The 112797-nt window shown below is 61.7% G+C and carries 107 protein-coding genes, 5 tRNA genes and 3 pseudogenes (1 of these 115 cut by a window edge); 74 read left to right on the forward strand and 41 right to left on the reverse strand.

The annotated features are described in order from the left end of the window. The 3 genes from fumC to KPG66_RS03080 form a co-directional block, all read right to left on the reverse strand. Positions 1 to 965, reverse strand: the 5' portion of a protein-coding gene (fumC, locus tag KPG66_RS03070; RefSeq protein ID WP_041753153.1) for a class II fumarate hydratase. It extends 433 nt beyond the left edge of the window; 965 of the gene's 1398 nt are visible here — the first part of the coding sequence; its start codon is at positions 963 to 965; the stop codon falls past the left edge of the window. A gap of 64 nt (positions 966 to 1029) precedes the next feature. Beyond that, entirely contained in the window at positions 1030 to 2631 is a 1602-nt protein-coding gene (locus KPG66_RS03075; RefSeq protein ID WP_422393340.1) for a phospholipase D family protein, read from the reverse strand. A gap of 389 nt (positions 2632 to 3020) precedes the next feature. Further along, the gene (locus KPG66_RS03080) at positions 3021 to 4427 is read right to left on the reverse strand and encodes an MATE family efflux transporter (RefSeq protein WP_237069972.1); all 1407 of its coding nucleotides are present in this window, start codon (positions 4425 to 4427) and stop codon (positions 3021 to 3023) included. A gap of 317 nt (positions 4428 to 4744) precedes the next feature. Between KPG66_RS03080 and KPG66_RS03085 the strand changes: the two genes are divergently transcribed. Together KPG66_RS03085 and KPG66_RS03090 are read left to right on the forward strand one after the other, a co-directional pair. After that, positions 4745 to 5146 (forward strand): hypothetical protein, encoded by a 402-nt coding sequence (locus tag KPG66_RS03085; RefSeq protein ID WP_237069973.1) that lies wholly within the window; start codon positions 4745 to 4747, stop codon positions 5144 to 5146. A gap of 202 nt (positions 5147 to 5348) precedes the next feature. Then, on the forward strand, positions 5349 to 5546 hold the full coding sequence (locus KPG66_RS03090; RefSeq protein ID WP_237069974.1) for a hypothetical protein: 198 nt from the start codon (positions 5349 to 5351) through the stop codon (positions 5544 to 5546). A gap of 238 nt (positions 5547 to 5784) precedes the next feature. Here KPG66_RS03090 and KPG66_RS03095 read toward each other — a convergent pair whose 3' ends face one another. Continuing rightward, complete coding sequence (locus KPG66_RS03095) at positions 5785 to 6261, reverse strand: CreA family protein (RefSeq protein WP_442929408.1); 477 nt, start codon at positions 6259 to 6261, stop codon at positions 5785 to 5787. 552 nt (positions 6262 to 6813) lie between these two features. Here KPG66_RS03095 and KPG66_RS03100 point away from each other — a divergent pair. After that, positions 6814 to 7062 (forward strand): hypothetical protein, encoded by a 249-nt coding sequence (locus tag KPG66_RS03100; protein ID WP_237070069.1) that lies wholly within the window; start codon positions 6814 to 6816, stop codon positions 7060 to 7062. Positions 7063 to 7449: 387 nt separating this feature from the next. On the opposite strand, the pseudogene KPG66_RS03110 reads toward KPG66_RS03100, so the two are convergent. The 5 genes and pseudogenes from KPG66_RS03110 to fdxA form a co-directional block, all read right to left on the reverse strand. After that, a pseudogene (locus KPG66_RS03110) lies at positions 7450 to 8430 on the reverse strand (transposase); the annotation flags it as partial. 108 nt (positions 8431 to 8538) lie between these two features. Further along, the gene (locus tag KPG66_RS03115) at positions 8539 to 9309 is read right to left on the reverse strand and encodes a hypothetical protein (RefSeq protein WP_237069977.1); all 771 of its coding nucleotides are present in this window, start codon (positions 9307 to 9309) and stop codon (positions 8539 to 8541) included. Beyond that, positions 9306 to 9896 (reverse strand): hypothetical protein, encoded by a 591-nt coding sequence (locus KPG66_RS03120; protein ID WP_237069978.1) that lies wholly within the window; start codon positions 9894 to 9896, stop codon positions 9306 to 9308. Before KPG66_RS03120 ends, KPG66_RS03115 begins: the two co-directional genes overlap by 4 nt. Before the next feature lie 777 nt (positions 9897 to 10673). After that, positions 10674 to 10749, reverse strand: a tRNA-Asn gene (locus KPG66_RS03125). Between the two features lie 106 nt (positions 10750 to 10855). After that, positions 10856 to 11179, reverse strand: a complete 324-nt coding sequence (gene fdxA, locus KPG66_RS03130) for a ferredoxin FdxA (protein ID WP_041753157.1) — start codon at positions 11177 to 11179, stop codon at positions 10856 to 10858. A gap of 272 nt (positions 11180 to 11451) precedes the next feature. On the opposite strand from fdxA, the gene pncB reads away from it, so the two are divergent. The 5 genes and pseudogenes from pncB (at position 11452) to KPG66_RS03155 (ending at position 16806) form a co-directional block, all read left to right on the forward strand. Further along, a complete protein-coding gene (gene pncB / locus KPG66_RS03135; RefSeq protein WP_237069980.1) occupies positions 11452 to 12645 on the forward strand; it encodes a nicotinate phosphoribosyltransferase in 1194 nt (397 codons plus the stop codon). A 205-nt stretch (positions 12646 to 12850) separates the two neighbouring features. Continuing rightward, entirely contained in the window at positions 12851 to 13513 is a 663-nt protein-coding gene (locus KPG66_RS03140) for a LutC/YkgG family protein (protein WP_237069981.1), read from the forward strand. A gap of 23 nt (positions 13514 to 13536) precedes the next feature. Then, positions 13537 to 14958: a sodium:proton antiporter gene (locus KPG66_RS03145; protein WP_237069982.1), complete on the forward strand. Its 1422-nt coding sequence runs from the start codon at positions 13537 to 13539 to the stop codon at positions 14956 to 14958. 139 nt (positions 14959 to 15097) lie between these two features. Then, positions 15098 to 15316 (forward strand): annotated as a pseudogene (locus tag KPG66_RS03150) (D-glycerate dehydrogenase); the annotation flags it as partial. Then, positions 15310 to 16806 carry a DNA recombination protein RmuC gene (locus KPG66_RS03155; protein ID WP_237069983.1) on the forward strand — a complete coding sequence of 499 codons (1497 nt, stop codon included), beginning with the start codon at positions 15310 to 15312 and terminating at the stop codon, positions 16804 to 16806. The pseudogene KPG66_RS03150 and the gene KPG66_RS03155, both read left to right, overlap by 7 nt. On the opposite strand, the gene KPG66_RS17530 is transcribed toward KPG66_RS03155, so the two are convergent. From KPG66_RS17530 to KPG66_RS03180, 6 genes are all read right to left on the reverse strand, one after another. Beyond that, positions 16786 to 16920 carry a hypothetical protein gene (locus KPG66_RS17530; RefSeq protein ID WP_272907019.1) on the reverse strand — a complete coding sequence of 45 codons (135 nt, stop codon included), beginning with the start codon at positions 16918 to 16920 and terminating at the stop codon, positions 16786 to 16788. The two genes, KPG66_RS03155 and KPG66_RS17530, sit on opposite strands and share 21 nt — an antisense overlap. Further along, positions 16917 to 17192: a hypothetical protein gene (locus KPG66_RS03160; RefSeq protein WP_013434523.1), complete on the reverse strand. Its 276-nt coding sequence runs from the start codon at positions 17190 to 17192 to the stop codon at positions 16917 to 16919. The genes KPG66_RS17530 and KPG66_RS03160 overlap by 4 nt, the downstream gene beginning before the upstream one ends. Positions 17193 to 17334: 142 nt before the next feature. Continuing rightward, entirely contained in the window at positions 17335 to 18630 is a 1296-nt protein-coding gene (moeA, locus tag KPG66_RS03165; protein WP_237069984.1) for a molybdopterin molybdotransferase MoeA, read from the reverse strand. A 56-nt stretch (positions 18631 to 18686) separates the two neighbouring features. Continuing rightward, on the reverse strand, positions 18687 to 19361 hold the full coding sequence (gene mobA, locus KPG66_RS03170; protein ID WP_237069985.1) for a molybdenum cofactor guanylyltransferase MobA: 675 nt from the start codon (positions 19359 to 19361) through the stop codon (positions 18687 to 18689). A gap of 27 nt (positions 19362 to 19388) precedes the next feature. Beyond that, on the reverse strand, positions 19389 to 20480 hold the full coding sequence (moaA, locus tag KPG66_RS03175) for a GTP 3',8-cyclase MoaA (protein WP_041754092.1): 1092 nt from the start codon (positions 20478 to 20480) through the stop codon (positions 19389 to 19391). Between the two features lie 222 nt (positions 20481 to 20702). Further along, positions 20703 to 23996, reverse strand: coding sequence for an Rne/Rng family ribonuclease (locus KPG66_RS03180; RefSeq protein ID WP_237069986.1), 3294 nt, complete (start codon positions 23994 to 23996; stop codon positions 20703 to 20705). A 718-nt stretch (positions 23997 to 24714) separates the two neighbouring features. Between KPG66_RS03180 and KPG66_RS03185 the strand changes: the two genes are divergently transcribed. The 4 genes from KPG66_RS03185 (at position 24715) to KPG66_RS03200 (ending at position 27847) form a co-directional block, all read left to right on the forward strand. Continuing rightward, positions 24715 to 25725: an RluA family pseudouridine synthase gene (locus tag KPG66_RS03185; RefSeq protein WP_237069987.1), complete on the forward strand. Its 1011-nt coding sequence runs from the start codon at positions 24715 to 24717 to the stop codon at positions 25723 to 25725. After that, complete coding sequence (locus KPG66_RS03190; protein WP_013434531.1) at positions 25706 to 26365, forward strand: HAD-IA family hydrolase; 660 nt, start codon at positions 25706 to 25708, stop codon at positions 26363 to 26365. The genes KPG66_RS03185 and KPG66_RS03190 overlap by 20 nt, the downstream gene beginning before the upstream one ends. Positions 26366 to 26435: 70 nt before the next feature. Next, positions 26436 to 26834 carry a Rieske (2Fe-2S) protein gene (locus KPG66_RS03195; protein ID WP_041753168.1) on the forward strand — a complete coding sequence of 133 codons (399 nt, stop codon included), beginning with the start codon at positions 26436 to 26438 and terminating at the stop codon, positions 26832 to 26834. Continuing rightward, a complete protein-coding gene (locus tag KPG66_RS03200) occupies positions 26831 to 27847 on the forward strand; it encodes a S49 family peptidase (RefSeq protein WP_237069988.1) in 1017 nt (338 codons plus the stop codon). The genes KPG66_RS03195 and KPG66_RS03200 overlap by 4 nt, the downstream gene beginning before the upstream one ends. A 115-nt stretch (positions 27848 to 27962) precedes the next feature. Here KPG66_RS03200 and KPG66_RS03205 read toward each other — a convergent pair whose 3' ends face one another. Together KPG66_RS03205 and KPG66_RS03210 are read right to left on the reverse strand one after the other, a co-directional pair. Continuing rightward, the gene (locus KPG66_RS03205; RefSeq protein ID WP_237069989.1) at positions 27963 to 28673 is read right to left on the reverse strand and encodes an SAM-dependent methyltransferase; all 711 of its coding nucleotides are present in this window, start codon (positions 28671 to 28673) and stop codon (positions 27963 to 27965) included. After that, positions 28670 to 29317 carry a Maf-like protein gene (locus KPG66_RS03210; protein ID WP_237069990.1) on the reverse strand — a complete coding sequence of 216 codons (648 nt, stop codon included), beginning with the start codon at positions 29315 to 29317 and terminating at the stop codon, positions 28670 to 28672. The genes KPG66_RS03205 and KPG66_RS03210 overlap by 4 nt, the downstream gene beginning before the upstream one ends. 211 nt (positions 29318 to 29528) lie before the next feature. Between KPG66_RS03210 and KPG66_RS03215 the strand changes: the two genes are divergently transcribed. From KPG66_RS03215 to nagZ, 22 genes are all read left to right on the forward strand, one after another. Further along, positions 29529 to 30203 carry a YceD family protein gene (locus tag KPG66_RS03215; RefSeq protein WP_237069991.1) on the forward strand — a complete coding sequence of 225 codons (675 nt, stop codon included), beginning with the start codon at positions 29529 to 29531 and terminating at the stop codon, positions 30201 to 30203. A gap of 118 nt (positions 30204 to 30321) precedes the next feature. After that, positions 30322 to 30501, forward strand: a complete 180-nt coding sequence (gene rpmF, locus KPG66_RS03220; protein ID WP_013434538.1) for a 50S ribosomal protein L32 — start codon at positions 30322 to 30324, stop codon at positions 30499 to 30501. Positions 30502 to 30618: 117 nt separating this feature from the next. Then, entirely contained in the window at positions 30619 to 31761 is a 1143-nt protein-coding gene (gene plsX, locus KPG66_RS03225; protein WP_237069992.1) for a phosphate acyltransferase PlsX, read from the forward strand. Next, entirely contained in the window at positions 31761 to 32750 is a 990-nt protein-coding gene (locus KPG66_RS03230; protein ID WP_237069993.1) for a beta-ketoacyl-ACP synthase III, read from the forward strand. Before plsX ends, KPG66_RS03230 begins: the two co-directional genes overlap by 1 nt. Positions 32751 to 32831: 81 nt before the next feature. Next, positions 32832 to 33764 (forward strand): ACP S-malonyltransferase, encoded by a 933-nt coding sequence (gene fabD, locus KPG66_RS03235; RefSeq protein WP_237069994.1) that lies wholly within the window; start codon positions 32832 to 32834, stop codon positions 33762 to 33764. A 49-nt stretch (positions 33765 to 33813) separates the two neighbouring features. After that, positions 33814 to 34563: a 3-oxoacyl-ACP reductase FabG gene (gene fabG / locus KPG66_RS03240; RefSeq protein ID WP_013434542.1), complete on the forward strand. Its 750-nt coding sequence runs from the start codon at positions 33814 to 33816 to the stop codon at positions 34561 to 34563. A 132-nt stretch (positions 34564 to 34695) separates the two neighbouring features. Next, positions 34696 to 34935 (forward strand): acyl carrier protein, encoded by a 240-nt coding sequence (gene acpP, locus KPG66_RS03245; RefSeq protein WP_041754094.1) that lies wholly within the window; start codon positions 34696 to 34698, stop codon positions 34933 to 34935. A 103-nt stretch (positions 34936 to 35038) separates the two neighbouring features. Next, entirely contained in the window at positions 35039 to 36277 is a 1239-nt protein-coding gene (gene fabF / locus KPG66_RS03250; RefSeq protein ID WP_013434544.1) for a beta-ketoacyl-ACP synthase II, read from the forward strand. Beyond that, positions 36277 to 36795: a protein YgfX gene (locus tag KPG66_RS03255; RefSeq protein WP_237069995.1), complete on the forward strand. Its 519-nt coding sequence runs from the start codon at positions 36277 to 36279 to the stop codon at positions 36793 to 36795. Before fabF ends, KPG66_RS03255 begins: the two co-directional genes overlap by 1 nt. Before the next feature lie 121 nt (positions 36796 to 36916). Then, positions 36917 to 37516, forward strand: coding sequence for an RNA polymerase sigma factor RpoE (rpoE, locus tag KPG66_RS03260; RefSeq protein ID WP_041753171.1), 600 nt, complete (start codon positions 36917 to 36919; stop codon positions 37514 to 37516). Positions 37517 to 37568: 52 nt separating this feature from the next. Continuing rightward, positions 37569 to 38243: a sigma-E factor negative regulatory protein gene (locus KPG66_RS03265; protein ID WP_237069996.1), complete on the forward strand. Its 675-nt coding sequence runs from the start codon at positions 37569 to 37571 to the stop codon at positions 38241 to 38243. Positions 38244 to 38247: 4 nt separating this feature from the next. Next, on the forward strand, positions 38248 to 39294 hold the full coding sequence (locus KPG66_RS03270; RefSeq protein ID WP_442929405.1) for a MucB/RseB C-terminal domain-containing protein: 1047 nt from the start codon (positions 38248 to 38250) through the stop codon (positions 39292 to 39294). Positions 39295 to 39325: 31 nt separating this feature from the next. Then, on the forward strand, positions 39326 to 40825 hold the full coding sequence (locus KPG66_RS03275; protein ID WP_237069997.1) for a DegQ family serine endoprotease: 1500 nt from the start codon (positions 39326 to 39328) through the stop codon (positions 40823 to 40825). Between the two features lie 16 nt (positions 40826 to 40841). Then, entirely contained in the window at positions 40842 to 41138 is a 297-nt protein-coding gene (locus KPG66_RS03280; protein ID WP_237069998.1) for a glutaredoxin family protein, read from the forward strand. A gap of 98 nt (positions 41139 to 41236) precedes the next feature. Continuing rightward, a complete protein-coding gene (gene lepA, locus KPG66_RS03285; protein ID WP_237069999.1) occupies positions 41237 to 43030 on the forward strand; it encodes a translation elongation factor 4 in 1794 nt (597 codons plus the stop codon). 18 nt (positions 43031 to 43048) lie between these two features. Continuing rightward, positions 43049 to 43960 carry a signal peptidase I gene (gene lepB / locus KPG66_RS03290; RefSeq protein WP_237070000.1) on the forward strand — a complete coding sequence of 304 codons (912 nt, stop codon included), beginning with the start codon at positions 43049 to 43051 and terminating at the stop codon, positions 43958 to 43960. Between the two features lie 50 nt (positions 43961 to 44010). Continuing rightward, on the forward strand, positions 44011 to 45183 hold the full coding sequence (rnc, locus tag KPG66_RS03295) for a ribonuclease III (protein WP_237070001.1): 1173 nt from the start codon (positions 44011 to 44013) through the stop codon (positions 45181 to 45183). 123 nt (positions 45184 to 45306) lie between these two features. Beyond that, positions 45307 to 46209, forward strand: coding sequence for a GTPase Era (era, locus tag KPG66_RS03300; protein WP_336886345.1), 903 nt, complete (start codon positions 45307 to 45309; stop codon positions 46207 to 46209). Beyond that, entirely contained in the window at positions 46196 to 47122 is a 927-nt protein-coding gene (gene recO, locus KPG66_RS03305) for a DNA repair protein RecO (protein ID WP_237070002.1), read from the forward strand. The genes era and recO overlap by 14 nt, the downstream gene beginning before the upstream one ends. Continuing rightward, positions 47119 to 47883: a pyridoxine 5'-phosphate synthase gene (gene pdxJ, locus KPG66_RS03310; protein ID WP_237070003.1), complete on the forward strand. Its 765-nt coding sequence runs from the start codon at positions 47119 to 47121 to the stop codon at positions 47881 to 47883. Before recO ends, pdxJ begins: the two co-directional genes overlap by 4 nt. Beyond that, positions 47880 to 48371, forward strand: a complete 492-nt coding sequence (gene acpS / locus KPG66_RS03315) for a holo-ACP synthase (protein ID WP_232509329.1) — start codon at positions 47880 to 47882, stop codon at positions 48369 to 48371. The genes pdxJ and acpS overlap by 4 nt, the downstream gene beginning before the upstream one ends. A 29-nt stretch (positions 48372 to 48400) precedes the next feature. Next, positions 48401 to 49405 (forward strand): beta-N-acetylhexosaminidase, encoded by a 1005-nt coding sequence (nagZ, locus tag KPG66_RS03320; RefSeq protein WP_041754099.1) that lies wholly within the window; start codon positions 48401 to 48403, stop codon positions 49403 to 49405. A 15-nt stretch (positions 49406 to 49420) separates the two neighbouring features. Here the strand turns inward: nagZ and KPG66_RS03325 are convergent, their stop codons facing one another. The 3 genes from KPG66_RS03325 to earP form a co-directional block, all read right to left on the reverse strand. Continuing rightward, the gene (locus tag KPG66_RS03325; RefSeq protein WP_237070004.1) at positions 49421 to 50779 is read right to left on the reverse strand and encodes a sigma-54-dependent transcriptional regulator; all 1359 of its coding nucleotides are present in this window, start codon (positions 50777 to 50779) and stop codon (positions 49421 to 49423) included. A 278-nt stretch (positions 50780 to 51057) separates the two neighbouring features. Further along, entirely contained in the window at positions 51058 to 51615 is a 558-nt protein-coding gene (efp, locus tag KPG66_RS03330; RefSeq protein ID WP_041753181.1) for an elongation factor P, read from the reverse strand. Positions 51616 to 51712: 97 nt separating this feature from the next. Beyond that, on the reverse strand, positions 51713 to 52924 hold the full coding sequence (gene earP / locus KPG66_RS03335) for an elongation factor P maturation arginine rhamnosyltransferase EarP (protein ID WP_237070005.1): 1212 nt from the start codon (positions 52922 to 52924) through the stop codon (positions 51713 to 51715). Positions 52925 to 53027: 103 nt separating this feature from the next. On the opposite strand from earP, the gene uvrC reads away from it, so the two are divergent. The 5 genes from uvrC to KPG66_RS03360 all read left to right on the forward strand — a co-directional run bounded on the left by uvrC (position 53028) and on the right by KPG66_RS03360 (position 56448). Next, the gene (gene uvrC / locus KPG66_RS03340) at positions 53028 to 55373 is read left to right on the forward strand and encodes an excinuclease ABC subunit UvrC (protein ID WP_237070006.1); all 2346 of its coding nucleotides are present in this window, start codon (positions 53028 to 53030) and stop codon (positions 55371 to 55373) included. A 96-nt stretch (positions 55374 to 55469) separates the two neighbouring features. After that, positions 55470 to 56057: a CDP-diacylglycerol--glycerol-3-phosphate 3-phosphatidyltransferase gene (gene pgsA, locus KPG66_RS03345; protein ID WP_237070007.1), complete on the forward strand. Its 588-nt coding sequence runs from the start codon at positions 55470 to 55472 to the stop codon at positions 56055 to 56057. 135 nt (positions 56058 to 56192) lie between these two features. After that, positions 56193 to 56268, forward strand: a tRNA-Gly gene (locus tag KPG66_RS03350). Between the two features lie 22 nt (positions 56269 to 56290). Continuing rightward, a tRNA-Gly gene (locus KPG66_RS03355) sits at positions 56291 to 56366 on the forward strand. Between the two features lie 8 nt (positions 56367 to 56374). Further along, positions 56375 to 56448, forward strand: a tRNA-Cys gene (locus KPG66_RS03360). Here the strand turns inward: KPG66_RS03360 and KPG66_RS03365 are convergent. Beyond that, positions 56417 to 56647 (reverse strand): hypothetical protein, encoded by a 231-nt coding sequence (locus KPG66_RS03365; RefSeq protein ID WP_237070008.1) that lies wholly within the window; start codon positions 56645 to 56647, stop codon positions 56417 to 56419. The two genes, KPG66_RS03360 and KPG66_RS03365, sit on opposite strands and share 32 nt — an antisense overlap. A gap of 204 nt (positions 56648 to 56851) precedes the next feature. Between KPG66_RS03365 and KPG66_RS03370 the strand changes: the two genes are divergently transcribed. Together KPG66_RS03370 and KPG66_RS03375 are read left to right on the forward strand one after the other, a co-directional pair. Beyond that, positions 56852 to 57313: a GNAT family N-acetyltransferase gene (locus tag KPG66_RS03370; RefSeq protein WP_237070009.1), complete on the forward strand. Its 462-nt coding sequence runs from the start codon at positions 56852 to 56854 to the stop codon at positions 57311 to 57313. 26 nt (positions 57314 to 57339) lie between these two features. Next, positions 57340 to 57759, forward strand: coding sequence for a MarR family winged helix-turn-helix transcriptional regulator (locus KPG66_RS03375; protein ID WP_237070010.1), 420 nt, complete (start codon positions 57340 to 57342; stop codon positions 57757 to 57759). A 58-nt stretch (positions 57760 to 57817) separates the two neighbouring features. Here the strand turns inward: KPG66_RS03375 and KPG66_RS03380 are convergent, their stop codons facing one another. Continuing rightward, on the reverse strand, positions 57818 to 58447 hold the full coding sequence (locus tag KPG66_RS03380; protein WP_237070011.1) for an SCO family protein: 630 nt from the start codon (positions 58445 to 58447) through the stop codon (positions 57818 to 57820). A 268-nt stretch (positions 58448 to 58715) separates the two neighbouring features. On the opposite strand from KPG66_RS03380, the gene otsB reads away from it, so the two are divergent. After that, positions 58716 to 59495 (forward strand): trehalose-phosphatase, encoded by a 780-nt coding sequence (otsB, locus tag KPG66_RS03385; RefSeq protein WP_237070012.1) that lies wholly within the window; start codon positions 58716 to 58718, stop codon positions 59493 to 59495. Positions 59496 to 59529: 34 nt separating this feature from the next. Next, positions 59530 to 60930 (forward strand): alpha,alpha-trehalose-phosphate synthase (UDP-forming), encoded by a 1401-nt coding sequence (otsA, locus tag KPG66_RS03390; RefSeq protein WP_237070013.1) that lies wholly within the window; start codon positions 59530 to 59532, stop codon positions 60928 to 60930. Between the two features lie 133 nt (positions 60931 to 61063). On the opposite strand, the gene KPG66_RS03395 is transcribed toward otsA, so the two are convergent. Next, the gene (locus tag KPG66_RS03395; protein ID WP_237070014.1) at positions 61064 to 62926 is read right to left on the reverse strand and encodes an ABC transporter ATP-binding protein; all 1863 of its coding nucleotides are present in this window, start codon (positions 62924 to 62926) and stop codon (positions 61064 to 61066) included. A 691-nt stretch (positions 62927 to 63617) separates the two neighbouring features. On the opposite strand from KPG66_RS03395, the gene KPG66_RS03400 reads away from it, so the two are divergent. The 4 genes from KPG66_RS03400 (at position 63618) to KPG66_RS03415 (ending at position 67921) form a co-directional block, all read left to right on the forward strand. Continuing rightward, positions 63618 to 64682, forward strand: coding sequence for a glycosyltransferase family 4 protein (locus KPG66_RS03400; protein ID WP_237070015.1), 1065 nt, complete (start codon positions 63618 to 63620; stop codon positions 64680 to 64682). Positions 64683 to 64889: 207 nt separating this feature from the next. Then, a complete protein-coding gene (locus tag KPG66_RS03405) occupies positions 64890 to 65654 on the forward strand; it encodes a hypothetical protein (protein WP_237070016.1) in 765 nt (254 codons plus the stop codon). Between the two features lie 738 nt (positions 65655 to 66392). Beyond that, positions 66393 to 66563: a hypothetical protein gene (locus KPG66_RS03410; RefSeq protein ID WP_237070017.1), complete on the forward strand. Its 171-nt coding sequence runs from the start codon at positions 66393 to 66395 to the stop codon at positions 66561 to 66563. A 605-nt stretch (positions 66564 to 67168) separates the two neighbouring features. Next, entirely contained in the window at positions 67169 to 67921 is a 753-nt protein-coding gene (locus KPG66_RS03415) for a hypothetical protein (protein WP_237070018.1), read from the forward strand. Between the two features lie 273 nt (positions 67922 to 68194). Here KPG66_RS03415 and KPG66_RS03420 read toward each other — a convergent pair. Then, positions 68195 to 69404 (reverse strand): annotated as a pseudogene (locus KPG66_RS03420) (IS3 family transposase). A gap of 820 nt (positions 69405 to 70224) precedes the next feature. Between KPG66_RS03420 and KPG66_RS03425 the strand changes: the two are divergent. The 3 genes from KPG66_RS03425 (at position 70225) to KPG66_RS03435 (ending at position 72865) form a co-directional block, all read left to right on the forward strand. Further along, positions 70225 to 70965 (forward strand): hypothetical protein, encoded by a 741-nt coding sequence (locus KPG66_RS03425; RefSeq protein WP_237070019.1) that lies wholly within the window; start codon positions 70225 to 70227, stop codon positions 70963 to 70965. A 323-nt stretch (positions 70966 to 71288) separates the two neighbouring features. Next, the gene (locus KPG66_RS03430) at positions 71289 to 72026 is read left to right on the forward strand and encodes a HipA family kinase (RefSeq protein WP_013434584.1); all 738 of its coding nucleotides are present in this window, start codon (positions 71289 to 71291) and stop codon (positions 72024 to 72026) included. Beyond that, complete coding sequence (locus tag KPG66_RS03435; RefSeq protein ID WP_041753185.1) at positions 72026 to 72865, forward strand: DUF3037 domain-containing protein; 840 nt, start codon at positions 72026 to 72028, stop codon at positions 72863 to 72865. The genes KPG66_RS03430 and KPG66_RS03435 overlap by 1 nt, the downstream gene beginning before the upstream one ends. A 487-nt stretch (positions 72866 to 73352) precedes the next feature. Here the strand turns inward: KPG66_RS03435 and KPG66_RS03440 are convergent, their stop codons facing one another. Beyond that, positions 73353 to 73502: a hypothetical protein gene (locus KPG66_RS03440; RefSeq protein WP_157864333.1), complete on the reverse strand. Its 150-nt coding sequence runs from the start codon at positions 73500 to 73502 to the stop codon at positions 73353 to 73355. 437 nt (positions 73503 to 73939) lie between these two features. Between KPG66_RS03440 and KPG66_RS03445 the strand changes: the two genes are divergently transcribed. Beyond that, positions 73940 to 74347 (forward strand): hypothetical protein, encoded by a 408-nt coding sequence (locus KPG66_RS03445; protein WP_013434589.1) that lies wholly within the window; start codon positions 73940 to 73942, stop codon positions 74345 to 74347. A 65-nt stretch (positions 74348 to 74412) separates the two neighbouring features. Here KPG66_RS03445 and KPG66_RS03450 read toward each other — a convergent pair whose 3' ends face one another. Both KPG66_RS03450 and KPG66_RS03455 read right to left on the reverse strand, forming a co-directional pair. Then, positions 74413 to 74859 carry a DUF29 domain-containing protein gene (locus tag KPG66_RS03450; protein WP_013434590.1) on the reverse strand — a complete coding sequence of 149 codons (447 nt, stop codon included), beginning with the start codon at positions 74857 to 74859 and terminating at the stop codon, positions 74413 to 74415. 270 nt (positions 74860 to 75129) lie between these two features. After that, positions 75130 to 75537 (reverse strand): S24 family peptidase, encoded by a 408-nt coding sequence (locus tag KPG66_RS03455; RefSeq protein ID WP_013434591.1) that lies wholly within the window; start codon positions 75535 to 75537, stop codon positions 75130 to 75132. Positions 75538 to 75692: 155 nt separating this feature from the next. On the opposite strand from KPG66_RS03455, the gene lysC reads away from it, so the two are divergent. Further along, positions 75693 to 75956: an Rz1-like lysis system protein LysC gene (lysC, locus tag KPG66_RS17855; RefSeq protein WP_013434593.1), complete on the forward strand. Its 264-nt coding sequence runs from the start codon at positions 75693 to 75695 to the stop codon at positions 75954 to 75956. A 108-nt stretch (positions 75957 to 76064) separates the two neighbouring features. On the opposite strand, the gene KPG66_RS03460 is transcribed toward lysC, so the two are convergent. The 5 genes from KPG66_RS03460 to KPG66_RS03480 form a co-directional block, all read right to left on the reverse strand. After that, positions 76065 to 76952 (reverse strand): tyrosine-type recombinase/integrase, encoded by an 888-nt coding sequence (locus KPG66_RS03460; RefSeq protein ID WP_237070020.1) that lies wholly within the window; start codon positions 76950 to 76952, stop codon positions 76065 to 76067. A gap of 83 nt (positions 76953 to 77035) precedes the next feature. Beyond that, positions 77036 to 77110: transfer RNA gene (locus tag KPG66_RS03465), tRNA-Val, on the reverse strand. 176 nt (positions 77111 to 77286) lie between these two features. Continuing rightward, entirely contained in the window at positions 77287 to 78030 is a 744-nt protein-coding gene (gene dnaQ / locus KPG66_RS03470) for a DNA polymerase III subunit epsilon (protein WP_013434596.1), read from the reverse strand. Positions 78031 to 78082: 52 nt separating this feature from the next. Next, positions 78083 to 78532: a ribonuclease HI gene (gene rnhA / locus KPG66_RS03475; protein ID WP_013434597.1), complete on the reverse strand. Its 450-nt coding sequence runs from the start codon at positions 78530 to 78532 to the stop codon at positions 78083 to 78085. A 47-nt stretch (positions 78533 to 78579) separates the two neighbouring features. Continuing rightward, the gene (locus KPG66_RS03480) at positions 78580 to 79392 is read right to left on the reverse strand and encodes a class I SAM-dependent methyltransferase (RefSeq protein WP_013434598.1); all 813 of its coding nucleotides are present in this window, start codon (positions 79390 to 79392) and stop codon (positions 78580 to 78582) included. A 21-nt stretch (positions 79393 to 79413) separates the two neighbouring features. Here KPG66_RS03480 and gloB point away from each other — a divergent pair, with 21 nt between their 5' ends. Both gloB and KPG66_RS03490 read left to right on the forward strand, forming a co-directional pair. Next, complete coding sequence (gloB, locus tag KPG66_RS03485; protein WP_013434599.1) at positions 79414 to 80256, forward strand: hydroxyacylglutathione hydrolase; 843 nt, start codon at positions 79414 to 79416, stop codon at positions 80254 to 80256. Between the two features lie 220 nt (positions 80257 to 80476). Beyond that, positions 80477 to 82201 carry a transglycosylase SLT domain-containing protein gene (locus KPG66_RS03490; RefSeq protein WP_237070021.1) on the forward strand — a complete coding sequence of 575 codons (1725 nt, stop codon included), beginning with the start codon at positions 80477 to 80479 and terminating at the stop codon, positions 82199 to 82201. A 5-nt stretch (positions 82202 to 82206) separates the two neighbouring features. Here the strand turns inward: KPG66_RS03490 and KPG66_RS03495 are convergent, their stop codons facing one another. Further along, complete coding sequence (locus KPG66_RS03495; protein ID WP_272907021.1) at positions 82207 to 82827, reverse strand: LysR substrate-binding domain-containing protein; 621 nt, start codon at positions 82825 to 82827, stop codon at positions 82207 to 82209. A 108-nt stretch (positions 82828 to 82935) separates the two neighbouring features. On the opposite strand from KPG66_RS03495, the gene KPG66_RS03500 reads away from it, so the two are divergent. The 5 genes from KPG66_RS03500 (at position 82936) to KPG66_RS03520 (ending at position 90180) form a co-directional block, all read left to right on the forward strand. After that, positions 82936 to 84213 (forward strand): MFS transporter, encoded by a 1278-nt coding sequence (locus KPG66_RS03500; protein WP_237070022.1) that lies wholly within the window; start codon positions 82936 to 82938, stop codon positions 84211 to 84213. Positions 84214 to 84503: 290 nt separating this feature from the next. Beyond that, positions 84504 to 85664: a glutamine-hydrolyzing carbamoyl-phosphate synthase small subunit gene (carA, locus tag KPG66_RS03505; RefSeq protein WP_041753190.1), complete on the forward strand. Its 1161-nt coding sequence runs from the start codon at positions 84504 to 84506 to the stop codon at positions 85662 to 85664. Positions 85665 to 85796: 132 nt separating this feature from the next. Further along, on the forward strand, positions 85797 to 89051 hold the full coding sequence (gene carB, locus KPG66_RS03510; RefSeq protein WP_237070023.1) for a carbamoyl-phosphate synthase large subunit: 3255 nt from the start codon (positions 85797 to 85799) through the stop codon (positions 89049 to 89051). 146 nt (positions 89052 to 89197) lie between these two features. After that, a complete protein-coding gene (greA, locus tag KPG66_RS03515) occupies positions 89198 to 89674 on the forward strand; it encodes a transcription elongation factor GreA (RefSeq protein WP_041754109.1) in 477 nt (158 codons plus the stop codon). Between the two features lie 35 nt (positions 89675 to 89709). After that, positions 89710 to 90180, forward strand: a complete 471-nt coding sequence (locus tag KPG66_RS03520) for a DUF4149 domain-containing protein (protein ID WP_013434607.1) — start codon at positions 89710 to 89712, stop codon at positions 90178 to 90180. Positions 90181 to 90296: 116 nt separating this feature from the next. Here the strand turns inward: KPG66_RS03520 and KPG66_RS03525 are convergent, their stop codons facing one another. Further along, positions 90297 to 90884: a YhbY family RNA-binding protein gene (locus KPG66_RS03525; protein WP_013434608.1), complete on the reverse strand. Its 588-nt coding sequence runs from the start codon at positions 90882 to 90884 to the stop codon at positions 90297 to 90299. Between the two features lie 104 nt (positions 90885 to 90988). Between KPG66_RS03525 and KPG66_RS03530 the strand changes: the two genes are divergently transcribed. The 12 genes from KPG66_RS03530 to ppx all read left to right on the forward strand — a co-directional run bounded on the left by KPG66_RS03530 (position 90989) and on the right by ppx (position 104916). Further along, entirely contained in the window at positions 90989 to 91645 is a 657-nt protein-coding gene (locus KPG66_RS03530) for an RlmE family RNA methyltransferase (RefSeq protein WP_237070024.1), read from the forward strand. A 204-nt stretch (positions 91646 to 91849) separates the two neighbouring features. After that, a complete protein-coding gene (ftsH, locus tag KPG66_RS03535; RefSeq protein WP_013434611.1) occupies positions 91850 to 93742 on the forward strand; it encodes an ATP-dependent zinc metalloprotease FtsH in 1893 nt (630 codons plus the stop codon). 79 nt (positions 93743 to 93821) lie between these two features. Further along, positions 93822 to 94718, forward strand: coding sequence for a dihydropteroate synthase (gene folP / locus KPG66_RS03540; protein ID WP_237070025.1), 897 nt, complete (start codon positions 93822 to 93824; stop codon positions 94716 to 94718). A 92-nt stretch (positions 94719 to 94810) separates the two neighbouring features. Next, positions 94811 to 96166, forward strand: a complete 1356-nt coding sequence (gene glmM / locus KPG66_RS03545) for a phosphoglucosamine mutase (protein WP_013434613.1) — start codon at positions 94811 to 94813, stop codon at positions 96164 to 96166. A 255-nt stretch (positions 96167 to 96421) separates the two neighbouring features. After that, a complete protein-coding gene (pstS, locus tag KPG66_RS03550; protein WP_013434614.1) occupies positions 96422 to 97453 on the forward strand; it encodes a phosphate ABC transporter substrate-binding protein PstS in 1032 nt (343 codons plus the stop codon). A 120-nt stretch (positions 97454 to 97573) separates the two neighbouring features. Continuing rightward, entirely contained in the window at positions 97574 to 98557 is a 984-nt protein-coding gene (gene pstC / locus KPG66_RS03555) for a phosphate ABC transporter permease PstC (protein ID WP_013434615.1), read from the forward strand. Next, positions 98554 to 99459 carry a phosphate ABC transporter permease PstA gene (gene pstA / locus KPG66_RS03560; RefSeq protein ID WP_013434616.1) on the forward strand — a complete coding sequence of 302 codons (906 nt, stop codon included), beginning with the start codon at positions 98554 to 98556 and terminating at the stop codon, positions 99457 to 99459. The genes pstC and pstA overlap by 4 nt, the downstream gene beginning before the upstream one ends. Positions 99460 to 99476: 17 nt before the next feature. Beyond that, positions 99477 to 100325 (forward strand): phosphate ABC transporter ATP-binding protein PstB, encoded by an 849-nt coding sequence (gene pstB / locus KPG66_RS03565; RefSeq protein WP_041753193.1) that lies wholly within the window; start codon positions 99477 to 99479, stop codon positions 100323 to 100325. A 30-nt stretch (positions 100326 to 100355) separates the two neighbouring features. After that, positions 100356 to 101060 (forward strand): phosphate signaling complex protein PhoU, encoded by a 705-nt coding sequence (phoU, locus tag KPG66_RS03570; RefSeq protein WP_041753195.1) that lies wholly within the window; start codon positions 100356 to 100358, stop codon positions 101058 to 101060. Positions 101061 to 101112: 52 nt separating this feature from the next. Continuing rightward, complete coding sequence (gene phoB / locus KPG66_RS03575; protein WP_041753196.1) at positions 101113 to 101814, forward strand: phosphate regulon transcriptional regulator PhoB; 702 nt, start codon at positions 101113 to 101115, stop codon at positions 101812 to 101814. A 60-nt stretch (positions 101815 to 101874) separates the two neighbouring features. After that, complete coding sequence (gene phoR, locus KPG66_RS03580) at positions 101875 to 103188, forward strand: phosphate regulon sensor histidine kinase PhoR (protein ID WP_237070026.1); 1314 nt, start codon at positions 101875 to 101877, stop codon at positions 103186 to 103188. A 219-nt stretch (positions 103189 to 103407) separates the two neighbouring features. Further along, positions 103408 to 104916: an exopolyphosphatase gene (gene ppx, locus KPG66_RS03585; RefSeq protein ID WP_013434621.1), complete on the forward strand. Its 1509-nt coding sequence runs from the start codon at positions 103408 to 103410 to the stop codon at positions 104914 to 104916. A gap of 9 nt (positions 104917 to 104925) precedes the next feature. Here ppx and KPG66_RS17860 read toward each other — a convergent pair whose 3' ends face one another. Continuing rightward, positions 104926 to 105447, reverse strand: coding sequence for an acyl-CoA dehydrogenase family protein (locus KPG66_RS17860; RefSeq protein WP_442929406.1), 522 nt, complete (start codon positions 105445 to 105447; stop codon positions 104926 to 104928). On the opposite strand from KPG66_RS17860, the gene KPG66_RS03595 reads away from it, so the two are divergent. Next, entirely contained in the window at positions 105374 to 105862 is a 489-nt protein-coding gene (locus KPG66_RS03595) for an Lrp/AsnC family transcriptional regulator (RefSeq protein WP_013434623.1), read from the forward strand. The genes KPG66_RS17860 and KPG66_RS03595 overlap by 74 nt on opposite strands. Before the next feature lie 14 nt (positions 105863 to 105876). On the opposite strand, the gene KPG66_RS03600 is transcribed toward KPG66_RS03595, so the two are convergent. Beyond that, the gene (locus tag KPG66_RS03600) at positions 105877 to 106383 is read right to left on the reverse strand and encodes a flavin reductase family protein (RefSeq protein ID WP_041753201.1); all 507 of its coding nucleotides are present in this window, start codon (positions 106381 to 106383) and stop codon (positions 105877 to 105879) included. 274 nt (positions 106384 to 106657) lie between these two features. Here KPG66_RS03600 and msrA point away from each other — a divergent pair, with 274 nt between their 5' ends. Further along, on the forward strand, positions 106658 to 107203 hold the full coding sequence (gene msrA, locus KPG66_RS03605) for a peptide-methionine (S)-S-oxide reductase MsrA (RefSeq protein WP_013434625.1): 546 nt from the start codon (positions 106658 to 106660) through the stop codon (positions 107201 to 107203). Between the two features lie 107 nt (positions 107204 to 107310). Here the strand turns inward: msrA and KPG66_RS03610 are convergent, their stop codons facing one another. The 3 genes from KPG66_RS03610 to pdxH all read right to left on the reverse strand — a co-directional run bounded on the left by KPG66_RS03610 (position 107311) and on the right by pdxH (position 110372). Next, complete coding sequence (locus tag KPG66_RS03610) at positions 107311 to 108462, reverse strand: DUF72 domain-containing protein (RefSeq protein ID WP_237070027.1); 1152 nt, start codon at positions 108460 to 108462, stop codon at positions 107311 to 107313. After that, positions 108390 to 109604 (reverse strand): SAM-dependent methyltransferase, encoded by a 1215-nt coding sequence (locus KPG66_RS03615; protein ID WP_013434627.1) that lies wholly within the window; start codon positions 109602 to 109604, stop codon positions 108390 to 108392. Before KPG66_RS03615 ends, KPG66_RS03610 begins: the two co-directional genes overlap by 73 nt. A gap of 129 nt (positions 109605 to 109733) precedes the next feature. Further along, a complete protein-coding gene (gene pdxH / locus KPG66_RS03620; protein ID WP_041754110.1) occupies positions 109734 to 110372 on the reverse strand; it encodes a pyridoxamine 5'-phosphate oxidase in 639 nt (212 codons plus the stop codon). Between the two features lie 161 nt (positions 110373 to 110533). Here pdxH and tcdA point away from each other — a divergent pair, with 161 nt between their 5' ends. After that, positions 110534 to 111457, forward strand: a complete 924-nt coding sequence (gene tcdA / locus KPG66_RS03625) for a tRNA cyclic N6-threonylcarbamoyladenosine(37) synthase TcdA (protein ID WP_013434630.1) — start codon at positions 110534 to 110536, stop codon at positions 111455 to 111457. On the opposite strand, the gene trxA is transcribed toward tcdA, so the two are convergent. After that, positions 111449 to 112297, reverse strand: coding sequence for a thioredoxin (gene trxA, locus KPG66_RS03630; protein WP_237070028.1), 849 nt, complete (start codon positions 112295 to 112297; stop codon positions 111449 to 111451). The genes tcdA and trxA overlap by 9 nt on opposite strands. A 61-nt stretch (positions 112298 to 112358) precedes the next feature. Continuing rightward, entirely contained in the window at positions 112359 to 112700 is a 342-nt protein-coding gene (locus KPG66_RS03635; protein ID WP_336886346.1) for a pirin-like C-terminal cupin domain-containing protein, read from the reverse strand. Positions 112701 to 112797 lie beyond the last annotated feature (97 nt).

A 112797-nucleotide genomic window follows, 5' to 3' on the forward strand; every position in this document is an offset into this window, starting at 1 on the left:
ATGATCGAGCTGCCCGGCTCGTTTTCGGGGATTGTGATCTCACCCAACCCGCAGCGGGGTCCCGACGCGAGCCAGCGGATGTCGTTGGCGATCTTCATCAGGCTGGCGGCGAGCGTTTTCAGCGCGCCGTGTGCGGCCACCAGCGCGTCGGCTGCGGCCATCACCTCGAACTTGTTTGGTGCGGTGACGAACGGCAGTCCGGTGAGCCGGCCGATGGCTGCAGCGACCTTTTGCGCGAATTGCGGATGGGCGTTCAATCCGGTGCCGACTGCGGTGCCGCCAAGCGCGAGTTCGTACAGATGGGGCAGCGTCGCGTCCAGATGGCGCATCCCCTGATCGAGTTGGGCGATGTAGCCTGAAAACTCCTGGCCCAGCGTCAGCGGCGTGGCATCCTGCAGGTGCGTGCGGCCAATCTTCACGATGTCGGCAAAAGCGGCGCACTTGTGCGCGAGCGTGTCGCGCAGCTTAATCAGCGCCGGCTTGAGCCGTGTCACGATGCCTTGCGCGGCGGCGATATGCATCGCGGTCGGGAACACGTCGTTGGACGACTGGCCGCGATTCACGTCGTCGTTCGGATGCACCAGGCGCGCCTCGCCGCGTTCACCGCCCAGATGCTCGCTCGCGCGGTTGGCGATCACCTCGTTCAGGTTCATGTTAGTTTGCGTACCCGAACCCGTTTGCCAAACCGCTAGCGGGAATTGCGCCGCGTGCTCGCCGGCGAGGATCTCATCTGCCACGGCAATGATTGCGCTTGCCTTGTCGGCGGGCAGCACGCCAAGCGCTTCGTTGACTTCAGCTGCGGCGCGTTTGACGATCGCCAGCGCGTGAATTAGCTCCGCTGGCTGCTTCTCCGTGGAGATCTTGAAATGTTGCAGCGATCGTTGAGTTTGCGCCCCCCACAGCCGGTCGGCAGGCACGGCGATGGCGCCAAACGTGTCGCGTTCCATCCTGACGTTCTCTGTCATTTTATGCTCCAGCAATGCGGACACGGGGTCCATGGTGATCGAACAGGGCTGCCGTGGTGGCCGTTCACAGTTGTTCACGCAGCGGCAGGACGAAAAACAAACCGGTGAGCACATTGCGTGCGAGGCCGGCGTTCGGGTCGAAGTTGTACGTGACGACATGCCCATCCTCGACGTCGGTCCAGATGAGCGGTGAAGCCGGCGCGCCGATGGTGCGCAACTGGGCCTGTTCCTCGGGCGTGGCCAGGCGCAGCTGGTAGCTGAATGCGGGGGCGATCGCGCGTTCGAACAGCCGCGCCTGCTGCTCGGCGAGCGCCTTGCTATGGATGAACAACGCTAACTCCGTATTCAAATGGATTGAGCGAGGGTCGAGGTTCATCGAGCCGATGACCAGTGTCTCGCGATCGATCACATAGGCTTTCGTGTGCAGGCTCGAGCGGGAGCGGGAGCCGCTGATGCCGGGCGTTGCACGGCCGTTGCGCGCGGTCGACTTGAATTCGTAGAGCTGTGCGCCGGCGCGCAACAGCGGTTCGCGGTACGGTGCATAGCCTGCCTGCACGGCGGGGGCGTCGGTCGCTGCTAGCGAATTAGTCAGTACCGCCACCCGCACGCCACGGCCGACCAATTGACGCGTCAAGGCGACGACGCTATCGTGGGGCACGAAGTACGGCGAAATCGCCAGCACTTCGCTGCGCGCGGCAAGAACCCGTTCCATCAGGCGCTTGATCGGCGCACTCTCATAGTGCCCGACCGGCAGCTTCGCCTTGCGCGGGGAATCAACAGCGAGTTGTGCAGGCGCCCACGTCAGGCCCAACTGGCCGAGACGGATCTGCTGCGCGAGCGGCGTCGCATTCAGCGGCCTTGCGCCGAACGCATCGGCAGCCTGCCGCCAGTGCTGACGCAACTCCACGCGCACCTTCTCGATATCGCGCGCAGCGAAGTGCTGCCGGTTCAGCGCCCTGAGTGGATAGGCCAGGTCGCTGTTCCAGTACTCGTCAAAGCTTGCCGAGATCCCAGCGACGATCGGGCCGGCGGCGAACACGTCCAGATCTCGGAAGTCCAGATCTGCGCTGGCGTTGAAGTAGGCATCGCCAAGATTGCGTCCGCCGATGATCGCGATCTGGTTGTCGGCGATCATCGCCTTGTTATGCATCCGGTGTGTCAGCTTGTCTAGGTTCGTCAGCAGGTTCGCCATTTTGTCCAGCAAGCCGGCATCGGCGCACGAGAACGGATTGAACACACGGATCTCGATGCTCGAATGCAGGTTCAGCGCGGCCATCGTCTTGTCGATGTCCTTAAAATTCAAGTCATCGACCAGCATGCGCACGCGCACGCCATGATCGGCCGCGTAAAGCGCCGTGGCCAGCAGCAGCTTGCCAGTGTTGTCTTTTTCAGCGATGTAGTACTGCAAATCCAATGTGCGCGTGGCCGCGTGCGCGAGTGCAATGCGCATTCGCAGCGCGTCGGTGCCGTCGGCGAGCAAGCGGAATCCGTCCAGGCCGCCATGGGCCGACGAGGCTGCCCGCACGGCACGTGACAGTGGCGTGACGGTGTCGCCAGACAGCGCACGGGTCACCGGCGCTGCACGTGCACCAGGCTGTGGCAGATGCGTCGTACAGCCGGCACACAGCATCGATGAAATCGCGAGCAGCAGCATGGCCAGCAGCATCGCCCGCCGTCGTGCCGCCGCGCCGGTCGTAGCCACATATGTCGCCGTGACCGGCTGGCGCATCCGGGGGACCCGGGTGTGAGCCGGAAGGCCCGTGGTTCGACACCCGCTTGCGCTCACGTTTGCTCCGATCTGGCCGGCGCTCGCCGGCGTATTGGTTGCAACCCGCCGGTACTCGAGCGGTGCCGTCTGCTGCCGCGCCGCTTCACGCTGTACCCCGCTGTGCACCGCTGTGCACCGCTGCATGGCGCTGAGTGGCGCTGAGTGGCGCTGCGCGCGGCGGTTCCGCGCGGATATTCATTTTATTTGAATTTGGCCCGTTGCCGGTATGGCTTGCCGGCTGGTGTGCGCGTGACGCGCGGGCGTCGCCGGGGCGATCCGCCACGCCGTTATGCCGCGGGGCCACGTCCAAGCGCTCGGCTTTTCCAGTAAAACCGGGCGACCATTAGGCACGCGACCGTAGCCAGCCCCGCGGCCAGGCCCCACCATAATCCCTTCGCGCCTAGGCCGGCATGGAAGGTGAGCCAATAGCCGGTCGGATAGCCGATGCCCCAGTAGCCGGTGGCGGCCAGCAGCATGGGCACGCGCGTGTCGCGCAGTCCACGCAGGCAACCGGCTCCAACGGTTTGTAGTCCGTCCACGATCTGGAACACGGCTGCCACCGCCAGCAGCGACGCGGCCAGCGAGATCGTCGCCGCATTGGACGGCTCCTGCGGGTTTAGATAAAGCGCGATGATGCCGTGCGGCACCCACGTTATCACGGCGCCGGACGCCGCCATAAAGCCGCCTCCCAGCGCCAGCGCGACGAACCCGGCGCGGCGGGCCTCGACGGGATGGCGTGCGCCCGCCCAGTACCCGACCCGGACATTGGCGGCCTGCGCAATGGCCAGCGGCACCATGAAAGTGATCGATGCGACGTTCAGCGCAATCTGGTGCGCCGCGAGGGCGGCTGCGCCGAGTGTGCCCACCGCCAGGCTCGTCGCGAGGAACAGCATCGTCTCGACACCGTACGTCACGGCGACCGGCCAGCCGACTGAGAGCAATTCGGACATCACGGACCAGCGCGGGCGGCGTGAGCCGGCGACGAAGGGCCGGAATCGCTCGGGCAGGTGCAACAGCGCGAGCAGCACGAGCGCGGTTAGCCAGACCGTGATCGTCGTGGCCGCCGCGGAGCCGAGAAACCCCATGCGCGGCAAGCCCCACGCGCCCTGGATCAACCCGTAGTTCAAGAAGCCGTTCAACGCGACGCCCCCCACCGATACCCACAACAGCCGTCGCGCTGCGCCGATCGCTGGCAGGAACGCGCGCATCATGCCGATGCCGATCAGGCTGCCCAGTGCCGCCCAGCGCAACACGCGCGCGTATTGGCCGACAGGTTCGGCCAACGCCGACGGCTGGCCTGCTGCTACCAGCAGCGGTGTTGCGAAGCTCAGCAGCACGAATGCCGGCACCGCCAGCACCAGCGATAGCGCAAGGCCTGTCCAGTAGATCGACGGCACGCGATGCTCTGCCTGGGCGCCGCGCGCTTGTGCGACCGTCACGCTGACCGACTGGAGCACGCCTTGTAGCAGGGTCATGGTAGTGAAAAACAGCGCGGCGCCGAGTCCGCCGGCTGCCAGCGCGTCGGGACCCAGCGAGCCAAGCAGGATCGTGTCGGTGACGCCCATCGCCATTTGCGACAGCTGCGCGATGGCGAGCGGCGCTGCCAGGCGCGCCGTCTCGGTCGCATGATGGGCGAGCGTAGGCTTGCCGTGATGGCGTGCCGGCGTGCGCTGGGCAGTACCAATATGGGTCATTAAAAGCGAATCGGAAGTTAATTACTCATCTTTCATCTTAACAGCGTACTCTACTGAGGAAAAAGCCCCGGTTTGGTGTGTCCGCAATACGAAATGACGGGGTCGGCCGTCGGTTGTAAGTAAACGCTGGTAAACGAAACGACAGGTAACAATCCAAACCGTGGCGAACCTCCCGCTGTAGCGCGGGTCAGTTCAAAGGTCCGATGCGTGCACGCTGTGCCAGGTTGTCACGCATGGGCACGTCGGCAGGCGCGTGGGAGTCGTTGCCCATGCGGCCTTGCGCCGTTTCATTGATCGACTTCGTAGGGAGGCATCCAATGACTGCAATTCGTCAAATCCGTTGTATCACGCTGGGCGCTGCGCTGGCCGCCGCCACTGTTGCCGCCTTTGCGCAAGCGCCGGTTCAAGGCGGCGGCGAGACCGTTGGTGTAGCCGTTGGCGTGGGCGCGCACAGCGCGGATTCCACGACGGGCAGCGGTGGCACGGGCACCGGCCAGCGTATTGTCGCACCGGGCCCAGTCGATCCGCTCGTGCAGAAGCGCGATGCGGAAGCGGCGGCCAACGCGGAGTACAGCGCCAACAAAAAGGCGCTCAAGCAGGAGTACCACAGCCAGTTGAAGGCGGCCAAGCAACAGCACAAGGCGGCCAAGCGGGACGCGGCCCAGACGCTCAATGAGCAAACGGGTGGCGCGGCGGCCGACAAGGGCGCGCAAAACTGATCGGCGTTGCGGGTGGCGCCGCCGTCGCCGGTGCGCGCCAACCCGTCGCCTGCTGCGCCGACCTCCTTGGAGTGGCCCGGCATCGGCCCGGCGATTGCCGCACGAGTCCTCGATGGGCTGGCGGCGGCGTTGTCCTCGATGGGCTGGCGGTGGCGTTTGATCCGTCGCGCACATTGGCCGACTGCATTCTGCCCGCGCGTGGTTGGCAAGTGCCGCGCTGATCGTCAGCTTGCGCGCGCAGCACGGCGGCCGGCCCGGCGCGCTCATTGCGGTGCGCCACTGGTACAAGCCTGCGGCGCACCGCTGGTACGAGCCGATGCTGCGGTCCCACTATGACGACGCGGCGGCCCGCACGGTCAAGCTTGCGCAACTTGCGCAGTTTGCCGCCCGTTATTTCTAGGCGGAGTGGCTCCTCATCGCACTGACGCTTGATCCACCCGAGGCAACGAGCGGGGAGGTCGGCATGCCGCAGCACTTTTCTCTTTTCAGCAGACGCCCGGGGATCGGCACGTGTATGCACCACGCACGTGCTTTATCTTGGCTCAACGGCTGCACTACTTCGATTCGTACAGCTGGCCTGCGAGACGGTGCCAATAGCGCGCGGTGTCGGCCGCAGGAGGATCGGCACCGGGCATGGGTCATCTGAGCGGGATGGATTGACCCTGCACCGGTACAGCCGTCACGCTGTTCTTCGCACTGCCAGACACGACGCGATCGCTGTAGGTCAGATAGACCAGCGCATTACGCTTGCGGTCGACCACGCGCACGACATGCAATGTTTTGAAGATCAGCGATATCCGTTCCGAAAAGATGTTGGCTTGCAGCGGCAGTGGTACCTTGAATTGCAGGGCGGCAACCTGTCGGCAGGCGATCGACGTTTCGGTCGGATCCTCGGCAACGCCCAGCGTGCCCTTAACCCCGCCGGTACGTGCGCGCGACACGTAACAAGTGACACCGTTGACGGCTGGGTCGTCATAGGCTTCGACCACGACCCGGTCCGATCCGGTAATCCGGAAATTCGTATTGACCCTGCCAATCTCTTCTGCGCTGGCCGTTGCGCACCAGCATAGCAGTGCGGCGGCGCCCAGCGCGACACCCGTTGTCGTTCGCTTGATGCTTGACAAAGCCATCGCAAGGTCCGCCCGCACGGCGGTCGGCGCGCGGACCCGTGTAGCGGCGACGGCGGTGGTTGGATCGGGCGCCGTGCGCGCCGCCCTTGGGGCGTCAGGCGGTCGGGCGGGGGACAAAGCAAGGCATGGTATCGAAAGGCAGGACGGTGTCATGGTCACCCGAAACAAGTTAGCGATCCCGGGCAGCGCACGGGTATATTTTTCAATTTACCACCAATGTCGCAACGATCGACACCGATGACGCGAGTAACCTCGTGTAATGTGAAACCGGCCCCGGCGTTTTTGGCCAACGGAGCGGCGACGCCGTTCTTCCGTTACGCTATGGCCTCAGTTCGCTGCGCATGTGGACCCTAATAAGTATGCGACGTCATGCCATGCGTGCGGCGCTGATCGAAACCGCCATTTTTCTTGTTTGCCACCATGCGTGTGTTCAACCGATTGTCGCTTTGTTCCGTCAACGTTCCGCTTCCGTATCGGCGTGCGCCGCGTCAGCCTTCTCCTGGTGGTGCGCCGCGCCGCGGGCACTCGAGTGCCGCTCTGCTCGCCTGCACGGGCGTCGCGGCCCTCGCGTTGAGCTTGCCAGTTGTAGCGTGGGCACAAAACAAGCCTGGCGTGCCGGGCGGTATCCTGAGCGATCAGTTTCGCTTCAACGAGCACCCGCAGATGCAGTTTGCCGCTTCTGCGCCAGACCCGAAGTTCCAACATGGTTCGCCGGACGAGCGGCGGCGGCGGGCCGATCGCGGCGATCCGTCCGGCGATGCGTGCAATCTGAAGTGCGGCAAATGAGCCGATCAGCGCGCCGCATCACCGGTAAGCCTGGTGAGTTGTGGGTAAGCTGGGGATAACTGGCCTGTTCGCGGTGCATAACTCCGTGGAAAACCGCTGGATAACGCGTGGACAACCTGGACGGCGGCGTGAGCCGTACGGGGCGGCGTGTGGGTAGATACTTAGTGGTGCGCCGCGCGTAGGGTTATCCAAACATCGGCCGCTGGTTCGCAGATGTCGGCATGGCTGAGCAAACCTGTGCACAGGTGCTGCCGGTGACAAGTCATTGATAGCACCGTGGGCCTTAACCAGCCCGATTCAATTGGAGCACATATAGTCGCAGGTTTCCGTAGCCAACCGGTTAGGGGGCGACCATAGATTCTGTGTGCTGAGGTCGGTTAAAAAATCTCAGCTGATGGCGCAAGTGAATCGTTCGCCGAACAGGATCGCGAACTGATTGGCGGCTTGCTGCCAGGTGATAGGTGGCATCTTCCAGTCCTTTTCGATGTTGCGCAAGGCCAGATACAGTAGTTTGCTGACCGCTTCGTCGCTTGGGAAGTAGCCGCGGTTCTTGACGATCTTGCGCAACTGCATGTGCATGCTCTCGATAGCGTTTGTAACTGGCATGATGAACCGATGCCCCGCGTGTTCCCGCCGCGAAGTTTTAGGCGTATGGTACGACCATCCGGGACAGGGGCATCGGGGAGCACTTCGGGTGGGCAGGACGTTCGTATATACGATTCGACGCACCTGGGGCGGATAAGCGAAAAAGGGTATGACCTGTTCCCATTGGCGCTGCCACATGGCCGCGACGGTAGGGAATTTGCGGCCCCACTCGCTGTGCCAAAGTGTCGAGCGCCGCTTCCGCCGCCTCGGCCGTGGCGGCCTGATAGATCGGCTTGATCGCGGCAGCCAGAGGCTGGCGCTCCTTCCAACTGGCCAGCTTCAGCGAATTGCGGATCAGATGAACAATGCAGGTCTGAATTTGCGCAGCCGGATACACCGCCTTGTTCTTGACCGTGCCTTCGTCGCGGATCTTCAATCGAAGCGCGTCAAAATACACGATCGGATACATCGCCTCGAGTGGTCGCTGTTGCCACTGCTCGACCTCGGCCAGTACTTCGTCGGTGAGCTCGAAATCAGATCGGGTGACACCTGAAGGCCATACAGTTCTAGCAAATGGCCTTGGATCTCGCGCACGCTCATGCCGCGCGCATACAGGCTAATGACGTGATCGTCAAAACCGGGCAGCCGGCGCTAATATTTACCCACCCGCTGTGGCTCGAACCTGGCCTGCCGAGCACGGGGGATAGCCAACTTCATTTCGCCGCTGGGCGTGATCACCGTCTTGGGGCGGCTCCCGTTGCGATGATTGCCATCCTTACCTTGCTCGACTTTGCTTTCCAGATGGTGCGTCAGTTTTTTGGTCAGCCATCACTGGATGAGCCGGTAATAGACATGCACCATTTGGCATTGAGTACATGCAATGTGCTAAGGTTAATTCATCAATTGTTCGGCAAACTGTATGATTTCCTCGGGTTGCCACTCGGTGTCACGCTCTGTAGTTTTGGCATCTTCAAGGTACAATTCGTAATCTTCGGTATCAGTTGTCCATCCTAGTGACCAGAGGCGTCGATCATCGTTCGGCGCTTTGCCTAATGCAAGAATAGCTGGCGCTTGGCCGACGCGTTGACGAGCGAAATCGGCGTAAAGTATGATCTTTCCGCCATCGGCTGCATAATCCCATACGCTTAACATACCAAGTTTTCCATTCTTCATTTTGAATACGATAGAGCCTCGTCTGCCGCCATCCGGCAGTTGGCCCAGCAGTTCCATACCGACCGTTCTCAGATTATCAGTGCGCTGGATGATTGCTGCAAGACCTTGAGATCCGGCAGACCTAATATTCAATTTTTGATGAAGCAGCGCGTAAGCCTCACGCACTAACCCGAGGCGTTCAGGCGGACTTAAATTCGTCCTGAATTGGTCATTTTTTTCCAAAACGTTCTGATACAACATTGCCCTCACTTCGGGCGTAGGGTCTTTAGAAATAGTCAGTGCTGCGCTCGCGTTTTCCACTTCATCCCACATGTCGCTGACTACTTTTTCGCTTTGGTGTAGCGTATTGCTCACCCCATTCGCTGCTTTGCTTGCTGGCTGAACCGGGCTTATTCTATCCGTGTTCGCCTTATGTACCGGGCTTGCTGTATAGGCTTGTACCTGTCCACAGAAAAAAGTCACTGTTAAAGCTAAAAAAATGGATTTCATGGCAACCACCCCACACTCAAGTTACAATCTTCAGCCAGAGACTCGCCCAGTTTGATATTTTTTCCTCTTTCAGGATCATAGTAGCGGTGTTCGCCTTGGACTCTCCATCGGTTACTGTACGGCGAAGCGCCAGGAATATACTCGGTTTTCTCAACAATCTCAGGTGACCCTGCGCGAGCACTATAAAGAAACCGGCGATTGTGCTCGAATCTCATGGCGTTGTTGTTGTGCCCCCAAACAGGCAGCCCTTCAGTATAAAAGGGTGACGTTCGAGTCATTGCCCCGATCCACCCCGAAATATTTGCCCATGTATGCCATTGTGTAATTGTTTGTTTTGCATAGAGATAATATCTGGATTGAAAGTAATCGGTTGTAATCGATTCCAAAATCCAATATCGATTCAGATCTGGCTGAGCCAAAATATTTTTAACCCATAAGGGCGCGCCTAAGAGGTAAAAAAATTCTGTTGCTACGCCTCGTAATGGACCTGGTATTTGGTCGACTCGACACGCTCGACTGAAGTAACCGATGGCGTATGCTTGGGATGCAAGCAAGAAAATAGTACACGAGAAAAATAGTTTTTTCATACCCTATCCCACCATAAAAATTAATATAGTGATATTGGATTAAGGTCCGCAACCCTCGGCCATAATGATGACACTTAAAACTCTTGAAATCGTTGTGCAAAGCATACTCTATGAAAACGGTATGTCAAGGACGCTTTGATCGTCGTGGATAACCCCATCGACATCAAGGTAAAAACGGCAGTGGAATTTTTGCATGCGGCACATGGCTTGCGACTTGCCCCATGGGCTGACGGCGGTCAGTCACTGAAGTTGGCCCACGCGCGCGTTCAGCCAACTGGGCAAGCATCTGGACGTATCGATCGTTTAGCGTCAGTGCGGTCCCTCAAATTTGGAGAGACTACCGGACTGCCTTTCACAGGGTGGTCCTTCTTCAAATTGAAGATGGCCCTGAAGAGGGCTCGATAAGCTTCCCGCGCCAAAACAGCGCTGAAAACAGCAAAAACAGCCACAGGCCCACAATTTTTCACAATATGAAAAATTGATTCAAGGGAGTCAAACGGCGTAATGGCAGCTGAGCAAAATTATGTCTGCCGGAAAACCATCGCCAACTCGTTGAACGTAACTGCCGCTTGATGGACGCGGGTCAGGGCGGGATGTCGCGCCAAGACCGACCCTATGTCGGTTTTTCCTACCTGCGCCAAAGCGAAACGGATTGCCAATCACGGACTTTAATTTTCCGGCCCCGCCGCGTTGACCGGGAATGCCTACAGGGTGCCTACATGGAGACCAGAAAGCAAAAAGCCCAACCTCGAAGGCTGGGCTTTTTGATTGATTTTTTGGCTCCCCGACCTGGGCTCGAACCAGGGACCTACGGATTAACAGTCCGGCGCTCTACCGACTGAGCTATCGGGGAACAGCAGAGAAGTGGAATTCTATCGGCGTCTTATCGTCTTGTCAACAGGTGGCGCGTCGAAGCGTGGTGTCATGGATTATCGACGAACCCGGCGCGCGCGCCCTGCTCATCGCTCGAGCAGCTTCAGCTTGTCTTTCACGTCTTTCCATTCCACCGCGTCCGGCAGAGGAGGCTTAGTCCGTGTGATGCTGGGCCAGTCCTTCGCCAGTTCCGCGTTCAGTTGGATGAATTGTTGCTGGTCGCCGGGGACGTCTTCTTCCGCATAGATCGCATTGACCGGGCATTCCGCTACGCAAACTGCGCAATCGATGCACTCGTCCGGGTCGATCGCGAGGAAGTTCGGACCTTCGCGAAAGCAGTCCACTGGGCATACGTCGACACAGTCAGTATAGCGGCACTTGATGCAGCTTTCGGTCACAACGTGAGTCATTGATGAAGCTCCTGCACTCTGTGTATAGCGATGTGGGCGCGCAATGAAGCCAGGGACGCCACCATTTTGCAAAACAGTTATTGTAGCGCACCGCGTCGCCGCTTCGCTGCCCCCCGCCCGAGGCTGTTATACACTTTGGTGATGTCTTTATATGCGACGCGCGGTTTGCTGCGTACGTGCCGCGGCCTCGCTTACGCTAACTTTAGCAGGAGGTGTCGCGTCAAACGGCCGCGGCGCGTCCGAGCTTCCGGCTTGTGCCTGGCTATGCGACCATGATCATCACTTCGTTACTCGATACCGATCTCTACAAATTCACGATGATGCAGGTCGTGCTGCATCATTTTCCTGCCGCCAGCGTCGAATACCGGTTCCGTTGCCGCACGCGCGGCATCGACCTGGTGCCCTATGTGGACGAGATCCGGGAGCAGATCGGTCGCCTGTGCCAGTTGCGTTTCACCGACGACGAGCTCGACTATTTGCGCCAGTTGCGCTTTATTAAGAGCGACTTCGTTGACTTCCTTGCGCTGTTCCAACTCAATGAGAAGTACATTCACGTCTGGCCGTCGCCGAAGGCCAATGGTGAGATCGAGATCGTTGTGCGCGGGCCGTGGCTGCATACGATTCTGTTCGAAATCCCGGTACTGGCGATCGTCAACGAGGTCTATTTCCGCAATACGCAGCGCTCGCCGGCATACCACGAGGGACGTGAGCGGCTGATTGACAAGATGGCGATGCTCGGCGCGAGGCCCGACTACGCCGATTGCAAGATTGCCGACTACGGCACGCGGCGACGCTTTTCGAAGCAGTGGCACGAGGAGGTCATCCTGACGCTGATGGCGGGGCTTGGCGAGCAGTTTGCCGGCACCAGCAATGTCTATTACGCGATGAAGCACGGGTTGACGCCACTTGGCACGATGGCGCACGAGTACCTGCAGGCGTGCCAGGCGCTGGGGCCGCGGCTGCGCGATTCGCAGATCTTCGGTTTTGAGAGGTGGGCCAAGGAATATCGCGGCGATCTTGGCATTGCGTTGTCCGACGTCTACGGCATGAAGGCGTTCCTGCGCGATTTCGATATGTACTTCTGCAAGCTGTTCGACGGCGCGCGGCACGATTCGGGAGACCCGTTCGAATGGGGTGAGCAGCTATTGAAGCACTACGAGTTGAATCGCTGCGATCCCCGCACCAAGATCCTGGTCTTTTCCGATGCACTTGATATCCCGAAGGTGTTGCAACTGTACGAGCGTTTTCGCGGCCGCTGCAAACTGGCATTTGGCGTGGGCACCAACCTGACCAACGACCTGGGCTATCCGCCGCTGCAGATCGTGATGAAAATGGTCCGCTGCAATGGCCAGCCCGTTGCGAAATTGTCCGACTCGCCGGGCAAAAACATGTGCGACGATCCCGCGTACATCGCGTACTTGCGGCAGGTGTTCGAGATCGACACGCCGTTGGAGGCGGGCCACTGAACCAGGTGAGGCCGGCACGCGCAGCGGCACGTACGCGGCGCCCCGTGGTCGCATCGCTCTGCGTGGCGCAGGTGGCGTCCCGCTGCAGGCTGGATGCCACCACGGCCATCGGGGTCGCCGATGGCCATCCGGCCAATGGCTGCGCTGCGCCCGCCGGTATAATCTGCGCGCAGGCGTGGCCAACGCGCTATCAGAGGATCGCTCCATGGACACTTCGGCGGCTCGCCGTAACATCATTGCTCGCATCCGCGCGGCGCAGCGCCGGCCGGCGCTGCCGGCGGCGGCCGAGCGCGAGGCGCTCACCGACTATCTGGCGCGGCACCCGGTCGGCCCGCGTCCTGATCTGCCAGGCGATCTCGTCGAGTTGTTCGTCACGCAATCGCGCAAGATGGCGACCAGTGTCGCGTGCGTCGATGGGCCGCAGCAGGTGCCGGCTGCGGTGGCGGCCTATCTGCACGAGCACAAGCTTGCCACGACCGCAGTCGCGTGGCCCGCGCTCGCTGATTACGGATGGGCGGATGTCGGCTGCCAACTCGAATTCAGGATGCCGCGCGACGGCGACTTGACCGGCATTACCGGGTGCTTTTGCGCGGTGGCCGAGACCGGTACGCTAGCGCTGTTGTCGGGCGAGGACGAGTTCGTGTCGGCGGGCCTGTTGCCGCAGACGCATATTGCAATCGTGCCGGCGTCGCGCGTCGTCGGCGGCCTCGAGGACGCGTTTGCCTTGATGCGTGCCGAGCGCGGCGAATTGCCGCGCGCGGTCAACTTCATTTCAGGTCCGTCGCGTACCGGCGACATCGAACAAACCATTGTGCTAGGTGCGCATGGTCCTTATCGCGTTCATGCAGTCGTTGTGCGTGACGCGTGATTCCTGTTTTTCTAATACGACATATGACGAGGTTTTTTGCCTTTCTGCCGGCGGGTGTAGTACTCGCCTGTATTCCGCTTGCCGCGTGCGCGGCCGACGTCGATGGCTCGCAACTAGGCCTGCATTGGGCGCTGCCGTTTGCTGGCATGCTGCTGTCGATCGCGTTGCTGCCGCTGCTGGCTCCGACGTTCTGGCACCGCCATTTCGGCAAAATCGCGGCGGCTTGGGCGCTGGCCTTCCTGGTGCCGTTCGCCGCGTCGTTCGGCGCCGGCGCAGCACTTGCGTCGCTCGCCCATGCCGCAATTGCTGAGTATGTGCCGTTTATCGTGTTGCTGGCCGCGCTGTATACGGTGGCCGGCGGCATCTGCGTGCGCGGCAATCTACATGGATCACCCGCGCTCAATACTGGTCTGATTGCGCTTGGCACGCTGCTAGCAAGCATCATGGGAACGACGGGCGCGGCGATGCTGCTGATCCGGCCGTTGTTGCGGGCCAATGACAATCGCCGGCATGCTGCGCATGTGGTGGTGTTCTTTATTTTCCTGGTCGCGAATGCGGGCGGCGCGTTGTCACCGCTCGGCGATCCGCCATTGTTTCTCGGCTTCCTGAACGGTGTCGATTTTTTCTGGACAACTGTGCATTTGGCGTTGCCGGCCCTGTTCGTCACCGCCACGGTGCTGTCGGTGTTCTACGTGCTGGATAGCTATTATTTCAGGCGTGACGGCAACCCGGGGCCGGCGCGGGTGAAGCTGACACCGGACTTGCGCGGCGTTGCGATCGACGGCAAAGTGAACTTCGCACTGCTGGCGTGCATCATCGTCCTGGTGCTGATAAGCGGCGTCTGGAAACCTCGCGTGCAATTCGACGTTTTCGGCGTGCCAGTCCAGTTGCAAAACATGCTCCGTGACGCCGGACTGTTGGTCGTGCTGTTCGTGTCGCTGCGCGTGACGCCATCCTCCGCGCGCGATGGCAATGGCTTTAGCTGGGCGCCAATCGATGAGGTCGCCAAGCTCTTCGCCGGCATCTTCGTGACGATTGCACCGGTAATCGCGATGCTGCATGCCGGACAGCGGGGCGCGTTCGCCGACGCGGTGCAGTGGACGCTGCAGGACGGCCAAGCCACCGTACCCCTGTATTTCTGGGTGACAGGGTTGTTGTCATCGTTCCTGGACAATGCGCCGACCTACCTGGTGTTTTTCAACATCGCGGGCGGCGACGCGCAGACGTTGATGACCTCCGGTGCGTCGACACTCGCGGCGATTTCCGCTGGCGCGGTATTCATGGGAGCGAATACGTACATTGGCAACGCGCCGAACTTCATGGTCAAGGCCATTGCCGAGTCGCGCGGTGTGCGCATGCCGAGCTTTTTCGGCTTCATTGGATGGTCGGCCTGCGTACTGTTGCCGGTATTCGCGATGACGACATGGCTCTTTTTCTGGCATTGAGTGCCGGACGCAAACTTGGACTGGAACGGTGATGAAGCAGGAGGTTTGGGTGGCGCGGATGATCTTCCCGGACGTACTCGAAACGCTTGAGCAGTATTTCGATGTCAATATGAATTGCGATGGCCATTTATTCACGCGCGATGTGTTCGACGGCGAGCCAAACGTGCATCCGGACTTGTTGCAAGTGCCCAACGTGGTGTTGACGCCCCACATGGCAAGCGCGATCGAGACGACGCGGCGGGCGGTGGTGGCACGGGCGGCCGATCATTTGATCGCAGCGCTTGGCTGCGGCCCGCAAGCCGATCACCCGCTGACACCGAACAACCCTGACGTGCTGGGGGCAGTGCACGCATGCTGACGATTATCCTAGCCGTCGCAGTGGCCGTATTGGCCGCCGCGCTGCTCGTTGTCGCGGCCGCGATGCGGCAACGCGATGCCGGCAACGCGACCGAGGCATCGCTGCAAGCGCTCACGCAGCGGGTAGGCGAACTGGGCGACACGTACGCGCGCTCCCAGGAAAGGCTGGAGCGCGAGTTGCGCGCGGAGCTGATCGACAGCGCCCGCGTGTCGCGCGCCGATGCTGGCGCCGGCGTCGCGCAATTACAACAGGCGCTCGCGGCGCAACTCGCGAGTATCGCTACGGTGCAAAACAACCAGATTGACGGCTTCGCGCAGCAACTGGCCAAACTGACGCAGAGCAATGCGCAGCAGCTCGATGCGTTTCGCTTGTCCGGCCAACAGCAGGCGCAACATGCGCGCGAGGAGCAGGCTGCTGCATTGAAGCGATTCGGCGATACGCTGAACCAGCAATTGGCCGTGCTGTCGGAGAGCAACGAGCGGCGTCTTGCCGAAGTGCGGGCGACGCTCGAGCAAAAGCTCAAGGATATCGAGGCGAACAATGCGGCCAAGCTCGATGAGATGCGGCGCATTGTCGATGAAAAGCTTCATGCCACGCTGGAGCAGCGCCTGGGTGAATCGTTCAAGTTGGTGTCGGACCGGCTCGAGCAGGTCCATCGTGGCTTGGGCGAGATGCAGACGCTCGCTGCGGGCGTCGGCGACCTGAAGAAGGTGTTGACCAATGTCAAGACGCGCGGTACCTGGGGCGAGGTTCAGCTCGAGGCGCTGCTCGAGCAGATGCTCACGCCCGATCAATATGCGAAGAATGTGGCGACGGTGCCGCGCAGCAGCGAGCGCGTCGAATTCGCGATTCGGCTACCGGGCCGGGGCGAAAGCGAGCACCGCAATGCGCAGCCGGTATGGCTGCCGATCGATGCGAAATTCCCGCGTGAGGACTACGAGCGGTTGATCGACGCACAAGATCGGGCTGACCCTCTTGGCGTCGAGGAGGCGGCCCGCGCGCTGGAAACGCGTATCAGGTTGGAGGCCAAGGCAATTGCAGACAAGTATGTGTCGCCGCCGCATACGACGGACTTTGCCCTTTTATTCCTGCCGACCGAGGGACTCTATGCGGAAGTCCTGCGCCGGCCTGGGCTGACCGATGCATTACAGCGCGACTATCGGGTCACGATTGCCGGACCCACCACGCTGACTGCGTTGCTGAACAGCTTGCAGATGGGTTTTCGTACGCTGGCGATCGAAAAGCGCTCGAGCGAAGTATGGCAGGTACTCGGCGCGGTGAAGACGGAGTTCGGCAAGTTCGGCGACGTCCTGGCGAAAACGAAGAACCAGCTTGCGACCGTTGCCCGGTCTATCGAACTGGCCGAGACCCGGACACGGCAAATGCACAAGAAGCTGCGCGACGTCGAGGCGCTATCTGGCGAGCAGGCTGCCGAACTGTTGGGCGATGACGGGCAAGCGCAAGCGACGCTAGACGACAGTAGCGAATAAGCGGGTGCGGCCCTGGCAGCGACCGTAGATCAGTGCGTGCACCGCGGACACGCTGGCCGGTGTTGCATGGCGGGGCGTCGTGTCGTCCGACAGCGTGGCCAATGGCGAAGTCATGCCTCCTCCGGTGCATCGGAGAGCATGATCTCGATGCCGCCGAAGCGCGATGCCACCCAGTTGTATGCGTGGCAGGCGATCCATAGCAGGATGAAGCCAAGCACGGCGTTGAGTATCAACGCGCTGAACACCGTCGACAGTTCGACAGAGCCATAGCGCACGAATGCCACTAGCACGCCGAGCAGGACGATCGGCACGCTGAAGGTTAGGTACACGAAGATCAGCGCTTTGGCGGTTTGCCCCGGGGCAATGTACGAGATTTGTTTTTTCATATCGAAGCGTCGGCGCTCATTCGCGATAAAGGGTCGCGCGGGGCACGCGCGGAAGTTGTATGAAAACGTCGAGTATGGGTGAGATTAGTCCGTCAAAGGGTTAGCGCAACCCGTCAAAAGGCCAGGTCAGCCCGTCAAAAGGTTAAATCAGTCCATCAAAAGGCATGATATCGACCGTGTCGCCCACGGCCACTGGCCCTCGTTGGTGATCCAGAATAACGAAACAATTGGCGTCGCTCATCGAGCGTAGGATACCGGAGCCCTGCGCGCCGGTCAGCGCGACTTCCCAGCGCCCGTCGTCGCGCCGGCGCGCGATGCCTCGCTGATATTCGGTCCGTCCGGGGCGTTTGCTGATCGAATCCAGCGTGCTTGCCGTGATCAGCGGCACGGGCCGGGGCAGCGCACCGGTCATCGAAATCAGTGCGTCGCGCACGATCTGATAGAAGGCGACCATTGTGGCAACCGGGTTGCCTGGCAAGCCGAAGTAGAGCGCATCGTGGCCTTCGCCCGCGCGCCCGCCTGACCAGATGCGGCCGAATGCGAACGGGCGTCCTGGCCGCATCGCGACATTCCAGAATGCGACGTCGCCCAACCGACCCATCAGCTCACGCGTGTAGTCTGCGTCGCCGACCGACACGCCGCCGGAACTGAGTACGACGTCCGCTGACGCCGCTGCGTTGCGCAGCGCTGCTTCCAGCGCGAGCCGATCGTCGGGCACCACACCGAGATCGATCACCTCTACGTTCAGGCGGCGCAGCATCCCGTACAGCGTATAGCGATTGCTATCGTATATGCATCCAGGCGCAAGCGGTTGCCCCAGTGAACGCAATTCGTCGCCGGTCGAAAAGAAGGCGGCACGCAAGCGGCGCCGCACCGGTACTTCGCCAAGCCCGACGGAGGCGAGCAGGCCCAGATCGGACGCGCGCAGCACACGTCCGGCCAATAGGGCTGCATGTCCGCTGCGCAGGTCTTCGCCGGCGCGTCGGCAGTTGGCGCCGCGGGCCAGCGCGGCGGCCGAAAATTGGATCGATCCGGCCACGTCGATTGCCACCTGCTCCTGCGGGACTACGGTATCGCAGCCGGCCGGCAATACCGCGCCGGTCATCACGCGGATGCAATCGCCGCTGCGTACCCGTGCATCGTACGCGCGTCCGGCCAGCGCCGTGCCTGCCACGCGTAACCGGATCGTGCCGCCGCGCTCGAGCGCGGCGCCGTCGAACGCATAGCCGTCCATGGCGGAATTGTCGTGTGCTGGTACGTCTAGCGGCGACACCACGTCGTCAGCCAGCACGCGATCCAAGGCGTCACGCAGCGCGAGCCGCTCGATGGTGGCCACCGGCGTTGCCCACTGGTTCACGATGGCCCGGGCGGCATTCACCGGCAGTGCGTTCGGGTCATAGTCGGCGATACAGCTTGCGATTGTTTGCAGCGAGGTCATGGCACGGGACGGAGAAAACGGGGCGGGCGCAATCGGGCAAAGGACGCCGGGCACGCTCATCGCCCGATGTCCGGCCGCTCGAGTTTGTATAATTCTTGCAGCGAGTTGACATTGTAAAACGCGCGCTCGTCGGCGAATGGCACGCGTACTGCCATGTGGCGTGCGTACCACGCGCGCACGCGGCGCTCGCCCTGGGTTAACTGCGTCGCCAGATCGTCTGCCAGCCCAGCGCGCAGCAGCGCGAATACAAAATGAGCACGCCCGGCTGCCGGCATGTCGGTCGACGATGCAGGCGGGGCATGCGTGTTCGGCACAGCTGCATCGGGCGATGCGGTGCATGCATAAGCAATCGGTGCGTGCGTGACTTCCAGCGCTTGGGCAAGGCGCTGCGCCAGATTCAACGGCACGAACGGAGAATCGCAGGGCGCGACCAGTAGCGCGCCGTGCCTCGGCGCCTGGCGCTCGAGTGCATACAGCCCTTCGAGAATGCCGGCCAGCGGGCCGGGGAAATCGGGTGTGGTGTCCGTCAGCACCTGATCGGCAAACCGGGCATACTGGTCAACGTGGCGATTGGCGCTGATCATCAGGTGCGACACCTGTGGCCGCAAGCGCTGTGCGACATGCTCGACGAGTGGGTGCCCATGCAGCAGTTGCAGTCCTTTGTCTCGCCCACCCATGCGCGTGCCGCGGCCGCCAGCGAGAATCAGTCCGATGGTGCTGGCGCGCGACATCACGTGCGGATCACGGTGTGCATCGGTCTAGCCGCCGATATATGACATTTCGACGCGCGGGCCGCCAGCGGCTTGCCCGCGCAACTGCGAATAGCGGTCCTCGCGGGCTTGCCACAGCCGCGCGATTGCATCGGCGATCTGCTCGTCGGTGACGCCGCCGCGCAACAGCGCGCGCAGATCGTGACCCGTGCCGGCGAACAGGCATAAATACGCCTTGCCTTCAGTGGACAGCCGTATACGCGTACAACTGGCGCAGAAGGCGCGCGTGACGCTGGAGATCACGCCGATCTCCCCGGCGCCATCCGCGTATTGCCAGCGTTGCGCGGTCTCGCCCGGATAATGCGCGTCCAGTGGCACAAGCGGCCAATGCGCGTTGATTCGGTCGATGACGTCGGCGGACGGCAGCACTTCGGTCATGTTCCATCCATTGGAGTGGCCCACGTCCATGTATTCAATGAAGCGTAATACGGTGCCGGATCCGCGAAAATGTCGGGCCATCGGCACGATTTCGCTGTCGTTGGTGCCGCGCTTAACGACCATGTTGATCTTCAGCGGGCCAAGACCTGCCGCATGCGCGGCCTCGATTCCCTCCAGTACGCTCGAGACCGGGAAATCGGCATCGTTCATGCGTTTAAACAACGTATCGTCCAGTGCGTCGAGGCTGACTGTCACGCGCGTGAGTCCAGCGTCTTTCAGCGCACGCGCCTTGCGGGCGAGCAGTGCGCCGTTCGTCGTCAGTGTCAGATCGAGTGCCCGTGCGTCGGGCGTGCGCAACGCGGCAAGGCGTTCGATCAGGCGTTCGAGATGCTTGCGCAACAACGGTTCGCCGCCGGTTAGGCGGATCTTCTCGACCCCCTGCGCAACAAACAGCCGCGCCACGCGCTCAATTTCTTCAAAGGTCAGCAGCGCGCTGTGTGGCAGAAACGGGTAGTCGCGGCCAAAAACGGTTCGCGGCATGCAGTACACGCAGCGAAAATTGCAGCGATCGGTGACCGAGATACGCAGGTCGCGCAGCGGGCGGGCGAGGCGGTCAATGACATGCCCGCGCGGCGCTCCAGGGGCGCTCGAGAACGCTGGGACGGCGCTCAGTTCGTTCAGCGGGATGACACGTCGATTCATGGTTGCCGCACAAGCCAGTTCAACCAAGGATTTTATCCGAATGCGCCGAGTACGGCGTTGCTGTGGCGCAATATCCTATATCGCGGCTGCGATGATCGGTGGCAGCACGACCCGCGAGCCCGCTGGATAACCGAGAAGGCCAATAAAAAGCCCTCGCCGAGGCGAGGGCCATCGATGATGCACCGCTTTGCGACGCACGACGGGGGCGACGCGCCCGTCTAGTTACACCCCGTGCCGGGTCTCGACCTGCTGCATCGGTTCCGTGGACGGCGATGGCAACGGCTTGCGTTCACGGCCGATGCGCAACGACTCCTGGGCAGCTTGCGCAGCCTGCTGCGCCGCGCGCAGCTTGTCGGTATCGGTGTTGACCCACACCAGTCCAGCGGATTCTAGGATCGGCGCCAGCGTGTCGATCGACAACGTGCCTGCCGACGAAGCCATTGGGGCGGGTGTGGCGATCGAGGCCGGTTCGTCGGCGCTGCGCGGTTGGGATGGCGCTTCGCGCTCGCCCGCCGGTGTGCTGCCAACAACGGCTTGCCCATGGCCCGCTCCGGCGCGGCCGGTTACCAGCGTGTCGTCCGATTGCGCGCCTGGGAGCTGAGCCGACGCAACCGGCGCGTGGGTGTGCGCCGGCTGCGCCGATGTCGGCTCGTCCACCCTTTGCGGGCTGACCGGTGTCGGCTCATCACCTCGTACCGGCGCCGGCTCGTCGCGTCGTATCGGCGCTGATTCGAGTGGCTCCACCGTCGCGGCGGTGGTCACCATCGTTGACGCCACCGATGGTTGAGGAGGGGGCGCTTGCTGCCGTGTGACCTCACCGGTGACGCTAGGATCTGCACTTGAGTCATGCGCCGACTCAACGATTCGCGGCTGCGGCTGCGCCGCGACCGCAGCCGGTTGCACGGGCTTGGCTACCGGTACCTGCTCCATTTCCTGGCGTCCGCCAGCCTCGTTGGCCTCTCGCGGCGCGGGGGACTGGGTCGCGGCGTGTTCGACCGCCGCTTCTGATCCTGGTGCTGGCGTGTGCTCGCGGGCCATCACTGCGTCGCCTGTTGTCGCGGTGGGGGCGCCAGCCGCGGCGCTCGGTGCAGTGGCACCCGTTTCGCCTTCTCCTTCAGCCACGTCCGCGGCATGAGTCAGGTTGACGCTGTCCTCGTCGCGTTCACGGCGACCGCCGCGGCGTCCGCGCCGGCGGCGGCGGCGCTCCTCGCCGTCACGCCCGACATCGGTTTCCGGGGCGGCGCCGGTACCCGGCGCCGACTCCTGACCCTGTTCAAATGTCTGCTCGTCACGTAATGACTCGACCGGCGGCTGCTCAAGCTGCTTGCGCTCACTACGCTCGGCCCGGTCCCCACGGTCGTGGCGTTCACCGCGTTCGCCCCGATCCGCCCGTTCGCCTCGTTCAGCGCGCTCGCCCCGCGCCGCCTCGTTGCGGTCACGGCGCTCACCGCGCTCGGTACGTTCAATACGCGGCGGCCGTTCGGTGCGCGCCGGTTGCTCTGCCTCCACGCGGGCCTCGAGCTGCCGCTCCTGGCGGGGGACTCGCGTATCGCGCACGCTCCGCTCGTCGCGCGCAGCGCGTTCGTCCCGCGTATCGCGTTCATCGCGACGCCCACGGACCGGTTGAGCAGCAACGTCGCGTGGCGCCGCGTCACGGCTACCGGATTGCGGGCCGCGCCGATGGGGCCGGTTGCGCTCCGTGCCTTGACGAGCCTCGCTGCCGGCACGTCCCCCTGTCGGCCGTGCGGGCGTGGCTTTGACGGTGGCCTGGGCCGGAGGCTCGCCACTGAAGATGCGCTTGAGCCATCCAATGAATCCGCCACTTGCCGTGGCCGCCGGTGTGACCGGTGCGCTCGGCCGGGCTTGCGGCGGCACTGGGCGTGGCGTGGCGCTGGGCGCTGGCATATCCGGCGTAATACCCTTGACGGCGGCTTCTTGCTTCGGCTTCGCGTCGCTGTCGCGCTTGCTGTAGCCGGTTTCCGATTCCAACTCGCGCGCCGCTTCCTCGGCCATGCGCCACGACGCGCGCGGCTCGTCGAGTCGCACGTCGTCATGACGCAGCCGCTCGAGCTTGTAGTGCGGCGTTTCGAGGTGCTTATTGGGAATGAGCACCACGTTGACCTTGAAACGCGATTCGATCTTATTGATTTCCTGGCGTTTTTCGTTCAACAGGAAGGCGGTTACCTCAACCGGCACCTGGCAATGGATGGCCGCGGTGTTTTCCTTCATCGCTTCTTCTTGAATGATCCGCAGCACTTGCAGCGCGGACGATTCGGTGTCGCGGATGTGGCCAGTGCCGTTGCAGCGCGGACAAGTCACATGGCTGCCCTCGGACAGCGCAGGACGCAGCCGCTGGCGCGACAACTCCATCAGGCCGAAGCGGGAAATCTTGCCCATCTGGACCCGGGCCCGGTCGTGCTTGAGCGCGTCCTTGAGCCGTTGCTCGACTTCGCGCTGGCTCTTGCTCGCCTCCATGTCGATGAAGTCGATCACGATCAGCCCGCCCAAGTCGCGCAGCCGCAACTGGCGCGCCACTTCATCGGCTGCCTCCAGGTTCGTGCGCAGTGCTGTTTCCTCGATGTCGGCGCCCTTGGTCGCGCGAGCCGAGTTCACGTCGATGGCGACCAGCGCTTCCGTGTGGTCGATCACGACGGCGCCGCCGGATGGCAGCGGCACGGTACGGGAGTAGGCGGTCTCAATCTGGTGCTCGATCTGAAACCGGGAGAACAACGGCACATCATCGTGGTAGCGCTTGACCTTGCCGAGATTGTCCGGCATTACCACTTCCATAAACGCGCGAGCCTGATCGTGGATATCCGGTGTATCGATCAGGATTTCACCAATATCGGGCTGGAAGTAATCCCGGATCGCGCGGATCACCAAGCTCGATTCAAGATAGATCAGCAGGGGTCCGCGCGTGCCGTTCGCCGCTGCCTCGATCGCACGCCACAATTGCAACAGGTAGTTCAAGTCCCACTGTAGCTCTTCGGCGGAGCGACCGATGCCCGCTGTGCGCGCGATCATGCTCATGCCGTCTGGCAATTCGAGTTGCGCCATCGTTTCGCGCAATTCCTGCCGGTCGTCGCCCTCGATGCGTCGCGACACGCCGCCGCCGCGCGGATTGTTGGGCATCAGCACCAGGTAGCGGCCGGCCAGCGAGATGAACGTGGTCAGCGCAGCGCCCTTGTTGCCGCGCTCCTCCTTTTCGACCTGGACGATCAGTTCCTGGCCTTCGTGCAGCGCGTCCTGGATGCGCGCGGAGCGCATTTCGACGCCATCCTTGAAATATTGCCGGGCGACCTCCTTGAAGGGCAGAAAACCATGGCGATCCTCGCCGTAGTTGACGAAGCACGCCTCGAGCGATGGCTCGATCCGCGTGACGACTCCTTTGTAGATATTGCCTTTACGCTGTTCGCGTCCAGCGGTTTCGATATCGATGTCGATCAGCTTCTGCCCATCGACGATTGCCACGCGCAACTCTTCCTGCTGCGTCGCGTTGAACAACATGCGTTTCATTGAACGGCTCCAGTGCGGCTGCGCGTCCCGCCACGGTCCAGAGCGGAACCGAAACGGGCAGCGGCGCGCCGCCTCTTTTTGTCAAAAAAAGCACGCTGGAGCGGGAAACTCTGGCTGGGGAGAATTGCCTTGACCGGAACGCGCGCCAACCAAGGCGCGGCATGCCGCGGGCACCTGCGAATAGTTCCAAACTACGGCAAAACACGGCGGTGCAGCCGCGCATCGCGCAATGAAGCGCGTGACGCGCGGCCTCAAACTGTACGATGCACTGCTGCCGGCGGGCCGCCGTTGCACAATACGCGCCGCACGCGAACCGAAACCTGCGCGGGTGCGCGGACCATTGGCGCCGTGGCCCGCGTGTCTCGCTCGTTCGCGCGCGCTGTCTCGATTCGACTGCTGCGCGCGTGTTATTCGCAATCCGTCCAGCTCGTGCGTGCCACGTCGGCCGACGTGTAGTGCGGCGGGCTGGACGCAAAAAATTCTTTATGACCAAAATTTCCGTTACCGGCTTGCCGTTGACGATGCCGAATCCGCCTGTGGGCGATATCCCTACACTGTGCAACGACGTGCGTGCAACTTGCTGCTCTCGCCTTCCAGGCGAGCAGCCGGCCTGGGGTGCAAGGTAAAATAACGCCCGAGGCGCTTGCACCGAAACAGTCCGTCGTGTGCCGGGCGGGTCGCCACCGGCGCATGGGCTGTTTAGCAAATTATATTCAGAATGAATGAGTTAGGCAAAATATCACAAAATGGTGCAGCCGCCGACCGTGTTTCATGGCTGAATGTGGACGACGCGTCGGCTGGTCAGCGCATCGACAATTTTCTTCTGCGCGTGTGCAAAGGGGTGCCAAAAAGCCATATTTATCGGATTTTGCGAAGCGGCGAAGTGCGAGTCAACAAGGGCCGGGTCGACGCCTCGTACCGGCTTGAGCATGGTGATATTGTGCGCGTGCCGCCAATACGGGTGGCACAGCCGGCGCACTCCCCGGTGAGCGCGCCGGCTGCGACGTTCCCGGTGTTGTATGAGGACGACTGCCTGATCGCGCTGGATAAGCCGGCCGGCATTGCGGTGCACGGCGGCAGCGGGGTGAGCTTTGGCGTGATCGAGCAAATGCGCGCCGCGCGCCCCGGTGCCCGCATGCTGGAGTTGGTCCACCGGCTCGACCGGGAAACGTCCGGTGTGCTGTTGCTGGCCAAGAAGCGTGCTGCGCTCGTCGGTCTGCACGAGCAGATTCGCGAGGGCCGGCTGGATAAGCGCTATCTGGCGTGCGCGCGGGGCGCGTGGCCTGCGGATTGGGGCGTGCGCCGCGCGGTGAAGGCGCCGCTGCACAAGTACTTGACCGCTGACGGCGAGCGGCGGGTTCGCGTGCAGCCCGATGGACTGGGCTCGCATACGGTCTTCAACCTGCGCCGGCGCCTGGGTGACTATTTACTGCTGGAGGCGGAACTGAAGACCGGCCGGACCCATCAGATCCGGGTCCATCTCGCGCATCTAGGCTTGCCGATCGTCGGTGACGACAAGTACGGGGATTTCTCGTTGAACAAGAACCTGGCTCGTCCCGGTGTCCGGCCGGGGCTGCGCCGGATGTTCTTGCATGCGTGGCGGCTGAGCATTCAGCATCCGGCCAGCGGCGCGCCGCTGTCGTTCGAGGCGCCGCTGCCAGCCGAATGCGATAATTTTTTGCAACAATTGACGGATATGTTGAACACGGATGACGCGCAAACAATTTGACTTGATCGTGTTCGACTGGGACGGCACGCTGATGGACTCGACCGCGCACATCACGCGTAGCATCCAGCGGGCGTGCCGCGACCTTGGCTTGCCAGTGCCCGACGCGTTGTCGGCGAGCTATGTCATTGGGCTAGGGCTGCGCGACGCGTTGCAGATCGCCGCGCCCACGCTCGACCCGGTCGACTACCCGCGTCTTGCGCAGCGCTACCGGTTCCATTACCTGAGCGGTGATCCACATATCGAGCTGTTCGCCGGCGTGCGCGAGATGTTGGACGAATTACGCGGTGCGGGCTATCTGCTCGCGGTGGCGACCGGCAAATCGCGGGTCGGACTGAACCGCGCGCTGGACTCGTTCCGGTTGATGACGATGTTCGATGCGACCCGCTGCGCGGACGAGACGTTCTCGAAGCCTCATCCGGCAATGCTGCATGAATTGACGCGAGAATTGGGGCAGGGTGCCGCGCGTACCGTGATGATCGGCGACACGACGCACGACCTGCAGATGGCGGCCAACGCTGGGGCCGCCGCCGTGGCGGTGTCCTATGGCGCCCATCCAGCCGAGCAGCTGATCAAGCTGGAGCCGCGCTTTTGCGCCGCCGACGTCATGTCGCTGGCCGATTGGCTGCGCGAGCACGGATGACTGGCGCGCGCGCGAGTGGGTACCCGTTGTCGCGTCGAGCCGGGATTGTCACAGACATTGCGCTGAACTCATGCAACCTGTTCGTATTTGCGCTTCGGATGAACTCGTCGAACGCGGCCGCGGCATCCGATGCGCCGCGCTAGCGGGTAGCGCGCCGGCCACCGTTTTCTTTGTCCGCTACCACGGCGTGGTTTACGGCTATCTAAACCGGTGCGCGCATGTGCCGATGGAGTTGGACTGGTCCGAGGGCGAATTCTTCGAGCGCTCGCGCCTATACTTGATGTGCGCGACGCACGGCGCAATCTATGCCCCCGACACTGGGCGCTGCGTCGGCGGCCCATGCCGTGGCGGCCGGCTGCGCCCGCTCCAGGTTCAGGAGCGCGACACGGCCGATGGGCCAGCCGTCTTTTGGCTGCCTGACAATGAAATTCGACCTCTTTCCCTTGAAGCAGGACCTGACTGCGCATGACCCACTATTCGACTGATGACAACCCGCGAACCCCCACGCCTGCCCAGCAGGGACGAGCCGACGGCGCCGGCCGTGCGCCCGACGATTGGCAGCGCGATGCGCTCGAGCGCGTCGCGCTGGCGGCTATCCGCGAGCAGCGGGCGGCGCGCCGCTGGCGGATTTTCTTTCGCGGCGCGTTCCTCGCCGTGTGGATCGCGCTCACCTGGAGCGTGTTCAGCCTGTTGGGCGAACGTTCGGTTTCGGCCGGACGCCATACGGCGCTGGTTTCACTGAACGGTGAGATTGCAGCGAACTCGAATGCGAGCGCGCAGAACATCGATGCTGCGTTGCAGAATGCCTTTGACGACTCGAATACCGCCGGGGTGATCCTGCGGATCAACAGCCCGGGCGGCAGCCCGGTGCAGGCCGGCATCATTAACACCGAGATCCGCCGCTTGCGCGACAAGTATCCGTCCAAGCCGCTGTATGTGGTGGTCGAGGACATTTGCGCGTCGGGCGGCTACTACGTGGCGGCGGCCGCCGACAAAATCTACGTCGACAAGGCCAGCATTGTCGGCTCGATCGGCGTGCGGATGGACGGGTTTGGCGTCACCGGGCTGATGGACAAGCTTGGTATCGAGCGCCGGATGCACACGTCCGGCGAGAACAAGGGGTTCTACGATCCGTTTTCGCCCGAGAGCGACAAAATGAAGCAGCATGCGCAGCACATGCTGGATGATATCCATGCGCAGTTCATTGCCGCGGTGCGGCAAGGTCGGGGCAAGCGTCTGAAGGAAACGCCGGACATGTTTTCCGGGCTATTTTGGACCGGCGACAAGAGCGTCGAACTCGGGCTGGCCGATGGATTCGGCAGTACCGACTATGTCGCACGCGAGGTCATCAAGGCACCGGATATCGTCGACTATACGGTCAAGGAGAGCATCACCGATCGTGTCGCCCGCAAGTTCGGAGCGGCGGTCGGCGGCGCGGCGCTTCGTGTGCTGGCGCTCGGCGCCGCGCCAAGCCTACGCTGAGCCTGGCTGTCAACTCGGGGCGTTGGGCCGTGGACCGGGCACAGTCCTGCCACGCGTTGATTCGGACTCGGGATGGACACTTGGGGCCCGGTCGGCCCCGCACGCTGGGCTGCTGTCAGCTCGCCAGCATCAGGAAAATGGCCGGTCGTTTGTGCAGTTCGATCGGCTCCTTGCGCCACGCCGACACCGGCCGGGTGACGATTTGCTCATCCGGTAGCGTCAGATCAACGGCCACACACACGAGCGTGTCCGGCGCGCACGCGCCGGCCAGCGCATCGAGCAGCGCACGGTTGCGATAAGGGGTTTCGATAAAGATCTGTGTCTGCCGGGCCCGACACGACTGCTGCTCCAGCTCGCGCAGCTTCTTCGTGCGTTGCGCGGCATCCACCGGCAGGTAGCCGTGAAAGGCAAAGCTCTGGCCGTTTAAGCCGGAGCCCATTAGCGCTAGCAGGATCGAACTGGGTCCGACCAGTGGCACGACTCGGATGCCGCGCTCGTGCGCCCGGCGCACCAGCAGCGCACCGGGATCGGCCACAGCCGGACACCCGGCTTCTGACAGCAACCCGCCGTCGCGGCCTGCGATGATCGGTGCGAGCAGCGCATCGATTGCGCTCGCCGGTGTGTTGACGTTCAATTCTCGAATCTCGATGTCCTGGATCGGAAGCGTGCCACCCGTTTTTTTTAGAAACGCCCGCGTGCTTTTCGCGTTTTCGCCGACATAATAGGTCAGCCGCGCCGCGAGCGCGCGCACTGGTTCGGGTAGCACGCCCGCCAGCGCAGCGGCGTCGCCCAGCGCATTGGGCACCAAGTACAGTACGCCGGTCATTGCGCTGGCTCCGGTGCTTCGGATGCGGCGTCGGCGGTGCCGAACAGCGTCACGCCGGCCTGGCGCAGCATGTCGGTCAGCGCGATCAGCGGCAGGCCGATCAAGGCCGTGGGGTCGTCGCTGTTGACCGCCTCCAGCAAGGCGATTCCGAGCCCTTCCGACTTGGCGCTGCCGGCGACGTCGTAGGGCCGCTCCAGTTGCAAGTAAGCGTCCAGTTCCGTATCGGGCAAGTTGCGAAAGCGTACCCGTGTGACCACGTTCGTGCAGCGTGCGGTGTCGTCGCGCGGGTCATAGAGGCACAGCGCGGTGTGAAACTCGACGTCGCGCCCGCGCATCGCGCGTAGCTGCTCGAGCGCGCGCGCATGATCGCCGGGCTTGCCGATCTGCCGGCCGGCGAGCGTGGCGACCTGATCCGAGCCGATGACCAGCGCATCGCCGCTGCGCGCGGCCACGGCGCGGGCCTTGGCCTCGGCCAGTCGCAGGGCGGTGCCGGCCGGCGCTTCGTGCGGCAAGGGTGTTTCATCGATGGCTGGCACGTCGACGTCGAACGTCACGCGCAACCGCTCGAGCAGTGCGCGCCGGTACGGGGAGCTGGAAGCGAGAATCAGCCGGCGCGCGGCGATTGAAGCGGGTATGGGCTGCATGGGCGGAAGCGGTCCAGGATGCGCGATTTGACCACGGCCGGCATCTGGCGCGTTGCGCGAACGCGCGCGGTGCTGGCTTAAATGTTTGACGCGTAAAGACAAAAGCGATATGATACCGGGCTTTTCATCGGTGTGGTTCATAAACGTCGCGGCGCGGCGGCCGACAATACCGGCTGCACCTGTTGACGGGATGGCGCGGGAGGAGGTCCAGATGGCGGAGTCAACGGACAAGCGGGGCGCGTCGATGGGCCGTGCGGTGGCGCTCAACCTGCATGCGCTGGATGTGTTCGAGTTTGCGCGAACCGGTCGGCAAGCGGCGGGGCAGTTTGACATCGGCGAGTTGGCCCGGCTGGCAGCCGAAGTGCCCGCCGACGCGGTGACGCTCGACGATTATGATCCGGCATTGCACTGGCAGGCGCAGGGTGGATCGGTGCGCGAACTGCGGCCCGATGGCACCGTGCTCGACGAGCCGTACCTGCGGGTAACCGTGCATGGCGCGATCTGGTTGCAGTGCCAACGTTGCATGGAACCGTTTCGCGTGCCACTGGACATCGATGCCGAATACCGGATCGTCGAGCGTGACGACGAGGCGGATGAGCGTGCGCTCGACGACACGTCGTTTGATGTGATCGTAGGGTCGCGCCAATTCGATTTCGTCGAGTTGATCGAGGAAGAATTGTTGTTGTCGTTGCCGCTGGTGCCGAAGCATGAGGTTTGCACCCAGATACACGAGAGCCTGGTGACCGGCGCGGCGGGCGAGCATGCACGCGATCCCGGCGATGAAGCTGACGAATCGCCGGCCGGTGACGAAGCGCAACGCGAGCATCCGTTCGCCGTGCTCGAGGCACTTAAGGGCGGCGGATCGAAGTCCGGGCCGACGCATTGAGTGGGCGGACGCGGTCTAAAGGCCAGGCCGGTCGTGCCGGCCTGTCATCGGCTCCCTGGCGGGTGACGGGCGGGGCGTGTGCCTGTGTTAAAATTGACGAAATTTTTCTGGAGTTACCATGGCAGTTCAGCAAAACAAGAAGTCGCCGTCGAAGCGCGGCATGCACCGCTCGCACGATTTCCTGGGCACCGCGCCGCTGGCCGTCGAGCCGAGCACCGGCGAAGTCCATCTGCGTCACCATATCAGCCCGAGCGGCTACTATCGCGGCAAGAAGGTCGTCAAGACCAAGAACGATTAAGTGCCTGGCGGCAATGGTCGCCTGCCTCACCTTTTGTTCGCGATTGAATTGCCATCGGTTCGTCAAAAAAGCGGCATTGACCTGCCGCTTTTTTGTGCCTGAAATTCGCCGCATCCCATGACTGTAAAGATTACAATCGACTGCATGGGAGGCGACCACGGTCCAACCGTGACGGTTCCCGCCGCGGTCAGTTTTGCACGTGCGCATCCGGATGCGCAACTCGTGCTGGTGGGCTTGGACGACGCGATCCGCGCGCAGCTCAAGCGATGTAAGGCGCTCGACATGCCGACGCTGTCGATCGTCAATGCGAGCGAGATCGTCGCGATGGACGACTCCGTCGAGGTTGCGCTGCGCAAGAAGAAGGGCTCGTCGATGCGCGTCGCGTTAAACCTGGTGAAGGAGGGTCATGCGCAAGCCTGCATCTCGGCTGGTAACACCGGCGCGTTGATGGCGGTGTCGCGCTACGTGCTCAAGACGTTAGCCGGCATCGAGCGGCCGGCGATCGCGTTCGCCCTGCCAAACCAGCATGGCTACACGACAATGCTCGACCTGGGCGCGAATGTCGATTGTGAGCCGCAGCACTTGTTGCAATTCGCCGAGATGGGGCACGCGCTGGTATCCGCGATCGAGGGCAAGGATCGTCCGTCAATCGGGTTGCTGAACATCGGCGAAGAGGTGATCAAGGGCAACGAGATCATCAAGCGCGCCGGCGAATTGCTGCGCGCGAGCACGCTCAATTTCCGCGGCAATGTCGAGGGCAACGACATTTACAAGGGCACGGTCGATGTGATTGTTTGCGATGGCTTTGTCGGCAACGTCGCGTTGAAGACATCCGAAGGACTCGCGCGGATGCTGGCCGACATGATTCGCGAAGAGTTCAGTCGCTCGTGGGCCACGAAGCTGATGGCACTGCTCGCGCTACCGGTGCTGTCGCGTTTCAAGAAGCGAGTCGATTCGCGCCAGTACAATGGCGCCGCGCTGCTTGGCCTGCGCAACCTGGTGATCAAGAGTCACGGTTCGGCAGATGCGTACGCGTTTGAGTGGGCGATCAAACGTGGGTATGATGCCGTGAAAAATGGCGTTCTCGAGCGCCTGACGCGGGCGCTGGAGGAAAATGCCGACCCGCTCGCTCGCGCGACCGACGCCGGCTTGGGCGAACTTGACGTGTCCGGCGCCGCACAAGCACTTTCCAATAAGACCACCGGCGGCACGGCGGGATCCGCGTCTGAACCGTTGGCCGCGCTCTCCTCGAAGGCATGATGGCTCATTCCACTATTTACTCGCGCGTGCTCGGTACCGGTAGCTACCTGCCGCCGACGCGTGTCACCAACCAGGCGCTGGCCGAGCGGCTCGCGCAGCAGGGGATCGAGACGAGCGATGAATGGATCATGGCGCGCACGGGTATTCATGCCCGTTATTTCGCGTCGCCCGAGCAAGCCACCAGCGACCTTGCACGGGTGGCCGCGCAGCGCGCGATCGCAGCGGCTGGCATCGATTTGCAGGCGATCGAGCTGATCATTGTCGCCACGTCGACACCAGACTTCGTGTTCCCGAGCACGGCCTGCCTGCTGCAGGACAAGCTCGGCATCCGCAACGGCGGCGCGGCATTCGACGTGCAAGCGGTGTGTTCCGGGTTTGCCTATGCGCTGGCGGTGGCCGACGGGTTAATCCGCAGCGGCGCGCATCGTAACGCCTTGGTGATCGGTGCCGAAACGTTTTCGCGGCTGCTCGATTTCAAGGACCGGACCACCTGCGTGCTGTTCGGCGATGGCGCGGGTGCCGTCGTGCTCGGCGCCTCGGACCAGCCAGGGCTGCTGGCGAGCGCGCTGCACGCGGACGGCAGCCACGCGCACATCCTATGCACGCCAGGCAACGTCAACGGCGGTGTGATCCAAGGGAGTGCATTTTTGCACATGGACGGGCCCGCGGTATTCAAACTCGCGGTGAACGTGCTCGAGGAGGTGGCGCTCGAAGCGCTGGCCAAGGCCGGCATGTCGGCGGACCAGGTCGATTGGCTGATTCCGCATCAGGCCAATATCCGGATTATGCAGGGCACGTGCCGCAAGCTCGGATTGCCATTGGAGCGCATGATCGTGACGGTCGGCGAGCATGGCAACACGTCGGCCGCATCGATTCCGCTCGCGCTGGACGTGGCGGTGCGGGACGGACGCATCAAGCCCGGCGACCGGGTACTGGTCGAGGGCGTTGGCGGCGGATTTACCTGGGGTGCGGCAGTCATCCGCATGTAGACGCGTGTACAGCATGCGCAGGTGCTTGTTGCGCCGTCCGAGCGCATGCCGTTCCGCTGTTTTTTTCTATTTGAGGACGATATGAAGTTCGCGTTCGTTTTCCCCGGACAAGGCTCGCAATCGATCGGCATGCTCGATGCATTTGGCGATCATCCTGTTGTGAAGGCGACGCTCGAGGAAGCGTCCGATGTGCTGAGCCAGGATATCGGCCGCCTGATCGCACAGGGGCCAGCCGACGAACTGAACCTGACCACCCATACGCAACCCGTGATGCTCACCGCCGCCTACGCGATTTACCGCGTGTGGCAACAAGCCGGTGGCGCGGCACCAGCGGTCGTTGCTGGCCACAGCCTCGGCGAATACACGGCACTGGTCGCTTCAGGCGCGATCACGTTTCGCGATGCGTTGCCGCTGGTGCGCTTTCGCGCGCAGGCGATGCAGCAAGCGGTGCCGGTCGGGGCCGGGGGGATGGCTGCGGTCTTGGGGCTGGATGATGACGCAGTGCGCGCCGCATGCTCGGAAGCGGGGTCGGCCGGCATCGTCGAGGCGGTCAACTTCAATGCGCCGGCGCAGGTTGTGATCGCCGGCCACAAGGCGGCCGTGGATAAGGCATGTGAGATCGCCAAGGCTAAGGGCGCGAAGCGCGCGGTGTTGCTGCCGGTGTCGGCGCCGTTTCATTCGTCGCTACTCAAACCGGCGTCCGAGCGCCTGCGCGAATATTTGGCCGACGTCGACGTGTGCGCGCCGCAGATCCCGGTGGTCAACAATATCGATGTGGCGATGGTGTCAGATCCGGCTGGCATCAAGGATGCGCTGGTGCGCCAGGCCGCCGGACCGGTACGCTGGGTCGAATGCGTGCGCGCGATCGCCGCGCAGCAGATCACGCATGTGATTGAGTGCGGCCCTGGCAAGGTGTTGGCCGGGCTGACGCGGCGCATTGATGCCAACCTGGTGGGCGGCGCGATCGTTGATCCGGCATCGCTCGACGATACGCTGAAACTGTTGCAAGGTTGAATGCCGGGCTGTCAACGGGATTCATCATTCGATTCGGAGCCAAGACGAGATGGAAAAATCGCTCGACAAACAGATTGCGCTGGTCACCGGCGCGTCGCGCGGCATTGGCCGTGCGATTGCGCTCGTGCTCGGGCGCGCCGGCGCGACGGTGATCGGCACCGCCACGTCCGACAAGGGGGCGGCGGCGATCAGTGACGCGTTGCACGCCGAAGGCATGGCCGGTCGCGGCGTGGTGCTGGACGTCAACGACGGCCGCGCGGCCGATGCGCTGGTCGATTCAGTGGTCAAGGAGTTCGGAGCATTGAACATCCTAGTGAACAACGCCGGCATCACGCAGGACCAGCTTGCGATGCGGATGAAGGACGACGAGTGGGACGCGGTGATCGACACCAACCTGAAGGCCGTGTTCCGCCTGTCGCGTGCCGTGCTGCGGCCGATGATGAAGGCGCGCGGCGGGCGCATCATCAGCATCACGTCCGTCGTCGGCTCGACCGGCAATCCGGGGCAGGTCAACTACGCAGCGGCCAAGGCGGGGGTGGCCGGCATGACGCGGGCGCTGGCGCGCGAGATCGGCAGCCGCAACATCACCGTCAACTGCGTGGCGCCGGGTTTCATCGACACGGATATGACCCGCGTGTTGCCCGAGGCGCAGCGCGCTGCGCTCGACGCGCAGATTCCATTAGGCCGGTTGGGTGCGCCGGAAGACGTCGCCCACGCGGTTGCATTCCTCGCTTCGGCGCAGGCAGGATATATCACGGGCACGACGCTGCACGTCAACGGCGGCATGTACATGTCCTGACGGGTGTCGGCTGCGCTTGCCGCGGTGCTTGCAAGGGTTGCGGCGAATCTGGTCGCGCGTCATTTTTTGCGGGACAAACCTGATAAAATGCGCGCACTTGCATTTTTGAACTCATTTTCCCTGGAGGGGTGCATGGACAACATCGAACAGCGCGTCAAGAAGATCGTCGCGGAACAGCTCGGCGTGGCTGACGCGGAAATCAAGAACGAGGCATCGTTCGTCAACGATCTGGGTGCGGATTCGCTGGACACTGTCGAGCTTGTGATGGCGCTGGAAGACGAGTTCGGCATGGAGATTCCGGATGAGGAAGCCGAGAAGATCACGACGGTCCAGCAGGCAATCGACTACGCCCGGGCTAACGTCAAGGCCTGAGCGTCTGGGTTGACTGTCGCAGGTCGTGGCCACAGGGCTCACGGGTTTCCGTGCGGCCGCTGTGGCTTTTTGATTTTCTGTTATTTATGAAAAAGGGAATATCGTGAGCCGTCGTCGTGTGGTAGTTACCGGCCTTGGGCTGATTTCGCCCGTTGGCAATAACGTTGCCGACGGTTGGGCGAACCTGATTGCTGGCAAATCGGGGATCGCAAATATCACGAAGTTTGACGCATCGAATTTTTCAACGCGTTTCGCCGGTGAAGTCAAGGGCTTCAATATCGAGGACTACATGGCGGCCAAAGAGGCCCGTCACATGGATACGTTTATCCACTACGGCTTTGCGGCTGGCGTGCAAGCCATGACGGACGCGGGCATCGACACGGCAAGCGAGGATTTGGAGCGTATCGGTGTGGTCGTCGGCTCGGGCATTGGCGGTTTGCCGATGATCGAAGTCACGCAAACCGAGATGCTGAACCGAGGGCCACGGCGAATTTCTCCTTTCTTCGTCCCAGCCTCGATTATTAACATGATCTCCGGTCACCTGTCGATGCGCTACGGCCTTAAGGGGCCGAATCTGGCGATCGTGACCGCATGCACGACCGGCCTGCACTGCATCGGTGAGGCGGCGCGGTTGATCGAATACGGGGACGCCGACGTGATGCTGGCCGGCGGCGCAGAAGCGACCGTGTCGCCGCTGGGCATTGGCGGCTTTGCCGCCGCGCGCGCGCTGTCGCAGCGGAACGATGATCCAGCCACGGCTAGCCGTCCGTGGGACAAGGACCGTGATGGCTTCGTGCTGGGTGAGGGCGCCGGCGTGATGGTGCTCGAGGAATACGAGCGCGCGAAGGCGCGTGGCGCGAGAATTTATGCTGAAGTTGCCGGCTATGGCATGAGTGCTGACGCGTACCACATCACGGCGCCGCTCGAGGATGGCGACGGCGCGCGCCGCTGCATGCTGGCAGCGTTGAAGAACGCGCGTGTGAACTTGGATGAAGTTCACTACCTAAATGCGCATGGCACGTCGACGCCGTTGGGCGACCTGGCGGAGACCATCGGCATTAAGCGCGCGTTCGGCGACCACGTCAAGCACATGGTCGTGAACTCGACAAAGTCGATGACCGGCCACCTACTGGGCGGCGCGGGCGGTCTGGAGTCGGTATTCACCGTGCTGGCGCTGCATCACCAAGTATCGCCGCCGACGATCAACATTTTCAATCAGGATCCGCAGTGCGACCTGGATTACTGCGCGAATACTGCGCGGGAGATGAAGATCGATGTCGCGTTGAAGAACTCATTCGGCTTCGGCGGCACGAACGGTACGCTGGTGTTCAAGCGCGTCTAATGACGGATCGCGCCATCTTCGCGGGGCTGCGGTCCGCGCCGTCGCTGCACCCCAGCATCGCATCGGCGGCGCGCGACGACGCGATGGCTTTGCAGCGCTCGCCGATGCTTGCGGCGCTGGGCATGGCCTGCGCGGGTGCGTGCGCGCTGGCGGTGATGCTGGTGCTGGCGCCGCGCATCGGTTTCATCGCTGCCGCAGCGGCAGCGCTCGCGGTGGCGCTCGTATTGGCTGTTTTTTCGCAGTGGCAGGAGCGCATGAGGCCGATTGCGATCCAAGTCGGGCCGGATGGTGCGCTCACGTGGCATCGCCAGGGTGCGCCGGTGCGATATCACCGGATCCTTGGGCACGCGCGTCCTGCTGCCGGCCTGTTGGTGCTACGCCTGGCGCCTGATGACGAGCGGGCGACGTGGCACAGTGCACGGTCGGGTTCGGTGCTGATCGCGGCCGACGCAATCGAGCCGGCCCATTTCCGCGAGTTGGCGATCGCGCTGGCGCGTCAACGCCGGCGGCCCGGATGAGTTGTTGCGCTGCAGCACGCCCGCGCGGCCCCTTGTAACCGTTGTAACGCTTGCCTGCCCACGGGGCGCTACAATAGGCGTCCTTTCGCGTCGCAATCTATACAGACAACGGATTTTTCAGGTGAGCGAAAAAGAAATCGACCAGGCGCTGGTCGAGCGCGTCCAGAAAGGCGATAAAGCCGCGTTCGAACTCCTGGTCGCCAAATACCACCGCAAGATCATTAGGCTCATTTCGCGCCTCGTGCGCGACCCCGCAGAAGTCGAGGACGTCGCACAGGACGCGTTCATCAAGGCATATCGTGCGTTGCCGCAATTTCGCGGCGAGTCCGCGTTCTATACGTGGTTGTACCGGATAGCCGTCAACACCGCAAAAAATTACCTTGCGACGCAGGGCCGGCGTGCGCCGACGTCCACGGAAGCGGACGCGGAGGAAGCTGAAACTTTCTCCGATGCTGACCAACTAAGGGATATCAACACGCCTGAATCAGTGTTGATGAGCAAGCAGATCGCACAGACGGTCAACGCCGCGATGGCGCTATTGCCCGAGGAGCTGCGCACGGCGATCACGCTGCGCGAGATCGAGGGGCTGAGCTACGAGGAAATCGCCGAGATGATGGGTTGCCCAATCGGTACCGTTCGGTCGCGGATTTTTCGGGCTCGCGAAGCCATTGCGACAAGGTTGCGCCCGTTGCTGGATACCCCCGAAGGAAAGCGGTGGTAGCGGTAAGGGTCGAGTGGGGGGCTACGGGGTTGTCAGTTAGATGGGGAGCATCATGGAGTCGGTTCCATTGCAAATGAACGAGTCGGCGAGCCACATTTCGGTCGCCGAGCGTATTTCCGCCGCGCTGGATGGTGAGTTGCCGGAAGGTGGTGGGCACGCGGCGCACGCGCGTGTGTCGCACAGGCTTGCCCAGTTTCTGTCGACGCTGGATGCTGACGGGCGGGCCTTGTGGACCGACTATCATCTGATCGGTGATGTGCTGCGTTCCGATGAATTGGCCGAGGATGCCGCGATGAGCGCGGCGTTCGTTACCCGGTTTTCCGCGCGACTGGCCGAGGAGCCGCACGTGCTGGCGCCGTCGGCGTTGCGGACCAGCGTGCGGCGCACGCTGGCGTTACGGCGCCGCATGCTGCCCGTATTCGCGGTGGCCGCTGCCGCCGCGACGCTGAGTTGGGTGGTCGTGCCGCAACTGCAGGGCCTTGGCGGTGCGGACACGCCGGCACAAGTCGCTTCGGTTAGCGGCCCAGGTGTGGAGGCAATGCAACGTGTCGCATTGGCGTCCACGCCGATGAATGGCGGCGTGCCGCAGGACATCCAGGAGGCGAACATTGTTCGCGATGCGGATCTGGATCAATATTTGGCCGCGCACCAGCAGTTCGCTCAGCAGCCGATGATCCAATCCGCCACGCCTTTGATCCGTGCCGCCGCGGTTTCCGAGAGCAAATAATCTGATGCAGCTTCAGCGGTCAAAAACAATCGATGCACGGGGGCGGCTGCGGGGAACGATGTTCGTCGCAGCCGTATTCATTTCGATGGTCTGCGCGGCCGTCCACGCTCAGCCGCGCACCGACGAGCCGCTCGTCGCGCGGCGCGAGGCGGCCAATTGGCTGAACCGGATCCACCAGGCAGCGCAGCAGCAGAGCTACGAAGGGATTTTCGTCTACCAGCGCGGTTCGGCGGTGCAGTCATCCAGTATCGTGCATTTCGCGGATCATGGTGACGGCGAATATGAAAGGCTTGAAAGCCTGGACGGTAAGCCGCGCCGGATGCTGCGGCACAACGACGAGGTCTACACGTTCGTGCCCGAGCGCAAGCTGTGCGTGTTCGAGCCTCGGCAGAACAGGGATGCGTTCCCCGCGTTGTTGTCCGCGAGCAGCGACCACGTATTGAGTGTCTACGATCCGCAACTGCTGGGGACCGACCGTGTCGCCGGACTGGACGCGACGGTGATCGAATTGCGTCCAAAGGACGCGCTGCGCTATACGTATAAGTTGTGGGCTGACCAGAAGACCGGCTTGCTGTTGCGCGAGCAGACGCTGGACAGCGACGGGCAGGTGCTCGAGCAGGTTGCCTTTTCGCAGGTCCGGCTCGGCGTGCCGGCGGGCCGCAACGCGATTGCCCAGGCCGTGCGCAACGCATCTGGTTGCGTGCGCCCCCCGGTGGAGCCAGTCAACATGGAAGCAGCGGGCTGGCAACTGCCGAATCAGATTCCCGGGTTTCGCAAGGTGCGGGAGCTACGCCGGCCGATGGCCGCACGCGATCCGTCGTCGTCGCCCATTGCCGTGGATCAGGCGGTGTTTTCTGATGGGCTTTGTGCGGTCTCGATTTTCGTCGAGCCATTCGAGCGCAATTCCCGCAAGGAAGGTTCGGGTGCAAGCGCAGCCACGCACATCCTAGTCAAGCGTCATGGTGATTATTGGATCACCGCGTTGGGCGAAGTACCGATGACGACGCTGCAACGGTTCACTTCTGCCATAGAATACAGGGCTCCTCGATAGTTCGCGCGGTCTCTTTCTTTTGGTCAACAATATGAATATCCATCCGGTGCGCAGATTCCTGCTCGCGGCCGCCATGGCCATCTGTATTCCCTTGGTGTCCCCGTGCGCAGCCGCGGCGCCAGCTGCCGCCAGCCTGCCAGATTTCACGGATCTGGTTGATAAGGTCGGTCCGGCGGTCGTCAATATCCGCACCACGACGCATGCGCCGCAACAGGGCCCGATAGGCGGCCTGCCCCCCGGGCTGGATGAGGGCGGCGATATGTCCGAGTTCTTCCGGCGCTTCTTTGGTATTCCGCTGCCACAGCAGCCGGGCAAGCCGAACCCGCCGCGCGGAGGGGGCGGAGGCGACGATTCAGATCCGTCGGATTCAGAACAGAGCAGCGGAGTAGGCTCTGGCTTTATCCTGTCGGCTGACGGCTATGTGATGACCAATGCGCATGTGGTGGATGACGCGGACACGATCTATGTGACGCTGACCGACAAACGCGAATTCAAGGCAAAGTTGATCGGCGTGGATGAGCGCACCGACGTGGCGCTTGTGAAAATCAATGCGGCGAGCCTGCCGACGGTGACGATCGGCGATTCGAACAAGGTTCGGGTCGGGGAATGGGTCGTGGCGATCGGCTCCCCCTTCGGGCTGGACAACACGGTCACGTCCGGCATTGTCAGCGCGAAGGGGCGCGATACCGGCGACTATTTGCCGTTCATCCAAACCGATGTCGCGGTCAATCCCGGCAATTCGGGCGGGCCGTTGATCAACATGCAGGGCGAGGTAATCGGCATTAACTCGCAAATCTACAGTCGTACCGGCGGTTTCATGGGGATCTCGTTTGCCATCCCGATCGACGAGGCAATGCGCGTCGCAGACCAGCTCAAGGTCAACGGACGAGTTGTGCGGGGTCGGATCGCGGTGGCGGTCGGCGAAGTGAGCAAGGACGTGTCGGACTCACTGGGGCTGCCTAAGGCGCAAGGCGCGCTAGTGTCCAGCGTCGAGGTGGACGGCCCGGCCGACAAGGCCGGCGTGCAGCCGGGGGACATTATCCTGAAGTTCAATGAGCGCACTGTGGATACGGCGACGGACCTGCCGCGGATGGTGGGCGAAACCAAGCCCGATACCCGGGCGACGCTGACGATCTGGCGCAAGGGCCAGACGAAGGATTTGTCGGTCGTTGTGGCCGAGATGCAGCCGGACAAGACGAAGGCGCAGACTAGCCGCCGCACGCCGCCGCGCGAGCGTGCATCGAACCAGCTTGGACTGGCGGTCAGCGATCTGTCGCCGGCGCAACGCAAGGCGATGAATCTGGCCGGTGGCGTGCAGGTCGATGGCGTGCACGGCCCGGCGGCCCGCGCAGGATTGCAGCGGGGCGACATCATCCTGCGAATCGGCGATACTGACGTCGCGAATACGAAACAATTCGAGTCACTCGTGCAGCAACTCGATCCGCAAAAGGCTGCGGCGTTGCTGGTGCGCCGCGGCGACAACACGCAGTTCGTCCCAGTCAGGCCGCGGCTCGCGCCGGCGCAGAAGTAATGCGGGCCGACGCTCGATGATGGCGCACGGCTCGCGCCGCCTGCCTCGCCTGACGCTGTACGGCCGCGCGTGGTGTCATTTGTGCGACGACATGCGGACGCAGCTCGATGCGCTGTGGCCGAGCACGAGCGGTATCGTCGTCGACGTGGTTGACATCGACGCGGATCCAGTGCTGCAAGCGCAGTATGACGAGGCGGTACCTGTGCTGCTGCTGGACGGCGTTGAGTTGTGTCGTTATCGGCTCGATCCTGTGCGCGTCGCGCGGGCGCTGGCAGACTTCGATGCGGGGCGATGGCCTACGAGTCCAGCCTGATCGATGCGTTTTCCGCTAAAATGCGCGGATTCTTGACTTTATCGCAAGGCGTGCTCCGCTTTTGTCCGAGCGCGCCTTTTTCGCTTGATCGGCATTGAATGGATCATATTCGTAATTTTTCGATCATCGCGCACATCGATCACGGTAAATCGACGCTTGCCGACCGCATCATCCAGCTGTGCGGCGGCTTGTCGGACCGCGAAATGGAAGCGCAAGTGCTCGATTCGATGGACCTGGAGCGCGAACGCGGCATCACGATCAAGGCGCAGACCGCCGCGTTGACGTACCGGGCGCGGGATGGCCGTGTCTATAACTTGAATCTGATCGACACGCCAGGCCACGTCGACTTTTCCTATGAGGTGAGCCGTTCGTTGTCCGCTTGCGAGGGGGCACTGCTGGTCGTCGACGCGAGCCAGGGAGTCGAGGCGCAGACTGTCGCAAACTGCTATACCGCGATCGAGTTGGGTGTCGAGGTCGTGCCGGTGCTCAACAAGATCGATCTGCCCGCGGCGAACCCGGACAACGCGATGGCCGAAATCGAGGATGTGATTGGTATCGACGCCACAGACGCAGTCCAGTGCAGCGCGAAGACCGGCCTGGGCGTGCAGGATGTGCTCGAGGCGCTAATCGCTAAGGTGCCGCCGCCCCGCGGTGACGCGCAGGCGCCGTTGCAGGCGCTGGTCATCGATTCGTGGTTCGACAATTACGTCGGCGTCGTGATGCTGGTGCGCATTATCAATGGCGCGTTGCGCCCGAAGGACAAGATCAAGATGATGGCGACCGGCGCGCAGTACCCGGTCGAGCACGTGGGCGTGTTCACACCGAAGTCGCAAAACCGTGACGTCTTGTCCGCGGGCGAGGTTGGGTTCGTGATCGCTGGCATCAAGGAGTTGACGGCCGCGAAGGTCGGCGACACGATCACCCATGCGGCGAAGCCGGCGGCTGAACCGTTGCCGGGCTTCAAGGAAGTCAAGCCCCAGGTGTTTGCCGGGCTGTATCCGGTCGAGGCCAACCAGTACGATGCGTTGCGCGAGTCGCTCGAGAAACTTAAGCTCAACGATGCGTCGCTGCAATATGAACCTGAGGTCTCGCAGGCGCTGGGCTTCGGCTTTCGCTGTGGCTTCCTAGGCTTGCTGCACATGGAAATTGTGCAGGAGCGGCTTGAGCGCGAATTCAATATGGATTTGATCACGACGGCGCCGACCGTCGTGTACCAGGTGCTGATGCAGGACGGCTCGATGGTGATGGTCGAGAACCCGGCGAAGATGCCTGAGCCCTCCAAAATCGCCGAGATTCGCGAGCCGATCGTGACGGTAAACCTGTATATGCCGCAGGACTATGTCGGCGCGGTGATTACGCTGTGCACGAGCAAGCGCGGCAATCAGGTCAACATGGCCTACCACGGTCGCCAGGTGCAACTCACGTATGAGATACCGATGGCCGAGATCGTGCTGGACTTTTTCGATCGGCTCAAGTCCGTATCGCGCGGCTACGCGTCGATGGACTATGAGTTCAAGGAATACCGAGCATCGGACGTAGTCAAGGTCGATATGCTGATCAACGGCGACAAGGTCGATGCGTTGTCGGTGATCGTGCATCGATCGCAGTCGCAGTATCGCGGCCGCGAGGTGGCCGCGAGGATGCGCGAAATCATTCCCCGGCAGATGTACGACGTCGCGATCCAGGCGGCCATCGGCGCGCACATCATCGCGCGCGAGAACATTAAGGCGCTGCGCAAGAACGTGCTGGCCAAGTGCTACGGTGGCGACATCACACGCAAGAAGAAACTGCTCGAAAAGCAAAAAGAAGGCAAGAAGCGGATGAAGCAGGTTGGCAGCGTCGAGATTCCTCAAGAGGCATTTCTCGCTATCCTCAAAGTCGAAGACAAATAACCGAAAAACGGAATCTCCATGAATTTTGCGCTGATCCTCTTCATCCTGGTTGTGTTGACCGGCATTGCATGGGTAGCGGACAAACTGGTTTTTCTGCCTCAGCGCCGGCGGGCCGCGGATGCCGCCGCGCACGAGTTTGATCAGCAACAACAGCGCATGGATGAGCGCTTTCGCGACGAAAACGCCGCCCGCACGCGGGCCAGGCTGCGCGAAGAACGGCTGCGCCAGCCGTGGTGGCTCGAGTATTCGGCAAGCTTCTTTCCGGTGATCTTGCTAGTATTCGTGCTGCGTTCATTCATTGTCGAGCCGTTCAAGATTCCGTCTGGCTCGATGGTGCCCACGCTGCTTGTTGGCGACTTCATCCTGGTCAACAAGTATGATTATGGGGTCCGCTTGCCGATCATCGACAAGAAGATCATCCCGAACCGAGACCCGCAGCGCGGCGACGTCGTCGTATTCCGCTATCCGAAGGATGAGTCGGTCGATTACATCAAGCGCGTCGTTGGCGTGCCGGGCGACGTGGTCGCGTATCAGGACAAGCACTTGACGATCAATGGCGAGGTGGTGCTCGAAGCGCCGCTGCCGGATTATCTGGATGAGGACCGGCTGTCAATGGGGCAGCCGGCCAAATACGTCAAGCAGTACAGCGAGACGCTCGGGGGCAAGCGCCATGCGTTGCTCAACGATCCGGGCGTGCCGCCGTTCGTGATTGGCGCAGACGATTATCCCTATCGCGACAATTGCCACTACAACGACCGCGGCGTGATTTGCAAGGTGCCGCCGGGCCACTATTTCGTGATGGGCGACAACCGGGACAATAGTGCCGACAGTCGCTACTGGGGCTTCGTGCCTGAGCGCAACTTGGTTGGCCGTGCGTTCTTTATCTGGCTGAACTTCTCGAACCTGAAGCGAATCGGCTCGTTCGAATGACGCCTGAGCGTTGCACGGCTCAGCCTGCGGCACGCGTTATACTTCTATCCATGCCTTTGTCACCGCTGGAAAGCCGGCTGCACTACGAATTTCGCAATGCGGAATTGTTGCGGCAGGCGATGACCCACCGAAGCCACAGTGCCACGCATAACGAGCGGCTCGAATTCCTTGGCGATTCAGTCCTCAACTGCGTGGTGGCCGCCCTTTTGTTCCAACGTTTTGGCAAGCTTGACGAAGGCGACTTGTCTCGCGTGCGGGCGAATCTTGTCAAGCAACAGTCGCTGTACGAAATTGCTCAGGCGCTGAATATCGCAGAGGCGCTGCGGCTCGGTGAGGGGGAGTTGCGCAGCGGCGGCTTCCGGCGGCCATCGATCCTGGCCGACACGTTTGAGGCGGTGCTCGGCGCGATCTTCCTGGATGGAGGGTTCGACGCGGCGCAAACGGTGATCAAGCGTTTATATGTCCCTATCTTGGATCATATTGATCCGCGTACGCTGGGCAAGGATGCCAAGACATTGTTGCAGGAGTATCTGCAAGGGCACAAGATCGCATTGCCGAGCTACGCGGTGATCGCGACCACGGGCGCCGCCCACAATCAGCAGTTCGAGGTCGAGTGCACGGTGCCGAAGCTCGAGGTCAAGGTGTTCGGCACCGGCGCCAGTCGGCGCGCCGCCGAGCAGGCTGCCGCAAAAAAGGCGCTCGAAGAAGTGATGGCGGTGGCGCCGCAGCTGCTCGGCAAGCCGAAGCGATCGAAGAGTGCGGCACGCGCCGCCAAGCGCGAATCCGGGGACACACCGTCGCATAGCACCGGGGTGCAGGGTGCACTGGATTTACGCCCCGCATTGGACCGCAAGACCGAGCGGCTGGTGGGCCGCGCCGAGCGCGCCGCGCATCCCGCCGAGCGGGCGATGCAGCCGATGGAGCGGGGAGGCAATGACCATGAACGCGTGAGCAGCGCGCCGTCGTCAAATGGCGTGCCGAGCGCCGTCGCGATGATGCGTGCCGCGCATGCCGACCATTCGGTCGAGCGGGCGCCACGCCAGGCCGACAAGGGGGCCGCCGCGGCCACAGCGGTCGATGCGCCATTGGCCAAGGCAGCGGCAGCGATTGCCGCCACCACCGTGGTGGTGGCCGATGTGCCGGCCGGGTCCAGACAGGCGCTCGATGAGCGTCGCGATACGGCGCCTCATCCGACGCCGCGCAAGGCCGATGCCGGCGCGTGAGCGCGACTGCGCTAATGTGGCCTGTCGCAGCATGGCCTGCCCGCGCTTTACCCTTTGAACCCGACAGCCGAGGTCGGGCGCTACGCGCCCACGTCAGCGATATTTTCTGCAGGTCCGCTTGCCATGAATTCAACTCTTGAACAAACCGGTTTCCGTTGCGGCATGATCGCGATCGTCGGGCGACCCAATGTCGGCAAGTCGACGTTGATGAACGCCCTCGTCGGGCAAAAGGTCAGCATCACGTCACGCAAGGCGCAAACCACGCGGCACCGGATCACGGGTATCCGCACGCTGGACGATGCGCAATTCATCTTTGTCGACACGCCCGGCTTCCAGACCCGGCACGGCTCGGCGCTGAACCGCTCGTTGAACCGCGCGGTCACCTCGACGCTGACCTCGGTGGACGTCGTGCTGTTCGTGGTCGAGGCTGGCCGTTATGGGCCCGACGACCAGCGGGTGCTGGAATTGATCCCGCCGTCGGTGCCGACGGTGCTGTTAGCGAACAAGATCGACAAGCTTTCGGACAAGAGCGCGCTGCTGCCATTTTTGAAAAGCACAGCGGCACTGCGCGCGTTCTGTGACGTCGTGCCGATGAGCGCGAAGCAGCCGGACGACATCACGCGGCTGTTGAAGATCTTGCGGCCGTCGTTGCCGCTCGGTGAGCCGATCTATGGCGAGGACGAGTTGACCGACCGCAGCGAGCGATTCTTGGCGGCCGAGATCCTGCGGGAGAAAGTCTTCCGCTGGACCGGAGACGAGTTGCCCTACACGAGTACGGTACTGATCGACAAGTTCGAGCAGGAAGGCCGACTGCGGCGGATTTTTGCAACGATCCTCGTCGATCGTGACAGTCACAAGGCGATGATTATCGGGCAGAAGGGCGCGAAGCTGAAGCAGATCAGCACCGAGGCGCGCCTCGACATGGAACAGCTCTTCGATGGTCGAGTTTATCTGGAGACGTTTGTGAAGATCAAGAGCGGCTGGGCGGACAACGAGGCGGGATTGCGCGCCTATGGGTACGAGTGACGTCTGGCCGGGTCAACCAGAGGAGGCCGGGCAACTCGATGCCGGCGTGGCACCCGGGCTGGCGCCCGATGGTGCGCCGCCGGGCGCGTCAAGTGCGTCAGGTGCGTCAGGTGCGTCGGGCGATGCTGCGCGGTCCGCGCCAGATGACACCGCGCCGACCCGTCGCCGCGCCACCGCGCCGCGCTCGGGCCACCGTATCGCCGAGCAGCCGGGCTTCGTGTTGCACACTTACCCGTATCGCGAGACGAGCCTGATCATCGACGTGTTCACGCGCATGCACGGCCGTCTCGCGCTCGTCGCAAAGGGGGCAAAGCGGCCGCATTCGGCGCTGCGCGGCGTGCTGCAGACGTTTCAGCCGCTCGCGCTGTCATGGACCGGCAAGTCCGAAATGCGGACCTTGACCCGGGCTGAATGGGTCGGCGGGATGCGTCCGCTCGCCGGCGATGCACTGCTATGTGGCTTTTACGTCAACGAGTTGCTCGTCAGATTCTGTGCACGGGAAGATCCGCATACCGCGTTGTTCGACCATTACTTGCTGACGTTGACGCGGCTCGCGCATGATGAACCGGCGGTGCAGGTATTGCGCTCGTTCGAGCGCGTCTTACTGCGTGAGACCGGCTATGCCATGTCGCTCGATCGGACCGTGGCGAGGCAGAATGTTGTGGCCGGGCGCTCGTATGTGTTCGACCCCGAGCGGGGCGTATGCGACGTCGAGATGCTCGAGTCTGACGCGCACGCGTTGCGCGGGCCGGTCATCGCCGGGCAAACGTTGCTTGACATGGAGCGCGACGATTATTCGCGTGCGCAGACCGTCGCGCAGAGCAAGACCCTGATGCGTTTTTTGCTGAATACTTATCTTGGCGGCGCGCCGCTTGCGACGCGCCAGATCCTGATCGACTTGCAAAACCTATGAACATCTTCTCGTCGCCAACGCCTGTCATCGAGTTGGGTGTCAACATCGACCATGTCGCTACGTTACGCAACGTGCGTGGTACGGCGTATCCTGACCCGCTGCGCGCGGCGCTGCAAGCTGAGGCTGCCGGCGCCGACGCGATCACGCTGCATCTGCGCGAGGACCGCCGCCATATCGTCGATGCCGACGTGCGCGCGTTGCGGCCGTTGCTCAAGACTCGAATGAACCTGGAGTGCGCGTTGACGCAGGAAATGCTCGACATCGCCTGTGACGTGCGCCCACACGACGTTTGCCTGGTACCGGAAAAGCGCGCCGAGCTGACCACCGAAGGCGGATTGGACGTGGTTACACACTTCGACGCAGTCAAGGCGGCGAGCCGGCAACTGGCCGATGCGGGCACGCGCGTATCGCTGTTTATCGACGCCGAGCCGGAGCAGATTCGGGCGGCCCACGAAAGCGGCGCGCCGGTGATTGAGCTACATACTGGACGCTACGCTGACGCGGATGATGACGCTCGGCAGTCACAGGAATTCGAGCGGATTGCCGCGGGTGTTGACTTGGGGCTGTCGCTGGGCCTGAAAGTCAATGCCGGTCACGGCCTGCACTATACCAACGTGCAGCGCATTGCCGCGCTCGATGGCATTGCCGAGTTGAACATCGGCCATGCCATCGTTGCGCATGCCATTTTTGCGGGATGGGACAACGCCGTGCGGGAGATGAAGGCGATCATCGTTGCGTCGCGCGTGGGCATGCGCGCATGAGCACCGCAGCCGCGCCGATGGTGCCCCGCGCCGTCTATGGGATCGGCACGGACATCGTGCAAGTCAGTCGCATCGCCGCCGTGATGGAGCGTACCGGTGGCCGCTTTGCCGAGAAAATCCTCGGTCCGCAGGAACTGGCGGTCTATCGCGTGCGCGCGGCACGCTCGCACGTGCGCGGCGTGGCGTTCTTGGCCACGCGCTTCAGCGCGAAGGAGGCGTTCTCCAAAGCGATCGGGCTCGGTATGCATTGGCCAATGACGTGGCGCGCGGTGCAGACGCTCAACGAGAAGAGCGGCAAGCCGGTGCTCGTCGCGTCGGGCGAGCTGGCCCGGTGGATGGCCGAGCGCGGACTTAGCGCACGCGTATCCGTCAGCGACGAACGCGATTATGCGGTGTCGTTCGTCATTGCCGAAGTCGGCGCGTCCATGGAGGGCCCCGATGCCGGGCCGATGGAGCGGCACGCAACCGACCTCAGGAACCCGAGTTGAACAATCGCAAGTGCCAATATGGTCCGGTGATGTTCGATGTCGCCGGCACTTCGTTGAGTCGTGACGATGTCCGCCGGATCGCCGATCCGCTGACCGGCGGCGTGATTTTGTTCGCCCGCAATTATGCAAGCCGCGCGCAACTGCTCGAGCTGACCGGCGCAATCCGCGATGTGCGCGACGACGTGATCATTGCGGTGGACCAAGAGGGCGGGCGCGTGCAGCGTTTCCGGGAGGATGGGTTCACGTCGCTGCCGCCGATGCGCGTCCTGGGCGCGTTATGGAACGACGATGCACTCGCGGCGATTCGAGTGGCCACGGCGATCGGCTATGTGATGGCATCGGAGTTGCGCGCGAGCGGCCTCGACTTGAGCTTTGCACCGGTGCTTGACCTCGACTACGGGCACGCGAAGGCGATCGGCGATCGCGCGTTCCACGCGGATCCGCGCGTCGTCGCGCTGTTGGCCAAAAGCGTCGCACATGGCTTGGCGCTGGCCGGAATGGCAGCCTGCGGCAAGCACTTTCCGGGGCACGGCTACGTGGAGGCGGATTCGCATGTCGAGGCGCCTGTCGATACCCGCGCGCTCGACGAGATTCTCGGCTGCGATGCGCAGCCGTATCAATGGCTTGGGCTGTCGCTGGCCGCGGTGATGCCGGCCCACGTCGTCTATCCGGCCGTCGATGCCCGGCCGGCCGGCTTCTCGGGCGTGTGGCTGCAGCAGATCCTGCGCGGCAGGCTTGGGTTCAATGGCGTGATTTTCAGCGACGATTTGTCGATGGAGGCGGCGCGCCAGGCCGGGACCACCGCCGAGGCCGCGCACGCGGCGCTCGATGCCGGATGCGACATGGTGCTCGTGTGCAATCGTCCCGAAGACGCCGACGATGTGCTGCAGCGCCTGCGCGCGCGCGTCATCGATACGGCGTCCCGGCGTCGCATCAAGCGGCTCGCACCCCGCGGCGGCGCGCCGAAGTGGAGCGAGCTGATGCGCCAACCCGACTATTGCCAAGCGCGCGAGCTGATCGACAGCCTGCGGTGAACGGGGTGGGCCGGCTTAGGTCACCTTCATTCGCTGAAGCTTGTTGTACAGCGTCTTGGGGCTGATGCCGAGCAGCGTCGCCGCCCGATGCCGGGTGCCGCCCACCGCATCGAGCGTGGCGCGGATCAACATCTCCTCGACATCGGCAAGCGGTGTGCCGACCGCGATCTGCACCTGGTTGCTCGATAGCGAACGGCCAGTGCGACCGCCTTCGTTGTTCGGCGACAAGCTTTCGATCATGTCCTCGGACGCCTGATGTGCACGCTCGATCACGTCGCGCAATTCACGCACGTTGCCCGGCCACTCGTATTGGAACAGCTCGCGCACGCAGAGCGGGCTGAGCCGCTTGACCGACTCGTGGCGTTGGTTCAGCACGTCGACGAAATAAGTGGCCAACAGTTCGATGTCCTCGCCGCGCTCGCGCAGCGGCGGCAATATCAACGGCGCAACGTTCAGCCGTTGCAGCAGGTCGGCGCGCAGCGTGCCGCGGGCCAGCGCCTGCTGCGGCGATTCGACGGTGGCCGCCACCACCCGGAAGTCGGCGCTCAGATCGGTGGTGCCGCCCATCCGGCGGAACGTGCGCACGCCCAGCGCTCGTGCGAGTGCTTCCTGCTGCGCGGCGGGCAGCAGATCGACACGGTCGATGAACAGCGTGCCACCGGCCGCTTGTTCCAGCACGCCGGCTTCGTTCGTCTCCGCCCCATCGAATGCGCCGCGCTGGTGACCGAATAGCATGCTTTCCCACGGCTCAGCGCCTGCGTGACTGGCCGCCGCGCCGTCCAGCTTCACCAGCGGGCTTTTCTTGCGACGGCTCATCTCGTGCAGCGTTCGCGCGGCAATCTCCTTGCCTGTTCCCGGCTCGCCGACGATCAGCACCGCTGCCTCTGTCGGCGCGATACGCTCGATCGTGTCATAGACCTGTTGCATCGCCGCACCGCGGCCAATCATTGAGCCGAAGCGGCCGACCCGCCGCAATGCCGCACGCAGGTTTTGGACTTCCTCGGTAAGCTCGTATGGGCGCGGAATGCGCGCCAGCAGGCTGCGCAATCGCGGGATATTGACTGGTTTGAGTAGGTAATCCCAAATGCCGTGGCGTAGCCCTTCGATCGCGCTTTCTACCGTCGCGTTACCGGTCATTACGATGACCGGCGTCGCGCCGTCCGGCTGAGACGGCAGCGAGTGCAGCACGTCTAGCCCACTGCCGTCAGGCAGGTTTAAGTCGACCAGCACCACATCGGGAATAAACCGCTGCAACGCGGCGCGCGCTTCTACGAGCGTGGCTGCCGTGTCGACGGAAAAGCCATCAGTACTCAGGATGGCCGACAATCCCGACAGGCTGTTAGGGTCGTCTTCAACGATCAGGGCGTGTGGCATAGCGCGAAGAGGTATGATCTGCGGCGAATTTTTGAGCGCTGCGGTGGCGGTTCGGGGTGAGCATGCTTCGTGCCAATTCGTAGCACTTTACCAATCAATGCGTTGCTGTAACAGGGTGACTCGCGTACGACCCCGAAGCGGCAAATTTTTCCCGTTTGGCGCGTAAATTCTTCCACCGCTGCGCAGCAGTGTCGCGTCGCGTAGCATTGGCCCCCGTAAACAAAAAGCGCTCCAGTTGGAGCGCTTGCGTTGCGGCATGGGGAATATTCGGCGCGTTGTTACGCGCGGCTGCGGTACTCGTGTGTACGCGTGTCAATCTCGATCTTGTCGCCGATGTTGCAAAATAGCGGCACTTGCAATTCAAAGCCGGTAGCCAGCTTGGCATTCTTGAGTACCTTACCGGACGACGTATCGCCCTTGACCGCAGGTTCCGTATAGACGATTTCGCGCACCAGCGTGGTCGGCAACTCGACTGAGATCGCCTTGTCGTTGTAGAACACCACTTCACACGTCATGCCATCCTCGAGATAGTGCAACGCATCGCCCATCATCTCGCTTTCGACCTCGTACTGATTGTAGTCCGCATCCATGAAGACATACATCGGATCAGCGAAGTACGAATAGGTGACTTCCTTGCGGTCGAGCACGACCACGTCGAACTTGTCATCGGCCTTGTACACCGACTCGTTGCCCGCGCCGGTCAGCAGGTTCTTCAGCTTCAGCTTGACGACCGCGGCGTTGCGGCCCGACTTATTGTACTCGGTCTTTTGCACGACCATGGGATCGTTGCCGATCATTATGACGTTGCCCGTACGCAGTTCTTGAGCGGTCTTCATAACACTGTCCTGTCCGATAAATGGGTATGGCGAATGGCTGACGGCACGCCCCCGCATTGGGCAGTCCGGCAGGCGAGCCTAAGCTCTTGAAAACCCACTATTTTAACGTATTTTGGGCAAATGCGGCCAGATGCCCGGCTAGATCACCAACGGCGGCTAGCTCGTCCGCCCATGCGTGCGCGCGTGCCGCGAACGCTTCCCGGTGCTGGATGAAATCCTGCCAATCGGGCATGCCATGCGTTGAATTGCCGTTCCATGCGTGCCAGAAACGCGTCAATGCGTCGCGCGCGCGCGGCTCCAGCGCCGAGCCGATATGCGCGAGGGCCGCGTCCAGCTTCGGCAGATGCGCATCATCCGCCTGTGGATAGATGTGCCAGACGAACGGCTTGCGTGCCCACTGCGCGCGCACGAACGAATCCTCGCCACGCACGAAGTTGATATCGGCGCTCCACAACAGTCGATCGTAGCTGCGTTGGTCGGTGAATGGCAACGCATGCGCGCTCAGCGCGCCTGCGCTCGCGCTGGTGCCCGCCGCGAATGCGCGCGCTCCTGCAGGATGACCGAAGAATCGCGCTACGGAGCTGGAGATCCGTCCCTGTGGAACCAATAGCACCAACGGATCCGTCGCATCGCGCCATTGCTCGAGCAGCGCGTCGAGGGCGGGATTCTCGTAGGAGAACAGCGATACGACCGTGGCGGCCGGATCGGGCTGCGGCAGCCCGAGCGCCGTCCACCAGCCTGCACGTTCGGCCGCCGATTCAACGAATGCGCGGCGCTGCGCGTCCAGGTCTTGCTCGCAAAGCACTCCGCCGGTGTGGGCGCCGAGGCCGGGGAAGAAGAACGTCTTGGCCAGCGCATGGCGGGGATGGGGCGACGCGCGCAAGTGAAAGTTTGCCACCCAGTCTTCCGATGACAGGTATTCAAGGTTGATCCAAACTACCCGCGACGAGCGTTGCGCCATCGCAGCAACGTATGACGCCGGCAGATCACAGGCGAATGCCTCGATGACGACATCGGCGATGTTTAGTACCGCCGCGCCAGGTTCAGCGAACTGGGGCTCATGCCAGTGCTCGATGGCGACGCCGGCCAGCACTTGCCGCTCACGCTCGGCATCCAGCCCAGGCGCCAGACGCGCGAGCGTGGCCAACTCGTCGATGAATAGACGCACCTGCCAGCCGTATTCATTCGCCAACTGCCGGGCCAGCCGCCAGCAGACGCCGGCGTCGCCGAAATTGTCGATTACCGTGCAGAAAATGTCGCACGTGAGTGGCGCACGCGCGCCGACGAGCAGGTCGGGGCAGGAGGACATGGGATGCGTGCGCGACGCGCAGGCCGCTTGACGAATGATCTAAACTGTTTATTTTAGAGCACAGATTCCGTGCAGCTCACGGGACTGACCCGGTATTGGCTACATGACTGAACCGTCTGCCCCTGTGTCCGTTGCCGAGCCCGATACAGGTTTCAACCCTAAAAGTGTCATTGCACAGTTGCCGCACCTGCCCGGCGTGTATCGCTACTACGACGCACAAGGCGCCGTGCTGTACGTGGGCAAGGCGCGCGACTTGAAAAAGCGTGTATCGAGCTATTTCACCAGGACGCTAGTGTCGCCGCGTATCGCGTTGATGGTCCAGCGCATCGCGCGCATCGAAACCACGGTGACCCGCTCCGAAGCAGAGGCACTGCTGCTGGAGAACAATCTGATCAAGGCATTGACGCCGCGCTACAACATTCTGTTTCGCGACGACAAGTCGTACCCGTACTTGAAGCTCACTGGGCATCGCTTCCCGCGCATGGCGTACTACCGTGGCGCGGTCGACAAGAACAACCAGTATTTTGGCCCATTCCCGAGTTCCTGGGCGGTGCGCGAGAGCATCCAGATCCTGCAGCGCGTATTCCAATTGCGAACCTGCGAGGACTCAGTCTTTAGCAACCGTACCCGCCCCTGCCTGCTGCATCAGATCGGCCGGTGCACTGCGCCTTGTGTCGGCGCAATCAGTGACGAAGACTATGCGCGCGACGTGACGAACGCGGCGCGCTTTCTGCAGGGGCGTCAGCGTGAGGTGATGAACGAACTGGAGGACAAGATGCATGGTTACGCGGCCGAGTTGAAATTCGAGCAGGCGGCCGCGGTACGCAACCAGATGAGTTCGCTGTCCAAGGTGCTGCACCAGCAGGCGATCGAGGTCGGCGCCGAGCGTGGCAGCGGCGATGCCGACATCCTGGCGGTGGTCGCGCAAGGAGGGCGCGTGTGCGTGAACCTGGCCATGGTACGTGGCGGACGCCATCTCGGCGACAAGGCTTATTTCCCATCCCACGTCGAGACCGCGCTGGCCGCGCCGCACGAACTCAGCGTCGAGGAAGCTATGCAGACGGCGTGCGTCGCCGATAGGTTGTCGGTGGGTAAGGCGCCGACAACCGCCGCTGGGCACGATGCCGAAGACGGCTCGGAAGTTGCCGAGGTGCCGGAAGCCGGTGACGGGTCCGAGGCGGGCAACGAATCGAAGGTGGGCAATGGGTCCAAGGCGGGCGGTGGATCCGAGGCGAGCGCTGGATCCGAGTTGGGCAATGGATCCGAGGTGGATGGTGGATCCGAGGCCGGCGATGGGTTGGAAGTGACGACAGCCGCCATCCCGGCAGCCAGCACTGCGGCAGCCGATGTCCTGGCGGCGGACCGTAGCACACGGAAGGCGGCGCGGGATGGCATCGAGGCAGAGGTGCTGGACGCGTTTATCGCACAGCACTATATTGGCCATCCGGTGCCGCCCGTAATCATCGTCAGCCATGCGCCGGCCACGCGTGAGTTGGTTGACGTGCTAGCGCAGCAGTGCGGGCACAAGGTCTCGCTGATCCGCCAGCCGCAAGGCCAGAAGCGGGCATGGCTATCGATGGCCGAGCAGAATGCACGACTCGCGCTCGCCCGGCTGCTGTCCGAGCAGGGTTCCCAGCAGGCCCGTACGCGCGCGCTTGCCCAGGTGTTGTCAATTGACCTGGAGGACCTGTCATCATTGCGCATCGAGTGCTTTGACATCTCGCACACGATGGGCGAGGCGACCCAGGCCTCCTGTGTCGTCTATCACCATCATAAGATGCAGTCCGCCGAGTACCGACGCTACAACATCACGGGGATCACGCCGGGTGATGACTACGCCGCTATGCGGCAGGTGCTCACGCGGCGCTATGAAAAGGTCGTATCGCAGTTGGCCGGCGCATCATCGACTTTGCCGGCCGACGTGCAACCACCGGCTCGCGACGCCGCACCCGCCCGCGACGCGCAGCCCGCGGCGCAGGCGGGTGCGGTCGCGGGTGCTGGCGTGCTGCCGCATATTGTGCTGATCGACGGCGGCAAGGGGCAGGTCGAGATCGCCCGTCAGGTTTTCACGGAACTGGGACTGGATGCCGGCATACTGGTCGGGGTCGCGAAAGGTGAGGGTCGCAAGGTCGGTCTTGAGACTTTGGTCTTCGCGGACGGGCGGGCGCCGCTCGAGTTGGGCAAGGAGAGCGCTGCGCTGATGCTGGTCGCGCAGATTCGCGACGAGGCGCATCGCTTTGCCATCACTGGGATGCGGGCCAAGCGCGCCAAGGCGCGGCACAGTTCGCGCCTGGAGGAGCTTGAGGGGGTTGGAGCGAAGCGACGGCAGCGATTGCTCGCGCGCTTTGGCGGGTTGCGCGGCGTGATGTCCGCTAGCATCGACGAATTGGCCAGTGTCGAAGGCGTGTCGCGTACGCTGGCCGAGCAGATTTACCGTCAATTGCATTGAGCATGGCGGCCGGCGCGCGGGCCGCTTGCTTGTGACGCGCCGGATCACGCGGCACAATGACAATCCTGCGCAACCTTTCATCGCCCATTCGTTTCGATGCCTTTTAATTTACCGATTTTCCTGACGTGGCTACGGATCGTGCTGATCCCGTTGATTGTTGGCGTGTACTATCTGCCGGACACGATGCTGAACGCGCAGGACAAGAACGAAGCGGCTGCGGCCATCTTCATCCTGGCGGCGTTGACCGATTGGTTCGATGGATTTCTCGCGCGCAAGCTCAACCAAACCTCGGCATTTGGTGCCTTTCTTGATCCGGTTGCGGACAAACTGATGGTGACCGCTGCGTTACTGGTGCTGGTGCACTTGATGCGGCTCGATTCGGCCATTGCGCTGGTGATCGTGGGCCGTGAGATCACGATTTCCGCGCTGCGTGAATGGATGGCGCAGATCGGCGCATCTAAGAGCGTCGCCGTCAATTCGCTAGGCAAGTTCAAGACCGCGTGCCAAATGATCGCGATTCCAATGCTGCTGTACTATGCGCCAATTGGCGTGCCGGGGCAGTTCGCGATCAATACGCGCGTCGTGGGCGAGTGGCTGATCTACTTGGCGGCCGTGCTGACGATCTGGTCGATGTTCTATTACATGAAGCTGGCCTGGCCGCAGATCCGCGATCGGGCCGCATGATGGGTTGGAGCGGAACGGGCATTTCTGCGATGGCCCGGATTTTTTATCGGCCTCGGTCCTTGACACTGTGCGTCGCTTTCAGCATAATCTCGAACTTCGCTGAACACGCCAACGCGTGAACGGCGACAGCATCGTGCGGGAGTAGCTCAGTTGGTAGAGCGCAACCTTGCCAAGGTTGAGGTCGCGAGTTCGAGACTCGTCTCCCGCTCCACGACGCATAGTAGCTCATGCTTGCGGGAGTAGCTCAGTTGGTAGAGCGCAACCTTGCCAAGGTTGAGGTCGCGAGTTCGAGACTCGTCTCCCGCTCCAGGTGCCATGGCGCGATAGCAAAGCGGTTATGCAGCGGCCTGCAAAGCCGTTTAGGCCGGTTCGACTCCGGCTCGCGCCTCCAGACAACCCCCTATTTTTAGGGGGTTTTTTGTTTGCGCCACGCCCCCTACGACGACCAGTCGCTTGACGCTTGCTGTCTTCAGTGTTGCCAGCAGTGCAGCGGCCTTCAACGTCGAAAAGCGTGCGCTGCGGACGACCGCGTCGGCGCCGTGTATTGCCGCGGCTAGTGCAATGACGTCGTTGGCGTTCACCTCGTGCACGGCGGCTTCCCCAATACGGCGACCGATATGGCAGGCAGTTGGCGACGGGCAGCGCATGATGCTCACGCGTACATGCGCAGGCATCATGCGACAATGGTAGCGCTCGTGCCACCTGCATGACGTCGGCGTACCGGCGTGCCACGATGGCGCACGTCTACCTTTAAGGCCCTGTGTAACCCGTGCACGCTGGAATAAACGGATGAAATGATCGAATGGAGTTTCCGGCACTTCGCCGAGTTGAGCGCGGCTGACGTCTACGACATGTTGGACGTGCGCAGTGAGGTTTTCGTCGTCGAGCAACGGTGCATTTATCGCGATATCGATCAACTTGATTGGCAGGCGTGGCATCTGTTTGCGCGCGATACGCGCTTGCCGGGCCGTCCGTGCGCGGGCTATCTCCGGGTGCTGTCCGCCGCACAGCACGATGAGCGCGCCGATCGCGTCATCGGTCGTGTGCTGACTTCGCCGCGCCATCGCGGCGATGGGCTAGGCCGCGCGTTGATGGCCCAGGCGCTCGACCATATCGGCTCGCGCTGGCCAAACACGGCGGTGCGGCTGCACGCGCAGGCGCACTTGCAGCGCTTCTACCACGGGTTCGGATTCGAGCCGATCTCCGACGAGCATGATGACGATGGCATTGCGCATGTCTGGATGCGTCGTCCGTGACTGATGACCGCCTTCGCGCCAACAAGATGAAGAACGCTACTACAAGCGCTATCCTGACCAAGCAGGATTTTGAAACGTTGTCCGAGTTCCGCTACCAAATGCGGCGGTTCCAACGTTTTTCGGAAAACGCTGCGCAAAGTGAAGGCATCACGCCGTTGCAATACCTGCTGCTGTTGCATGTCAAGGGTTTCCCGGGGCGCGAATGGGCGACCATCGGTGAGTTGGCTGAACGGCTGCAAGCCCAGCCGCATGGCGTGGTGGCGCTGGTCACGCGCTGCGAGGCGTTGGAATTGGTCAAGCGCGTGCAAAGCGAAGTGGACCGGCGACAGGTCCAGGTGCATCTTTTGAAGAAAGGCGAGCACGTGCTGGGTCATCTTGCGTCGCTGCATCGCGCGGAACTTAAGGCGCTACGCGGCATGTTCAAAGTACCCGATCTCGATTACTGAACCAGCCTCGCGCGATGCGACGTGCATCGCGCGTGCACAGCTCGGCGATGCAGCGGCGTCAGGACGTTTGCTTGATCAGGTGTTTCAAGTCGTCGGTGATCATGTTGGCGGAGTCGGATGCGGTAGCGAGCAGGCGCGCGCGGCCGGTACGATCGAACACATAGACCGCTGAGCTGTGCGTGACCTCGTAGCTTCCGTTGCCGTCGGGTTTCTCGGCCTGGTACGCGACGCGATAGCGTCGCGCCAAATTAGCGATCTGTTTTTCGGAGCCGCTCAGGCCGACCACGTGCTGTGGATCGAACGCCTGCACGTAGGTATGCAATGTCTGCGGCGTGTCCCGGTGGGGATCGACCGAAATAAACAGAATGCGCACGTCGCGGGCGTCGTCGCCCAATTGCTCGACAACTTGCATCAGCCGGGCCATGGTCTCCGGGCATACATCCGGGCAATGCGTATAGCCAAAGAAGACTAGCGTGGTTTTGCCGGCGAACGACGCGCCGGACACAGTCTGCCCGTTGTCGGCCTGCAGCGAGAAGCCAAGATCCGGCAGGTGGCCGGAGACGTTGGTCAGTTTCCATTGGCCGTTATCCCGCGTGCACGCTGACAATGTCACCAATAGGCCGACGCACGCGGCGAGCACGGTGTGGCGCAGCACCGATTGGCGGCGGGGCGCGCGCGGAATGCGCATACGCGATCGGGGCAACGGGATGGACATCGGCAAACGGAACACGGGTAGGGACTTGGCGCGGAGCGTATCGACGCATCCACCGAATGGGGTACTTTAGCGCATTTCGTTGCGCACGGCGACCCATGCACGGCGGTGGGGCAATATGCCGCGCGTTGCCGTTGCGGTAAGATGCCACGACAATAAGGCGGACGATGCGGCAACGTGCGTGATGCCCGTCGATGGGGCATCGTCCTGCGCCGCTGTCTCTTTGATCCAGACTATCCATTCGATGCAACGCTTATCCGATTCATTTGCCGCACTGCCTCACGTCAACCCGCTTGAAGCAGCATTTTTCTTCGATTTCGATGGCACGCTGGTGGAACTGGCGGGGGCGCCGGATCGTGTGGTTGTCGAACCGGTGCTCATCCAGTTGCTAGGCGGGTTGCGGCAAGCATCGCACGGCGCGCTTGCGGTGGTGTCCGGTCGCGGCATCGACAGCATTGACATGCTGCTCGCGTCGGACGCGCTGGCAAACCTGCCCATCGCGGGGTTGCATGGCGCGGAGCGGCGCGATGCGAATGGCGGCGTGTTGCGCGTGGGGTTCAACGATCCACGACTCGCGCGCATCGAACGGGAGCTCGAGCGTGTGGTCGGTAATAATCCCGGCATGTTGCTCGAGATCAAGGGCGCGGCGCTTGCGCTGCACTATCGGAATGCGCCGGATCGAGAGCCGGTGGCACGACGCGAGACCGAGCGGTTGTGCGTTGAATACAGCGATGCGTATGTGCTGCAGCCCGGCAAGATGGTGTACGAAATCAAGCCGAAGCACGTCGACAAAGGGCGGGCGATCGCGGCATTCCTCGACGAGCCGCCGTTCGCGGGTCGCGTGCCGGTTTTTGCGGGCGATGACCTGACGGACGAAAAGGGCTTCGACGTGGTCAATGCGCGCGGCGGCGTGTCGATCAAGATTGGTGACGGCGATACGCGGGCCGGCGCCAGGGTCCCTTCGGTCGCCGCATTCCGCGATTGGCTCGCGACGCTGATTGGCGCGCGGCCGCCGCGCGCATGAACCGCCAGATGTACAGTGACTTGTACGGTGCCGCATGAGCCGGTTGATCATCGTTTCAAACCGGGTTGCGCCGATTTCCGAGGGAGGGCCCGCCGCCGGCGGATTGGCGATCGGCGTCTATGACGCGCTAAAAGAGACCGGCGGCATGTGGTTCGGCTGGAGTGGCGACACGCAGTCCGGCCCGATCGAGCCGATCAAGCTCGAGGAGCGTGGCCCGGTGACCTTTGCGACGATCGCGTTGTCCCGGTGCGACTACGAGCAATACTATCGCGGCTTTTCGAACGCGGTGCTATGGCCGACATTCCACTATCGCTGCGACCTTGCCCATTTTGAGCGGCAGGAGTTTGACGGTTACCGCCGGGTCAATCGATGGCTGGCGGACCAGTTGGTGCCGCTGATCCGGCCCGATGATGTGATCTGGGTCCACGACTATCATCTGATTCCGTTTGCCGAGGCGCTGCGTGCTCGGCACGTGGCGAACCGTATCGGCTTTTTTCTTCATATTCCGTTTCCGCCCGCGCAGTTGCTGTTGACCGTCCCGCCGCATGAGGAACTGATGCGGGCGCTGTGTTGCTTCGATTTGGTCGGCTTCCAGACAGAAGGGGATCTGCGTGCCTTCGTCGATTACATCGAGCATGAGGCACATGGGCAGGTCGAACGTCGTATTGACGCCAGGGTATGCAGCGTGCGAGCGTATGATCGCACGCTGCGCGCCGGCGCCTATCCGATCGGCATTTATCCGGACGAGATTGCGCAATTGGCTGCGGTCGGCGAGAGCGCTAGCTACGTGCGCAATCTGAAGGCAACGCTGCACGAGCGACAACTGATCATGGCCGTGGACCGGCTAGACTATTCGAAAGGGCTGGTGGAGCGGTTCCGTGCGTTCGAGAAGCTGCTTGAGGCGACGCCTGCGCGCCGCAACAAGGTGTCGTTCGTGCAGATCGCGCCACCGACCCGCGCTGACATGAATGCGTACCAGGACATCCGGCTGCAGCTCGAGGCGGAGGCGGGCCGGATCAACGGACGTTTTGCCGAGTTGGATTGGGCGCCGATCCGCTACATTCACCGGCAGTACGAGCGACAGGTGCTGGCTGCGTTGTTCCGGATATCCGATGTCGGCTACGTGACACCGCTGCGCGACGGCATGAATCTGGTGGCCAAGGAGTATGTGTCCGCGCAGGATCCCGACGATCCGGGCGTTTTGGTGCTGTCACGCTTCGCTGGCGCCGCGCAGGAACTGCACGGCGCGTTGATTGTCAATCCCGCCGACCTCGCGGGCATGGCCGACGCCCTAGATCGCGCGCTGAGCATGCCGCTGTTTGAGCGGCGGCAGCGTCACGCGGATATGATGACGCAGTTGCGTGAGAATAACGTATCTGTATGGCGCGATCACTTCCTCGGCGACCTGCGCTTGCTGGCGCCGGCCACAGGCTGACAGCAAGCACGCCGTCGAAGAGGGCGGCAGCGACGTATACGCAGCGACGCCCACACGCAGCGGTGGGGCGACTGCGCGGGCCGAGCCCCGCCAGAGACGCGCTAACCTTGTGGCCAGGGACGCGCCAGTCTCGTTAAGCGTGCTCGACGAGTCTCGGTTCGTGGTCATGGGCTGCAGCGCGTCCCAATTGCTTTGTCAGCAAGTCGCGATACGGGCCGGGCCGATTCTTCAGCTCGTCCGGCGTGCCATCGTCGATGACCTTGCCCGCGCTCATCACGATGATTCGGTCGAAGTTCTGCAGCGTCGAGAGCCGGTGCGCGATCGCCACCACGGTGCGGCCCCGCATCAGCCGGTCCAGCGCCTGCTGGATCGCTTCCTCGGATGCGCTGTCCAGTGCGGACGTTGCTTCGTCCAGCAGCAGGATCGGGGCGTCCTTCAAAATGGCGCGAGCGATCGCGATGCGTTGGCGCTGTCCGCCAGAGAGCTTGACGCCACGGTCGCCAACGATCGTCTCGAACCCGTCTGGCATGGTCTCGATGAAGTCCGTGCAGCGGGCTTCGCGCGCGGCGGCGAGCACTTCCTCGCGGGACGCCTCGGGCCGGCCATAGGCGATATTCTCATACACGGTTCGATGGAACAGCGAAATATCCTGCGGCACCAGCGCGATGGCGCTGCGCAGGCTGTCCTGCGTGATGCGTGAGATGTCCTGTCCGTCGATCCGGATCACGCCGCCCTGCGGCTCGTAAAAGCGCTGCAGCAGCGCCAGTACGGTGGACTTGCCGGCGCCGGACTTGCCCACCAGCCCAACCCGCTGACCCGGTTCGATATGCAATTCGAAATGATCGAGAATCGGGCGGCGTCGTGGATATGCGAACGTGACCTGCTCGAAATCGACGCACCCCCCATTCGTGCTCAGCTCGGTAGCGTCGTTGCGGTCGGGCATGTCATGCGGCTCGAGCAGCGTCTGCACGGCTTCGGACAGCCTTGCCACATGCTGCGTGACATCCACCAGCGCGACCGCGAGGTCCCGCGTGCCGTGCAGGATCGTGAAGCCCAGCGAACTCACCAGCACGATGTCGCCGGAGGTTGCCTGCCCACGTGTCCATAGCCACAGCGTCCAACCGAGCAGCCCGGCCGAGAGCAGTGCAGTGATCACCGCGTGCAACAGCCGCAGCTTCTCCAGGTACAGCAGGCTTTGCTGGCGTGCGGTCATCTCGGCGTGCACGGTCATGCCGAAGCGCCGCTGCTCGCGCAGCGTCATGCCGAAGGCACGTACCAGCGCCATGTTGCCGATCACGTCGACCAGCTCGCCGTCCACTGACGCGGCGCGCGTCGCGAAGGCCTGGTGATGCGCGCTGCCGCGCCGGGCCAGCTTGAACAGCACGATCGCCAGAATGGCGGAGGCCACCAGCAGTGTGCTAGCCATCAGGGGGTTGACCGCGAAAATCATCACGATCGCGCCGCACACGGCGATACAAGGTGGCAACACATTCCACGCCATCATGTTCTCGGCCGTGTAGACCGCGTTGGACGTGGCAGTGATGCGACTGGCTAGCATCCCAGGCTGCTTTTCGGCGAAATAGGTCGGCGAATGGCCGCTCAGGTAGCGGAACAAGTCCTTGCGCAAATCGCCTGTGACGACCACGAACGTATGCGCGGCGATCCAGCCGCCGACCCGCCATAGCAGGTTGTCAGCGGCAATCAGGCCGACCAGCAGCCCGAACGCGCCCCATAGCTCGAGCGGGTGATGGCGGCCGTGACTGAGCACGTCGATTAAATGCTTGATCGCATACTGTGATGCAAGCGCGCAGCCGACTGCCGCGAATACGCTTGCCAATACGGTGGCGTGCGCGACCGGATGACGCCGAATGTAGCGAAACAGGAACGACAGCGGACGATGGGCGTAGCTCGCCAGCCGCGTATTGCGCGCATTGCGTTCGGCCGCCGTCAGGCGCTCATTCTGGTCGGGGTAAAGCGTCGAATCGGTGTTTGCCATGGCGAGTGCGGTGGCCTCGAACAGTGGTGACCCTGGCAGGCGAGCTGCCAAAGACGGGATTGTAAACGCGCCGGGAACGGTTCAGTCGGGCGACGTGCGAATCGGCAGGCCAGGGCACGTATGGTGGTGGACCCCAACGGCAGCCGATCGGGCGTGGCCAGCAAGCGACATTTCATGTCCGTAGGTGACTGTATTTTAAGATACAATGACAAGTCAGCCTGCGCTGACTGCCAGCGCGTCGCGTCGTGTTGCGTTGCGTTAAATCGCGCAGCCCAACGCCCGGCCCGCGTGGCCAGCCCTGCAAACAATCTAAAACAGCCTTTTAAAACAAGGCTTAGCAAAGTGTATCAATACTGTAACAAGGTAAAGACTTTGAAAGGCAGGTAAGGATTTGTGCTATGCGGCATCGATAATCGAGTCCTGGTCAGCCCCTAGATAGTTTTGCCGAACAGTCAACGGCTTGACGTCTTGAGCGTTTATGGCTTGCCCACCGTCGGAAGACGATGGCATTGAGCGCGGCAGACGGATTAGACCGAGAGACTGTACAACCGCACCGTGCCGGTGCGGCAAAACCGGCCGCCGCGCTCGCGCCGATGGCGCAGGCGCGGCGGCCCGGGTGGCAAGCCGGGGGGCCTGAGCCGTATTAAAACGAAGTAGCCACTTCGCCTGACTTTTTTAGGAGTTTACCGACATGCGAATCGCTCAAATCGCGCCGCTGCACGAGGCTGTTCCTCCAAAGCTGTACGGTGGGACCGAGCGCGTCGTGTCCTATCTCACTGAAGCGCTGGTCGAACTCGGACATGATGTGACGCTGTTTGCCAGCGGGGATTCGCAAACGTCGGCCAAGCTCGATGCGGTATGGCCGCAGGCATTGCGACTGGATCCGTCGATCCGCGACACGATGGCGCCGCACATGTTGCTGCTCGAGCAGGTGCGCCGACGCTCGGAAGCGTTCGATGTACTGCATTTCCATATCGACTACTATCCGTTCCCGCTGTTTTCGCGCCAGCCGGTGCCGCATTTGACGACATTGCACGGCCGGCTCGACTTGCCTGAGCTGCAGCCGATCTTCAACGTGTTCAACGACGTGCCGGTCGTGTCGATCTCCGACAACCAGCGCAATCCGTTGCCGCAGGCCAATTGGCTCTCGACCGTACATCATGGCCTGCCCATCGATCTGCTGACGCCCCGCACCGATATCGAGCCGAGCTATCTGGCCTTCCTGGGACGTATTTCGCCGGAAAAGCGCGTAGATACCGCGATCCGGATCGCACAGCAGTGCGGCATGAAGATCAAGATCGCCGCGAAGCTCGACAAGGCCGATCGTGCCTATTACGAGGAACAGATCAAGCCGCTGATGTCGCTGCCGCACGTCGAGTACATCGGCGAGATCTCGGAAGCCGAGAAGGCCGAGTTTCTGTCGGGCGCGCATGCGTTGTTGTTCCCGATTGACTGGCCGGAGCCGTTCGGCTTAGTCATGATCGAGGCAATGGCTTGCGGCACGCCCGTGATCGCGTTCAAGCGCGGCTCCGTGCCGGAGGTCATCGAGAACGGTGTGTCGGGCTTTGTCGTCGAGGATGAACTGAGCGCGGTGGCTGCGGTGAATCGGCTGCATACGCTGCCGCGCGCCGGCGTACGAGCGGCATTCGAGGCCCGTTTTACGTCGAAGGTGATGGCGCAACGCTACGTCGATGCGTACAAGGCATTGCTGCGCCGCAGCCGTCGTACCGTGCTGCGCGAAGTCGCCGCCGGCTAAGCAAACTGCATCAAGCCGGTTCGACGAGCCTGCTGCATTCCTCCAATGCCCACGGTGTTCGATGCCGTGGGCGTTTTTGTTTGCGCGGCGATTGCCGCATTGCTCCGTAAGAGTCCTTATAATGTGCCGCTGGGGCGATTGCGGCGGCCTGCAGGGCGGCTGTGCGACAAACAGGAGAATAAATTGCCGAGGGACTTGCCGAGGGCAATGCGACCGAACCGCCATACTGTGCCAGGTGCCGCGACGATTTTCGCGCTGCGAGCGATCGGTCTGGCGTTGCTTGCACGCTGGGTGCAGTCGATGTCGCAGATGGGCTTCGTGTCGATGCTGAATGGCGTCGCGTCGTCGCCGTGGGCATGCCTGAACATCATTCTGCTGTTCCTGCTGGTTGCGCTGCCCGGGGCACAGGCGCGCGTGGAACGGCCATTTCATCCGCTACCCCAATGGTTGAGGCAGGCTTTGCGTTGCTTTGCGCTTGTCTGTTTTCTGTTCGCCGCATGGTCAATCGGGTCGTTCGTTGCCGCGGCCGAACCCAAGGCGACGCTGCATGCCGTGGCAAACAGCAATGGCTGGTTGGCCGTATTGCCTTGGCTATATGTCGCTGTGATTTGGATTTGCCGGCCGCGGCCGCTGTGGCGATCGAATTTCGCGGCGCGGCGGTTTGCGATTGGTCGCTATGCGGTGTCCATCGATCTCGTCACGCGGACCACCGTCGTGTGGGTCGAGAGCCGCAAGGTTGGCCAGTATGACGGCCGAGAGCTGTCGCTGCGCTTGGTCAACGAAGGTGCGCCGATCCGTGCGTGGCGGCGGTGGGTTCGTGCCGCGCAGCCGTGTGCCCAGCTATTGTGGAATTCGCCGGCGGCGGCCGGCCACAACCGGCAACGGGTGATGCACGTGGTGCTCAAAAATGACGCGGATTTTGCCGCTAGTCGCGCTTTGGAGAGGGCGCTTGCGTCGCTCAGCGCTGCCTGATCCCTGTCTGCCAACGAATTGGGTGGAACTGCGGATCATGCCGTTTGAGCCCCTTTCGTCTGATAACTTAGCAAGCTCGCAAGCCTTGAACGGTTTTAAAGCAAGCCCTTGATCGGTTTGAAATTCTTTATCGCCACGTGTACGACACCTTATTGGGCCGTTTCGTCGCAGAAAGCCAACATCGGCGCGACGAATAGCGTTGTGGGGTGCATGCGCTTTTGCAGGCGCTCGGGTCAGCATAGTGTTATTCGACTCAGTTCTAATGCGTGTCAGAATCCGAGCGGTCTGTGTGCTACGCGGAAATGCGCAACTTGGCAATAGCATTGCCTGATGAACCATGGAGCACTGCACTCCTCGGTTTATTTTCAGGATTGCTTGCGTTGCTTAGCCATTGACATGCTGATGAAATAGCTGTGCTGGAGCGAGGGTTTGCACGCGTGCCGTTAGCGCAGCGGACGCAGGCGGTAGCTGGCTTGCTGGATTGTGCTTTTTTCATGGATGCCAGCCTATCAAGGCAGGTTTGGCAGCAAGCGCTGAACTTGCTCAATAGCGCCGACGAAGACCAACTATATCGAGTTTTCGACGTGCTCAAAAGGAGGGGTATTGTCCTAACTCAGTTATCCAATGTTAAGCGGGAATTAGCGATCAGCGAGATCCTATCGTATATGAAATACAACAGATTTTCCGCGCAGGGACGCGCCTGGATACTCGGAAGTTTATGGTATAGCAAAACCTTTGTTGGAGAGTAACCCGGATTCGGGTGGTTGCACTGCACAACTCACCGTATTTATTACGGGTGCCGTAGGATTTTTGCAGCAATACAAATTCGATCCGACCTTCGGGCTGTTGCTTTTTCTAGAACAACGATTCTTTTTTATCCAGCCCACGCCGGATATTAAAGTTTTGTGAGACGGGACGGTATGGGAGCATGCCCCTTCCCCTTTACTTGCGCAGGTCCGCTTGGGCATGCAGTGCTTCGTAATTTCATAGTTGACATCGGAATGCGAGCACGTGACCGCGTGCTTCACGTTAGTATCGCAAGGGCGAGGTCATGCGAAGGAGGCGCTTGTATGAAGCTAGTTGAGGGATAGGCCGAGATAGATGTCTACCGCATGCCTGGGCTAGGCAGGGTGCAGCGAAAACTTTATTTGCATTCATAGTTACGGTCTAGCTACCGAGTGCTGTTTCACCCGTAGGGATACTGACACGAATAAAGGCATTGCGGATGCGTGCGCATGCGTGAACTATATTGCTGTTTTTGGGTGGAGCGCTTCATCATGACAGCACCTTGACCTGTAACGATTGTACTCGTGCGCTTGCATGTCGGGTGGGGAGTTGGTGATGGGCGTATCTAGTTTTGTGAAAGCTGCGCACGGCGCTGACATAAAGATGGGTTCAGTTAATCAGATGGACTGTTTAGTATGGTATGCTGAATTTTATTGCCTTTTCATTCAATCGCAGTGTGAAAGATGTTAAAAGGCAGTATGGTAAATTTAGATGGATGGAGTTGTTAGTTGATTCAACGTATTAAAGCATTATCTGTCGCTGTAGCCGTAGCGCTGACTCAATACGGTTGTGGGAGCGGTGAAGTCGATATGGTCCGTAGTGCTCCATTAGCGGATTACCAAGGGTTTTACACCAATACAGAGCCAGATGGCTCTATATTGTCAACCGCCATCTTTGATGACGGGTCTTTATATGCGATATCGTTCGATAAAGAGGGGAAGGAATTTCACGCGTTACGAGGAACGGTTGAAGGCAGTAACGGTAACCTTTTCGCTTCGGACATCATCGGCTATAGTTTCAATGGTCTAGGACCAGTGCGCGGCCAACTTTCCGGTACATATCGGGCTAAGCAATCCTTAAGCGGCCAAGTTACTTATTCCGAGACGGGGCAAACCATGCCGGTTTCGGTGACCTATGATCCGCGCTATGAGGACACACCAACCCTTGCTAATGCGGCAGGTGTGTATTCGGGCCTGGCCGTCGGAGAATCGGAACGAGGTCAAGCGAACGTCAGCATAACGCCGCAAGGCACGGTGGAAATTTCAGGTCCTAACGATTGTCGAACGGCTGGAGAAATCACGCCTAAGAAAACTGGCAACGCCTACGATATAACGGTTCGATACGGTCAGATTGCGAGTTGCTCACTGTCTGGCCAAGTGATGACGGGCAGCGTGGTCATTGAGGCTGAGACGGGCCATCTGAACGCTCTCGCAACGAGCGCGGACCGAACCCACCCGCTGTTGTTTACGGGAGGGAAGTAAGCCACAACGGAAGCAAATGACTATAGCTGCGGCGCAGATGCCGTCGTGCGTCTAGGGCATCACGACGTGTGCCGCTTAACACAAAGCTATACAATCCGTCGGATATGGCGCACTTGCAGCGAACGTAGTTGCCGTAGAACGAAGCCAGTACGGCCAATGTCGATGCTTTGCGGTTTGTGCTTCAATGTGGTGCCGTCCCGCAAAGCTTGATAACGTCTTGGCTGCCCAAAATTTTAGTTTCCTGGAGTTGACCCGATAGTCCCAGACACGGCCTTACACTATAGTTGATGAATCCATGGTGAGTCGAAACTCGCGTGGTGAGCGATATTTCAGCGCGCTATGGGGATGCCTCTCGTTGACATGCTCGAACGCAATGGCGAGATTGAGCACGGCCGTCGCCGCATCCGGTTTTGGCATAAAGGCCACGTAATCGTGCTTCATCGTCTTCACAAAGCTCTCAGCGATGCCGTTACTCTGCGCACTGCACACCGGCGTCGTCTGCGGCTTCAGGCCGATTTCGGTTGCGAAGCGGCGCGTTTCGTCGGCCGTATAACCGGAGCCGTTATCGCGCAGCCACTCGATCTCCGAGGGTGCTTGCAGCGCGTTGTCGAAGCGGTTCTCGACGGCCGCCAGCATCACATTACGCACCACGTCGCCGCTATAGCCAGCCGTCGTCGCCACCCAGCTCATCGCTTCGCGGTCGCAGCAATCCAGCGCGAACGTCACGCGCAGCGCCTCGCCATTGTCGCAGCGCAACTCAAAGCCGTCCGAACACCAGCGTTGGTTGCTGCGTTCGACTGCGACCTTGCCATCGTGGCGACGTTGCGCTCGAGGTGGCTGCGGCCTTCGTTGCATCAGCAACGCGTGCGTACGCTTGACTCGGTACACGCGCTTGGCGTTGATCAGTGCCAGGCCGGTGCCACTGCGTTCACGCCGCAGGATGCCCTAGACGCGCCAGTAGCCATAGCTGGTAACTCGGCTACCACCAGCCGGATTTCCTCGACCACAGCGCCATCGTCCATCCATCGCGACTGGCGTGCATCCCGCCACTGGGCCGGACGCGATAGTTTCGCTACCACATTGGAGCGCGTCACGTCGAAAACTTCGCAGACCTGCTTCACGGATCGTCCTGCGGCAGCAAGGGTGAACGCGCAATCCACTTTTTTGCTCGCCCGTATTCAACTGCCTCGCGCAAAATCTCGTTCTCCAGGCTCTTCTTGCCAAGCAGTCGTTGCAGCTCCCAAACCTGCTTGAGCGCGTCGGCCAGTTCCGACGCCGGTACGATTTTCTCGCCAGCCTTAACCGCCGACAGGCTCCCGTCATGATACAGTTTGCGCCAGTGAAATAGCGGGTTCGGATTCACGCCGTGTTGGCGCGCGACCATCGAGACCGATTTTCCCGGCTCGAAACTCTCCCGCACCATTGTCAGCTTCTGCTGCGCCGACCAGCGTCGTCGCCGCTCCGGACCCCTCAACACTTCCATCACTTCCTGCCTAGTGTTAGTCACAAGCACAGTCTTATGCCTACCCGGTAGTTTAAGTGGCTGACCGTGTCCGGTGATTCACGGGACTGCTCCACTTCATGATAGTGGAGCCTTGATTTGCAATCCTTGAACTCGTGCTGACCCCGTGTCGGATTCTATTCAATGTAAAGCCGCTTTGAGATACGATGAGTACTAAGCCGCCAATTATCATGGCGCATTTGACAACGCTCCTTGTTATGTTTTCGACAGGGGAATAAAATGAAATTTTTTGACTAAATAAAAGCTGTGGTGAATTAGGAATGATAATAGCCTGAACTAGATAAAAACAAATCAGACCGCTATGGTTTGCCAAGGGATGAAGGTCGAGATTGTAGCGTAACTATTTCAGTTCTGCCTTGATCATTTGGAATTTTTTTGGATTAACAATGTTTATTTAAATAGAGGTGGCTTGGGAGTTAGTGGGGCCTATTGGGGGGTTAATGCCTATATATATGATTGATATATTTAAATAATTGTTATCATGTGTTCTATCTATGGATGGTGATTTGGATAGCACTCGTGCGACTCTTGATTAACTTCATGGAAGCGATGCTTCGGAGGGTAAGCAGTAAGCGGTGCTTCTGTCGTGAGCCTTGCACCACACAAACCATACGACTTACCAATGGTTTATACATAATGACGGAAAAACGTGTCCGAGCGAACTACGAAGAATGCTACCCTTAGCGAAAGCTGGAGGTAAGCCGGTATCTGTCTCGTTCGAGCAGGATGCGAGGAATGCTATAGAAGGGGATTTACTCAATATGTACAACGGGGTTAATACTTGAACAAGTACAATAAGCTACTTGCTGCTACAGTTCTGGTTTTTACTCAATACGGCTGCGGGGGAGGCGGCGGTGACGTATCCAGTCCTGTAACGGATGCCCAAGGGATCTACAAAGGCACAACAAGCAAAAATCAAGAGATATTTGCTTTGATTCTCGATGACGGCTCGTTCTACGCACTCTACGCGAACGAGGGCAGTCCGTGGCGAGAGAAGCTACTCATTGGCACTGTAAAAGCCTCGGGCGGTACGCTGTCCTCTTCGGACGTTATCGACTATGATTTAACCAACGCAGAAACGCATAAAACGACTATTTCTGCAACATACGCTCCGAAGGGTTGGTTAAGCGGTACATTAACCGGCCCAGACGTGGATGGAGAAAGCATTACTTTTAAAACTACATATGACGAAGACTACGAAAAGACGCCAACTCTTGCTGCGATAACGGGCACTTACAGGGGCACGACCAAAGGTTTAAATACGAGCAATTCTACTGGTGTTTCTATTACAACTGACGGGTATATAGCGTTAGATAGCGGGGCGTGCAAGGCGAAAGGAACAATTGCACCTCGTACTTCCGGAAACGCGTATTCGCTGACACTGAATTTTGACGAGTCTCCGTCCTGCACGTACTCTGGCCAGACGCAATCAGGCATCGCGGAGGTGGGTGACAACGCGGTAATCATGGTCGCTCGTGCGGCGGATACATCACATCCGCTGTTATTTTGGGGAATTAAATAGCAAGACCCGGAGGTTGACCGTCTGATTAAAATTAGATCGGCGAGCGGGCAGCTCTTACAATTGCCGCCCGCACTATGCCCTTGTCAGCAGTGTGTTGATTATTGTGCTTGTGAGGCTATCTCCAATTAAGGCCGTTCCTCCTAATCTTTGATACTGCAAAGCATGCCGATGTACGCCTGGGTGAGCCGCTAACCGCCATCAGTCAGTCCATGTCTAGCGGTTCGCGCTCCGGGCGGCGACGGTAATGGCTCTGTTACCATTTCCGGCCTACGCCCTTCGCGCTGCGCAGTGGCGGAGCGTGGCGGGCCATATACGGGGAGTCCATGTTCAATCGCGAAGTCGTGCAGATCGTCGAAGTGCTGGGGCGTGCCACGCAGGGTATCACCCAGCCATTTATCTGCCGGGGCGACGACAATCAGCTATATTTTGTAAAGGGGCTTCATGCTGGGCGCCGGAGTCTGGTCGCCGAGTGGCTCGGGAGTGCGATGGCCGAAGCGTTCGGGTTACCCGTTGCACCGTTTCGGATTGCGCAGGTGGCCGACGAACTGATCCAAATCGGCCCTTCACATTTCGCCGAACTTGGCGCAGGCTATGTATTTGCGTCCTGCGCGGTGCCAAACGCACTAGAGATGTCATGGACGCTGCTTGGCAATGTCGATCCCAAACTGCAGTTGGACGTCATCGTGTTCGACTGGTGGATTCGGAACCAGGACCGGACGCTGACCGAGAAAGGCGGCAATCCAAATTTGCTTTGGGACCCGGGAGCAAGTCGAATGTTAGTGATTGATCAAAACCAGGCATTCGATCCCTATTTCGACGGGGCAGCCTTTCTCGAGCTTCACCCGTTCTCCCAGGTATGGCGCAGCGTCTATGAGGACTTCGTGACCCGGCAGATTTACGAGATGAGGATGCTAAACGCGCTCAAACAGTTCGAGTGCGCGTGCGATAAAATGCCAGCTTCGTGGTCTATCGTCGGTGATGACGTGCCGCTCGGGTTCACGCCTGACGAGGCATACAGCCTGCTGCTTAGGTATTGCCACGAGGATTTTTGGAAACCATAATGAAACACGCGTGCCGTTACGCCATTGTCCGCTTCATGCCTTATCTGGAGACGGGTGAGTTCGCGAACGTGGGACTCCTGCTGATGAGCCCCACAGCGAGGTTCTTTGGTTTTCGCATGCTCGATAGCGTGCGGCGGGTGACCGCGTTCTTTGACGAACTTGACCCGAATATCTTCCGCCGTGCGAGGAAAACCTATCAACAAGAGCTGACGCGTATCGGCACGTCTATCGAACATGCGTTCTGCAATGTATCGCACGGTTCGGGTCCGGACTATGCGAAATTCGCGTTCACCGAACTGGTGAAGCCGCGGCAGGCGATCATGTATGCCGATGCGGAACGGGCGGTCTTGGCGGAGGATCCGGCCGAGAAGCTGCTCGAGCTTTTTGATCACTATGTTGGCCGTGTGTTCGTGACCCGGGCCTATCAGGAGCGGGAAGTCGAAAAGGACGTGCAGCGCATTCTAAAATCCGCAGAACTGGCTGCGCTGTACAAACAGCAGGTGTTGATCGGCGATGACGCCTACCGCGCAAGGTTGCCGTTCGCACGGGTAAACGAGCACGGCCAGGCGATACGTGCGATCAAGCCGCTGTTTCTCGCGCATGACGACCCCTCACGGCTGTACGACCATGGCTGGGACTGGCTGGGCAAGGTCAAGAAGCTGCGTCGCGACGACAAGCTCATTGGCGACGTTATGTTTGCTGTCCGGCGTCCGATAGAGGAATTTGGGCCGCACGCAGCTGCCTTCGCTGATGTAAAGCAGGATTTGGAACGCGAGGATTTTATCTCAGTGGTATCTGACAGCGACGAACGTAGCATCCTCGCCTTTGCTCGCGATTGAGCTACAGATGGGTACCGGCGCCTCGGCCGTACCGGCCATAGGCGACCGTCTGGCTTAATCGGTCAATACATGTATGTCGAGGCACGATGCAAAGGCACGCACGACCTGATGCGTGTCGTGCCGGAATTTGCCGCCGTTTCGACCGACACGCGTTTCGCCGTAAGCAACGAGGTTTTCGCGAGGATGACGGATGATCAATAGAGGGGCGTCTCGAGAGGCGTTCCCATTCTTTGCGGGCTACGCTGAGAGCGTGCCCTATAGTGTCGACTCACGGTTCACAGTAGACTCGAATCTTTGGCTATCTGGCGGCCCTGATCAACAGCAATGATCTCGCTGCTGATCGCTGAGACTTGTATTGCGCGAGCGGATCCATCCCGATCTTGTGTACTTTCAAGATTTTGCTGGCCTCGCCTTCTTTTGTGATGAGATTTCCTCGGCGTACCGTTTCAGGAGATCGCCGAAGGTATTCCGCTCAGTTTCCGATCGGTCAATGAATACCCCGGTCCATCTCGGACTCGGCACGCCGCGCCCAAGCTTCATCGGTGGCCTTGATATCGAAACTGCGAGACAGCGACAGCCACTCGCGTCGCCGAGTTTGCGCTTTCCAGTACTGTCCTCCTTGCCGAATCGTCGCCATGCAAATGCCTCGCCAAGTGAACCGTGGCAAATTTGTGGCAAACCACCCGATTCAGGGGAGGACAGAAATCGAATGAGGAGGGTGTTCGATCGGGAGGCTTGCTGACATTGTCGCAAGTCGCGTATCTGTGCCGCGCTCCTGGAGCGAGCGAAGCAAAGCGACGAGTGCCAGTGACAACGACGCACGCCAGAGACCGAAGGAGCAGAGCGCTCCTACAAGACAGGGGCGATAGTGAGCCTTCATGATAGTGGAGCCTTGATTTGTAATCCTTGAACTCGTGCTGACCCCGTGTCGGATTCTATTCAATGTAAAGCCGCTTTGAGATACGATGAATATTAAGCCGCCAATTACCATGGCTCATTTGACAACGCTCCTTGTTATGCGCTCGAAGGGGAAATATAATAAAAAACTTGTGAATCAATAATAATATTAATTACATGCATCAGAGATTAATTTTTATAGCTGTTGCCTCTATCATAAGTGGATGCGTTCATACCACAGCGAATCCTGTACAAGTGGCACAAATCGGCGACGAGAGCAAGAGCTGCCGAGCAATCGTCAACGAAATAGAAGAAATGAAGGCGCTAATACTTTCTACTCAAAGTGAGGGTAATGTTAAGACGGCCAAGAACGTGGGTTTGGGGGTGGCAGGTGCGTTCCTGCTTGTGCCATGGTTCTTTATGGATCTAGGGAACGCTCCTACAGTCGAGCAGAAAGCCGCGCAAGCGCGAATTAAGCGGCTTACAGCTTTGTATGAAGACAAAAAATGCGCAGGTCCAACTACGGATAGTGCAATAGCACCTGCGCCTGCAAGCAGTGCGGCGGCATTGAATAGCATACAATGATCGAAGGCGGCCTTACTTCACACTATTACCTGAACCACGTCTTCATGTTGTCAGCAGGGTGTTGACTATTGTGGTCGATCAGGAAAAAACGTCGGGTCAAGCGTTTGCTCCATCGACCACGGGCAGGTCTCGGGGAAAGTCGTGTATGACAGCCCCGTTTCTTTAGACGCCGCCTCGACGGCGTCATCCCAAGCGTCGGCCCACCAGTCAGGATCATTAAGCGACGCTTTAAGGCTAGGTGTTTTACGGATACGTCGTTCAATGCCGTTGCGTTGAGTATGAATCTTCGCTTCCCAACTTGCGCCGCGACGCTTGGATTGGAACTCCCATTTCAGCAAGTGTGCGAGCAGTATGGCCATCCGGTTCGCCAGTTCGCGTTGTTCGCTCTTACCCACGTCCTCAATTTCCTCCGCGATGTGTTCTATATCGATGGCGGATAGCTTGCCCGCACGCAATAGTGCAGCTTGCTCGTTGGCCCACGCTATTACATCTTCATCGTAGCTCGTTCCCATCAGTCATCTCCCTCGGTTAGGGGGCTTCTATCAAGCTTACCAATTATCCATCATAGAGCCATCAATTAGCCGTCATCTGACGCCATGGGTTAGATGGTGGCCGGTGATACAAATGCTATGTCTAAGATTGCTCAATCAGCGCCCGTTCATCATATGTGGCCCCCACGTAAAGCTGTTGACGGCCCCTACAGCGGCTTCGCTGCTTCCGGGAGGGGTAAGCTTTAGCAGTCCTTTGCAGGCCTGACGTGGCCCTTACACCTGCCGCCCGAATCACACCACGCGCCCGATGACAGCGAACCCCCGCTGATCATTCGCGTCTTCTATCGGTACCTCATACGGCGGGTAGTCTGGGTTCGCAGAGATTACCCGAAGAAAGGGGCCGTGCAAGCGTTGCAGCCGCTTCACAAGTACCTGACCGTCCACTCGAATAACGTAGATGCCATCCTGCGGCGACGTGAACGCATGATTGATAAGAATATTGTCACCGTCGTGCAGCACAGGGTACATAGAATCCCCGTGCACTCGTAGCACGCTCAAATCCTCAGGGCGGGCGTGTAGGTAGTTCTCTACCCAATAGCGCCGGAACGCCATTGTGAATTTAGCCTTCTCATCGTCCGGCCAAAGTCCGGTCGCTGTCTCTTGAAGATCATAGCGGGGGACATACACGAACTCATCCAAAACTTTTCGTAACGTGTCATCGCTCGCCCACGAACGCCAGAAGACGGCCGCGCTTGCGCGATCATTGGCCGTGTCACAAGCCGCCTTCTATGTATATGTCAGTGCCTCGAAGCGGACGCAGGCGCGGGCCGCAACCAACCGTAAAGCGATTAACAATGCGCTCAACGCAAACCCTGATTGGCGCGACATGCCTATTCCTGATTCTGTGTTTAACAGCTTGTATGCGAACCGCCCCCGCATCCTATCGCGGCCTGCCAGCGGCGTCACTGTTCGCTGATTGTCCGGAGCTGACGCCGCCGACTTGCCGGACGCTCGGCGGGATGGTGCAATCCATTCTCGACTACCAGACTGCCCTAGACCGCTGTAATGATGACAAGGCGGCGCTCCGAGCCTGGGCTGAGCGGGAAATGGAAAACTAGCCGAGCTTCCTGGCAAGGTCAGCCGCACGTAGATGCGTGTAGCGCTGGAGCATGGAGAGCGTCTTATGTCCGGTGATGCTGGCGACCTCCATCGAATTAAGCCCCTTTTCAAAAGAACCGGCTTGTCACCTCGTGACGAAGATCATGAAGGCGAAGGTCCACGATCTTTGCACGAGCGCGCGCTCGACGGTAAGTGCATTTGATTGCCTCCGTACTCAGGCCGGGGAATACCAGGCCAGTGCGCTCCGTTGCAATGCCACTGAGTACTTTAACGGCACGGCTAGAAAGCGCCACGGGGCGACCGTCGCCATTTTTAGAGTCGGGCAACCACAGCGTTTGGTTGTTAAGGTCAATATTGGGCCGGTGTATCCCCACGACTTCGCTGCGGCGCATGCCCGTCTCGATTGCCAGCAGGACGGCGGGGTAAAGAAACTTATTGCGGGCACGTGGGCACGCGTGCAGCAACAAAGCTTCTTCGCCGCTTTCCATGCGGCGACTCCGCGGTCTGTTGTGCTTCGGGCGGCGGATGCGGCTGACCGGGTTGACCGGAAGGTAGACGCGCCACTCGATCATGGCCGTCGAGAATACGTGCGACAGTAAATTCAGTTCGCGATTGATTGTGCTGCCGCTGACTGTTTTCAACCGTTCGTCTCGCCACGCAGCCAGTACGTCCGGTGTCACGTTGGCGACGGCGTACTTGCACAAAGGCCACTTGAGCATGCTGTGGATACGCTTTGCCTCCGCTGCGCCACTTTTTTTGGTCGGGGACACGCGTATTGCGTATTTCTTAAGAAGATCGCCTAAGGTGGTTTCGCGGGCTATTGAAGTGTCTACGAATGTCCCCCAACGTATATTTTCTTCAATAGAACGCGCCCAATTTTCAGCCTCGGCTTTAGTCGGGAATGACTTGGATTGAGAAGGGAATCCCTTTCGACGGACCTTGGCTTGCCAGCGGTACCGAGCTGAACGATCGTCGCCACGAATGATAGTCGCCATGCAAAACGCCTTCTATTGTGTCCCCGGAGTGTCCCCAAGGCCAAACTAGAAGGCGCTTAGCATGCTTAACTGCTTGAATTCATTGGTGGGTAGTACTGGGATCGAACCAGTGACCCCTGCCGTGTGAAGGCAGTGCTCTACCGCTGAGCTAACCACCCAACTGAGTCAGCGATTATGACAGGACTTGCAGGATTCGTAAAGCGCTTTTCACAGGCTCGGGCTGCGTTATCGGTATTCGGTGCTCGACCGGGTCCGCAGTGGCACCGGCCTGCTCGCGTGTTAATCACGTGCGTATCCGTCGACACCGCACCGACGCGCGCGGCACGCCGCCGTATCACGCGGCAGCCGCGGGGGCGGCTTCACTCACCGACTGCGGCGGCTCCCGCCATACGCACGGCCCTTTGCGTGCTTTGTCGAGTTCGTCGAGCACACCCGCGTGGGCGGCAAGCTCGTCATCGCTCGCACTGATGACGGGCAACTCAAACTGGGCGAGCGACACGCGCGTCGTGGCTACCGATCCTGAGCCCGGCGTGTCGGCCAGCATGTCGATGACCAGGCTTTCCTGGCCGCGTGTCATCGCTAGGTAGACGTCGGCCAGCAATTCCGCATCGAGCAGCGCGCCATGCAGCGTGCGGTGCGCATTGCTAATGCCGAAGCGCTCGCACAGGGCGTCCAGTGAGTTACGCTTGCCGGGAAACATCGCCTTGGCCTGCACTAGCGTGTCGATCACTTCGCCACAATGATCGCAAAACGGCGGCAGTCCCAGCATCGCAAATTCCGCGTTGAGAAAGCCGATGTCGAACGGCGCGTTATGAATGATGATGTCGGCATCCTTGACGAAATCGCGCAGCGCATCGGCAATTTCCGCGAATTTCGGCTTGTCGCGCAGGAACTCGGTAGTCAATCCATGCACGGCCAACGCGCCGGGATCGCTGTCGCGCTCCGGATTGACGTAAAAGTGCAGGTTGTTGCCGGTCAGCTGCCGATTGACGATTTCGACGCAGCCGATTTCAATGATCCGGTCTCCGCCTTTGGCGTTTAGGCCAGTGGTTTCGGTGTCGAGAACAAGAAGACGCATGGTGGGATTGCCTGTTCAGAAAAGTTTAGCGCGCGGCGCGTCCGCACGCGGCTCACGCTTGCTCGAGCGATGTCACGCCTCGGTTGGCCAGTGCGTCGGCCCGCTCGTTTTCCGGATGGCCGGCGTGGCCGCGGACCCAGCGCCATTCGATCTCGTGCAGCACGCTCAGCGCATCGAGACGTTGCCATAGATCGGCGTTCTTGACCGGTGTTTTCGCGGCAGTCATCCAATTCTTCTTCTTCCAGCCGTGAATCCATTCGCTGATGCCTTTTTGCACGTACTGCGAGTCGGTATGGACGACCGCCTTGCAGGGCCGCTTCAGCGCCTCGAGCGCGGCGATCACGGCCATCAGCTCCATTCGGTTGTTGGTCGTCGAGCGCTCGCCGCCAAACAGCTCTTTTTCCTGCGTGCCGAAGCGCAGCAGTGCACCCCAGCCGCCCGGACCCGGGTTGCCTTTGCATGCGCCGTCCGTGTAAATCTCAATGAGGGTGTTGGATTCCATAAGTTCGTCGATAGGGTGGCACGCAACGCCGGCGCACGCCGGCGTTGTCAGTTAGCGTTTGGCGTCGCAACCGGATTCAGCGCCGGCGTGAGCGCCTGTTTTTTGATTTTGGCCGGGCCGATTAGCCGCATGCCATGCACCCGCTTGATCGCGGTGATCATGTATGCCGCGCCGAAAATCGGCCACCAGCGATCGCCGGCCGCTTCCATGAACGCATACCGCGCGAGCCACTTCTCGGTGTCCACCGGCGGACGGTAGCAGCCGAAGCGGCCACGATCCAGTTCGAAGCCGAGCAATTTGATCCAGTCCTTCATTCTCGTGAAGGCGATCAGGTCGTGTGCCGCTGGCACGAACGCATGGCCGCCGCGGCGGCTGATCGACTGCCGCATGCCCCATAGGCTCAGCGAGTTGAAACCGACGATCACGAGTCGTCCCTCTGGCACGAGGACGCGTTCGGCTTCGCGCAGCAGCCGATGCGGATCGTGCGTGAACTCGAGCGTGTGCGGCAGGATCAGCAGATCCACGCTCTGCGACTCGAACGGCAGGTCCAGGAAATCGCACCAAAGCGTTTCGCGTTGCGGCGGCGCGTGGCGCTGGCCGGTATCGGCGGCGCCATGGCTATTCTGGCCCGGCAATCGATAGGGCGCGCTCGCGCCGCTGGCCGCGTCCAGCACCAGGCCGCGGCATGGCATGCGGTTCTCGCGCAACGCATCGAGCTGCGGCAAGCCCAACTGCAGCGCGTAATAGCCGAACATGTCGGACACCAGGCGATCGAGTTGGCTTTGCTCCCACGCGAGCACGTATCGCCCCGGTGGTGATTCGGTCCAGGTTGGCCAGTCTATAATCGGTCGGTTCGACATTGTATCTATGGGTCCTGCGCGATGAACGTACCGTTGGAAGCCAGATCAGCCCGTGACGCCGGTGGCGGGTTGCAATACATCCCGGTTCCGGCGTTCGAGGACAACTATATCTGGGTCATCTCGAACGGATGTGACGCTGCAGTGGTCGATCCCGGCGATGCCGCGCCGGTCGCCGACTTCCTGCAGCGACAAGGCTTGCGGCTGACCGCTATTTTACTCACCCACCACCATGCCGACCATGTCGGCGGAGTGGCCACGTTGATCCAGACGTGTGGCGCACACGGCGCGGTTCCGGTATACGGTCCGGGCAGCGAGACCATTCAGGTAGTCACGGACCCGCTCGCGGGTGGGGACGAAATCCGGATCGAGCCGCTTCGGTTGGTATTGTCCGTGATTGACGTACCCGGGCATACACGTGGGCATATCGCCTATTTCGCAGCGGCCGGCGAGGATCCCGTGCCGCACCTGCTGTGCGGCGACACGCTATTTGCCAGTGGTTGCGGGCGTTTGTTCGAGGGCACGCCGCAGCAGATGCTTGCCTCGCTGGACGCGCTGGCGGCGCTGCCCGACGCCACCGAAGTGCATTGCGCGCACGAATACACGCTGTCCAATATTGCATTCGCGCTCGCGGTGGAGCCGGACAACGCAGATTTGCTCGTCTGGCGGGACCGGGCGCAGGGTTTACGCGCTGATGGGGTGGCGACGGTGCCGACTACGGTGGGTCATGAGAAGCGCGTCAATCCATTCCTGCGCGCCCATCTGCCGTCGATCCGGCAGCAACTGGCCGACAAACGTCATGTGCACGTCAGCGGGCGGCTCGACACCTTTGCTGCGTTGCGCGAATGGAAGAACGTCTTTCGCTGACGTCAACCGCGTCGGTGAATCCGGACGTCATCATTTATTCCAACGACGCCGCATGTCGAGACCCTCACATCGATGGCGGATTGCACACGAAACCTGAAGAACAGCCCTCAATGCCTGGATTTTGCAGGCTTTTTTACAGTTTTTGGGTTGACGCGCCGCACGCGTTCTGCGTACTATCGGACCCAATTTTCCGGCGCCCCTTTGGAATCCGAGACGTTCGATGCGATTGATACTCAGCGTGCTGTTAACACTGTTGCTCGCCGCCTGCGCGAGCAGCGGCACGAATACGGCGCAATCCTCTCAACCGGCTTCCTCCGCGCTTGCCACCTCGCAGAACCTGCAACCCGTCGAAGGCAATCCCATCCAAAAGCATGCCGCGCTGTCCTCGTCCAAACACACCATCGACGTTGATCATGGCAGCGTGCAAGAACTGCAAGGCTCCGATGATTTATGGAGCCGGATTCGCGCCGGCGTCCAAATCCCGAACCTGCAAAGCAATCTGGTCGACATGCAGACGAATTGGTACGCACAGCGCCCCGACTACGTCGAGCGCATGACCGAACGCTCAAAGAAGTACCTGTATCACATCGTTGAGGAGCTTGAGCAGCGGCACATGCCGACGGAGTTGGCGCTGTTGCCGTTCGTCGAGTCGGCGTTCAACCCGCATGCGCTCTCGGTCGCGAAGGCCGCCGGCATGTGGCAGTTCGTGCCCGGCACGGGCCGCACCTTCAAACTGAAACAGAACATGTTTCAGGACGAACGGCGCGACGTCGTCGCCTCGACCAGTGCGGCGCTCGATTATCTGACGAAGCTGCACGGCATGTTCGGCGACTGGTATCTGGCGCTGGCCGCGTACAACTGGGGCGAAGGCAGCGTGCGACGTGCGATTGCGCGCAACTTAGCGCGCGGGCTGCCAACCGACTATCAAAGCCTGCCGATGCCGGCCGAAACGCGCAATTATGTGCCCAAGCTGCAGGCGGTGAAAAACATCGTAATGAACCCGCGGCAATATGGGCTGACGTTGCCGGATATCCCGAATCACCCGTACTTCGTTACGGTGACGACCGCGCGCGACATCGACGTCAAGGTGGCATCCAAGCTCGCAGGCCTTTCGCTGGACGAGTTCCGCTCGCTGAACCCCGGCTTCAAGCAACCGGTGATTCTCGGCGCATCGCAACCGCAGATCCTGCTGCCGTTTGAGAACGCGAATGTGTTCGAGCGTAACCTGAAGGCCTACGATGGAAACCTGTCGACGTGGAAAACGTACAAGGTGACCGAGCGCGCGACTCCGGCGGTGCTGGCCAAGAAAATCGGCGTTGACTCCGGCATGCTGATGACGGTCAACAAGATTCCAGCCGGCATGCGGCTCAAGCCCGGCTCGACGCTGCTGGTGCCCAAGGACGATGGCGACGACGAGGATATCAGCGCCGACGTCGCGGAAAACGCCGTACTCGCGATGGAGCCGGACGTGCCCGATACGCGCAAGATGTTGATCCGCGTGCGGCGCGGGCAGTCGATGGCGGCGGTGGCCCAGCGCTATGGCGTGAGCGTCGCGCAGATCAAGGCATGGAACCATACGCGGCGCAACACGGTGATGGCGGGTCAGCGGCTGATGTTGCACGTACCAGTCGGGCGGGTGATTGTAAAGAAGGTGCCGGCGCCGCGCGCGGGCCGCGTGGAAAAGATTTCGGCGCGCGCGCAGGACAGGCGGGCGGTTTCGCGCTACGGTGCGCGCAGAGGCCGTGCGGGCATCGTGCGCGTTGCCGAGCCGGTCCGCAGCAAGGCCGGCGGGGTGAAGGCGGGCAAGGGGGCGGCGAAGTCGGCGGGCACTGCCGTATCCACCCGGGCCGGCAAGGCGGCGCGGGCGTCTGCCGGTAAGACCCAGGCCGCAGTCGCGAGCCGCGCGAAGACCACAGGCGACGCGCGTAGACGCAAGGCAAACTAGGCGGCTTATGCATCGGCGGCGCGTTGCGGGGGCACGCGTATGATGCTCCATCGGGCGGGATATTGTGTCAGAACGAGCGATGCCGCAATTCTGATGTGGCCCAGTTGCACAAGCTCGCCCCGATCGATGAAGCGCCGCGCAAGCTGCAGCCGTGTGGTGCACACCCCCTGGCCGGCGAGCGCGGCTTGCAGCAGCAGCGCTGAGTCGTCGAAGATCGGTCCGCGCGTGGGCTCGTCCGCGTCCAACCCCGCCGCATTGAAGAAGTCCCGCCAGGAGCGCCGCGTAAAGCGCAGCAACGGCATCGACGGCAATTGCTCGATCCGGAAATCTGGATAGTGGGCAAGCAGCGTCGGATGGCACACCGCGACGACCTGGTCGTCGAGCAGCTTCCTTGCTTCGAATCCAGGCTCCTCGACCCGTCGATGCCAGATGCCGACGTCCACTGAATAGGGATCCGGCGGCTCGACTTCGGCGTGCATGCGCAGCGCCAGGTCCACCAGCGGGTGCCGGTCGTAGAAGTCGCTATGCGTCAAATGCAATGCTTCGGCGGCACGACTGAAACTGCGCCGGCGCGATGCGGCTTCCAGCGCCCGTAGCGCTTGCAGTGGCGGCAGTGGAGGGCTCATCGCGTCAAATTATACTCACAGCGCGGGTTGAAATTTCTCGTTGGCCATGTCGCCTCGCCTGTCCAATAATCGGCGTTCGATAGGCCGCCGCCGCACCAAGCACAGACTATGACTTCCAGCAGAATCCGCATCTTTGTCGTTTTTTCGATCGGCTACTTCGTGTCGTATGTGTTCCGAGGCGTCAATTTGGGTTTCGCGCCGCTGTTGGCCAACGAGTTTGGACTGTCGTCGAGCGACCTCGGCGCGCTGACCAGCATGTATTTCCTTGGCTTTGCCGGCGCGCAGATCCCGGTCGGCGTGCTGCTGGACCGCTTTGGCGCGCGGCGCGTGACAGCCGCGGTGATGCTCGTGGCCGCCGCGGGCATCTTGCTGTTCGGTCTCGCGCAGGACTTCGGTTCGATGATGCTCGGCCGCTTGCTGATCGGCGTCGGCGTGTCGGTATGCCTCGGTGGCGCGTTCCAGGCGACGGCGCAGCATTTCCCTGCGTCCCAGTTGACAGTCGTGAATGGGCTCGTGATGGCGGTCGGCGGCCTGGGCGGGGTAGTCGTGGGCACACCGTTGACCTGGCTGCTGTCGGTAACGGGCTGGCGCACCCTCTGTATCGCATTGGCGGTGCTCACGCTCGTCGTGGCGGCATCGATTTGGGTGTTCGGGCCCCATACTCGGGAACCGCAACATCGCGCGGGTGTGCTGGCCCAATTGCAAGGCACGTGGGAAGTCGTGCGCAGCCGCCGCTTTTGGAAGCTGGCAACGTTCTCGGGCTTGACGCAGAGCGTGTTCTACGCGATGCAGTCGCTATGGATCGGTGCATTCCTACGCGACGTCACGTTCCAGTCGTTGCCGGATGCCGCGGCCCGTGCCGCATCGAGCGTATCGGTGCTCGGTGCCACTTTCATTGCAGGCAATATTGGCTTTGGTGCACTGGCCCGCACACTCGAGCGTTGGGGCGTGTCGGTATATCGATTCTCTGGCGTCACGATGGTGTTGTTCGTGCTGGTGCAGGGGCTTATCGCCGCTCGCGTGCCGTTGCCGCCGATGGTGGTGTGGGCCGCCTATGGCGCATTGGGCGGCAGCGGCATTCTTACCTATGCCGTGCTTGCCAAGCACTTCCCGGTGCGCCTGATCGGCCGCGTGAACACGAGTTTCACGTTAGTGATTTTCCTTGGGATCTTTGTGCTGCAAGTGGCGATTGGCGCGGCGCTCGGTCATTGGCCGGAGCGGGGCGGCCATTATCCGGTTCACGCGCATCAGTGGGTCTGGGTCGCGCTGATTGTAGTGCAAGGGCTTGCTGCAATTGGGTACTTCATGCCGGCTCGCGACGCTCGGGCAGCGCGCGAGTGGCCACAGGGGGCGACCGGGACGGCTGAGGACGAGCCGATCCGGTGAAAATGGACTAAAACTGAAGCGTGGCCGACACTGGGTCGTTGAACCGATGGGTTTGAGGCAGGGTCGGTTTCAAGCTATAATTTGAAAGTTTAAGTTAATTAACCCGCACCCTAGCGCCTACCTCCCCAAACCGCTCGTCCGCCGCGCGCCCGATGCTATCGGAGCTGTCGCCCGCAGCGGGGCCGCTTGTACGCGTCGTTCGTGAGCCGAATTGGCCTCGGAGGCGGACAATGCGCCCCCCGGACAAGGACGACAGGTCGGCAGCAGGGTGTTCCCGGAAGGAGCCTCCCGTGTTGCCGTCTTTTTCTCCCGCTCTGCTTGCGCTTGCCGATGGCACCGTTTTGCGCGGCTACTCGATCGGCGCCACCGGCCACACGATTGGTGAGGTGGTGTTCAATACCGCGATCACCGGCTATCAGGAAATCCTCACCGATCCTAGCTACGCGCGCCAGATCGTCACGCTGACGTATCCGCACATCGGCAATGTCGGTGTGAATAGCGAGGACGTCGAGTCGAGTCGCGTCCATGCAGCCGGCCTGGTGATTCGCGACCTGCCGGTGCTGGCGTCGAATTTCCGTGCTCAGCGCACGTTGTCTGACTATCTGGCCGGCGAGGGCGTGGTCGCGATTGCCGGCCTGGACACGCGCCACTTGACCCGCATCCTACGCGAGCGGGGCGCGCAGAACGGCTGCATCCTCGTCGGGACTGACGAACAGCAGGCGGTCGAGCTGGCGCGCGCGTTCCCGGGCCTGGCCGGCATGGATCTGGCAAAAGTCGTGTCGACGCACGCGCGCTACGAGTGGACCGAGGCCGAATGGCGCCTGGGTGAAGGCTACCGGGCGCAACAAACGCCGCAGCACCGCGTGGTCGCGTTCGACTATGGCATCAAGCGCAATATTCTGCGCATGCTTGCCGAGCGCGGCTGCCATGTAACCGTGCTGCCTGCGCAATCGAGCGCCGCCGACGCGCTCGCGCTGGATCCGGATGGCGTGTTCCTGTCCAACGGGCCTGGTGATCCGCAAGCGTGCGATTACGCGGTCGCCGCGACGCGCGAATTGATCGAGCGCGGCGTGCCGACGTTCGGCATTTGCCTGGGCCACCAGGTCATGGCGCTGGCTGTCGGCGCGAAGACGTTGAAGATGAAGACCGGCCACCATGGCGCCAATCATCCGGTCAAGGATCTGGACAACGGCAAGGTTGTAATCACCTCGCAGAACCACGGCTTCGCGGTCGACGCGTCGACGCTGCCGGCCAACGCGAAGGTCACGCACGTATCGCTGTTCGATGGCACGCTGCAGGGGTTCGCGCTGCAGGACAAGCCCGCGTTCTGCTTCCAGGGGCACCCGGAAGCGTCGCCGGGGCCGCGCGACATCGGCTACCTGTTCGACCGGTTCGTTGACCTGATCGAGGCGAGCAAGAGCGGCCGCAACTGCGCCACGAGCGCTGCATAGCGCCGCGCGGCGGGCGGCTCATTGCCCGCTGTGCGCCAGGCGGCGTGCAGGCGCGTGTGCGACATGCGCCGCACCGCAATACCGAAGACACGAATATCAGCGCGATACACGCGCACACCAGCGAGTAGCGTTATGCCCAAGCGGACAGACATCAACAGTATCCTTATCATCGGCGCGGGGCCGATCATCATTGGCCAGGCGTGCGAGTTCGACTATTCCGGCGCGCAGGCGTGCAAGGCGCTGCGCGAGGAAGGCTATAAGGTGATCCTAGTCAACAGCAATCCGGCGACGATCATGACCGACCCGGACACGGCCGACGTCACGTACATCGAGCCGATCACCTGGGAAGTCGTCGAGACAATCATTGCGAAGGAGCGTCCCGACGCGATCCTGCCGACGATGGGAGGCCAGACCGCGCTGAACTGCGCGCTAGACCTACATCGGCACGGCGTGCTGGACAAATACGGCGTCGAGTTGATCGGCGCGTCGCCCGCGGCGATCGACAAGGCCGAGGATCGGCAGAAGTTCAAGGAGGCGATGGACCAGATCGGGTTGGGCTCGGCCAAGTCGGGGATTGCGCACTCGTGGGAAGAGGCGCTGAAGGTCCAGGCCGAGATTGCCCAGGCGACCGGCGGCGCGGGCTATCCGGTGGTGATCCGGCCATCGTTCACGCTCGGCGGCTCGGGGGGCGGTATTGCATACAACCGTGTCGAGTTCGAAGAGATCTGCAAGCGCGGCCTAGACCTGTCGCCCACGCGTGAGTTGCTGATCGAGGAATCGCTGCTGGGTTGGAAGGAATTCGAGATGGAGGTCGTGCGTGACCGGCACGACAACTGCATCATCGTCTGCTCGATCGAGAACCTCGATCCGATGGGCATCCACACCGGCGATTCGATTACCGTCGCGCCCGCGCAGACGCTGACCGACAAGGAATACCAATTGATGCGCGACGCGTCGCTCGCGGTGCTGCGCGAGATTGGGGTGGACACTGGCGGCTCAAACGTGCAGTTTGCGATCAATCCGCGCGATGGCCGCATGATCGTGATCGAGATGAATCCGCGCGTGTCGCGCTCGTCCGCGCTTGCGTCGAAGGCAACAGGATTCCCGATCGCGAAGGTGGCGGCCAAGCTCGCGGTTGGCTATACGCTGGATGAGTTGAAGAACGAGATTACCGGCGGCCAGACGCCGGCCTCGTTCGAGCCGACGATCGACTACGTGGTCACGAAGGTGCCGCGCTTTGCGTTTGAGAAATTCCGCGAGGCCGATCCGCATTTGACGACCCAGATGAAGTCCGTCGGCGAGGTGATGGCAATCGGGCGCACGTTCCAGGAATCGTTTCAGAAGGCGCTGCGGGGGCTGGAGGTCGGCGTGGACGGGCTGGACGAAAAGTCCACGGACCGCGACGAGATCATCGAGCGGATCGGCACGCCGGGTCCGGACCGGATCTGGTATGTCGGCGACGCATTCCGCGTGGGCCTGTCGCGCGACGAAATCTTTGACGAAACCGCGATTGATCCGTGGTTCCTCGCCCAGATCGAGCAGATCGTGTTGAAGGAAAAAGCGCTCGCCGCACGCTCGCTGGTCAGCCTGTCGCGCGACGAGTTGCGGTACCTGAAGCAGAGCGGCTTTTCGGACCGGCGTCTGGCCAAGCTCACGGGCGCGAGCCCGGCCGAGGTGCGCGCGCGTCGCATCGAATTGAATGTGCGGCCGGTCTACAAGCGCGTGGACACCTGCGCGGCGGAGTTTGCGACGAAAACCGCCTACCTGTACTCGACGTACGAGCAGGAGTGCGAGGCGCAGCCGACGACGAACAAGAAGATTATGGTGCTGGGCGGCGGCCCAAACCGGATTGGCCAGGGCATCGAGTTCGACTATTGCTGCGTGCATGCCGCGCTGGCGATGCGCGAGGACGGCTACGAGACGATCATGGTCAACTGCAATCCGGAAACGGTGTCGACTGACTATGACACGTCGGATCGGCTCTATTTCGAGCCGCTGACGCTGGAGGACGTGCTCGAGATCGTCGACAAGGAAAAGCCGCTCGGCGTGATCGTGCAATACGGTGGCCAGACGCCGCTGAAGCTCGCACTGGATCTAGAGGCCAATGGCGTGCCGATTGTGGGCACCTCGCCAGACATGATCGATGCGGCCGAGGACCGCGAGCGTTTCCAGAAGCTATTGCAATCGCTCGGCCTGCGTCAGCCACCGAATCGGACCGCCCGCACCGAGGACGAAGCGCTGCGGCTGGCCGGCGAGATCGGCTATCCGCTTGTCGTGCGGCCCTCCTATGTGTTGGGCGGCCGCGCGATGGAGATCGTGCATGAGCCACGCGACCTGGAACGCTACATGCGCGAGGCGGTCAAGGTATCGAACGACTCGCCGGTGTTGTTGGACCGGTTCTTAAATGATGCGATCGAATGCGATGTCGATTGCATCTGTGACGGCAATGCGGTCTTCATCGGCGGCGTCATGGAGCATATTGAGCAGGCGGGCGTGCACTCTGGCGATTCCGCATGCTCGCTGCCACCGTACTCGCTGTCGGCCGCAACCGTGACCGAGCTGAAGCGGCAGACCGCGGCGATGGCGCGAGCGCTGAACGTGATCGGGCTGATGAACGTACAGTTCGCGATTCAGCAGGTGCCGCAGGCCGACGGTACGCTCGGCGATGTGATCTACGTGCTGGAAGTCAATCCGCGCGCGTCCCGCACGGTGCCGTATGTGTCGAAGGCGAGCGGGTTGCAACTGGCCAAGATTGCCGCGCGCGCGATGGTCGGACAGACGCTAGCCGCGCAGCGGGTGACACGGGAGGTTGAGCCGCCTTACTTCAGCGTGAAGGAGGCGGTGTTCCCGTTCATCAAGTTCCCGGCTGTCGATCCGGTGTTGGGACCGGAAATGCGCTCGACCGGTGAAGTGATGGGCGTCGGACGCACGTTCGGCGAGGCGTTGTTCAAGTCGCAACTGGCTGCCGGCTCGCGGCTGCCCGCGTCGGGCACCGTGCTGTTGACCGTGATGGACGCGGATAAGCCCAAGGCCGTCGAGGTAGCGCGCATGCTGCACGAGCTTGGCTATCCGTTGGTCGCGACGAAGGGAACGGCCGCGGCCATTGCGGCTGCCGGCGTGCCGGTCAAAGTCGTCAGCAAGGTCAAGGACGGTCGGCCGCATATCGTCGACATGATCAAGAACGGCGAGATCGCGCTCGTGTTCACGACTGTCGATGAAACCCGGACCGCGATTGCTGATTCGCGCTCGATCCGCATGAGCGCGCAGGCGAACAAGGTGACGTACTACACGACGATGTCTGGCGCGCGCGCTGCAGTCGAAGGGCTGCGCTATTTGAAAAACCTCGAGGTCTATGATTTACAAGGGCTTCACGCTCGCCTAAACTGATCATCGATCCGGCGGTTTGCGCAGATGAGGTAAGATGCGTCTGTACCCGTCGGTGGTACCCGAAATAGCCCTATGAGCCGCGGTTGAGCGGTATCCCGGAATGGGATGCGATCAACCGCGGTAATTTTTTTAATCCTGAGCCGTTTATGAGCACTATTCCACTGACGAAGCGCGGTGCTGACCAACTGCGTGACGAATTGCAACGACTGAAGTCGGTCGAGCGTCCGTCGGTGATCCACGCGATCGCCGAGGCGCGTGCACAAGGTGATTTATCGGAAAACGCCGAGTACGATGCCGCGAAGGAGAAGCAGGCATTTATCGAGGGCCGCATCGCTGAACTTGAGTCAAAATTGTCGGCCGCGCAGATCATCGATCCGAAGGCGGTCGACGCGGACGGGCGCGTCGTATTTGGCGCCACCGTCGATCTCGAGGATCTCGATTCGGGTGACAAGGTTACCTACCAGATCGTCGGGGACGACGAGGCGGATCTCGAGCATGGGCTGATCTCGGTCAGCTCGCCGATTGCTCGCGCGTTGATTGGCAAGTTTGAGGGCGATGTGGCGGCGGTGCAAGCGCCCAGCGGCGTGCGCGAGTACGAGATTATCGCGGTACGCTACGAGTAAAATGTCATGTTCCTATTGATTACGGCATTTGAACGATGATTGCACAGCGCCTGTTCCGCCTGCTCGCGATGCTATGGGTTGGCAGTCTCGTCAGCATCGGCTACGTGGCTGCGCCGACCCTGTTCGCGTCGCTCGATCGCGCGAGCGCGGGCACGGTCGCCGCCTCACTGTTCCACACGCAGGCAATGATCGGCGTGGTGGCCGGTATCGTGTTGCTCGGGTTCGCGCACGCGTTCGTTAAGCGCGGCGACCGGACGTACCGGGCTGCGCGCTGGGTGATCGTCGCGATGCTGGTCTGCGTGCTGGTCGGTTATTTCGCGCTGCAGCCGTTCATGAATGAATTGCGCGTCGCGGCGCAGCACGCCGGGACCGATGTCGGACATTCCGTCTATGCGGCGCGCTTTGGTGCGTTGCACGTCGCGTCCAGCGCCCTCTATCTGGTGCAAAGCCTGCTTGGCCTTGTGCTGGTGTGGCGCCTGCCAGTTGCCACGCGGTCGATGTTCTGAGCGATCGATCGGCCTTCGCTGCAATCGTGGCGCGTTCGCCGTGCAGGCTGGGCGCAATCGCATGCCAGCAAGCGTCGCGCGGGGACGCACGGGGTCCGGTAGCAGGCTGGTTGTGCCTACTTGTTAGACTGATGTTGGCGCTTCAGACTCGTCTGCCGCTTTTTCGCCTTTTTAACATTGCCGCCAGCGGTGACGCGTTCATTGCCGAGTACCTTGACCAATTGCGGCTTTGGGCGTCGTACTGTGCTGGACGGTTTTACCACCTTGACGACGCGTGGCGCGGCACCGGTCGTCGATGTGTCGCGGCGCGCGGCGCAGCGCGCGGTGCCGGCGCTCGGCACGTCGGTGCTGCGCTGCGCCGCGGCCTGGGTCTTGGTCGCGCGGGTGCGCGATGCACTGCCGCGCGGGGTGCTGGCTTCGGTGTCGTCGCGCTGCGGCCTCCAGATCACCAGCAGCTTGCCGATGTGCTGAATGGGCGCCGCCGACAGACGGTCGCAGATCGTGTCGTAAAGCGCCGCGCGCTCGTCGCGCTCGTCGCCGAACACGCGGATCTTAATCAACTCATGCGCGTTCAGGTGCACGTCGATCTCGTTGAGCACCGCGTCGGTCAAGCCGTCTGCGCCGATCAGCACGACTGGTTTGAGCGAATGGGCTTGCGAGCGCAGCGCGCTGCGCTCGGCGGAGGAAAGGGTAAGGGCAGGCATGAGGGTAATCCGTCAAGCAGGGTCACGGCCAACGGCCGCAAAGACGCGTATTATCCGCTAAAAGAGCCGTCACCGTGTCGCTCGGGCCACATTTAACCTGTTTTATGGCAAAAAATCGTTTCAATCAGTCGTGGTTGCATGACCACATCAATGATCCGTACGTCAAGCTCGCGCAGCGCGACGGGTATCGGGCACGCGCGGCGTACAAGCTCAAGGAAATCGACGAGCAGGATAAGCTGATTCGGCCCGGGCAGGTGATTGTCGACCTGGGCGCCGCACCGGGAAGCTGGAGCCAATACGCGCGCAACAAGCTGGCGGCCGGCGCCCACCGTGCCAGCGGTGGCATTGATGGCACGATCATTGCGCTGGATATGCTGCCCATGGAACCGATCGCCGACGTGACGTTTATTCAGGGCGATTTCCGTGACGATGCGGTACTGGCGCAGTTGGAGGCGGCCGTCGAGGGTCGCGCGGTAGACCTTGTCATTTCCGACATGGCCCCCAACCTGTCGGGTGTTGCGGTAGCGGATGCAGCGCGGATCGAGCACGTATGCGATTTGGCGCTCGAATTCGCGCAGAATCACCTGACATCACAGGGGGCGCTGTTAGTTAAGTGTTTTCACGGCAGCGGTTATAGTCAGATCGTCGAGCGGTTCAAGCACCAGTTCAGGAGCGTGGCGGCGCGCAAGCCGAAGGCCTCGCGCGACAAATCGTCGGAAACGTTTATTCTCGGTCGGATGCTGAAGCATCCGCGAGCGTAAATGCAGCAATATCGGTTCGGTAGCGCACCGTTTCGGCATGGCGCGCTGAAACGCGTGAAGCGCGTGGTTTTTCAAATTTTTCGCTATCCGCCCGAGAGCCAATCGCTATGGCAGGGGGAGGCGGACTGGATTAGAATGCCTGAGGGTGGTTGGCTTTCTGACTGAAAGTCGGATGCTGCCCTATATGAGTGAAGGAGTGGTGCGTTGAACAACAACATGTTTTCCAAGGCGGCAGTGTGGCTTGTCATCGCACTGGTGCTGTTTACGGTGTTCAAGCAGTTCGACAAGCCCCGCGTCCCGGAAGGCGTCACGTATTCGCAGTTCATGGACGACGCGAAGAACGGCAAGGTCAAGAACGTCGTCGTCCAGGGCCGCAACCTCACCGTCACTCCTGCGGACGGCCAGAAGTACCAGATTGTGTCGCCCGGCGACATCTGGATGGTCGGCGACCTGATGAAGTACGGTGTGCAGGTCAGCGGCAAGGCGGATGATGAACCGAACGCGCTGGTGTCTGCGCTGTACTACCTTGGCCCGACGATTCTGATCATCGGGTTCTGGTTTTACATGATGCGACAGATGCAGGGTGGTGGCAAAGGCGGGGCGTTTTCGTTCGGTAAGTCGCGTGCGCGGCTGATCGATGAAAACAACAATGCGGTGAATTTTACCGACGTCGCGGGCTGCGATGAGGCGAAGGAGGAAGTGTCCGAGCTGGTTGATTTCCTGCGCGATCCGCAGAAATTTCAGAAGCTCGGCGGCCGCATTCCGCGCGGCGTGCTGCTCGTCGGACCGCCGGGAACCGGTAAGACGCTGCTTGCGCGTGCGATCGCCGGCGAGGCGAAAGTGCCGTTTTTCAGTATTTCGGGTTCGGACTTTGTTGAAATGTTCGTCGGCGTGGGCGCAGCCCGCGTGCGTGACATGTTCGAGCAGGCGAAGAAGCACGCGCCCTGTATCGTGTTCATCGACGAGATCGACGCGGTCGGCCGCCATCGCGGCGCCGGTATGGGCGGCGGCAACGACGAGCGCGAACAGACGCTCAATCAGATGCTGGTCGAGATGGACGGTTTCGAGGCCAATTCGGGCGTGATCGTGATTGCCGCGACCAATCGCTCCGACGTGCTCGACAAGGCACTGCTGCGTCCCGGACGCTTTGACCGTCAGGTCTACGTCGGCTTGCCGGACATCCGTGGACGCGAGCAGATTCTGAAAGTCCACTTGCGCAAAGTGCCGATTTCGAACGATGTCGATGCATCGGTGGTGGCGCGCGGCACGCCAGGCTTTTCCGGCGCGGACCTCGCGAACTTGGTGAACGAGGCGGCGCTGTTCGCCGCGCGGCGTGGCAAGCGCATCGTCGAGATGCAGGATTTCGAGGATGCCAAGGACAAGATCTTCATGGGTCCGGAGCGCAAGTCAGCCGTGATGCGCGAAGAGGAGCGTCGCAATACCGCGTATCACGAGTCGGGCCATGCGGTCGTCGCAAAGCTGCTGCCGCACGCTGATCCGGTGCACAAGGTAACGATTATGCCGCGCGGCTGGGCGCTGGGCGTCACGTGGCAGCTGCCCGAGCATGATCGCGTCAATCTGTACCGTGACAAGATGCTCGAGGAGATCGCGATCCTGTTTGGCGGCCGGGCTGCTGAGGAAGTCTTCTTGAATTCGATGTCCACCGGCGCGTCCAATGACTTCGAACGGGCGACCAAGATGGCCCGCGACATGGTGACGCGATATGGCATGTCCGACGTGCTTGGGACGATGGTCTATATCGATACGGAGCAGGACGGCATGCTCGGCCGGTTGTCGTCGCGTTCGGTGTCCGAGGCGACGCAACAGAAGGTTGACGCGGAGATTCGCCGCATCCTCGACGAGCAATATGGGCTCGCGCGCAAGCTGCTGGAGGAGCACCGTGAAAAGGTCGAGGTGATGGTCAAGGCACTGCTCGATTGGGAAACGATCGACGCCGACCAGATCAACGACATCATGTCGGGCAATGACCCGCGTCCACCGAAGAACCTGCCTCCGCCGTCTGGCGACGCGCCGAGCGGTGGCACGGGTGGCGGCGCTGAGGTGAAGCCCGCGCCGGGCGCGGCCGCTCCCGCGTAATCGCAGCCGTTTTCCCGCCAAGGGCTGGTGCTGGTGCACCAGCCCTTTGTCATTTTTTTCTACTGAGTATTGCTGTTCAATGTCGAGCACTCCTAGCGCAACCGGCTTGGTCGCCGGCGCGACGTTGCAATGCGGCCGCTTCAGGCTGACGCTGGCGCGGCCCCTAGTGATGGGCATTTTGAATGTGACGCCAGACTCGTTCTCCGATGGCGGACGTTTCATCGGCTACGAGGCCGCGCAGGCGCGCGCTCAGCAGATGATTGACGAGGGGGCAGACCTGATCGACATCGGCGGCGAATCGACGCGGCCCGGTGCACCGCCGGTCCCATTGGAGGAGGAGCTGGCGCGGGTGTTGCCTTTGATCGACGCGTTGCGTGATACGGGCGTGCCGATCTCGATCGATACGTACAAGCCCGAGGTGATGCGTGCCGCGCTCGACGCCGGCGCGGACTTGATCAACGATATCTGGGGCCTGCGTCAGCCCGGCGCGCTCGATGCGGTGCGCGACACGCGTTGCGGGCTGTGTGTGATGCATATGCAAGGCGAGCCGGGTACGATGCAGCGCGAGCCGCAGTACCGCGATGTCGTCGCGGATGTTCGCGACTTTCTCGACGGGCGGATCCGGTCACTGGAGCGCGCCGGGATTGCCGCGGACCGGCTCTGTGTCGATCCGGGCTTTGGTTTTGGCAAGACGGCCGAGCACAATTTCACACTGCTGCGTGAATTGCCGCACGCCGTGCCCGCTGGTGTGCCGATCCTTGTGGGGCTGTCGCGTAAGTCAATGATCGGCGCGGCCACAGGTCGCAGCGTGCCGCAGCAGCGCATAGCCGGCAGTCTTGCCGGCATGCTGGCGGCGGTCGATCGGGGCGCGGCGATTGTGCGCGTGCACGACGTCGCGCCGACGGTCGATGCATTGAAAGTCTGGCAGGCGATGCGGGCACGACCGTGGTGCGACGCCCAGTCCGTGCACGGCTAGAACGATAAACAGCAACAAAGGCGACGCATGTTGCGGCGTGTGCGGCGCACGCCTGCGGACGCGTCGCACAGTATGAAAAAGAGGAGTTCAACATGAGTCGTCGTTATTTCGGCACGGACGGTATCCGCGGCAAGGTGGGCGAGCCGCCGATCACCCCGGATTTCGTGCTGCGGCTCGGCTATGCGGCGGGCAAGGTGCTGGCCGGCGCGGACACCACGGGCAGTGGGCGGCCGACCGTATTGATCGGCAAGGACACGCGAGTTTCGGGCTATATGCTCGAGGCGGCGCTGGAAGCGGGTTTCTCGGCGGCCGGCATCGACGTGATGCTGGCCGGACCGATGCCCACGCCAGGCATCGCGTATCTGACGCGCGCGCTGCGACTGGCCGCCGGCGTCGTGATCAGCGCGTCGCACAACCCTTATTACGACAACGGTATCAAGTTCTTTTCGGGCGACGGCAACAAGCTGCCCGACGAGGTCGAGCATGCGATCGAGAACCAACTCGAGCAGCCGATGACGTGTGCGCCGTCCGAGCATCTTGGCAAGGCGCGGCGCCTGGATGACGCGGCAGGACGGTATATCGAGTTCTGCAAGGGCACGTTTCCGGCCGCATTCGACCTGCGTGGACTGAAGCTCGTCGTCGATTGTGCGAATGGCGCGGCATATCAGGTCGCGCCGCACGTGTTCCATGAGCTGGGAGCCGAGGTCGTGCCGATTGGTGTTGCCCCGAACGGCTTCAATATCAATGACGGGGTGGGCGCGACCGCGCCTGACACGCTGGTGACGGCCGTGCGTGCCAATCACGCCGATCTGGGCATCGCGCTGGACGGTGACGCGGACCGGTTGCAGGTCGTCGACGCGTCCGGCCGCCTGTATAACGGCGACGAGTTGCTGTACGTACTCGTGAAGGACCGCATCGCCACACACGGAGTGGTGCCGGGCGCGGTTGGCACACTCATGACGAACCTAGCGGTGGAGGTCGCGCTACAGCAGCTCGGCGTTGAATTCGTGCGCGCCGCGGTAGGCGATCGCTATATCCTGGAGCAGCTGCGCGAACGAGGTTGGCAACTCGGCGCCGAAGGCTCCGGCCACATCCTGTCGCTGGACCGCCATACGACCGGCGACGGCATCGTATCGGCGCTGCTCGTGCTCGCCGCGATCAAACGTAGCGGTCAGACGCTGGCTCAACTGCTCGGCGGGCTGACGTTATTTCCGCAGACGCTGGTCAACGTGCGGATGACGCCGGGCGCTGATTGGAAAGGCAGCGCCGCGATTCGTGAAGTCGTCGCGCAGGCTGAGCGCGCATTGGGCCAGTGCGGCCGCGTGCTGATCCGCGCGTCTGGCACTGAACCGGTATTGCGCGTGATGGTCGAGGCGCAGCGGGCGGAAGAGGCAAACGGTCACGCTCAAGCGATCGCCGAAGTCGCGCGCGCGGCGACCACGGGGTAACCTGTGGCGCCGGCGCGGTAAAAAGTTCGCAGGCTGCACCGGAAGTCCGCAAGCCGAACCGCAGGCCTGCAGGCTGAACCGCAAGCCCACAGCTGGACTAGAAGCCCGCAGGCGGAGCAGATTCACTGCCGCGGGCATCTTACGATCGGCAATGTGACTGTCACGGTTTAGTCACCGAATGTCACATGACTGTCACGTTCCCCGCCTAAGCTTCTCGATGTTTCGACTCCGCTCACCCCTGGTCCTGGAGGTCTCATGAAATCGATGCATACCGCGATCGCCGGCGTTGTCGGCGCCCTGTTTGCCTGGTCCGTGCAGGCTGCCGATATCACCGGCGCGGGTAGCACGTTCGCGGCGCCGATTTATACGAAGTGGGCCGATGCCTATCGGAAGTCGGGCGGTGGCAAGGTCAACTACCAGGGCATCGGATCATCCGGCGGCATCAAGCAGATCATCGCGAAGACGGTTGACTTCGCCGGCTCGGACGCACCGCTGAAGGACGATGCGCTCGTCAAGGATGGCCTGTTCCAATTCCCGACCGTGGTCGGCGGCGTGGTGCCGGTGATCAACGTGCCGGGTATCAAGGCCGGCGAACTGGTGCTATCCGGCGAAGTGCTGGGCGATATCTACCTGGGCAAGATCAAGAAGTGGAATGCCCCGGCGATTGCCGCGCTCAATCCGAAGATGAACCTGCCGGATACCGATGTCGCCGTGGTGCGCCGCGCCGACGGCTCGGGTACGAGCTTCATCTGGACAAACTACCTGTCGAAGGTGAACACCCAGTGGAAGTCAAAGGTTGGCGAAGGCACGACGGTGAATTGGCCGGTGGGCATCGGCGGCAAAGGCAATGACGGCGTGGCCGCGTTCGTGCAGCGCCTGCCTGGCTCGATCGGCTATGTCGAATGGGCCTATGCGAAGCAAAATCATATGACCTTCACTGCGCTGAAGAACCAGACTGGCACGGTCGTCGAGCCGAAGACTGAAACGTTCAAGGCCGCGGCCGCCGGCGCCGACTGGAAAAAGTCGTTTTACCAAATCCTGACAAACCAGCCGGGCAAGCAAGCCTGGCCGGTGGTCGGTGCGACGTTCGTGCTGCTGCACACCGCGCAGGACAAGCCCGCGCAAGGCAAGGAGACGCTCAAGTTCTTCGACTGGGCATTCAAGAACGGTACGCAGGCCGCGACCGAGCTGGACTACATTTCACTGCCGGAATCGGTCGTCAGTGAAATTCGCACGCAGTGGAAGTCGAAGGTGAAGGACGGCGCGGGCAAGGCGCTCGCCGAGTAACCGGCATCCCGTGTCGGCGCGGGCAGGCGCAACCGCTTCGCGCCGCGCCGGCGCGTGGTGCTTTGACGACAAGCGGTTACGCGCGCGAGCGTTGCGCCGCGTGGCCTGTGAAGAGGCATCATGGCCGACATTCAGACTGCATCCGGCTCGGGCGGCAACCGCGCGATGAAAGCGCCGGGCCGCACAGGCGACATCGTCTTCGGCGCGCTGGCACGGCTTGCCGCGATCGTGACCTTGCTGATGCTCGGCGGGATACTCATCTCGCTGATCATCGCGTCCCTGCCCACCCTCCAAAAGTTCGGCTTTTCGTTCCTGTGGCACTCCGATTGGGACCCACCCTCCGAACAATTCGGCGCGCTGGTGCCGATTTACGGCACGATCGCCACATCGTTGATCGCTCTGATTATCGCGGTACCGGTCAGCTTCGGCATTGCGTTGTTTCTGACCGAACTCTCTCCTGCCTGGCTGCGGCGCCCGTTGGGCATTGCGATCGAGCTGCTGGCCGCGATTCCGTCCATCGTCTACGGCATGTGGGGCCTGTTGGTGTTCGCGCCGGTCTTCGCGAGCGGGTTCCAGAAGCCGCTGCAGACCGTGCTCGGCTCGATGCCGCTGGTCGGCGCGCTGGTGGCCGGCCCCCCGGTGGGCATCGGCATCCTGGCTGCCGGCGTCATTCTCGCGATCATGACCATCCCGTATATCGCCGCAGTCATGCGCGACGTGTTCGAAGTGACCCCAGTCCTGCTGAAGGAGTCCGCGTACGGCATGGGTTGTACGACCTGGGAAGTCATGTGGAAAATCGTGCTGCCGTTCACGAAGACCGGTGTGATTGGCGGCATCATGCTCGGCTTGGGCCGTGCGCTCGGCGAGACCATGGCGGTCACGTTCGTGATCGGCAACACCAATCTGCTGTCCGGTGCTTCGTTGTTCGCCCCAGGCAACAGCATCACGTCGGCGTTAGCGAATGAATTTGCCGAGGCCCAGCCCGGGCTGCATACGGCAGCCTTGATGGAGTTGGGCCTGATCCTGTTCCTGATTACCTTCATCGTGCTCGCCTTGTCCAAAGTGATGCTGTTGCGTCTGGAAAAAAGGGAGGGCGCGCGATGAGCCGCCCCGTATGTTCTCGCGCGTCGGATCTCGTGTCGCCGGGTAGCGCGAACGCCGATGATGCGCCGCGTATCCGGTTGCAGGCGCGCCGCCGTCGCACCAACGCGATCGCGTTGGCCCTGTCGTTGCTGGCCATGGCCTTTGGTCTGGTGTGGTTAGTGTGGATCTTGTTCACGACGCTGCGCTTGGGCATCGATGGACTGTCGCTGACGCTGTTCACCGAATCGACGCCGCCACCGAACACGGACGGCGGCGGGCTGGCCAACGCGATTGTCGGCAGCCTTGAGTTGGTGACGTTGGCCACGCTGTTTGGCACGCCGATCGGTATTCTGGCCGGCGTCTATCTGGCCGAGTATGGTCAATCCAACCTGTTGGCTAGCACGACGCGTTTTATCAACGACATCTTGTTGTCCGCGCCGTCCATTGTCGTTGGCCTGTTCGTCTACGCGCTGGTGGTCGCTCGCATGGGGCACTTCAGTGGCTGGGCTGGTGTGGTGGCGCTTGCGCTGTTGCAGATTCCGATCGTGATCCGTACCACGGAAAACATGCTGAAGCTGGTGCCCAATGCGCTGCGCGAGGCGGCCTTCGCACTCGGCACGCCGAAGTGGAAAATGGTGACATCAATTACGTTGAAGGCGTCGGCGGCGGGCATTACGACGGGCGTGCTGCTGGCGCTCGCGCGTATCGCCGGCGAAACCGCCCCTTTGCTGTTCACCGCGCTATCGAATCAGTTCTTCAGCTTAAACCTGAATCAACCGATCGCAAACCTACCCTATACGATCTTCAAGTTTGCGATGAGTCCGTTCCCACAGTGGCAATCGCTCGCGTGGGCAGGCGTGTTTTTGATTACGCTGGGTGTGCTGGGCCTAAATATTTTGGCCCGCGCGTTGTTTTCAAAGTAAGCGACGGAAGACGATCCATGAACATGGCTGAGCGCCACCTCGACCCTTTGCGTACCGGCGACAGTGTGCCGATTCCGCTCGGTTCGGCCAAAAGCGGCGCCCGCGTGCTGGCGCCGCCGAAGATCGAGGTGAAGAACCTGAACTTCTTCTACGGTAAGTACCATGCGTTGAAGAACATCAATCTGAGCATTCCCGAGAAGCAGGTCACCGCATTCATCGGACCGTCCGGTTGCGGCAAATCCACGCTGCTGCGCACGTTCAACAAGATGTTCGCGTTGTATCCGGAGCAACGCGCCGAGGGCGAGATCCTGATCGACGGCGAGAACCTGCTCGCAACCACCCGCGACATCTCGCTGCTGCGCGCGCGGGTTGGCATGGTCTTCCAGAAACCGACGCCGTTTCCGATGTCGATCTACGACAACATCGCGTTTGGCGTGCGGATGTTCGAAACCTTGTCGCGCTCAGAAATGGATGAGCGCGTCGAATGGGCGCTGACCAAGGCCGCGCTATGGACCGAAGTGAAGGACAAGCTGCAGCAAAGCGGCTATGGGTTGTCCGGCGGCCAGCAGCAGCGGCTGTGCATCGCGCGTGGCATCGCGATCCGTCCCGAAGTGCTGCTGCTGGACGAGCCGTGCTCGGCGCTCGATCCGATCTCCACCGGCCGCATCGAAGAGTTGATTGCCGAGTTGAAGGACGACTATACGGTGGTCATCGTCACGCACAACATGCAGCAGGCGGCGCGCTGTTCGGACTACACTGCCTATATGTACCTGGGCGAGCTTATTGAATTCGGAGATACCGAGAAGATTTTCATCAAGCCGGTGCGCAAGGAAACAGAAAACTACATTACGGGTCGCTTCGGTTGATCGAGCCGATTGCCAAGACGGGAGAGCATCATGTCCGACAAGCATTTGTCTAGCCAGTTCGACGCGGACCTGAACCAGGTTTCGTCCAGGGTCCTCGAGATGGGGGGCTTGGTGGAGTCGCAGATCATCAAGGCGATGCAGGCGTTGAACCATTTTGACGCCGAGGTGGCCGACCAAGTGATCACTGACGAGGCGCGGCTCAACTCGATGGAAGTTGAGATCGACGAGGCGTGCAGTCATATCATCGCGCGGCGCCAGCCCGCGGCGCGTGATTTGCGGCTGCTGATGGCCATCTCGAAGACGATTACGAACCTGGAGCGCGCCGGCGACGAGGCTGAGAAGATCGCCAAGCGCGTGAAGCGCATCATGGAGGAGGGTAACGCGCGCACGGTGAACATCGCAGAAATCCGACTGGCCGGCGACATGGCGACGTCGATCCTGCGTCGCGCGCTGGACGCGTTTGCCCGGCTGGACACGGTCGCCGCCGCGCAGATCGTGCGCGATGACAAGGCGATCGATGAGGCATTCCGGGCGTTCGTGCGCAAGCTCGTGACCTACATGATGGAAGATGCGCGCACGATCTCGGTCGGGCTGGATCTGCTGTTCGTCGCGAAGGCGATTGAGCGCATCGGTGACCACGCAAAGAACATCGCTGAGTTCATCATTTACATCGTTAAAGGCACGGACGTGCGGCATGTGCCGCGCGACCAACTCGAGCGTGAGGCGCTGTCGTAGGACGATGCGGCTTCGTGTAACTGTACGATCTAAAAAGGCGAAAGAGGTGCCGATGCCCAGCAGCATTCTCGTGATCGAGGACGAGCCCGCGATTTCCGAGTTGATTGCGGTGAACCTACAGCACGCGGGACACTGTCCGATTCGCGCGTACAACGCCGAGCAGGCGCAGCGCCTGATCAGCGATGTCTTGCCGGACCTGGTGTTGCTCGATTGGATGCTGCCCGGCAAGTCGGGCGTCGCATTCGCACGCGAGTTGCGTAGCAACGAGCGCACCAAGCACATCCCGATCATCATGCTGACCGCGCGGGGCGAGGAGCAGGACAAGGTGCTCGGGTTGGAGATCGGCGCCGATGACTACGTGACCAAGCCGTTTTCGCCCAAGGAGTTGATGGCGCGTATCAAGGCGGTGCTGCGACGCCGCGCGCCGCAGCTCACCGAGGATAGCGTGTCGATCAACGGCCTGCGACTGGACCCGGCGACGCATCGCGTCGCGGCGAGCCGCAACGGCGAGCAAACCCAGCTCGATCTTGGGCCGACCGAGTTCCGCCTGTTGCATTTCTTCATGACGCATCCGGAACGCGTGCACAGCCGCACGCAACTGCTCGACCAAGTATGGGGCGACCACGTATTCGTCGAAGAGCGCACGGTGGACGTGCACATCAAGCGGCTGCGTGCCGCGCTCAAGCCGGCCGGCTGCGATGCTATGATTGAGACAGTGCGCGGTAGCGGCTACCGGTTGGCCAAGACAGCCTAACGCTGGCGCCGTCGGCGCCCGCACCTTTGTCGATTGTCCCGCGGCACCTTTCGCTCCGATATGAATATCATTTGGGCGCGCGCGCTCGTGTCGCTAGTCTTGCTGGGCTGTGTCGCCACGGCAATCGCCTTCGCGGTCAATGTGGATGCGGCGCTGTCGTTCGCGTTGCTCGCACTGCTCGCGCAGTCGCTTTTCAACACCTACCATACGCAGCGCCTGTGGCGGCTGCTTGATGCGCCGGTCTACGGGGAAGTGCCGAGCGCGCCGGGGTTGTGGGGCGAGATCTACTACCGCTTACATCGGCTCGCCAAGCGGTGGCACGCGCAGGTGCGGCAGGTGGAGCAGCAGCATACGCGGTTTATCCAGGGCATCCAAGCTTCCCCCAACGGCGTGATGATGCTCGACGACCACAACCGGATCGAGTGGTGCAATGCCATCGGTGAGCAGCACTTCGGGCTCGACGTGAAACGCGATTTGTGCCAGCACGTCACCCACCTGGTGCGCCAGCCCGATTTCGTGCGTTATCTGAACAGCCAGCAGTACGACGAGGCGCTGACGATGCGTGGCATGGGCGCAAGCCGACAGCATATCCTGTCGGTGCAGGTTTTTCCGTATGGTGACAACCGCAAGCTGATCCTCACCCAGGATATTACCGAGTTGGAGTGCACCGATGCGATGCGGCGCGACTTCGTCGCCAACGTGTCGCATGAATTGAAGACGCCGTTGACCGTGCTGTCTGGCTTTCTCGAGACAATGCGTGAACTGCCGATTGCGGAATTGGACCGGCGCCGATACCTGGATATCATGGCACAGCAGGCGGCAAGGATGCAGACGATCGTCAACGACCTGTTGGTGCTCGCCAACCTGGAGGGTGACATCAAGCCGCCGGCCGAACAGCCAATCGACATGCGTGCGGTGCTGCAGCATCTGCGTAATGAAGCGTCGGGATTGTCCGGCGGGCGGCACCACATCAAGTTCGAGGCCGACGACGATCTCAACGTGGTGGGGACGGAAAGCGAAATTCTCAGTGCGCTTGGCAACTTGGTCAGCAATGCGATCCGCTATACCCCGGATGGTGGGGCAATTCAGGTCACGTGGCGTGCCGAGCGTGACGGCGCCGTGCTCAGCGTCGCCGACACGGGGCTGGGCATTCCGGCCGAGCATATCCCGCGGCTGACCGAGCGCTTCTATCGCGTCGAGCGCAGCCGCTCGCGCGACACCGGCGGCACCGGGCTCGGGCTGGCGATTGTCAAGCACGTGCTGCAACGCCACGATGCGGACTTACACATTGCCAGTGAGGAAGGCAAGGGCAGCACGTTCTCAGTCCGCTTCCCGCCGTCGCGGGTGACGCACGGGCGCAGTGGGGCGGCCTGACATACGCTGGCGCCAGCGGCGCTTTACCAGCCGCATTCAAGCGTCGGTACCAACGGTGCTTCGCAACCCACGTTCAAGCGTCGGCGCCCGGGGCCTAGGCACTTGCAGAAGCTATCACAGTATGATGATAAGGTTATGACGCGCTGCAACCGGAGCGGCACTGTCACAAATCCTACCCGTTATTCTGGTACGGTCGGCAATCCGGCCCGCCATTGACCCATGCACAAGACCCCGCACCTGCTCGCTGCCGTTGACCTAGGCTCCAACAGCTTCCGGCTTATCATCGCACGCGTGGAGAAAACTTTCGCCGGCACGCAGATTGACCCAGTGGACGCGTTGCGCGAGCCCGTGCGGCTCGCTGCTGGCCTCACGCGTGACAAGTTCCTTGACCAGCCAGCGCAGTCACGCGGCTGGGACGCGCTCAAGCGTTTTGGCGAGCGGCTGCGCGATTTTCATCCGGACCACGTGCGGGCGGTGGCCACCAACACGCTGCGGGTCGCAAAGAACGCCGACGAGTTCCTTGACGAGGCCGAGCGCGCACTGGGCTTTCCGATCGAGGTCATCGCCGGGCGCGAGGAAGCACGCCTAATTTATGCGGGCGCCGCGCATTCGATGCCGGCGAGCAACGGCAAACGGCTGGTGTTCGATATCGGTGGAGGTTCGACCGAGTTCATCATTGGCGACGAATATGACCCGCTGATGATGGAGAGCCTGTACATCGGTTGTGTGACGCACAGTCGACAGTTCTTCCCGAGCGGTAATGTTGACGACTACGCGATGCGTCAGGCAGAGCTGGCCGCCAAGCGCGAGATCCAAGTCATCTCCAGCCTGTATAAGCGGACCGGCTGGGACCAGGCGGTCGGCTCGTCCGGCACTGCGCGGGCAATTGCGGAACTGGTCGAGGCCAATCAATTCAACGACGCCGGCGTGACGCACGGCATCACGCGTGGCGCACTGGAGCGCCTGAAGCGCGCGCTGATCAAGGCGGAAAACGTGAACCGGCTCAAGCTGGCCGCCCTCAAGGCCGACCGTGTGCCAGTGCTGGCCGGCGGCCTGTCGATCATGCTGGCGGTGTTTGAGGAATTGGGCATCGACTACGTGGATACGACCGATGGCGCGTTGCGGCTTGGTGTGCTGTACGACCTGCTGGGTCGCTCACAGCACCAGGACATGCGTGCGGTGACGGTGGAAGGCTTCTCGCGGCGCTATGGTGTCGATCGCGCGCAAGCCGAGCGCATCGCCGCGCTGGCAACCGGTTTTTACAATCAACTGAATGAAACCGATCCACAACGGCGCACGCAGGGAGCGCTGCTGCTCGGCTGGGCCGCGATGCTGCATGAAATCGGCCTGTCGATCTCGCACAGTGCCTACCATAAGCATTCGGCGTACATCGCGACTCATGCCGACATGCCCGGATTCTCGCGCACTGACCAGGCACGGCTGGCGGCGCTCGTGCTTGGCCACGCCGGCAAGCTGGGCAAGCTCACGCAGACACGGGACCTGGACTGGCGCCTGTTGTTCTGCTTGCGGCTGGCCGTGCTGCTGTGCCGTCGCCGGATCGACGTGGCGACCCCGATGCTGGCCGTGCGCGAGCATGATGGCGGCTTCGAGGTGCGCTTGTCGCACAGCTGGGTTGATGACAACCCGCTGACCGAGTACAGCCTGGTCCAGGAGGCGGCTGAGTGGGAAAAAATCGGCCGGCACTATCGGGTCGTCTACGTAGATTGACGCTCGCGGTCAGAAAAACGCCTGGATGCCCGTTTGCGCCCGTCCGAGGATCAGTGCATGGATGTCGTGCGTGCCCTCGTACGTATTGACGACTTCCAGATTGACCAAGTGTCGGGCCACGCCGAACTCGTCCGAGATTCCGTTGCCGCCGAGCATGTCGCGTGCGGTGCGCGCAATGTCGAGCGCCTTGCCGCATGAATTGCGCTTCATGATCGACGTGATCTCGGCCGCGGCGGTGCCTTCATCCTTCATCCGTCCCAGTCGCAGCACGCCTTGCAGGCCCAGTGTGATCTCGGTTTGCATGTCGGCGTGCCGAGCGCAAATCATTGGCCAGAGGAGCAGACCTGGGTATATGCCCGAATGATAGCCGGGGTGTGTCGAAAGTGCTTCTGATTTGGCGTGCGGTGCCGAATCGAAATCGCATAAAATTCTTTGGTGAAGGGGCGGGAAGAATTTTATGCAGGCAATTTCACTCGATGCGACCGATTGCCGGATTCTAGCGCTGCTGCAGGAGGAGGGTCGCGTCAGCAATCTCGAATTGGCGGAGCGGATCGCGTTGTCGCCGTCTGCTTGTCTTAGGCGGATGCGGTTGCTCGAGGAGCAGGGCGTGATCGAGCGTTATCGTGCGTCGTTGTCCCGCGAGAAGCTAGGTTTCGAGCTAGAAGCCTTCGTGCAGGTGTCGATGCGCAACGATCAGTCGGACTGGCACGAGAAGTTCGCTGCCGCATTGCGCGATTGGCCTGAGGTGGTCGGCGCATTCGTCGTGACCGGGGAAAGCCACTACATGCTGCGCGTGCTGTCGCACAACCTGAAGCACTTTTCGGATTTCATCATCGATCGATTGTATAAGGCGCCGGGCGTCATGGATATTCGTTCGAACATCGTGCTGAAGACATTGAAGGACGGCGCTGGTGTCCCGGTTGAACTGCTGCCTCGCGCGCGTTGAAACCCGCGCGGGATTCAGCCGAGCGGATCGACGGTATGAAAGCCACCGCGATGGAACACCAGCGGTTCGCGCGCATCACCGGCGACGCCGCAGCGCTCGACCTCGCCGACGAAGATCACGTGATCGCCTTCGTCGTAGCGGCTGCGATTGTGGCACTCGAACCATGCGAGGGCGCCATCCAGGATGGGCATGCCGGTGTCGCCGGCCGCGTGTGCTACGCCGGCAAATCGGTCGCCTTTCAGGGTCGCGAAGCGGTGGCACAGCGCGAGCTGCGACGCGGCGAGCACATTGACGACATAATGTGTATTGGTTTCAAACACGGTCATCGAGCTTGCCCGTTTCGCCAGGCTCCATAGCACGAGCGGCGGCGCCAGCGAAACGGAATTGAACGAACTGGCGGTGATGCCGATCAATTGTCCCGATTCGGCGCGCGTCGTGATGATGGTCACGCCGGTGGCGAATTCGCCCAGTGCGAGCCGAAACGCAGCAGTATCGAAATTGGGGTAGGCGGCGGACGTCATGGTTGAGTGCGAGCAGCGGCGCGCCGGGGCGCACACGCGAGGGCAGTGATGCGTTGAATGAGGCGAAGCCACGATTGTAGCGGATCAGGCGCGGGCTGGCTGATCGAGCCGCTGGGTGTCCGCGGGGCGGTACCGCGCGCCGATGGGCTGGCGGGCGGCAAGGCCCGACGGACATATCGCACGATAACGGGATGCCTGACTCGATGGGCATACCGCATGATGATGGGATGCCTAACTCGATGGGCGATTCCCGACTGATTGAGAGGGGGCAACGATGAACGAAGTGGCGACGCTGGGCGGAGGATGTTTCTGGTGCCTCGAAGCGGTATTCCTAGATGTCGAAGGTGTCACGGCCGTTGAGTCAGGCTACGCGGGTGGCCATGTCGACGCTCCATCGTACGAAGCGGTGTGCAACGGCGAGACTGGGCATGCGGAGGTCGTCAATCTGACCTTCGATCCGGCGGTGATCGGTTATCGCGAAATCCTGGAGATTTTCTTTGCCACGCACGATCCGACGCAATTGAATCGGCAGGGTAACGACGTCGGCACTCAGTACCGGTCGGTGATCTTTACGCATTCGGTTGAACAGGCATGCATTGCGACGGCGATGCGCGATGAGCTTGCGGCGCGTCGGTTCTATGATGCGCCGATCGTCACGCAGATCGAGCCGCTGGCGGGAAACTATTGGCCGGCCGAAGCCTATCATCAAAACTATTTCGCGAACCACCCAGCACAGGGCTATTGCGCATTCGTGATCGCGCCGAAGGTGGCCAAGTTCCGGCAGCGTTTTGCGCACCGGCTTAAGTCGCGGCGCGCATAGCGACGCAGAACCATGTTCGCGCTGGCCGCTGGCATGCTGGCATGCCAGCATGCCGGGGCAGAGCGCCCGGCCAAGCCCGCTACGCGACACCGTGCACGGCGGCGAGACTATCCGGGCGCAGCCAGATGGGTAACGATTGCGTCGGCCAGCGCGATGCACGAGAGCGGGGCACATCCCTCGGCGTTGTTGCTGACCGTGATCAGCACGGACTGGCCTGCGCGTGCGTGTCGCGCTGCCAGCGCGGCGAGCGCCTCGCGCGTGTCGCGGTCCTCATCGAGCATCGTGTCGAATGGGGCGTACCGCGTTTCTGCCTGTTGGTGTTTCAATCCTGCATGAAGATTCCAGCGCACGACCAACGGGCCGGGCGTGTCGCCGTCGAGCAGCGCCAGTGCGGTAGCCTGGCGCTGCACGGACGGCATCCGTGCGTGGATGCCGATGCAGTAGCGCACGCGCGCGGCCCGCAGGGCCTTCATCAGCCGGGGCGTCAGCAGGATCGCGTCGCGGATTTCTACCGCGTACACGACCCCGTCGGGCAGCGCTGGTAGCGCCTCCAGAAACGGCTGCAAGTGCTGGACGAACGTGGCTGGCTCGGCGATCCATCTGTCGGGCAACGGCGGGAACTGGAACACCAGTGCGCCTGCCTTGTGGCCGAGCCCTTGCAGGCAAGGCTCGATGAACTCGCGCCGTGCCAGCCCGGTATCAAGGAAGCATGGATTGGCTTCGCCCGGCATGCCGCGCTCGCCGCGTACCGTCGCATCGGTAATGCTCGACGTCGCCTTGACAGTGAAGCGGAATGCGTCGGGCACCTGCGACGCGTAACGCGCATAGTCGCCGACGGACAGTGGCGCATAGAAGGTCCGGTCGATGCTGACACTGCGCAGCAGCGGATGCGCGCTGTAGGCAGCCAACCCATTGCGCGACAAACGGCTGTCGCTGTATTCGTCGCCATAGACGAGGCCGTTCCATCCCGGGTACGACCATGACGATGTGCCGAGGCGCACGTTAGGCGGCAACGCAGCGCCCAGTTGTCGGCAACGCTCGTCAATGCGCGCCGGCAGGATCTCCCCGCGCGAGCGGTGGCGCGCCGACGCGGCGGTCGCAGACTTGTCGGTATCGGCCGGCGCCGCCGCTGGCGGGGACGTGCCGAACAAATGAAATTGGCCGTCGTTGGAGGGTGCTTGCTCGGTCACAGCGGATTGGCGTACATGTAGCGGCGCGACCAGGGCAGCGTGCACGCGGGTCGTCCGGCCTTGCGGCATACCACTTGATAGATCGACACGTCATCGTTGTCGAACGCGTACGCGCACCCGGCCAGGTACACACGCCAGATGCGGAATTTCTCGTCATCGACGAGTGACCTTGCTTCGGCTGCGCATTTCTCGAAATTCTCGGTCCACAATTCGAGCGTGCGCGCGTAGTGTCGACGCAAGCTTTCGACGTCGATGGCCTCCAGCCCGCCGCGCTGCATCGCTTCCAGCGCCAGGCTGATATGGGGCAGTTCGCCGTCGGGGAAAACATACTTGTCGATGAACTCGCCGCCGCCCAGCGCGGTTTCGCCGCTGTTGAAGTCGCTCGACGTGATGCCATGGTTCATTGCGATGCCGTCGTCCGTAAGCAACTCGCGGATCTTGCTGAAGTACAGCGGCAGGTTTTTGCGACCGACGTGCTCGAACATGCCGACGCTGGTGACGCGGTCGAATTGCCCCGACACGTCGCGGTAGTCCTGCAGCCGGATCTCGATTCTGTCCTGCAGCCCCGCGTCCTTGACGCGTTGCGTGGCCAGCGCGAATTGATTTTCGGACAGCGTGACGCCAACACACTGCGCGCCGAACTTCTGCGCCGCGCGCAGCACGAGCGTGCCCCAACCGCAGCCGATATCGAGCAACCGTTGCCCAGGTTGCAATTGGATCTTAGTCAGAATGTGGTCGATTTTCTTCAGTTGCGCGGTATCCAGATCCTCGTCGCCATTTTCGAAATAGGCGCACGAATAAACCATGTTTTTGTCCAGCCACAGCTTGTAGAACGCGTTGGACACATCGTAGTGGTACTGGATTGCCTTCTTGTCCGAGGCTTTCGTGTGCGTAAAATAGCGCCGCACGCGCGCCAGCTTGCTGGCATGGGTAACGGTGCTGCGGGCCAGCGAGTAGCCGACGCGGATCACATCGGACAGCTTGCCCTCGATATCGATCTTGCCCTTGATGTATGCCTCGCCGAGGTGGTCCAGGCTCGGATCCAGCAGCAGCGGCAGCGCCGCCGCCGTGTTGACCTTCAGCGTGACTTGCGGCGCCGCAAACTTGCCGAAATCATGCTGCTGTCCATCCCACAGGACCAGACGTGCGGGCAGATTAGTCTTTTCGCGCACTTCCGAAACCCATTGCGCAAGCTTTTTTTCCCAGAACATAAGAATTCTCCTGTTCGTTGAAACGCAAGCAAAGCAACTGTTGTTCGTCTGTGATGCAAACCTTCCGGCCACGCGACGTGGCTTCGCGTGAAGCCTTGTCTCGCAACGCACCGGCATTGGCAGGCAGGGTCACGGCGACAGGCGCACGATCCTCCAAGTGTTGTCCGGATTGCGCAGGTACTGGATTCGATCGTGTAGCCGCGATGGCCGCCCCTGCCAGAACTCAACCGCGTCCGGCACCAGCCGGTAGCCGCCCCAGTGCGGCGGCCGCGGCGGGTGGTTGCCGAACTGCGCCGCGAAGTGCGCTTCACGCGCTTGCAGTTGTGCGCGATCGTGCAGCACCGCACTTTGCTCCGACGCCCACGCACCGATGCGTGAGCCGAGCGGACGGGACGCGAAATAGGCGTCGCTTTCGGCGTCGGCGATCTGGCTCACCCTGCCTTCGATGCGGACCTGGCGCTCTAGCTCAATCCAATAGAAGAGCAGCGTGGCGTACGGGTTGTGCGCCAGTTCGCGACCCTTGCGGCTTTGGTAGTTGGTGAAGAACGTGAAACCTTGCGCATCGACCCCCTTGACCAGTACGATGCGGGCGTCCGGCCGGCCACGCTCGTCGACGGTGGCCAGTGTCATCGTATTCGGTTCGGGAAGCTGTGCGTTGAGCGCCTGTTCGAACCAGCGTTCGAACTGCTTGATCGGATCGGCGTCGACATCGGCCTCCGATAATGTGCCAAGCGCGTAGTTCTTGCGTAGATCAGCGAGGAAGCTCATCTTTTTATGCGGTCGCTTACTATGGGTCGAGTATATCGGAAGACGACGATAGCCGCTCGATAGGGCGACGCAGCCGCCGCAGGCAAGGCACAATAGCGGTTTGGCCACCGCATCGCGCATGATGCGCGGCGGCGCTCCTTCTGCTTCTTCAACGCTAGACCATGTCCGCTTCGCATGCCATCCATACCGCGTCATCCGAGCCGTGCGCCGCGCGCGCGGCGCCAGCCGAGCCAGCCCCGGAAACCGGGGAATTCGAGACCGCTGACCATCCGCGCCGTTTTGGCGGCGTAGCACGATTGTACGGCGCAGCCGCGCTGCAGGCATTCGAGCGTTGCCATGTCGCAGTCGTGGGCATCGGCGGGGTCGGCTCGTGGGTGGCCGAAGCGCTGGCGCGTAGTGCGATTGGGCGCCTGACGCTGATCGACCTGGACCACGTTGCGGAAAGCAACACGAATCGCCAGATCCATGCGTTGAACGGTAACTATGGCAAGCCGAAGGTCGGCGCAATGGCCGAGCGGATCGCGGCGATCCATCCGCAGTGCGTCGTCACGCAAGTCGAGGATTTTGTCGAAGCCGACAACCTGGACGCACGGCTGGGCATCGGGTACGACTTCATCGTCGATGCCATCGATAGCGTACGCACCAAGACGGCGCTGATTGCATGGTGCGTCCGGCACCGGGTGCCGTTGGTGACGGTGGGCGGTGCGGGCGGGCAACTCGATCCGACGCGGATTCGCATCGACGATCTGGCCCGCACAATACAGGATCCGCTATTAGCCAAGGTGCGGGCGCAGTTGCGCAAACACCACGGATTCCCGCGCGGGCCGAAGGCCAAGTTCAACGTCCCGGCGGTCTACTCCGATGAGCCGTTGATCTATCCGCAAGCGGCCGCATGCGATTTGGACGGCGGGGAGGCCGCGTATGCTGGTGCGCCGGACATTGGTACGGCGCCGATCGGGCTCAACTGCGCGGGCTTTGGCTCGAGCGTGTGCGTGACCGGCAGCTTCGGCTTTGCCGCCGCAGCCTATGTGCTGCGCGTGCTGGCCGCGCGCCAGCCGGGTTCGGCGCACGGCTGCTCAGAATAGTGCGCTGCTCAGCTTGCGGCGCCACTGCGAGACCAGGTGCGGTTGCCCTGACGCGAGATCGAATACCGACAGCATTGTCTTGCGACCGATGTCGTCACGGAACGAGCGGTCGCGCTTGACGATCTCCAGCAACTGCTCGAGCGCGCCGGCATAGTGACGCGCGGCGATCCATTGGCTGGCAAGATCAAAGCGTGCTTCCAGATCCCCCGGATCGTTCGCGATGCGCGCTTCCAGCGCGCTCGTATCAGGCAACTCGGTGGCCACCGCGGCCGCGTCCAGCCGGGTCTTCAGCGCGTTGTAGCGCGCGTCGATACCCTGCGTGGTCCGCGGCGACAAAAATTCGGCCTCGGCCCGCGCGTCATCGAAACGATCGTCGTCGAGCAGCCACTCAATCAGGTCCAGGCGCGCCTCGTCAAATCCCGGATCGAGTGCTAGTGCCGTGCGCAATCGGCCCAGCGCTTCGTCGGTGCGGCCCTGGGCACGCAGGGCGTGCGCGGCGCGGCGCTCAGTTTCGGCGGCGTCAGGCACCAACTGGTCGATGAAGCGGCGCAATTGCCCTTCCGGCAGCACGCCGACGAACTGGTCCACTGGCCGGCCGTCGACGAACGCGATCACGTGCGGAATGCTGCGAATGCCAAAATGCTGTGCCAGCTCCGGACTGTCGTCAAAGTTGACTTTCGCGAGCTTAAAGCGTCCGCCGTACTCGCGCTCGATTTTTTCCAACAGCGGGCCGAGGACCTTGCATGGGCCGCACCAGGGCGCCCAGAAGTCGACCAGTACTGGCACGTTTCTCGATGCGGCGATCACGTCCTGCTCGAAAGTTTCAAGCGTCGTGTCCATCATGTTCCTCGCAAAAAAGAATTGGCTATCCGGCTACCAGATGAGGGCGATCTTGCGTAATTCAACGGTCCGGTAACGGAGCCCATTTGGTCTCGCCGGGCACCTTGTCCATCGTCTGCTGCCGCCATGCCTGTTGCGCGCACTCGATCTTTTCGCGCGAGCTGGAAACGAAATTCCAGTGGATGAAGCGCTCGCCGTCAAGTGGCACGCCACCGGCCAGCATCACGCGAGCATCGCCCGCGCTGCTCAGTTGCGCCACGGTGCCGGCATCGAGTACCGCCATCTGGGCCGACTCGATCGCTGTGCCATCCACGTCCAATTTGCCATCGACCAGATAGACTGCGTGCTGCTCGTGCTCGTGCTCGTGCTCGTGCTCGTGCTCGTGCTCGTGCTCAGGCGGCACGTCGAGGTGGCAGCCAGCGTCCAGCGTCACCGACACGTGTCAACGCAGCGGACATTAGTGGCTCCCAGATAAATAGATACTGATTGGGACGCCGATT

This window comes from Mycetohabitans sp. B2 (assembly GCF_021733735.1).
GTDB classification, from domain to species: domain Bacteria; phylum Pseudomonadota; class Gammaproteobacteria; order Burkholderiales; family Burkholderiaceae; genus Mycetohabitans; species Mycetohabitans rhizoxinica.

Bases quoted from the DNA above. Each gene is read 5' to 3' on its own strand.
- recO (WP_237070002.1), top strand. From the start codon at position 46,196: ATGGGTACGAGTGACGTCTGGCCGGGTCAACCAGAGGAGGCCGGGCAA.
- KPG66_RS03490 (WP_237070021.1), top strand. From the start codon at position 80,477: ATGCGATTGATACTCAGCGTGCTGTTAACACTGTTGCTCGCCGCCTGC.
- fabG (WP_013434542.1), top strand. From the start codon at position 33,814: ATGGAAAAATCGCTCGACAAACAGATTGCGCTGGTCACCGGCGCGTCG.
- lysC (WP_013434593.1), top strand. From the start codon at position 75,693: ATGCGCTCAACGCAAACCCTGATTGGCGCGACATGCCTATTCCTGATT.
- KPG66_RS03525 (WP_013434608.1), bottom strand. From the start codon at position 90,884: ATGCCTGCCCTTACCCTTTCCTCCGCCGAGCGCAGCGCGCTGCGCTCG.
- KPG66_RS03400 (WP_237070015.1), top strand. From the start codon at position 63,618: ATGCGAATCGCTCAAATCGCGCCGCTGCACGAGGCTGTTCCTCCAAAG.
- plsX (WP_237069992.1), top strand. From the start codon at position 30,619: ATGACTGTAAAGATTACAATCGACTGCATGGGAGGCGACCACGGTCCA.
- KPG66_RS03180 (WP_237069986.1), bottom strand. From the start codon at position 23,996: ATGAAACGCATGTTGTTCAACGCGACGCAGCAGGAAGAGTTGCGCGTG.
- KPG66_RS03255 (WP_237069995.1), top strand. From the start codon at position 36,277: ATGACGGATCGCGCCATCTTCGCGGGGCTGCGGTCCGCGCCGTCGCTG.
- dnaQ (WP_013434596.1), bottom strand. From the start codon at position 78,030: ATGCGTCTTCTTGTTCTCGACACCGAAACCACTGGCCTAAACGCCAAA.
- KPG66_RS03280 (WP_237069998.1), top strand. From the start codon at position 40,842: ATGATGGCGCACGGCTCGCGCCGCCTGCCTCGCCTGACGCTGTACGGC.
- KPG66_RS03185 (WP_237069987.1), top strand. From the start codon at position 24,715: ATGAATGAGTTAGGCAAAATATCACAAAATGGTGCAGCCGCCGACCGT.
- acpP (WP_041754094.1), top strand. From the start codon at position 34,696: ATGGACAACATCGAACAGCGCGTCAAGAAGATCGTCGCGGAACAGCTC.
- KPG66_RS03450 (WP_013434590.1), bottom strand. From the start codon at position 74,859: ATGGGAACGAGCTACGATGAAGATGTAATAGCGTGGGCCAACGAGCAA.
- KPG66_RS03500 (WP_237070022.1), top strand. From the start codon at position 82,936: ATGACTTCCAGCAGAATCCGCATCTTTGTCGTTTTTTCGATCGGCTAC.
- KPG66_RS03085 (WP_237069973.1), top strand. From the start codon at position 4,745: ATGACTGCAATTCGTCAAATCCGTTGTATCACGCTGGGCGCTGCGCTG.
- gloB (WP_013434599.1), top strand. From the start codon at position 79,414: ATGAACGTACCGTTGGAAGCCAGATCAGCCCGTGACGCCGGTGGCGGG.
- KPG66_RS03595 (WP_013434623.1), top strand. From the start codon at position 105,374: ATGCAGGCAATTTCACTCGATGCGACCGATTGCCGGATTCTAGCGCTG.
- rnc (WP_237070001.1), top strand. From the start codon at position 44,011: ATGCCTTTGTCACCGCTGGAAAGCCGGCTGCACTACGAATTTCGCAAT.
- pstB (WP_041753193.1), top strand. From the start codon at position 99,477: ATGAACATGGCTGAGCGCCACCTCGACCCTTTGCGTACCGGCGACAGT.
- KPG66_RS03375 (WP_237070010.1), top strand. From the start codon at position 57,340: ATGAAGAACGCTACTACAAGCGCTATCCTGACCAAGCAGGATTTTGAA.
- KPG66_RS03495 (WP_272907021.1), bottom strand. From the start codon at position 82,827: ATGAGCCCTCCACTGCCGCCACTGCAAGCGCTACGGGCGCTGGAAGCC.
- KPG66_RS03600 (WP_041753201.1), bottom strand. From the start codon at position 106,383: ATGACGTCCGCCGCCTACCCCAATTTCGATACTGCTGCGTTTCGGCTC.
- KPG66_RS03460 (WP_237070020.1), bottom strand. From the start codon at position 76,952: ATGGCGACTATCATTCGTGGCGACGATCGTTCAGCTCGGTACCGCTGG.
- carB (WP_237070023.1), top strand. From the start codon at position 85,797: ATGCCCAAGCGGACAGACATCAACAGTATCCTTATCATCGGCGCGGGG.
- KPG66_RS03080 (WP_237069972.1), bottom strand. From the start codon at position 4,427: ATGACCCATATTGGTACTGCCCAGCGCACGCCGGCACGCCATCACGGC.
- nagZ (WP_041754099.1), top strand. From the start codon at position 48,401: ATGTTCGATGTCGCCGGCACTTCGTTGAGTCGTGACGATGTCCGCCGG.
- KPG66_RS03480 (WP_013434598.1), bottom strand. From the start codon at position 79,392: ATGTCGAACCGACCGATTATAGACTGGCCAACCTGGACCGAATCACCA.
- lepB (WP_237070000.1), top strand. From the start codon at position 43,049: ATGAATTTTGCGCTGATCCTCTTCATCCTGGTTGTGTTGACCGGCATT.
- KPG66_RS03530 (WP_237070024.1), top strand. From the start codon at position 90,989: ATGGCAAAAAATCGTTTCAATCAGTCGTGGTTGCATGACCACATCAAT.
- pstS (WP_013434614.1), top strand. From the start codon at position 96,422: ATGAAATCGATGCATACCGCGATCGCCGGCGTTGTCGGCGCCCTGTTT.
- phoU (WP_041753195.1), top strand. From the start codon at position 100,356: ATGTCCGACAAGCATTTGTCTAGCCAGTTCGACGCGGACCTGAACCAG.
- KPG66_RS03275 (WP_237069997.1), top strand. From the start codon at position 39,326: ATGAATATCCATCCGGTGCGCAGATTCCTGCTCGCGGCCGCCATGGCC.
- phoB (WP_041753196.1), top strand. From the start codon at position 101,113: ATGCCCAGCAGCATTCTCGTGATCGAGGACGAGCCCGCGATTTCCGAG.
- phoR (WP_237070026.1), top strand. From the start codon at position 101,875: ATGAATATCATTTGGGCGCGCGCGCTCGTGTCGCTAGTCTTGCTGGGC.
- KPG66_RS03380 (WP_237070011.1), bottom strand. From the start codon at position 58,447: ATGCGCATTCCGCGCGCGCCCCGCCGCCAATCGGTGCTGCGCCACACC.
- KPG66_RS03210 (WP_237069990.1), bottom strand. From the start codon at position 29,317: ATGCAGCCCATACCCGCTTCAATCGCCGCGCGCCGGCTGATTCTCGCT.
- KPG66_RS03230 (WP_237069993.1), top strand. From the start codon at position 31,761: ATGGCTCATTCCACTATTTACTCGCGCGTGCTCGGTACCGGTAGCTAC.
- moaA (WP_041754092.1), bottom strand. From the start codon at position 20,480: ATGAATCGACGTGTCATCCCGCTGAACGAACTGAGCGCCGTCCCAGCG.
- KPG66_RS03270 (WP_442929405.1), top strand. From the start codon at position 38,248: ATGCAGCTTCAGCGGTCAAAAACAATCGATGCACGGGGGCGGCTGCGG.
- otsB (WP_237070012.1), top strand. From the start codon at position 58,716: ATGCAACGCTTATCCGATTCATTTGCCGCACTGCCTCACGTCAACCCG.
- KPG66_RS03395 (WP_237070014.1), bottom strand. From the start codon at position 62,926: ATGGCAAACACCGATTCGACGCTTTACCCCGACCAGAATGAGCGCCTG.
- KPG66_RS03160 (WP_013434523.1), bottom strand. From the start codon at position 17,192: ATGAAAAAACAAATCTCGTACATTGCCCCGGGGCAAACCGCCAAAGCG.
- lepA (WP_237069999.1), top strand. From the start codon at position 41,237: ATGGATCATATTCGTAATTTTTCGATCATCGCGCACATCGATCACGGT.
- glmM (WP_013434613.1), top strand. From the start codon at position 94,811: ATGAGTCGTCGTTATTTCGGCACGGACGGTATCCGCGGCAAGGTGGGC.
- acpS (WP_232509329.1), top strand. From the start codon at position 47,880: ATGAGCACCGCAGCCGCGCCGATGGTGCCCCGCGCCGTCTATGGGATC.
- KPG66_RS03195 (WP_041753168.1), top strand. From the start codon at position 26,436: ATGCAACCTGTTCGTATTTGCGCTTCGGATGAACTCGTCGAACGCGGC.
- KPG66_RS03155 (WP_237069983.1), top strand. From the start codon at position 15,310: ATGCTGACGATTATCCTAGCCGTCGCAGTGGCCGTATTGGCCGCCGCG.
- KPG66_RS03265 (WP_237069996.1), top strand. From the start codon at position 37,569: ATGGAGTCGGTTCCATTGCAAATGAACGAGTCGGCGAGCCACATTTCG.
- moeA (WP_237069984.1), bottom strand. From the start codon at position 18,630: ATGACCTCGCTGCAAACAATCGCAAGCTGTATCGCCGACTATGACCCG.
- folP (WP_237070025.1), top strand. From the start codon at position 93,822: ATGTCGAGCACTCCTAGCGCAACCGGCTTGGTCGCCGGCGCGACGTTG.
- mobA (WP_237069985.1), bottom strand. From the start codon at position 19,361: ATGTCGCGCGCCAGCACCATCGGACTGATTCTCGCTGGCGGCCGCGGC.
- KPG66_RS03200 (WP_237069988.1), top strand. From the start codon at position 26,831: ATGACCCACTATTCGACTGATGACAACCCGCGAACCCCCACGCCTGCC.
- otsA (WP_237070013.1), top strand. From the start codon at position 59,530: ATGAGCCGGTTGATCATCGTTTCAAACCGGGTTGCGCCGATTTCCGAG.
- ppx (WP_013434621.1), top strand. From the start codon at position 103,408: ATGCACAAGACCCCGCACCTGCTCGCTGCCGTTGACCTAGGCTCCAAC.
- rnhA (WP_013434597.1), bottom strand. From the start codon at position 78,532: ATGGAATCCAACACCCTCATTGAGATTTACACGGACGGCGCATGCAAA.
- greA (WP_041754109.1), top strand. From the start codon at position 89,198: ATGAGCACTATTCCACTGACGAAGCGCGGTGCTGACCAACTGCGTGAC.
- msrA (WP_013434625.1), top strand. From the start codon at position 106,658: ATGAACGAAGTGGCGACGCTGGGCGGAGGATGTTTCTGGTGCCTCGAA.
- KPG66_RS03325 (WP_237070004.1), bottom strand. From the start codon at position 50,779: ATGCCACACGCCCTGATCGTTGAAGACGACCCTAACAGCCTGTCGGGA.
- KPG66_RS03445 (WP_013434589.1), top strand. From the start codon at position 73,940: ATGCATCAGAGATTAATTTTTATAGCTGTTGCCTCTATCATAAGTGGA.
- pncB (WP_237069980.1), top strand. From the start codon at position 11,452: ATGATCATCACTTCGTTACTCGATACCGATCTCTACAAATTCACGATG.
- KPG66_RS03140 (WP_237069981.1), top strand. From the start codon at position 12,851: ATGGACACTTCGGCGGCTCGCCGTAACATCATTGCTCGCATCCGCGCG.
- KPG66_RS03405 (WP_237070016.1), top strand. From the start codon at position 64,890: ATGCGACCGAACCGCCATACTGTGCCAGGTGCCGCGACGATTTTCGCG.
- KPG66_RS03120 (WP_237069978.1), bottom strand. From the start codon at position 9,896: ATGAAAAAACTATTTTTCTCGTGTACTATTTTCTTGCTTGCATCCCAA.
- tcdA (WP_013434630.1), top strand. From the start codon at position 110,534: ATGTCCGCTTCGCATGCCATCCATACCGCGTCATCCGAGCCGTGCGCC.
- KPG66_RS03215 (WP_237069991.1), top strand. From the start codon at position 29,529: ATGGCGGAGTCAACGGACAAGCGGGGCGCGTCGATGGGCCGTGCGGTG.
- pstC (WP_013434615.1), top strand. From the start codon at position 97,574: ATGGCCGACATTCAGACTGCATCCGGCTCGGGCGGCAACCGCGCGATG.
- KPG66_RS03610 (WP_237070027.1), bottom strand. From the start codon at position 108,462: ATGCCGCAAGGCCGGACGACCCGCGTGCACGCTGCCCTGGTCGCGCCG.
- pstA (WP_013434616.1), top strand. From the start codon at position 98,554: ATGAGCCGCCCCGTATGTTCTCGCGCGTCGGATCTCGTGTCGCCGGGT.
- KPG66_RS03075 (WP_422393340.1), bottom strand. From the start codon at position 2,631: ATGCTGCTGGCCATGCTGCTGCTCGCGATTTCATCGATGCTGTGTGCC.
- KPG66_RS03435 (WP_041753185.1), top strand. From the start codon at position 72,026: ATGAAACACGCGTGCCGTTACGCCATTGTCCGCTTCATGCCTTATCTG.
- KPG66_RS03205 (WP_237069989.1), bottom strand. From the start codon at position 28,673: ATGACCGGCGTACTGTACTTGGTGCCCAATGCGCTGGGCGACGCCGCT.
- KPG66_RS03370 (WP_237070009.1), top strand. From the start codon at position 56,852: ATGATCGAATGGAGTTTCCGGCACTTCGCCGAGTTGAGCGCGGCTGAC.
- pdxJ (WP_237070003.1), top strand. From the start codon at position 47,119: ATGAACATCTTCTCGTCGCCAACGCCTGTCATCGAGTTGGGTGTCAAC.
- KPG66_RS03520 (WP_013434607.1), top strand. From the start codon at position 89,710: ATGATTGCACAGCGCCTGTTCCGCCTGCTCGCGATGCTATGGGTTGGC.
- rpmF (WP_013434538.1), top strand. From the start codon at position 30,322: ATGGCAGTTCAGCAAAACAAGAAGTCGCCGTCGAAGCGCGGCATGCAC.
- era (WP_336886345.1), top strand. From the start codon at position 45,307: ATGAATTCAACTCTTGAACAAACCGGTTTCCGTTGCGGCATGATCGCG.
- uvrC (WP_237070006.1), top strand. From the start codon at position 53,028: ATGACTGAACCGTCTGCCCCTGTGTCCGTTGCCGAGCCCGATACAGGT.
- KPG66_RS03615 (WP_013434627.1), bottom strand. From the start codon at position 109,604: ATGTTCTGGGAAAAAAAGCTTGCGCAATGGGTTTCGGAAGTGCGCGAA.
- earP (WP_237070005.1), bottom strand. From the start codon at position 52,924: ATGTCCTCCTGCCCCGACCTGCTCGTCGGCGCGCGTGCGCCACTCACG.
- KPG66_RS03115 (WP_237069977.1), bottom strand. From the start codon at position 9,309: ATGAAATCCATTTTTTTAGCTTTAACAGTGACTTTTTTCTGTGGACAG.
- efp (WP_041753181.1), bottom strand. From the start codon at position 51,615: ATGAAGACCGCTCAAGAACTGCGTACGGGCAACGTCATAATGATCGGC.
- KPG66_RS03430 (WP_013434584.1), top strand. From the start codon at position 71,289: ATGTTCAATCGCGAAGTCGTGCAGATCGTCGAAGTGCTGGGGCGTGCC.
- pdxH (WP_041754110.1), bottom strand. From the start codon at position 110,372: ATGAGCTTCCTCGCTGATCTACGCAAGAACTACGCGCTTGGCACATTA.
- fdxA (WP_041753157.1), bottom strand. From the start codon at position 11,179: ATGACTCACGTTGTGACCGAAAGCTGCATCAAGTGCCGCTATACTGAC.
- fabD (WP_237069994.1), top strand. From the start codon at position 32,832: ATGAAGTTCGCGTTCGTTTTCCCCGGACAAGGCTCGCAATCGATCGGC.
- KPG66_RS17530 (WP_272907019.1), bottom strand. From the start codon at position 16,920: ATGACTTCGCCATTGGCCACGCTGTCGGACGACACGACGCCCCGCCAT.
- trxA (WP_237070028.1), bottom strand. From the start codon at position 112,297: ATGGACACGACGCTTGAAACTTTCGAGCAGGACGTGATCGCCGCATCG.
- KPG66_RS03190 (WP_013434531.1), top strand. From the start codon at position 25,706: ATGACGCGCAAACAATTTGACTTGATCGTGTTCGACTGGGACGGCACG.
- KPG66_RS03440 (WP_157864333.1), bottom strand. From the start codon at position 73,502: ATGGCGACGATTCGGCAAGGAGGACAGTACTGGAAAGCGCAAACTCGG.
- KPG66_RS03145 (WP_237069982.1), top strand. From the start codon at position 13,537: ATGACGAGGTTTTTTGCCTTTCTGCCGGCGGGTGTAGTACTCGCCTGT.
- pgsA (WP_237070007.1), top strand. From the start codon at position 55,470: ATGCCTTTTAATTTACCGATTTTCCTGACGTGGCTACGGATCGTGCTG.